Annotated in this window: 93 protein-coding genes and 1 riboswitch (2 of these 94 only partly in view); of the genes, 36 read left to right on the plus strand and 57 right to left on the minus strand. The window is 66.5% G+C overall.

Features of this window, described 5'->3' with window-relative positions; all coding sequences use genetic code 11:
* The 3 genes from K5K93_RS09550 to K5K93_RS09560 all read left to right on the plus strand — a co-directional run.
* Positions 1 to 1743 carry the 3' portion of an autotransporter outer membrane beta-barrel domain-containing protein gene (locus tag K5K93_RS09550; protein ID WP_222390734.1) on the plus strand. The gene continues 648 nt to the left of window position 1, outside the view, so 1743 of the gene's 2391 nt are visible here — the last part of the coding sequence; its start codon lies off the left edge, out of view; it ends in the stop codon at positions 1741 to 1743.
* A 334-nt stretch (positions 1744 to 2077) separates the two neighbouring features.
* Positions 2078 to 4474, plus strand: a complete 2397-nt coding sequence (locus tag K5K93_RS09555) for an autotransporter outer membrane beta-barrel domain-containing protein (protein WP_222390736.1) — start codon at positions 2078 to 2080, stop codon at positions 4472 to 4474.
* Positions 4475 to 4941: 467 nt separating this feature from the next.
* Positions 4942 to 5352: a hypothetical protein gene (locus K5K93_RS09560; RefSeq protein ID WP_222390740.1), complete on the plus strand. Its 411-nt coding sequence runs from the start codon at positions 4942 to 4944 to the stop codon at positions 5350 to 5352.
* A gap of 106 nt (positions 5353 to 5458) precedes the next feature.
* Here K5K93_RS09560 and thiL read toward each other — a convergent pair whose 3' ends face one another.
* From thiL to K5K93_RS09585, 5 genes are all read right to left on the minus strand, one after another.
* Positions 5459 to 6421, minus strand: a complete 963-nt coding sequence (thiL, locus tag K5K93_RS09565; RefSeq protein ID WP_051562411.1) for a thiamine-phosphate kinase — start codon at positions 6419 to 6421, stop codon at positions 5459 to 5461.
* Between the two features lie 120 nt (positions 6422 to 6541).
* Positions 6542 to 7021 (minus strand): transcription antitermination factor NusB, encoded by a 480-nt coding sequence (gene nusB / locus K5K93_RS09570; RefSeq protein ID WP_093818893.1) that lies wholly within the window; start codon positions 7019 to 7021, stop codon positions 6542 to 6544.
* Positions 7018 to 7485 carry a 6,7-dimethyl-8-ribityllumazine synthase gene (gene ribH / locus K5K93_RS09575; protein ID WP_025876639.1) on the minus strand — a complete coding sequence of 156 codons (468 nt, stop codon included), beginning with the start codon at positions 7483 to 7485 and terminating at the stop codon, positions 7018 to 7020. Before ribH ends, nusB begins: the two co-directional genes overlap by 4 nt.
* Before the next feature lie 158 nt (positions 7486 to 7643).
* Positions 7644 to 8744 carry a 3,4-dihydroxy-2-butanone-4-phosphate synthase gene (ribB, locus tag K5K93_RS09580; RefSeq protein ID WP_025876641.1) on the minus strand — a complete coding sequence of 367 codons (1101 nt, stop codon included), beginning with the start codon at positions 8742 to 8744 and terminating at the stop codon, positions 7644 to 7646.
* Complete coding sequence (locus K5K93_RS09585; protein WP_222390744.1) at positions 8741 to 9367, minus strand: riboflavin synthase; 627 nt, start codon at positions 9365 to 9367, stop codon at positions 8741 to 8743. Before K5K93_RS09585 ends, ribB begins: the two co-directional genes overlap by 4 nt.
* A gap of 77 nt (positions 9368 to 9444) precedes the next feature.
* Positions 9445 to 9591: riboswitch (FMN riboswitch) on the minus strand.
* Between the two features lie 241 nt (positions 9592 to 9832).
* On the opposite strand from K5K93_RS09585, the gene K5K93_RS09590 reads away from it, so the two are divergent.
* From K5K93_RS09590 to K5K93_RS09600, 3 genes are all read left to right on the plus strand, one after another.
* Positions 9833 to 10456 carry an outer membrane beta-barrel protein gene (locus K5K93_RS09590; protein WP_105163442.1) on the plus strand — a complete coding sequence of 208 codons (624 nt, stop codon included), beginning with the start codon at positions 9833 to 9835 and terminating at the stop codon, positions 10454 to 10456.
* A gap of 149 nt (positions 10457 to 10605) precedes the next feature.
* Entirely contained in the window at positions 10606 to 11487 is an 882-nt protein-coding gene (locus K5K93_RS09595) for a hypothetical protein (RefSeq protein WP_222390747.1), read from the plus strand.
* Positions 11474 to 12115, plus strand: a complete 642-nt coding sequence (locus K5K93_RS09600) for a hypothetical protein (RefSeq protein WP_222390751.1) — start codon at positions 11474 to 11476, stop codon at positions 12113 to 12115. Before K5K93_RS09595 ends, K5K93_RS09600 begins: the two co-directional genes overlap by 14 nt.
* A 70-nt stretch (positions 12116 to 12185) precedes the next feature.
* On the opposite strand, the gene ribD is transcribed toward K5K93_RS09600, so the two are convergent.
* From ribD to glyA, 5 genes are all read right to left on the minus strand, one after another.
* On the minus strand, positions 12186 to 13271 hold the full coding sequence (ribD, locus tag K5K93_RS09605) for a bifunctional diaminohydroxyphosphoribosylaminopyrimidine deaminase/5-amino-6-(5-phosphoribosylamino)uracil reductase RibD (RefSeq protein ID WP_222390754.1): 1086 nt from the start codon (positions 13269 to 13271) through the stop codon (positions 12186 to 12188).
* A 164-nt stretch (positions 13272 to 13435) separates the two neighbouring features.
* Positions 13436 to 13957, minus strand: coding sequence for a transcriptional regulator NrdR (nrdR, locus tag K5K93_RS09610; protein ID WP_025876654.1), 522 nt, complete (start codon positions 13955 to 13957; stop codon positions 13436 to 13438).
* Between the two features lie 94 nt (positions 13958 to 14051).
* Positions 14052 to 14495 carry a hypothetical protein gene (locus K5K93_RS09615; protein ID WP_222390756.1) on the minus strand — a complete coding sequence of 148 codons (444 nt, stop codon included), beginning with the start codon at positions 14493 to 14495 and terminating at the stop codon, positions 14052 to 14054.
* A 30-nt stretch (positions 14496 to 14525) separates the two neighbouring features.
* Positions 14526 to 14954: a hypothetical protein gene (locus K5K93_RS09620; protein WP_222390758.1), complete on the minus strand. Its 429-nt coding sequence runs from the start codon at positions 14952 to 14954 to the stop codon at positions 14526 to 14528.
* A 67-nt stretch (positions 14955 to 15021) separates the two neighbouring features.
* Positions 15022 to 16275: a serine hydroxymethyltransferase gene (gene glyA / locus K5K93_RS09625; RefSeq protein ID WP_222390760.1), complete on the minus strand. Its 1254-nt coding sequence runs from the start codon at positions 16273 to 16275 to the stop codon at positions 15022 to 15024.
* Positions 16276 to 16553: 278 nt separating this feature from the next.
* Here glyA and K5K93_RS09630 point away from each other — a divergent pair, with 278 nt between their 5' ends.
* Positions 16554 to 19754, plus strand: coding sequence for an autotransporter domain-containing protein (locus tag K5K93_RS09630; protein ID WP_222390761.1), 3201 nt, complete (start codon positions 16554 to 16556; stop codon positions 19752 to 19754).
* Between the two features lie 111 nt (positions 19755 to 19865).
* Here K5K93_RS09630 and K5K93_RS09635 read toward each other — a convergent pair whose 3' ends face one another.
* Positions 19866 to 20342 (minus strand): RcnB family protein, encoded by a 477-nt coding sequence (locus K5K93_RS09635; protein WP_025876662.1) that lies wholly within the window; start codon positions 20340 to 20342, stop codon positions 19866 to 19868.
* 253 nt (positions 20343 to 20595) lie between these two features.
* On the opposite strand from K5K93_RS09635, the gene ettA reads away from it, so the two are divergent.
* The 4 genes from ettA to K5K93_RS09655 all read left to right on the plus strand — a co-directional run bounded on the left by ettA (position 20596) and on the right by K5K93_RS09655 (position 25646).
* Positions 20596 to 22260, plus strand: a complete 1665-nt coding sequence (gene ettA / locus K5K93_RS09640) for an energy-dependent translational throttle protein EttA (RefSeq protein WP_025876664.1) — start codon at positions 20596 to 20598, stop codon at positions 22258 to 22260.
* A 245-nt stretch (positions 22261 to 22505) separates the two neighbouring features.
* A complete protein-coding gene (locus K5K93_RS09645; protein ID WP_093818867.1) occupies positions 22506 to 23195 on the plus strand; it encodes an outer membrane beta-barrel protein in 690 nt (229 codons plus the stop codon).
* 63 nt (positions 23196 to 23258) lie between these two features.
* Complete coding sequence (locus tag K5K93_RS09650; RefSeq protein WP_025876668.1) at positions 23259 to 24575, plus strand: NCS2 family permease; 1317 nt, start codon at positions 23259 to 23261, stop codon at positions 24573 to 24575.
* Between the two features lie 72 nt (positions 24576 to 24647).
* Positions 24648 to 25646: a DUF4434 domain-containing protein gene (locus K5K93_RS09655; RefSeq protein ID WP_222390762.1), complete on the plus strand. Its 999-nt coding sequence runs from the start codon at positions 24648 to 24650 to the stop codon at positions 25644 to 25646.
* 25 nt (positions 25647 to 25671) lie between these two features.
* Here K5K93_RS09655 and K5K93_RS09660 read toward each other — a convergent pair whose 3' ends face one another.
* The 28 genes from K5K93_RS09660 to purL form a co-directional block, all read right to left on the minus strand.
* The gene (locus K5K93_RS09660; protein ID WP_222390763.1) at positions 25672 to 26805 is read right to left on the minus strand and encodes an acyl-CoA dehydrogenase family protein; all 1134 of its coding nucleotides are present in this window, start codon (positions 26803 to 26805) and stop codon (positions 25672 to 25674) included.
* A 4-nt stretch (positions 26806 to 26809) separates the two neighbouring features.
* On the minus strand, positions 26810 to 27493 hold the full coding sequence (locus K5K93_RS09665; protein ID WP_222390764.1) for an alginate O-acetyltransferase AlgF: 684 nt from the start codon (positions 27491 to 27493) through the stop codon (positions 26810 to 26812).
* Positions 27490 to 28968, minus strand: a complete 1479-nt coding sequence (locus K5K93_RS09670) for an AMP-binding protein (RefSeq protein WP_222390765.1) — start codon at positions 28966 to 28968, stop codon at positions 27490 to 27492. Before K5K93_RS09670 ends, K5K93_RS09665 begins: the two co-directional genes overlap by 4 nt.
* A gap of 27 nt (positions 28969 to 28995) precedes the next feature.
* The gene (locus K5K93_RS09675) at positions 28996 to 29229 is read right to left on the minus strand and encodes a phosphopantetheine-binding protein (protein WP_093818864.1); all 234 of its coding nucleotides are present in this window, start codon (positions 29227 to 29229) and stop codon (positions 28996 to 28998) included.
* Positions 29230 to 29245: 16 nt separating this feature from the next.
* Positions 29246 to 30826 carry an MBOAT family O-acyltransferase gene (locus K5K93_RS09680; protein WP_222390766.1) on the minus strand — a complete coding sequence of 527 codons (1581 nt, stop codon included), beginning with the start codon at positions 30824 to 30826 and terminating at the stop codon, positions 29246 to 29248.
* A gap of 13 nt (positions 30827 to 30839) precedes the next feature.
* Positions 30840 to 31964 (minus strand): cell division protein FtsQ, encoded by a 1125-nt coding sequence (locus K5K93_RS09685; RefSeq protein ID WP_261311957.1) that lies wholly within the window; start codon positions 31962 to 31964, stop codon positions 30840 to 30842.
* Between the two features lie 4 nt (positions 31965 to 31968).
* Positions 31969 to 33006 (minus strand): twin-arginine translocation pathway signal, encoded by a 1038-nt coding sequence (locus tag K5K93_RS09690; protein ID WP_222390769.1) that lies wholly within the window; start codon positions 33004 to 33006, stop codon positions 31969 to 31971.
* A 21-nt stretch (positions 33007 to 33027) separates the two neighbouring features.
* Positions 33028 to 35847, minus strand: a complete 2820-nt coding sequence (locus tag K5K93_RS09695; RefSeq protein WP_222390771.1) for a hypothetical protein — start codon at positions 35845 to 35847, stop codon at positions 33028 to 33030.
* Complete coding sequence (locus tag K5K93_RS09700; protein WP_222390773.1) at positions 35844 to 37991, minus strand: glycosyl transferase family protein; 2148 nt, start codon at positions 37989 to 37991, stop codon at positions 35844 to 35846. The genes K5K93_RS09695 and K5K93_RS09700 overlap by 4 nt, the downstream gene beginning before the upstream one ends.
* Positions 37992 to 37997: 6 nt before the next feature.
* Positions 37998 to 40199, minus strand: coding sequence for a cellulose biosynthesis cyclic di-GMP-binding regulatory protein BcsB (locus K5K93_RS09705; protein WP_222390776.1), 2202 nt, complete (start codon positions 40197 to 40199; stop codon positions 37998 to 38000).
* On the minus strand, positions 40196 to 41380 hold the full coding sequence (gene wecB, locus K5K93_RS09710) for a UDP-N-acetylglucosamine 2-epimerase (non-hydrolyzing) (RefSeq protein ID WP_093818859.1): 1185 nt from the start codon (positions 41378 to 41380) through the stop codon (positions 40196 to 40198). The genes K5K93_RS09705 and wecB overlap by 4 nt, the downstream gene beginning before the upstream one ends.
* 136 nt (positions 41381 to 41516) lie before the next feature.
* The gene (gene pncB / locus K5K93_RS09715) at positions 41517 to 42713 is read right to left on the minus strand and encodes a nicotinate phosphoribosyltransferase (protein ID WP_222390779.1); all 1197 of its coding nucleotides are present in this window, start codon (positions 42711 to 42713) and stop codon (positions 41517 to 41519) included.
* Positions 42714 to 42822: 109 nt separating this feature from the next.
* Positions 42823 to 43662, minus strand: a complete 840-nt coding sequence (locus K5K93_RS09720) for a glycosyltransferase family 2 protein (RefSeq protein WP_222390781.1) — start codon at positions 43660 to 43662, stop codon at positions 42823 to 42825.
* Positions 43659 to 44513 (minus strand): glycosyltransferase, encoded by an 855-nt coding sequence (locus K5K93_RS09725; protein WP_222390783.1) that lies wholly within the window; start codon positions 44511 to 44513, stop codon positions 43659 to 43661. Before K5K93_RS09725 ends, K5K93_RS09720 begins: the two co-directional genes overlap by 4 nt.
* A gap of 602 nt (positions 44514 to 45115) precedes the next feature.
* Positions 45116 to 47329, minus strand: coding sequence for a type II secretion system secretin GspD (gspD, locus tag K5K93_RS09730; RefSeq protein WP_222390784.1), 2214 nt, complete (start codon positions 47327 to 47329; stop codon positions 45116 to 45118).
* 9 nt (positions 47330 to 47338) lie between these two features.
* Positions 47339 to 48127 (minus strand): general secretion pathway protein GspN, encoded by a 789-nt coding sequence (locus tag K5K93_RS09735; protein ID WP_222390785.1) that lies wholly within the window; start codon positions 48125 to 48127, stop codon positions 47339 to 47341.
* Positions 48117 to 48803, minus strand: a complete 687-nt coding sequence (gspM, locus tag K5K93_RS09740) for a type II secretion system protein GspM (RefSeq protein ID WP_261311968.1) — start codon at positions 48801 to 48803, stop codon at positions 48117 to 48119. Before gspM ends, K5K93_RS09735 begins: the two co-directional genes overlap by 11 nt.
* Positions 48784 to 49953, minus strand: coding sequence for a PilN domain-containing protein (locus tag K5K93_RS09745; protein WP_222390788.1), 1170 nt, complete (start codon positions 49951 to 49953; stop codon positions 48784 to 48786). Before K5K93_RS09745 ends, gspM begins: the two co-directional genes overlap by 20 nt.
* Positions 49950 to 50813: a type II secretion system protein GspK gene (locus K5K93_RS09750; RefSeq protein ID WP_222390790.1), complete on the minus strand. Its 864-nt coding sequence runs from the start codon at positions 50811 to 50813 to the stop codon at positions 49950 to 49952. Before K5K93_RS09750 ends, K5K93_RS09745 begins: the two co-directional genes overlap by 4 nt.
* A complete protein-coding gene (locus tag K5K93_RS09755; RefSeq protein ID WP_222390791.1) occupies positions 50810 to 51442 on the minus strand; it encodes a type II secretion system protein J in 633 nt (210 codons plus the stop codon). Before K5K93_RS09755 ends, K5K93_RS09750 begins: the two co-directional genes overlap by 4 nt.
* Positions 51439 to 51858 (minus strand): prepilin-type N-terminal cleavage/methylation domain-containing protein, encoded by a 420-nt coding sequence (locus tag K5K93_RS09760; protein ID WP_222390792.1) that lies wholly within the window; start codon positions 51856 to 51858, stop codon positions 51439 to 51441. Before K5K93_RS09760 ends, K5K93_RS09755 begins: the two co-directional genes overlap by 4 nt.
* Entirely contained in the window at positions 51855 to 52349 is a 495-nt protein-coding gene (locus tag K5K93_RS09765; protein WP_222390793.1) for a GspH/FimT family pseudopilin, read from the minus strand. The genes K5K93_RS09760 and K5K93_RS09765 overlap by 4 nt, the downstream gene beginning before the upstream one ends.
* Before the next feature lie 6 nt (positions 52350 to 52355).
* The gene (gene gspG, locus K5K93_RS09770; RefSeq protein ID WP_032951922.1) at positions 52356 to 52799 is read right to left on the minus strand and encodes a type II secretion system major pseudopilin GspG; all 444 of its coding nucleotides are present in this window, start codon (positions 52797 to 52799) and stop codon (positions 52356 to 52358) included.
* A 49-nt stretch (positions 52800 to 52848) separates the two neighbouring features.
* Positions 52849 to 54069: a type II secretion system F family protein gene (locus K5K93_RS09775; RefSeq protein WP_093818847.1), complete on the minus strand. Its 1221-nt coding sequence runs from the start codon at positions 54067 to 54069 to the stop codon at positions 52849 to 52851.
* 24 nt (positions 54070 to 54093) lie between these two features.
* A complete protein-coding gene (gspE, locus tag K5K93_RS09780; protein WP_093818846.1) occupies positions 54094 to 55815 on the minus strand; it encodes a type II secretion system ATPase GspE in 1722 nt (573 codons plus the stop codon).
* Positions 55816 to 55950: 135 nt separating this feature from the next.
* A complete protein-coding gene (locus K5K93_RS09785; protein ID WP_222390794.1) occupies positions 55951 to 57837 on the minus strand; it encodes a S8 family peptidase in 1887 nt (628 codons plus the stop codon).
* A 162-nt stretch (positions 57838 to 57999) separates the two neighbouring features.
* Positions 58000 to 66111, minus strand: a complete 8112-nt coding sequence (locus K5K93_RS09790; protein WP_261311958.1) for an ESPR-type extended signal peptide-containing protein — start codon at positions 66109 to 66111, stop codon at positions 58000 to 58002.
* A gap of 440 nt (positions 66112 to 66551) precedes the next feature.
* Complete coding sequence (purL, locus tag K5K93_RS09795; protein ID WP_222390795.1) at positions 66552 to 70436, minus strand: phosphoribosylformylglycinamidine synthase; 3885 nt, start codon at positions 70434 to 70436, stop codon at positions 66552 to 66554.
* A gap of 820 nt (positions 70437 to 71256) precedes the next feature.
* Here purL and K5K93_RS09800 point away from each other — a divergent pair.
* A complete protein-coding gene (locus K5K93_RS09800; protein ID WP_222390796.1) occupies positions 71257 to 73368 on the plus strand; it encodes a glycosyl hydrolase family 18 protein in 2112 nt (703 codons plus the stop codon).
* Between the two features lie 117 nt (positions 73369 to 73485).
* Here the strand turns inward: K5K93_RS09800 and K5K93_RS09805 are convergent, their stop codons facing one another.
* Positions 73486 to 74277: a thioredoxin fold domain-containing protein gene (locus K5K93_RS09805; protein ID WP_222390797.1), complete on the minus strand. Its 792-nt coding sequence runs from the start codon at positions 74275 to 74277 to the stop codon at positions 73486 to 73488.
* A gap of 100 nt (positions 74278 to 74377) precedes the next feature.
* Entirely contained in the window at positions 74378 to 75355 is a 978-nt protein-coding gene (gene xerD / locus K5K93_RS09810; protein ID WP_222390798.1) for a site-specific tyrosine recombinase XerD, read from the minus strand.
* Positions 75356 to 75411: 56 nt separating this feature from the next.
* On the opposite strand from xerD, the gene K5K93_RS09815 reads away from it, so the two are divergent.
* Positions 75412 to 75900, plus strand: coding sequence for an RDD family protein (locus K5K93_RS09815; RefSeq protein WP_025879355.1), 489 nt, complete (start codon positions 75412 to 75414; stop codon positions 75898 to 75900).
* 82 nt (positions 75901 to 75982) lie between these two features.
* On the opposite strand, the gene lptG is transcribed toward K5K93_RS09815, so the two are convergent.
* Positions 75983 to 77089: an LPS export ABC transporter permease LptG gene (lptG, locus tag K5K93_RS09820; RefSeq protein ID WP_132825998.1), complete on the minus strand. Its 1107-nt coding sequence runs from the start codon at positions 77087 to 77089 to the stop codon at positions 75983 to 75985.
* Positions 77086 to 78168, minus strand: coding sequence for an LPS export ABC transporter permease LptF (gene lptF, locus K5K93_RS09825; RefSeq protein ID WP_222390800.1), 1083 nt, complete (start codon positions 78166 to 78168; stop codon positions 77086 to 77088). The genes lptG and lptF overlap by 4 nt, the downstream gene beginning before the upstream one ends.
* A 104-nt stretch (positions 78169 to 78272) precedes the next feature.
* Between lptF and K5K93_RS09830 the strand changes: the two genes are divergently transcribed.
* The 5 genes from K5K93_RS09830 (at position 78273) to K5K93_RS09850 (ending at position 84357) form a co-directional block, all read left to right on the plus strand.
* The gene (locus tag K5K93_RS09830) at positions 78273 to 79751 is read left to right on the plus strand and encodes a leucyl aminopeptidase (protein ID WP_222390802.1); all 1479 of its coding nucleotides are present in this window, start codon (positions 78273 to 78275) and stop codon (positions 79749 to 79751) included.
* A 97-nt stretch (positions 79752 to 79848) separates the two neighbouring features.
* The gene (locus K5K93_RS09835) at positions 79849 to 80274 is read left to right on the plus strand and encodes a DNA polymerase III subunit chi (protein ID WP_025879359.1); all 426 of its coding nucleotides are present in this window, start codon (positions 79849 to 79851) and stop codon (positions 80272 to 80274) included.
* Positions 80275 to 80294: 20 nt separating this feature from the next.
* A complete protein-coding gene (locus tag K5K93_RS09840) occupies positions 80295 to 80486 on the plus strand; it encodes a YqaE/Pmp3 family membrane protein (RefSeq protein WP_025879360.1) in 192 nt (63 codons plus the stop codon).
* Between the two features lie 34 nt (positions 80487 to 80520).
* A complete protein-coding gene (locus K5K93_RS09845) occupies positions 80521 to 83379 on the plus strand; it encodes a valine--tRNA ligase (RefSeq protein WP_222390804.1) in 2859 nt (952 codons plus the stop codon).
* Positions 83380 to 83535: 156 nt separating this feature from the next.
* The gene (locus K5K93_RS09850) at positions 83536 to 84357 is read left to right on the plus strand and encodes an EamA family transporter (protein ID WP_222390806.1); all 822 of its coding nucleotides are present in this window, start codon (positions 83536 to 83538) and stop codon (positions 84355 to 84357) included.
* 70 nt (positions 84358 to 84427) lie between these two features.
* On the opposite strand, the gene rimI is transcribed toward K5K93_RS09850, so the two are convergent.
* Genes rimI through pssA form a run of 3 tightly spaced genes read right to left on the minus strand, consistent with a single transcriptional unit; the run spans position 84428 to position 86210 of the window.
* A complete protein-coding gene (gene rimI, locus K5K93_RS09855) occupies positions 84428 to 84925 on the minus strand; it encodes a ribosomal protein S18-alanine N-acetyltransferase (protein WP_032952160.1) in 498 nt (165 codons plus the stop codon).
* Positions 84922 to 85434 carry a hypothetical protein gene (locus tag K5K93_RS09860; protein ID WP_222390808.1) on the minus strand — a complete coding sequence of 171 codons (513 nt, stop codon included), beginning with the start codon at positions 85432 to 85434 and terminating at the stop codon, positions 84922 to 84924. Before K5K93_RS09860 ends, rimI begins: the two co-directional genes overlap by 4 nt.
* Positions 85431 to 86210, minus strand: coding sequence for a CDP-diacylglycerol--serine O-phosphatidyltransferase (gene pssA / locus K5K93_RS09865; RefSeq protein ID WP_025879365.1), 780 nt, complete (start codon positions 86208 to 86210; stop codon positions 85431 to 85433). The genes K5K93_RS09860 and pssA overlap by 4 nt, the downstream gene beginning before the upstream one ends.
* Before the next feature lie 80 nt (positions 86211 to 86290).
* Here pssA and K5K93_RS09870 point away from each other — a divergent pair, with 80 nt between their 5' ends.
* The 3 genes from K5K93_RS09870 to K5K93_RS09880 all read left to right on the plus strand — a co-directional run bounded on the left by K5K93_RS09870 (position 86291) and on the right by K5K93_RS09880 (position 89635).
* Positions 86291 to 86668 (plus strand): DUF4124 domain-containing protein, encoded by a 378-nt coding sequence (locus K5K93_RS09870; protein ID WP_222390810.1) that lies wholly within the window; start codon positions 86291 to 86293, stop codon positions 86666 to 86668.
* A gap of 656 nt (positions 86669 to 87324) precedes the next feature.
* Complete coding sequence (locus K5K93_RS09875; protein ID WP_222390811.1) at positions 87325 to 89028, plus strand: proline--tRNA ligase; 1704 nt, start codon at positions 87325 to 87327, stop codon at positions 89026 to 89028.
* Between the two features lie 223 nt (positions 89029 to 89251).
* Positions 89252 to 89635, plus strand: a complete 384-nt coding sequence (locus tag K5K93_RS09880; RefSeq protein WP_093818833.1) for an H-NS histone family protein — start codon at positions 89252 to 89254, stop codon at positions 89633 to 89635.
* Positions 89636 to 89766: 131 nt separating this feature from the next.
* Here the strand turns inward: K5K93_RS09880 and K5K93_RS09885 are convergent, their stop codons facing one another.
* The gene (locus tag K5K93_RS09885) at positions 89767 to 91026 is read right to left on the minus strand and encodes a threonine/serine exporter family protein (protein WP_093818832.1); all 1260 of its coding nucleotides are present in this window, start codon (positions 91024 to 91026) and stop codon (positions 89767 to 89769) included.
* A gap of 92 nt (positions 91027 to 91118) precedes the next feature.
* Here K5K93_RS09885 and K5K93_RS09890 point away from each other — a divergent pair, with 92 nt between their 5' ends.
* Genes K5K93_RS09890 through K5K93_RS09905 form a run of 4 tightly spaced genes read left to right on the plus strand, consistent with a single transcriptional unit; the run spans position 91119 to position 94637 of the window.
* Entirely contained in the window at positions 91119 to 92240 is a 1122-nt protein-coding gene (locus K5K93_RS09890; RefSeq protein ID WP_177177018.1) for an ABC transporter permease, read from the plus strand.
* A gap of 1 nt (position 92241) precedes the next feature.
* Positions 92242 to 93069 carry an ABC transporter ATP-binding protein gene (locus K5K93_RS09895; protein WP_222390813.1) on the plus strand — a complete coding sequence of 276 codons (828 nt, stop codon included), beginning with the start codon at positions 92242 to 92244 and terminating at the stop codon, positions 93067 to 93069.
* 3 nt (positions 93070 to 93072) lie between these two features.
* Entirely contained in the window at positions 93073 to 93999 is a 927-nt protein-coding gene (locus tag K5K93_RS09900) for an MlaD family protein (RefSeq protein ID WP_093818830.1), read from the plus strand.
* The gene (locus K5K93_RS09905; protein WP_222390815.1) at positions 93996 to 94637 is read left to right on the plus strand and encodes an ABC-type transport auxiliary lipoprotein family protein; all 642 of its coding nucleotides are present in this window, start codon (positions 93996 to 93998) and stop codon (positions 94635 to 94637) included. The genes K5K93_RS09900 and K5K93_RS09905 overlap by 4 nt, the downstream gene beginning before the upstream one ends.
* Positions 94638 to 94699: 62 nt before the next feature.
* Here K5K93_RS09905 and K5K93_RS09910 read toward each other — a convergent pair whose 3' ends face one another.
* The 3 genes from K5K93_RS09910 to K5K93_RS09920 are packed head-to-tail and all read right to left on the minus strand — an operon-like array spanning position 94700 to position 96700.
* A complete protein-coding gene (locus K5K93_RS09910; RefSeq protein WP_222390817.1) occupies positions 94700 to 95287 on the minus strand; it encodes an alpha-ketoglutarate-dependent dioxygenase AlkB in 588 nt (195 codons plus the stop codon).
* Between the two features lie 47 nt (positions 95288 to 95334).
* Positions 95335 to 95967: a CoA transferase subunit B gene (locus tag K5K93_RS09915; RefSeq protein WP_032976348.1), complete on the minus strand. Its 633-nt coding sequence runs from the start codon at positions 95965 to 95967 to the stop codon at positions 95335 to 95337.
* A gap of 1 nt (position 95968) precedes the next feature.
* Positions 95969 to 96700, minus strand: coding sequence for a CoA transferase subunit A (locus K5K93_RS09920; protein WP_222390819.1), 732 nt, complete (start codon positions 96698 to 96700; stop codon positions 95969 to 95971).
* Positions 96701 to 96873: 173 nt separating this feature from the next.
* Between K5K93_RS09920 and K5K93_RS09925 the strand changes: the two genes are divergently transcribed.
* From K5K93_RS09925 to K5K93_RS09935, 3 genes are all read left to right on the plus strand, one after another.
* On the plus strand, positions 96874 to 99492 hold the full coding sequence (locus tag K5K93_RS09925; RefSeq protein ID WP_222390820.1) for a DEAD/DEAH box helicase: 2619 nt from the start codon (positions 96874 to 96876) through the stop codon (positions 99490 to 99492).
* Between the two features lie 95 nt (positions 99493 to 99587).
* Positions 99588 to 100934 carry a phosphomannomutase gene (locus K5K93_RS09930; RefSeq protein WP_093818826.1) on the plus strand — a complete coding sequence of 449 codons (1347 nt, stop codon included), beginning with the start codon at positions 99588 to 99590 and terminating at the stop codon, positions 100932 to 100934.
* Positions 100935 to 100948: 14 nt separating this feature from the next.
* On the plus strand, positions 100949 to 102352 hold the full coding sequence (locus K5K93_RS09935) for a mannose-1-phosphate guanylyltransferase/mannose-6-phosphate isomerase (protein ID WP_222390821.1): 1404 nt from the start codon (positions 100949 to 100951) through the stop codon (positions 102350 to 102352).
* A gap of 91 nt (positions 102353 to 102443) precedes the next feature.
* On the opposite strand, the gene rfbD is transcribed toward K5K93_RS09935, so the two are convergent.
* Genes rfbD through rfbB form a run of 4 tightly spaced genes read right to left on the minus strand, consistent with a single transcriptional unit; the run spans position 102444 to position 105848 of the window.
* Entirely contained in the window at positions 102444 to 103340 is an 897-nt protein-coding gene (gene rfbD / locus K5K93_RS09940; RefSeq protein WP_222390822.1) for a dTDP-4-dehydrorhamnose reductase, read from the minus strand.
* Complete coding sequence (gene rfbC, locus K5K93_RS09945) at positions 103337 to 103894, minus strand: dTDP-4-dehydrorhamnose 3,5-epimerase (protein ID WP_132826018.1); 558 nt, start codon at positions 103892 to 103894, stop codon at positions 103337 to 103339. Before rfbC ends, rfbD begins: the two co-directional genes overlap by 4 nt.
* On the minus strand, positions 103891 to 104778 hold the full coding sequence (rfbA, locus tag K5K93_RS09950) for a glucose-1-phosphate thymidylyltransferase RfbA (protein WP_222390823.1): 888 nt from the start codon (positions 104776 to 104778) through the stop codon (positions 103891 to 103893). The genes rfbC and rfbA overlap by 4 nt, the downstream gene beginning before the upstream one ends.
* Positions 104779 to 104792: 14 nt before the next feature.
* Entirely contained in the window at positions 104793 to 105848 is a 1056-nt protein-coding gene (gene rfbB / locus K5K93_RS09955; protein WP_222390824.1) for a dTDP-glucose 4,6-dehydratase, read from the minus strand.
* 284 nt (positions 105849 to 106132) lie between these two features.
* Between rfbB and K5K93_RS09960 the strand changes: the two genes are divergently transcribed.
* The 8 genes from K5K93_RS09960 (at position 106133) to K5K93_RS09995 (ending at position 113605) form a co-directional block, all read left to right on the plus strand.
* Entirely contained in the window at positions 106133 to 106879 is a 747-nt protein-coding gene (locus K5K93_RS09960; protein ID WP_093818820.1) for an electron transfer flavoprotein subunit beta/FixA family protein, read from the plus strand.
* The gene (locus K5K93_RS09965; protein ID WP_093818819.1) at positions 106879 to 107817 is read left to right on the plus strand and encodes an electron transfer flavoprotein subunit alpha/FixB family protein; all 939 of its coding nucleotides are present in this window, start codon (positions 106879 to 106881) and stop codon (positions 107815 to 107817) included. Before K5K93_RS09960 ends, K5K93_RS09965 begins: the two co-directional genes overlap by 1 nt.
* Positions 107818 to 107920: 103 nt before the next feature.
* Positions 107921 to 108868, plus strand: a complete 948-nt coding sequence (locus K5K93_RS09970; protein ID WP_222390826.1) for a glycosyltransferase family 2 protein — start codon at positions 107921 to 107923, stop codon at positions 108866 to 108868.
* A complete protein-coding gene (locus tag K5K93_RS09975) occupies positions 108865 to 109440 on the plus strand; it encodes a hypothetical protein (protein WP_222390828.1) in 576 nt (191 codons plus the stop codon). The genes K5K93_RS09970 and K5K93_RS09975 overlap by 4 nt, the downstream gene beginning before the upstream one ends.
* A complete protein-coding gene (locus K5K93_RS09980; protein ID WP_222390830.1) occupies positions 109437 to 110168 on the plus strand; it encodes a WbqC family protein in 732 nt (243 codons plus the stop codon). Before K5K93_RS09975 ends, K5K93_RS09980 begins: the two co-directional genes overlap by 4 nt.
* A gap of 1 nt (position 110169) precedes the next feature.
* On the plus strand, positions 110170 to 110532 hold the full coding sequence (locus K5K93_RS09985; RefSeq protein ID WP_222390831.1) for an EamA family transporter: 363 nt from the start codon (positions 110170 to 110172) through the stop codon (positions 110530 to 110532).
* Between the two features lie 32 nt (positions 110533 to 110564).
* On the plus strand, positions 110565 to 111695 hold the full coding sequence (gene rffA, locus K5K93_RS09990) for a dTDP-4-amino-4,6-dideoxygalactose transaminase (protein ID WP_222390833.1): 1131 nt from the start codon (positions 110565 to 110567) through the stop codon (positions 111693 to 111695).
* A 122-nt stretch (positions 111696 to 111817) separates the two neighbouring features.
* Complete coding sequence (locus tag K5K93_RS09995; RefSeq protein WP_222390835.1) at positions 111818 to 113605, plus strand: hypothetical protein; 1788 nt, start codon at positions 111818 to 111820, stop codon at positions 113603 to 113605.
* Between the two features lie 84 nt (positions 113606 to 113689).
* Here the strand turns inward: K5K93_RS09995 and K5K93_RS10000 are convergent, their stop codons facing one another.
* From K5K93_RS10000 to K5K93_RS10010, 3 genes are all read right to left on the minus strand, one after another.
* Positions 113690 to 114571 (minus strand): class I SAM-dependent methyltransferase, encoded by an 882-nt coding sequence (locus tag K5K93_RS10000; RefSeq protein WP_222390837.1) that lies wholly within the window; start codon positions 114569 to 114571, stop codon positions 113690 to 113692.
* An 80-nt stretch (positions 114572 to 114651) separates the two neighbouring features.
* Complete coding sequence (locus tag K5K93_RS10005; protein ID WP_093818811.1) at positions 114652 to 115248, minus strand: HAD family hydrolase; 597 nt, start codon at positions 115246 to 115248, stop codon at positions 114652 to 114654.
* Positions 115245 to 115343, minus strand: the 3' portion of a protein-coding gene (locus K5K93_RS10010) for a sugar phosphate nucleotidyltransferase (RefSeq protein ID WP_261311959.1). The gene runs 534 nt beyond the window's last position; the window shows 99 of its 633 coding nt (coding positions 535-633); its start codon lies beyond the right edge, outside the window; it ends in the stop codon at positions 115245 to 115247. The genes K5K93_RS10005 and K5K93_RS10010 overlap by 4 nt, the downstream gene beginning before the upstream one ends.

Here is a 115343-nt window from a genome sequence, read left to right on the forward strand (position 1 = left end):
ACGCCAGACACCCTGCAGTTGGTGGTTGATGGCTCTACGATCTCATCTGGCCGCGGCGCCGCGATCCGTGTGGCCGCCGCCGAAGCGGCCGACTTTGACATCACCGTGGCAAACGGTGCGCAGCTGATTGCGGGCAACGGCAATCTGCTGCAGGTCGATTCCCGCAGCGGCAGCGCCACACCCGGTGCCAGCCACGTAACGTTCAACGTGGATGATGCGCGGCTTGCGGGCAATGTCAGCTTCGACGCCGCCACGGTCGATGGCAGCCTGGACGTCAGCCTCCGCAACAAGGCCCAGATCGACGGTCGCTTCATCAATGTCACCAGTGCCAGCATCGACAGCGACAGCACCTGGCTGATGACCGGCGACAGCAATGTCGGCCACCTCGCGCTGGGCAACACCGGCACCGTGGCACTGGGCAATGCCAGTACGTTCAACACCCTTACCGTCGACAGCTTCGATGGCACGGGCGGCACCCTGCTGTTCAACACCCACCTGGGTGATGACAGCTCGCTCACCGACAAGCTGGTGATCGCCGGCGACGCCAATGGCCAGGCCAACGTGCGTGTGCTCAATGCCGGCGGTGCCGGTGCGAAGACCGACCGCGGCATCGAGCTGATCGACATCGGCGGTGCGTCCAACGCGCAGTTCGACCTGGTCGGCCGCGCGGTGGGCGGGCAGTACGAGTACTTCCTGGTGAAGGACGCCAACGGCAACTGGTACCTGCGCTCGCAGACCGGTGCCGGCCCGGACCCGTGCGTAGTCGATCCCACCCTGCCCGAGTGCACGCCGATCGATCCGGTGGACCCGGTGGATCCGCCGCCGCCGATCCTGCGCCCGGAAACCGGGGCCTACCTGGCCAACCAGTTCGCGCTGGACCAGCTGCTGCGCCATGGCTGGCGCGACCGCCAGGGTGGCAGCACCGCCGCCATCGACGGCGTGCGCGGCTGGGCCCGCGTGGATGCCACGCAGAGCAAGCTCGGTGCGGTGGATGACCAGCTGGACCTGCGCGTGGACCGCTCGCGCCTGCAGCTGGGTGCGGACATCGGCGTGTTCGACAATGGCCGTGGTCGCGTGGGTGTGATGGGCTCCGCTGCACGCAGCAGAGCCACCTCGCGTTCGGACGTGACTGGTTTCAGCGCGCGCGGCAAGGTGGAAGGTGGCGCACTGGGCGTGTATGGCAATTGGGCCAACGACGCCATGTACGTGGATGCCAGCGTGCAGCGCGGCCAGTTCCGCAATCGCGTGCAGGGTGAAGGCCTGGCCGAGGAGCGTTACGACTCGGACATCTGGCAGTCATCCGTGGAAGCCGGTTACCGCTTCGGCATCGGCCAGATCGGCACTACCGCGCTGAGCCTGCAGCCGGAACTGCAGCTGGTGTACACCGATGCAAAGACCGACGTGCATACCGAAACCAACGGCACCGTGGTGCGTGCAGCGGGCAACAGCGGCCTGTCCGGTCGTGCAGGCCTGCGCCTGCAGGGTGAAGGCCGCAGCGCCGCCGGTGCCTCGGTCAGCCCGTATCTGGCGGCCAACTGGTACCGCGATGGTGCTGGTAATGGCATCGCCTTCGACGACGAAGTGCTGAAGGCCGGCATCCCGCGCAACCGCTATGAACTGAGCGCGGGTGCGCGCGTGGAATTCCATTCCGGCTTCAGTGCCTGGGGCGGGTTCGGGGTGATGCGCGGTGACAGTGGCTACCGCGAAGCGACGGCGAACCTGAGCGTGGCCTACACGTGGTGATCTGCTTCCAGTAGCACCGCGCCATGCTCGGCTGCTTTTCGGTCCGACGCCCCTCACCGCAAGCAGCACCGGCACGGCGCCTCACGCCGCCCCGTGCCGTGCTGCTGTCCGGGGGCTGAACCTGCATCACCCCCGACCGTGGCTTTACAACAAGTTGCATGGGACTGGCCAAAGCGCATGACGAAAATGTAGCCATAAGAGACATCTGCTAGCGTCATTCCCACCAATTTCATATTTCATTCACATGCTCTCGACCTATACCAACGTCGATGTCGAGAAGCAGACCCGGAAGCGCGCAGTTGCACCAGCCTTTTCCATCTGACAGGACAGCCGCATGTGCTACGCCAATGACTCCCGCGCCAATCCGCGCCTTCCCCTCGCCCAGGCCGTGCTGCTGGCCATCACCGCATTCGCAGCAGGCTCTGTCGAGGCCGGCGACCTGGACAATCAGAATGCCACCGTCGTTGCCGGTGACCCGGCAGAAGCATGGACACTGGTCAATGGGTCGAACCTGATCGGGCAGAACGCACAGATGAACCAGATCGCCGCCAGCAGCGGCTCGACGGTGACCCTGGATGGCGGTCGCGTTAGCAGCACAGGCACAGGGGCAAACACGGTCTCGTTGTCGGGTGGTGCACGCTTCATCAGCAACGGCACTGACTTCTACGGCGGCAGCGTCTCGCTGGAAGGAGGCAACAGCCAAGCCCATTTGACCGGCGGAAAGATCACGGTACCCGCTGGGACTGCAGGTGGTCCCACGCCAACCGCAGGCGTCGATATCGTCTCGCGTGTTGGCGATCGCGCTGGGTATGCTTTGCTGGATGCCATGCAGGTGCATGTCGAGGCATCGAATGATCCCACCGTTCCCGCCTACAACACCGGCAATGGCGTTCGTGTCATGTATGGCAGCATGGACCTCGTCAACGGCTCGCAGATTTTCGGCGAGAACGCAGGCGCCTTTCTATGGGCCCACGATCCGGCCGGCGGCAGCGCCGATCTGGGTATCGACAACTCGACCGTCCAATCGGGAAAGGGCGCTGCCATCCATGTCATGCCGCTGACTGCCAGTGACTACAACATCCTTGTGGCCAACAACTCCACGCTGCTTGGCGGCGACGGCAATCTGTTGCTGGTATCCAGTCTCGCCGGGCCGATTTCCAGCCGCACCGATGTCCAGTTCACCGTTGACGATTCGCGCCTGGCCGGCAATGTGCACCTCGATCCGACCACGGCAACCAATGCCACGCTGGACGTCACCCTGCGCAACAGCGCGCAGATCGACGGCCGCTTCATCAACGTCACCAGCGCCAGCATTGATGGCGACAGCACCTGGCTGATGACCGGCGACAGCAATGTCGGCCACCTCGCGCTGGGCAGCACCGGCACCGTGGCACTGGGTAATGCCAGTACGTTCAATACCCTCACCGTCGACACCTTCGATGGCACGGGCGGCACCCTGCTGTTCAACACCCACTTGGGCGATGACAGCTCAGCGACCGACAAACTGATCATCAACGGTGATGCCAACGGCCAGGCCAATGTGCGCGTGCTCAATGCCGGCGGCGCCGGCGCCCAGACCGACCGCGGCATCGAGCTGATCGACATCGGTGGTGCGTCCAATGCGCAGTTCGACCTGGTCGGCCGCGCCGTGGGCGGGCAGTACGAGTACTTCCTGGTGAAGGACGCCAACGGCAACTGGTACCTGCGTTCGCAGACCGGCGCCGGCCCGGACCCGTGCGTGGTCGATCCCACCCTGCCCGAGTGCACGCCGATCGATCCGGTGGACCCGGTGGATCCGGTGGATCCGCCGCCGCCGATCCTGCGCCCGGAAACCGGGGCCTACCTGGCCAACCAGTTCGCGCTGGACCAGCTGCTGCGCCATGGCTGGCGCGACCGCCAGGGTGGCAGCACCGCCGCCATCGACGGCGTGCGCGGCTGGGCCCGTGTTGACGCCACGCAGAGCAAGCTGGGTGCGGTGGATGACCAGCTGGACCTGCGCGTGGACCGCTCGCGCCTGCAGCTGGGTGCGGACGTTGGGGTGTTCGATGACGGCCGTGGCCGCGTGGGTGTGATGGGCACCGTTGCGCAGTCCAGCGCCACCTCGCGTTCGGACGTGACTGGTTTCAGCGCACGCGGCAAGGTGGAAGGCGGCGCACTGGGCGTGTATGGCAATTGGGCCAACGACGCCATGTACGTGGATGCCAGCGTGCAGCGCGGCCAGTTCCGCAACCGCGTGCAGGGTGAAGGCCTGGCCGAGGAGCGTTACGACTCGGACATCTGGCAGTCGTCGCTGGAAGCCGGCTATCGCTTCAACATCGGCCAGATCGGCGCCACCGCGCTTAGCCTGCAGCCGGAACTGCAGCTGGTGTACACCGATGCGAAGACCGACGTGCATACCGAAACCAACGGCACCGTGGTGCGTGCAGCGGGCAACAGCGGCCTGTCCGGTCGTGCTGGCCTGCGCCTGCAGGGTGAAGGCCACTCGGCGGTGGGTGCCTCGGTCAGCCCGTATCTGGCGGCCAACTGGTACCGCGATGGCGCCGGCAATGGCATCGCCTTCGACGACGAAGTGTTGAAGGCCGGCATCCCGCGCAACCGCTATGAACTGAGCGCGGGTGCGCGCGTGGACTTCCGTTCCGGCTTCAGTGCCTGGGGCGGGTTCGGGGTGATGCGCGGTGACAGCGGGTATCGCGAAGCGACGGCGAATCTGAGCGTCGCCTACACGTGGTGATGTAAACACGAACGGCGCCGGAGAGATCCGGCGCCGTTCTGCTTTCTGCTTTCTGTAGCGCCGAGCGTGCGCTCGGCGCTACAACAAATGTCGCAATTGGCACGCGCGGGCGTGCTCGACTTCGCCCAGCGCATGCGATACGCGTCTGCAACGTTTTCGAAATTGAAACTTTTCTGATTGGTACAGCAGCGCTTGCGTGCACATCATGGCGCGCCACCGACAACGGGTGGCACGGGCTTGCAATCCCGTTTGGCAAAGGCGTTGTTTACGCTTGCCTGTCGGCGTCGCTCTTTCCTTGTTGGGCGGCGTCGGCAGGCAATCCGTCCGTGCCCTATGGCGGGCGGTGCGTGGGGGTCTCGTACCCGCCGGCGTTTCGCGCTTTTGCCACCGGTATTGCAACCACGCACCGTCCGCCGCCCTCGCCCAGCGCGAGGGCGGCCCCTTGCTCCGCACTCAAGGACGCCGCCATGACTTCTTCGCTCTATCCCTATCTGTTCGCCACACTGGGCGACGCCGTCGAACGCTTGCCGGACGATCTGGCCAAAGCACTGGAAACCACGTTGGGCAGCACGATGCGCGCCCACGCCGACGAAGGCATCACGCTGCTCAGCTGTCTGCAGCGCATCCGCCACGTGGACGCCGCCGACGGCCAGCCGTGGCCGGACAAAGGACGCAAGCAGTGCTTTGGTTTCGCGATGGCACGCATTGATCGCGCGAATGCCGGGCTCACCTTGCTGCTGGAACTGCTGCACGCCATCGAGCGCGTACGCGTGGACGGCGATGCCGACCAGCAGGTGGGCGATGATGTGCGCGAAGGGTTGCTGCTGGCCTGCCGTGGGCTGGCCGAGTATGTGGATGTGCAGTTGCGGGTGGCGTAAGCAGGGCTGCTGCACGCGCCGGCCCTGCCCTTGGTAGGTGCCAACCTTGGTTGGCACCTACCAGAGCAACACGGTAGCGCCGGGCCATGCCCGGCGTTCTCATGTGTCAGGCGAAATGCTCGTATCCGCTCGGGCCGTCGTGCCCTTCGGTGTGCACGCCCTGCCCTTCCATGATGCGGCCGATGCGGGTGATCGGCACGTCCAGCGATTCGGCCACGTAGTGCAGCGCGTCGCGCTGGTCGGCGGCGGCGGTGAAGCACAGTTCGTAGTCGTCGCCACCGTGCAGCGCGCAGTCACGGGCGCCATCGCGGCCGAGCAGTTCGCGCAGTGCCGACGACATCGGCAATGCATCGGCATCGACTTCGGCGCGCACACCGCTGCGTGCAGCGATGTGGCCCAGGTCGGCCAGCAGGCCGTCGGAGATGTCCACGGCGGCATGCGCGAATGCACGCAGGCGCAGGCCCAGGGTGACGCGCGGGGTGGGACGCAGCAGGCGCAAGCGCAGGGTTTCGTAGTCGGCCAGCAGGGTAGCGGCAGTAACGTTCAATGCGCCCTGCTGCCACAGGCGCAGCGCACCGGCAGCATCGCCGAGGGTGCCGCTGACCCAGATGTCATCGCCAATCTGTGCGCGATCACGACGCAGCGCCTGGCCGCGTGACACCTGCCCCATCGCGGTAACCGACAGCGACAGCGGGCCACGCGTGGTGTCACCGCCGATCAGGGCGATGTCGTGCTGGTCGGCCAGGGCGAAAAAGCCATCGGCGAAGGCATCGATCCAGTCTTCGCTGGCCTCGGGCAGCGACAGCGCCAGCGTGCACCAGGCCGGGCGCGCGCCCATCGCCGCCAGGTCGGACAGGTTGACGGCCAGCGTCTTCCAGCCGATGTCGAACGCCGGGGTCTCGGCCGGGAAATGCACGCCGCTGTTGAGCGTGTCGGCGGTGACCACCAGTTGCTCGTTCGGGCGCGGCTGCAGCAGCGCGGCGTCATCGCCGATGCCGAGCACGATGTCGTCGCGCTCGACGGTGCGGGCGCGGATGCGGTCGATGAGGGCGAATTCGGCCAGGGACATGGGGCGCTCCCGCGTTTGTACGTGCCGCGCCGTGCGCGGTGGGCGGTAGTGCCGGCCGCAGGCCGGCAACCTCAGAATCCCTGCAGTTGCCGGCCAGCGGCCGGCATTCCCACAGGTGGGTCAGTGACCCGATTCGACCTTGCGCCATTCCACGGCGGCACGATCCAGCACGCCGTTGACGTAGGTGTGGCCATGTTCGGAACCGAAACGCTTGGCCGATTCGATGGCTTCGTTGATCACCACGCGGTACGGCACGTCCAGGCGGTAACGCAGTTCGTAACCGGCAAGGCGCAGCACGGCGCGTTCGATCGCGTCCACTTCGTCGATGCCACGGTCCAGGTACGGGCCGAAGGCTTCGTCGATGTCGCGACGGTTGTCGAGCACGCCATGTACCAGCGCTTCGAAGTACGCCAGGTCGGCGATTTCGCGGGCCTGTTCGTGGGCGAACTGGGCGATCAGCGACTGTGCGTTGCCGCCGGAGATCTGCCAGGCATAGATGGCCTGCACGGCACGACGGCGCGCGCGCGAGCGCAGCACCGGATCGATGCCATCGCGGCGGACGGGTTTACCGGAGGGCTTGCCCTGGGTGTTCTTGTTCATGGCAGCTGCTCCAGAAGGTTGACCATTTCCAATGCGGCGAGTGCGACTTCCTCGCCCTTGTTGCCGTGGCTGCCGCCTGCGCGGGCCTCGGCATCTTCCACGCGCTCCACGGCCAGCACGCCGTTCAGCACCGGCACGCCGAAGTCCAGCTGCACGCGCATCAGGCCTTCGGCACAGCGGTCGGCCACGTGTTCGTAGTGGCGGGTGTCGCCACGGATCACGCAACCCAGGGTGAGGATGGCGGCGTGTTCATGGGCGGCGGCCAGGCGCGCGGCGACCAGCGGCAGCTCCCAGGCACCCGGCACGCGGATCACGTCGATGTTGGCTTCGGCAATGCCGTTGCCGGCCAGGCTCTGGCGGGCGCCAGCGACCAGCACATCGGTGATGCGGGCGTTCCAGCGGCTGGCCAGGATGGCGAAGCGCGCCGATTCGGGAGTGCGAAGATCGCCTTCGTAGTGGCTCATATGCGGCTTGGGATTCGATTAAGGGGTAATTCTACCGTGGATGGGCCCCGGCCGTGGCTGGCGGGGGCCCGGGAGACCCGCCGGGCATGGCCCGGCGCTACCGGATTACGGGGCGCCGGGGTAGCGCCGGGCCATGCCCGGCGAGCGCAGCGGGCGGGTTACGGGGTAACCGTCTCCACCACTTCCAGGCCATAGCCGGCCAGGCCGACCTGGCGGCGGGGCGTGCCCAGCACGCGCAGCTTGCCCAGGCCCAGGTCGGACAGGATCTGCGCACCAGCACCGTTGCGGCGCCACTGGCCCACATCCTTGTCCTTGCCCGGCACCACCGGCGCCGGCTGCTGGCGCAGGCGGGCCAACAGCGCTTCGCCGTCGCGCGGGGCCGACAGCACCACCATCACGCCACTGCCTTCTGCGGCGATCGCGCGCAGGGCATCGGTGGCCGCCACGCCGAAGTCATCGCGGCGCCAGTGCAGCAGGTCGGCCAGCGGGTTTTCCACCTGCACGCGCACCAGGGTGGGCGTGTCCGCATCCGGAGTGCCGCGGACCAGGGCGAAATGCAGGTCGTGGGCGATGCGGTCGCGGTAGGTGACCAGCTTGAACGGACCGAACTCGGTGTCGATATCACGCTCGTCCACGCGCTCGACGGTCTTTTCGGTGGCCAGGCGGTAGGCGATCAGGTCGGCGATGGAGCCCATCTTCAGGCCGTGCTCGCGGGCGAACACTTCCAGCTCCGGGCGGCGCGCCATGCTGCCGTCCGGGTTGAGGATCTCCACCAGCACGCCGGCCGGTTCCAGCCCGGCCAGCATGGCCAGGTCGACGCCGGCTTCGGTGTGGCCGGCGCGGGTCAGCACGCCACCGGGCTGGGCGATCAGCGGGAAGATGTGGCCCGGCTGGTGCAGGTCCGACGGCTTGGCATTGGGCTTGACCGCAGTGCGGATGGTGTGCGCGCGGTCGTGCGCCGAGATGCCGGTGGTCACGCCCTCGGCCGCTTCGATGCTGACGGTGAAGTTGGTCTGGAACTGCGCGGTATTGGCCTGCACCATCGGCGCCAGGCCGAGGTCGGCGGCACGGGTGCGGGTGAGCGGCAGGCACACCAGGCCGCGGCCATGGGTGACCATGAAGTTGATGTCGCTGGCCTTGACCAGCTCGGCGGCCATGATCAGGTCGCCTTCGTTCTCGCGGTCTTCGTCATCGACGATGACCACCATGCGGCCGAGGCGGATGTCTTCCAGGATGTCGGGAATGGGGGCGAAGTTCATGGGGTATCTCCCTGTGGGTGCTGACCGTTGGTCGGCACTCCGATCAATCGCTCGACATAACGAGCGACCAGGTCGATTTCCAGGTTCACCGCGCTGCCCACGCCGGTGGCGGAGAACGCGGTATTGGCCACAGTGTGCGGGATCAGCGCCACTTCAAAGCCTTCCTCGTCCACTTCGTTGACGGTGAGGCTGACGCCGTCCACGCAGATCGAGCCCTTCTTGGCGATGTAGCGGCGCAGGGCGGCCGGCGCGGCGAAACGCCAGCGCTGGGCACGCGCATCTTCATGGATGGACAGGACCTGGCCGAGGCCGTCGACGTGGCCGCTGACCAGATGGCCGCCGAGGCGGTCGGTCGGGCGCATGGCACGCTCGAGGTTGATGACCGCACCTTCGGCCAGTTGGCCCAGCGTGGTCAGGCCCAGGGTCTCGGTGGACGCATCGGCCTGGAAGCTGGCGGCGTCGAATGCGATGACGGTGAGGCAGACGCCGTTGATGGCGATGCTCTCGCCCATCTGCACATTGTCGAACGGCAGATTCCCGACATTGAAAGTGAAGCGGACATCGCCGCCGATGGATTCGCGTGCGGCCAGACGGCCGACGCCTTCGATGATTCCAGTAAACAAGTAACGTTCTCCGCGAAAAGTGAGCGAAAAACGCCGCAAGGCAAACAGGCGGGCGCAGGGCCGCAAAGGCCCTGTGGCACCGTCTTCTTTCATCCGGACTATGACCGTCGGCTCCGGTATTGGACCGGATCTGCTGACCCCCGACGGCAAGGCCGGGGCGCTCGCGGGCTCGTGCTTGCGCACCTACCGCCGGTGGGGAATTGCACCCCGCCCTGAAGACGTTTGTGTACCGGCGAACCGGCCTGCCAAGTGTAACAGCCCGGGCTGAACGGGGCCGGATGCCCCGGGGGCGGATCCCTTTCCGCAGGAAAGGGCTCTGACCCCACCCGGGCGCGTCCGAGCCTGTGACGGCCGTCGCTCGCATTTCGTAAAACTTTCATTAAAATCGGCGGTCGGACGACATGAGGTCGCCACGGACTGCCGCACAGGTGGGCCGCCAATGGACTGAAATTCACAGGAATTCCCATGCGCAAGATCCTGATCGTGGCCGCCCTGCTGGCCGCTGCCCCGTTCTCGGCCTCCGCCGACGCCCTGAGCTACACCTACGTCGAAGGCGGCTGGACCCAGGTCAAGACCGACGACGACGTGTTCAACGATCCGAAGGTTGATGGTGGCTACGTGCGCGGTTCGATCGCGCTGGCCGAGCAGGTGCACGTGTTCGGCGGCTGGAACTACGCCAGCAAGTCGTACGACTACGACTACGGCTCGATGAAGCTCAAGCTGAACCAGCCGGAGCTGGGCATCGGTTACCACATGCCCTTCAGCGACCGAGTGGACTACACCGCCGACATCGCCTGGGTCCGCCAGCAGGCTGAAATCACCGTCAAGGACGTGGACTACGGCCGCTTCAGCGTGAAGGACCACACCAACCTGGTGCGCGCCACCATGGGCCTGCGTGGCAAGCCTTCGCGCATGACCGAAGCCTGGATCAAGGCCGGTTACATGGACGGCGGCAACGAATTCAAGGGCACCTGGGTCGGCACCGTCGGCGGCCAGATCAACTTCACCCGGACCTGGGGCCTGGTGGGCGAGATCTCCGGCTACCGCGACGTCACCCAGTACTCGGCCGGCGTGCGCGCCAGCTTCTGATTGCCCGATCCTCGTCGTGCGATCGAACGGGCTCCGCAAGGGGCCCGTTTTTTGTTGGCCGTCGCGCGCAATACGCTTGGCTGCGGCACGCCATCGAATGCAATGACAATTGCGCTAGGCTTGCCGCCCTCTGGAACAGGAACACCGTCATGAAGACCCCGATCCGCGGCCTGCTGGCCACCGCACTGCTGTGTGCCCCGATGTTCGCTGCGGCCGCCCCGGCGCAGCTGACGCCCGAACAGACCTTCGATCTGTACGCACGCGCATTGCTGGAAGACGATGCCGCCGCCACGCGCACGCTCAACGATGCATTGAAGCCGGCCTTCGACGGCCAGGACTCGGTAACGCCGGTGCCGGGCATGATGGCCCAGGCGCTGGCCGAGCCGTGGCAGACGGTGCTGGCCGTGGCTGGAGTGAAGGGCGATCCGGCAGCGGCGGAGGCGATGTACGCCAAGGCGCTGAAGGCCTCGCAGTGCCGTGCCACGCGCAGCACGGTGGAAGACAACGAATTCGTGGACGACCAGAAGATCGCCAAGGTCGATTTCAGCTGCCAGCTGGCCGACCTGGGCAGCGCACAGCCGTTGTTCCTGGCCAGCCTGACGGGTGAGGACAAGGCTCCGCGCGCGCGCTTCACCGAGGCCTATACCCAGGCCCTGCAGAGTGGCCCGCGCAAGGCCGTGACCGGCACCCTCACCCTGTACACCGCCAAGGACAAGGGCTACTGGTACAGCAGCAACTTCGACGATCTGGTGAGCCCGGTGCTGGATGCGCTGGCGCCGTTCGATGGCTGGATGCAGGAGGTTGAAGCAGCCAAGGCACCGAAGGTGACCGGCGTGCCGGCCTGCGATCTGCTGCTGCAGCAGCACCGCAGCTGCGTGGCGAAGATCGCACCGGACCAGATCAGCGGTGTGGATGCGATGACCGAAGAGTTGAAGGCCAAGACGCAGGTGATGTCGGCCGAGGAAATGACGCAGGAGTGCAAGGCACTGCGTCCGATGGCCGAGATGATGTGGACCGATGCGTGCGCGTGAGTTCACCGCGCTGAAGCGACTGGGGCTGGCTGCATTGCTGGCCCCGGTTGCGGCACTGGCGGCACCACCTGCGCCGTCGCCCGGACACGCGTTCGAGCTGTACGCACAGGTGATCGTACACGGCGATGCCGCCGCCCAGGCCGAGCTGGGCCGCTATCTGGGTACAGCCAAGGGCCCGGCGATCGCGGCGGCGCTGGCGAGCGTAAGCCACCTGGAGCAGGCGCCTGAAATGGCCGATTGGCCGCAGGCCGCCGCCGCCCTGCGCAGGCGCCAGGCATCGGTGCGATGCAGTGTCGGCAGCGTGCATCATCCGCAGGCAGACATCGCCGATGTTGACTACCGTTGCCACCTGCCGGACCTGACGGCCCTGCTGCCCGTCTATCGGCAGCACCCGGTGCCATTCAACGGACCACATCCCCCACAGATGGCGAGCGAACTGGCGAGCGCGTATACGCAGATGATCGCGACGGCACCGGACCGGGAGAGGATCATCACCGTGTCCTTCGAGCGCGATCATGACGGCGGCGCTTGGCGCGTACAGAACCCCTCGCCACTGATGGGCGAACTGGCCGATGCGTTCCTGCCGTTCTTCGAGTGGAACGAGCACCCGCCTGGCGAGGATCGTTGAACTGAAAAAGGGGGCGGAGGGGATTACGGCGTTTTTGCCACAAACGACGTAATCCCCTCCGTCCCCTTCTTCATGGCCGCAGCAGCAACCGCAGATCCTCACCCACCTGGCGCTGGTCGACCACGCGCAGGCGGCGCTGTTGGTCCATCACGTCGATGCCGAGGTCGGCCAGCAACGGGCGGCCGCTGTCGCCCAGCAGTGTTGGCGCCTGGTACATCAGCAACTCGTCCACCCAGCCACCACGCACCAGCGCGCCGGCCAGCGTTGCACCGGCTTCGGTGTGCACCTCGTTGATGCCGCGCTCGGCCAGCAGTGCCAGTACCGCGCCCAGATCAAGGCGACCGTGGCGGACGGCTACGCTGGCAAAGGCCGCGTCGGCGGCGTCGGGCGGACTGATCATTGCATCGTGCAGGTACAGCGTGGGCGCCCCACCCTCGCGCACACGGCTGCATTCCAGCGAGCGCAGGCGGGAATCGAGGACGACGCGCAGTGGCGGCATGACTTCAGTGTCGGCCAGGCGCACGGTCAGCATCGGGTCGTCGGCGATGACGGTGTCGGCGCCGGTGAGGATCGCGCCAGCGCGCGCGCGCCAGTGCTGCACATCCTCGCGAGCGGCGGGGCCGGTGATCCACTTCGAGCTGCCGTCGGCCATCGCGGTACGACCATCGAGGCTGGCGGCCAGCTTCACCCGCAGCCACGGACGACCGCGCTCCACGCGCGACAGGAAGCCCTTGTTGAGTTCGCGCGCCTGCGCCGCCATCAAGCCCTCGGCAACCTCGATGCCGGCGTCGCGCAGCAGATCGAAACCACCGCCATCGACTTTCGGGAACGGGTCGCGCATGGCCGCGACCACGCGCGACACGCCGGCCTCGATCAGCGCCAGTGCGCACGGCGGCGTGCGTCCGTAATGCGCGCAGGGTTCCAGGGTGACGTAAGCGGTGGCACCACGCGCGTCGCTGCCGGCTTCGCGCAGGGCGAACACTTCGGCATGCGGGCCGCCAGCACGCTGGTGCCAGCCCTGCCCGACCACGCGCTCGCCATGGGCGATCACACAGCCGACCATCGGATTGGGACGGGTGGTATAGGCACCGCGTTCGGCAAGCCGCAGTGCGGCAGCCATGTGCAGGTGGTCAAGGACGGTGAACGATAGGCTCATGCCGCCATGGTACCGCCGTCAGCACGATGCCAGCCAAGACCCAGTAGATCCACGCCATGCGTGGATGGGCAGCACGGCGCCAACCAAGACCCAGTAGATCCACGCCATGCGTGGATGGGCGGTACGGCGCCAACCAAGGTTGGCAGCTACCGATGCAAAGGCCGTCAGCCCTTCTTTTTCTTGGTCAGGGCAATCACATCGCCCAGCAGTTGCAGCTGCTCGGTGCTGGAAGGCAGGTCGCGTTCGAGCTTCTCGATTTCCTCGCGGAAATCGGCGACATCCTCAAAGCTGCGATAGACCGAGGCGAAACGCACATAACCGACATGGTCAAGCTTGCGCAGTTCGTTCATCACGAACTCGCCCACTTTGATCGACGGCACTTCGCGTTCGCCGCTGATGCGCAGCTGGTGCACCACTGCGCGCACCGCCGCCTCGATCTTCTCTTCCGGCACCGCACGCTTCTGCAGCGCGCGGTCAAAGCCGGCGCGGACCTTGCGGGCATCGAAGGCTTCGCGGGTGCCATCGCTCTTGACGATGGCCGGCAGCTTCAGTTCAACGGTTTCCAGCGTACTGAAGCGTTCGTTGCACGCCTCGCACTCACGCCGACGGCGAATCGTCGCGCCGTCTTCGGAGACGCGCGAGTCGATGACCCGTGTATCGGCATGTTGGCAGAAGGGGCAGTGCATTGAACGCCTGGCTCAGGGAAATACCTGCTGCCACGGTCGTGGTAGCGTCGCAAAGGTACCTGAGAAGGGGTTTTGCAGCAAATGCAGGCAGCGATCAGCCTTGTCCGGCAAGGCCCGGAGCGCGACGCAACCACACCAGATGCGCAGTCGGCACCAGCAGCGGCACGCCCAGTACCAGATACCCCAGCACCTGCCAGGGGCTGCCGGCAAACAAGCTGAAAAGCACCACGCCGATCACCGCCAGCGCCGCCATCGCGCCCAGCGCCAAGCCGATCCAGGGAATACGGGCAGTGTGCCGCAGGCCATCTCGCCCCCGCCGCAGGTAGCGGATGCTGAGCCACAACCAGGCCAGCAAGCCGATCACCCCCGCCAGCGCCCACAGCAACAACACCGCGCCTTCGTCGCCGCGCATCAGGCCGTGGCGGGTCAGGAAGGTATAGATGCCGAAGGCGGCGACGCCACCACCGGCCACCAGTGCAGGCAACCCCAGCAGCAGGCATTGGGCGATGTACAGGCGTTTGTGCAGGCGCTCATCCATGCGTTCGAATCTCCTTGCAGGTCGCTCGCTTCAAGCGCGCGGTCGCAGCCACAACAGCATGCCAGCCGGGACCAGCAGCGAAGGTCCCATCAGCAGCAGACCGAAGCCTTCGCTGCCATGGGTGATGCCCAGCCACAGCCCTATACCCAACAGCGGCAGCGCAGCCAGCATGCCAAGCAGCAGCGCGCCCCACTGCACCCGGCTGCGGGTGCGTAGTGCGCTGCGTCCTCCGAACAAGTATCCACAGCTGAGATCAAGCCAGGAGAGGCAACCGGCGAGTCCGGCCAGGCCCCACAGCAGCATCAATGCCTGCCCGGGCAGGTTGACGGTGCCGTCGGCAAGTGAAAGCACGCTTCCGGCCATGGCCAGTACCGCCATCGCCCCACCCAACAGCACGCTGGGTGCGCCCAATGGCACAGCCAAGGCTGCATAGAGATACCTGAGGCGGCGCTCATCCATGCGCGGGTACTCCGGTGCCCAGGTCAGAACCCTTCCCGCAGGGAAGGGCTCCGACCCCAGTGCCCGATCAACCGTAGACCGGGTACTTGCGGCACTGCGCGCTGACCGCATCACGCACGCGGGCGATCACGGCCTCATCGGCCGGGGCGTCGAGCACGTCGGCGATCCAGTTGGCCAGGTCCACGCAGTCCTGTTCCAGGTAACCGCGGGTGGTCACCGCCGGGGTGCCCAGGCGCAGGCCCGAGGTCACGAACGGCGAACGCGGGTCGTTCGGCACCGAGTTCTTGTTGACGGTGATATGGGCCTTGCCCAGTGCGGCTTCCGCGTCCTTGCCGGACACGTCCTTGCCGATCATGTCGACCAGCATCAGGTGGTTCTGGGTGCCACCGGAGACGATCTTGTAGCCGCGCGCGATGAGCGTGTTGGCCATCGCCTGCGCGTTCTTCACCACCTGCTGCTGGTAGGTCTTGAAACCCGGCTCCAGCGCTTCCTTGAAGGCCACGGCCTTGCCGGCGATGACGTGCATCAGCGGACCGCCCTGGATGCCCGGAAACACGATCGACTGCAGCTTCTTGACCAGGTCTTCGTCGGCGCCCTTGGCGATGATGATGCCGCCGCGCGGGCCGCGCAGGGTCTTGTGGGTGGTCGAGGTGACCACGTGCGCATGTTCCAGCGGGCTCGGGTAGACGCCAGCAGCAACCAGGCCGGCGACGTGGGCCATGTCGACGAACAGGTAGGCACCGACCTTGTCGGCGATGGCGCGGAAGCGCGCCCAGTCGATCACCTGCGAGTAGGCCGAGAAGCCGGCCACGACCATCTTCGGCTTGTGCTCCAGGGCCAGGCGCTCGACTTCGTCGTAATCGATCAGGCCCTGGTCGTTGACGCCGTACTGCACAGCGTTGAACAGCTTGCCCGAGGCGTTGACCTTGGCACCGTGGGTGAGGTGGCCGCCGTGGGCCAGGCTCATGCCGAGGATGGTGTCGCCCGGCTGCAGCAGCGCGAAGTACACGGCCTGGTTGGCCTGCGAACCGCTGTGCGGCTGCACGTTGGCGTAGTCGGCATCGAACAGCTGCTTGAGGCGGTCGATCGCCAGCTGTTCGGCGATGTCCACGTATTCGCAGCCACCGTAGTAGCGCTTGCCCGGGTAGCCTTCGGCGTACTTGTTGGTCAGCTGGCTGCCCTGGGCTTCCATCACCGCCGGGCTGGTGTAGTTCTCGCTGGCGATCAGCTCGACGTGGTCTTCCTGGCGCTGGGTTTCGGCGGCGATGGCCTTGGCCAGTTCGGGATCGTAGGTTTCGATGCGGACGTCACGCGGGAACATCGGTTACTCCAGGCAGGGAGGGAACAGCGGGGCCTGCGATTGTAAGCGGGCTGGAGGGCCCGGGCGACCGCAGCGGAAGGGGCTTGGGCATTGCGCTGTGGCATGATGTGCTGGCGCGCCTGCGTGTGTAATCCGCAGCGGTGTTGGGCAGCGACTCCATTCCCGGAATATCCGGAAGTGTGACCCGCTTCCTTGCAACTCTGAATTGTTTATATTCAGAAACCTAAAGCCCTCCCTTGCGCGGCCGATACGCCCTGTCCATACAGGGGAAAATCCGCGTGACCCATTCGCACCAAGCTTCGCCGGCAATGACGCTGGCACCGCGTCGCACTTCCGGCGCCTCCCGTACTCTTTCCACCAGCCTGCTGGCCCTGGCGATCGGCCTGGCCATGAGCGGCCCCACCACGGCGATTGCTGCGACGGTCACCGTGCGCGATCCGAGCCAGCTCGATGGCAACTGGTATGTGCCGGGTGCGTGGAGCAACGGCGATCCGAACCTGACTGTCGAGAACCACGCCTACATCGACAGCGTGACCCCGGTCGTGGTGGATGCGATCAGGGCTGATTCGTGGCGCGTGGACATCGGCCATGGCGGCAGCGGCGAGCTGTTCATCCAGAACGGCGGCGTGCTGGAAAGCACTGCCATCTTCATTGCGACGCTGGCCGGCTCGACCGGCAAGGTCACCGTGACCGGCGCCGGTTCGCAGTGGATCGGCAACAACAGCATCGGCGTCGGCCATGAAGGCAGCGGCTTCCTGGACGTGCTTGATGGCGGCCAGGTGATCAACGCCCAGGGCACGTGGGTGGCCTCGGAAATGGGCAGCAGTGGCGTGCTGACAGTGTCCGACAAGGATTCGCGCTTTGCCACCGACCAGATCCACGTGGGCGCGCAGGGCATGGGCACGGTGAACGTGCGTAACGGTGGCAGCTTCCAGACCGGCGTCGCCCGTCTGGGCAGCTACAGCAGCGTGGCCCGCGGCGAAGCCACGGTGACCGGCAAGGATTCGAGCTGGTTGAACAGCAGTGACCTGCTGATCGGCGTTTCCGGCACCGGCACGATGACCGTCGCCGACGGCGCCACGCTGACCGTGCAGGGCAGCACCCTTCTGGGCCAGCAGCGGCACACTCCGGGCGCGCCCGATGGCGTGCTGGTGCTGACCGGCGCGGGCACCACCGCCACCACCGGCTTCATCGCCGTGGGCCAGAACGCGGTGGCCGAACTGAATGTCTTCGACGGCGCCGCACTGACCGCAGGCAACGTGGGCGTGGGTGAGAGCACGCAGGGCGAAGGCAGCTTCCGCGTGGCCGACGCTGGCAGTTCGGCCAGCATGGGCCGCCTGACCGTCGGCAATCAGGGCAACGGCAGCGTGTCGGTGTATGACGGCGGTGCGCTGACGGTCAACGACGCGCTGGGCCTGGCCGGCGCCAGCGGCAGCCGTGGCTCGCTGACCATTGGTCCGCAGGGCACGTTGAACCTGGCCGGCGGCCTGATCTACCAGGGCGCCGGCACGGCCAACGTGCTGATTGCCGATGGCACCCTGCACCTGACCAGCAAGGCCTTCACCAGCAACGTTGAAATGGCGCTGGACGGTGTCGCCACGGTAGACACCGACCAGGTCGATGCGATGTTCAGCGGCCGCCTGACCGGCACCGGCGCACTGCGCAAGACCGGCAGCGGCACGCTGACCACCCATGCCAACAACAGCTACAGCGGCGGTACCCGCATTGAACAGGGCACCCTTGTGCTGGCTGGCAACGGTGCGATCCGTGGCGCGGTGGACGTGGCATCGGGCGCGACGCTGCAGCTGCAGCGCAATGGCCAGACCCTGTTCAACAACGTGCTGTCCGGCGCGGGCGATGTGGTCAAGCTGGATGCGGGCCTGCTGAGCCTGTCGGGCGACAGCAGCGGCTTCACCGGTACCACGCGCGTGCAGGCCGGCGCGCTTGACGTGCATGGCCGCCTGGGCGGCCTGGCCGACCTGGGCACTGGCACCGAGCTGAGCGGTGACGGCCAGCTGGGCAACGTCGTCATCCGCGACGGCGCCACCCTGGCACCGGGTTCGGCCACGGCCTTCGGCACGCTGTCGATGACCGGCAGCCTGCTGATGGAGAACGGCTCGCGTTACCTGGTGGATCTGGGCGCCGATGGCGCCGGCGACCGCGTGCAGGTGGGCGGCGGCGCAACGCTGCAGGGTGGCAATACGGTGGCCATCGCCAGCGAGGGTGACTGGCAGCCACGCACCCGCTACACCATCCTGAGCGCGACGCAGGGCGTGCAGGGCACGTTCTCCGGCGTGAGCAGCACGCTGGCCTTCCTGACCCCCACGCTGGACTACGACGCCAGCAACGTCTACCTGACCCTGGCCCGCAACGATATCGCCATGCCGGATATCGATCTGGCCTTCCCCGATGTGGTGGTGAACCCCAACCAGAAGGCGGTGGCCGGCGCGGTGGAAGCGCTGGGCAATGGCAACGCCGTGTATGAGGCGGTGGTACGGCTGGACCTGGCCGAGGTGGTGCCGGCCTTCGACAGCCTGAGCGGTGAGATCCATGCCGCGCACCGCGGCGCACTGCTGCAGAACCGCTTCCTGCACGAGGGCATCGACCGCCATCTGGACGGTCTCACGATGGGTGCCGAGATCGCCCCGGGCGTGCACGCCTGGATCGGCGGCAACGCCGGCCAGCGCCGCACCGATGCCGGCGCGGACAACACCGGCTTGCGTTCGTCGCAGCACGGCGTCATGGCCGGTGCCGGCTGGCGCCTGGGTGAATCGCTGGAAGTGGGCGTGGCCGCCGGCCAGCAGCAGCTGGTCAGCCGCCTGGCCCAGCGCGATGCACGCAGCGAGACCGACAGCACCGAGTACGGCGTGTACGGCCAGTACCGCTGGCAGGGCCTGAGCCTGCGTGCCGGTGTCAGCCGTGCCGACTACCGCACCGACAGCACGCGCACCGCAAAGGTCGGCACCCGCCTGGACGAAGGCCTGTCCGCCCGCGAGGACGCCACCGGCACGACCGCGTTCCTGCGTGCCGGCTGGACCTTCGGCGGCGCGCGCCTGCAGCTGACCCCGGAAATCGAAGTGGCCCAGGTGCGCCTGGAAAGCGACGGCAGCCAGGAACACGGCGGCCACAGTGCCCTGCGGTGGAACGGCGGCAGCGCACGTTACCGCACCGGCCTGGCTGCGCTGCGCGCGGACTGGGACATCAGCGGTGGCCAGCGTGATCGTGCGGCGCTGACCGCGCGCGTGGGCTGGCAGGTGGCGGGCGGCGATCGCCTGCCGCAGGTCGATGCACGCTTCGTGGAAGGCACGCAGGGTTTTGCGATCAGCGGTGCGCCGCTGGCCCGTCGCAGCGCGCTGGCCCAGTTCGGCGTGGCGGTGAGCCCGACCGACAACAGCCGCGTGGCGCTGCAGATGCAGGGCCGCCGTGGCGATGGCCAGCGCGATCTGGGGGCGCAGCTGGACTGGTCGGTGGCGTTCTGACCGGGAGGTTGGCCGGTTGAATGAAGAAGGGCGCCTTGTGGCGCCCTTCTTTTTTTTCCGATCAGGTCAGAGCCCTTTCCGTTGGAAAGGGATCCGACCCCCGGCGCTGCATCAACGGTTGTTGATGATGTAGTCGGCGATGATGCCGGTTGCCACGGCCACCAGCAGCATGTTGCCGCGGTCATCGCGGATCCAGTGGTGGCCGGACGGCGGGCGGCGCAGGTGGTAGCGCGGGTAGTCGTTCACCACGTAGATCGGGCCGCGGTAGTAATCGCGGTAGCGGTGGCCGCGCTGCCAGCCATAGCCATAGCCGGGCCGGTAGCCCGGGCTGTAGACCACGCGCGGCGGCGGCGGTGCCGGGCGGTAGTAGCCATGGTCGTAGCGGCGGTCGTGGCGGTAGTCACGGCGCGCTTCGCGGCGGTCGCGTTCCCAGTCGCGGCGGTCGTGGCGCCACTCGCGGCGATCTTCGCGCCATTCACGGCGGTCGTGGTCGCGACCACGGTGGTCGTTGTCGGCGAAGGCCGGGGCGATGGCGCCCAGCGCCAGTACAGAGGCCACGGCGCCGGCCATGAGTCGATGGATGTGCATGGGAGACCTCTGCTGGGGTGGGTGGTGAGCCCATATTGCGCATTCGATCTGAACGGTTTCCGGCTGGAAACGCTTCCCGCTGCGGGACTGTGACGGCCCATTCAGTCCTCGGCCAGCCCCGGGCGCTGCGGACGGCGCGGGGCGTAAGCGCTTCCGGCTATAATTGGGGGTATTCCATTCAGTCTGTGCCCGCTGCCGCAACGGGAAGTTCCCCGTGACGGACCGGGCGCAGGGTCGCGCCTACGGAGACCTCATGTCCTCGCAATACATCTACACCATGAACCGCGTGTCCAAGGTGGTCCCGCCCAAGCGGCAGATCATCAAGGACATCTCGCTGTCCTTCTTCCCGGGCGCGAAGATCGGCCTGCTGGGCCTGAACGGCGCCGGCAAGTCCACCGTGCTGAAGATCATGGCCGGCGTGGACACCGATTTCGAGGGCGAAGCCCGTCCGCAGGCCGGCATCAAGGTTGGCTACCTGGCGCAGGAACCGGAGCTGGACCCGACCAAGACCGTGCGTGAAGCGGTTGAAGAAGGCGTGGGCGAAGTGCTGCAGGCACAGGCTGCGCTGGACGCGGTCTACGCCGCCTATGCCGAAGAAGGCGCCGATTTCGACGCGCTGGCCAAGGAACAGGAGCGCCTGGAGGCGATCCTCGCCGCCGGCGATGCGCACACGCTGGAAAACCAGCTGGACGTGGCCGCCGATGCGCTGCGCCTGCCGCCGTGGGATGCCATCGTCGGCAAGTTGTCCGGTGGTGAAAAGCGCCGCGTGGCGCTGTGCCGCCTGCTGCTGCAGAAGCCGGACATGCTGCTGCTCGACGAACCGACCAACCACCTCGACGCCGAGTCGGTGGAATGGCTGGAACAGTTCCTGGCGCGCTACACCGGCACCGTCGTGGCGGTCACCCATGATCGCTACTTCCTGGACAACGCCGCCGAGTGGATCCTGGAACTGGACCGTGGCCGCGGCATTCCGTGGAAGGGCAACTACACCGACTGGCTGACCCAGAAGGATGAGCGCCTGAAGCAGGAAGACAACCAGGAAAAGGCTCGCCAGAAGGCGATCCAGAAGGAACTGGAGTGGTCGCGCCAGAACGCCAAGGGCGGCCGCACCAAGGGCAAGGCCCGTCTGGCCCGCCTGGAAGAGCTGCAGTCGGTCGATTACCAGAAGCGCAACGAGACCAATGAAATCTTCATCCCGCCGGGCGAGCGCCTGGGCCAGGCGGTGATGGAATTCAAGAACGTCTCCAAGAAGTTCGGCGACCGCCTGCTGTTCGACAACCTGAACTTCCTGGTGCCCTCGGGCGCCATCGTCGGCATCATCGGCCCCAACGGTGCCGGTAAGTCGACCCTGTTCAAGATGATCACCGGCCAGGAAAAGCCGGACACCGGCGAGATCGTGGTCGGCCCGACCGTGCAGCTGTCCTACGTGGACCAGAGCCGCGACGCGCTGGAAGGCAACCACAGCGTGTTCCAGGAAATCGCGGGCGGCCTGGACATCCTCAACATCAACGGCATCGAGATCCAGTCGCGCGCCTACATCGGCCGCTTCAACTTCAAGGGCCAGGACCAGCAGAAGATGGTCGGTTCGCTGTCCGGTGGTGAGCGTGGCCGCCTGCACATGGCCAAGACCCTGCTGCAGGGTGGCAACGTGCTGCTGCTCGACGAACCGTCCAACGATCTGGACATCGAAACCCTGCGTGCGCTGGAAGATGCGCTGCTGGAGTTCCCGGGCAACACCTTCGTCATTTCGCATGACCGCTGGTTCCTGGATCGCATCGCGACCCACATCCTGGCGTTCGAAGGCGATTCGCACGTGGAGTTCTTCCAGGGCAACTACCGCGAGTACGAAGAAGACAAGCGCCGCCGCATGGGCGACGACGCTGCGCCGAAGCGCCTGCGCTTCAAGGCGCTGAAGTAAGCAAGAACGAAAGGCCGCGCTCGCGCGGCCTTTCGCCTTTCATGGGCCGCAATCGATTCTTGTTGTCGCTTTTGACCCTTTCGCGGCGCGCTTCGACGCCACCCGGCTGAAGGCTGCACGTGTAAAGCAGTGTTGATTCCTTGTCGCACACGGCATCATCCGTACTTTGCAACTCGTTGTATGTTCCCGGCCCAACGCTTCGGTTTTCCTACGCACCCGATTCATCCCCCTCGTAGGAAAACACCATGAAAGCACTGATCTCCACCACGGCAGCGCTGCTGCTGTCGGGCACTGCCGCAGCCGCGCCGGCGAACTGGGAAGGCATCTACCTGGGTGCCCATGCCAGCCATGGCGAAGGCCACAGCCAGGACCGCAGCAACGCCAATGCCTCTGAAAAGAGCATCCGCGGCTTTGCTGGCGGGCTGCAGGCCGGCCGCAACTGGCAGTTCGACAACAATGTGGTTGCCGGGATCGAAGGCACCCTTTCCTTCGGCAACATCACCCAGCAGTGGAAGGACCGCGACAACCACCAGTACAGCCCTTACTACGGCAAGGATGCGGTGACCCGTTCGGGCGCAGTCAACCTGACGCTGGGTTACGCGGCGGGCCAGTGGCTGCCGTACGTCAGCGCCGGCGTGAGCGTGGCCCGCCAGGAGTTTTCGCTGGGCTGCGACAAGTCGCTGGTGGAGGCCACCAACGGCTGCCGCGTGGCCGAATTTGAAACCCGCGCGTCCCATGTATCCACCGGCGCGAACGTCGGCGCGGGCGTGCTGTACCGCTTCAGCGACCAGCTTTCGGCGGGTGCGGAGTACCGTTACACCCATCTGGGCTCCAGCCCGGTTTACCTGGAAGATCCCAACTACCCGGCTGCGGCGCGACGCAGCTTCCATACCAACTACAGCAGCGTTACGCTGAAGTTGAACTACCACTTCTAACCGCCTGGCGACGCACCCGCCGGTCCTTCGGGCGGCAGGGCGTGCAGGTACGAGAGATCTGCGATGTCCCTGTTCGAACGCCTGTTCCAGCTGCAGCAGCACGGCACCACCGTGCGCACCGAACTGCTGGCCGGTGTCACCACCTTCCTGACGATGTCCTACATCGTCTTCGTCAATCCCGAGATCCTGGGCACCACCGGCATGGATGCTGGGGCGGTGTTCGTGGCCACCTGCCTGGCCGCGGCGCTGGGCTCGGTGGTGATGGCGCTGGCGGCCAACTTCCCGGTGGGCATGGCCCCGGGCATGGGCTTGAATGCGTTCTTCGCCTTCACCGTGGTCGGCGCTGCCGGCCTGCCCTGGCAGCAGGCGCTGGCAGCGGTGTTCATTTCCGGCCTGGTGTTCCTGGTGCTGTCGCTGACCGGCGTGCGCGCATGGCTGGTGTCGGGCATTCCGGCGTCGTTGCGGTCAGCGATCGTGGCCGGCATCGGCCTGTTCCTGGCCATCATCGCGCTGCAGAAATCCGGCGTGATCATCGGCAACGAGGACACGCTGGTGGCGCTGGGCCCGCTCAATACCGCGCCACCGCTGTTGGCACTGGGCGGCTTCCTGCTGATCGCGATCCTGGAAGCGCGGCGTGTGCGCGGTGCGATCCTGATCGGCATCCTGGCGGTGACCGCGGCCGGCTGGGCGTTGGGCGATCTGCAGTACCACGGGCTGGTGTCGTTGCCGCCGAGCCTGGCGCCGACCTTCCTGCAGCTGGACCTGCCTGGCCTGCTGCACCACAACGGCGGCGCGCCGATCGCGGTGCTGCTGCAGGTGGTGCTGGTGTTCGTGCTGGTGGAAGTGTTCGATGCCACCGGCACGCTGTATGGCGTGGTCGGCCGTGCCGGCCTGCTGAAACTGCCGGGTGCGCAGAAGCGGTTCGGCCGCGCGCTGCTGGCCGACAGCACGGCGATCGTGGCCGGCTCGCTGCTGGGCACCAGCAGCACCACCGCCTTCGCCGAAAGCGCCTCGGGCGTGCAGGTGGGTGGCCGTACCGGTTTGACCGCACTGGTGGTCGCTGCATTGTTCCTGGCCGCGCTGTTGTTCTCGCCGCTGGCGGCGATGGTGCCCGGCTATGCCACCGCGCCGGCGCTGCTGTTCGTGGCCGGACTGATGCTGCGCGAACTGGTGGAAGTGGACTGGAGCGACCTGACCGAATCGGTACCCGCCGCGCTGTGTGCGCTGGCGATGCCGTTCACCTATTCCATCGCCAACGGTCTGGCGTTCGGCTTCATTGCCTATGCCGCGCTGAAGGCCGGCACCGGCCGCTGGCGCGAGGTGCACCCGGCGGTGTGGCTGGTGGCGGTGCTGTTCGTGCTGCGTTACGCGCTGGAGTGATCCGGCGAGCGCATGTTCATCATGCATGGCCCGGTTCACCCGTTGCCAACGGTGCTCTGGGATGATGACGGCATGTCCACGCCTCCCCTGCCTCCCGATCCGTCTTCGCCGCTGCGCCGGCGCCTGCTGCGCGCCGCCCTGCTGGCGCCCGTTGCGGCGGCATTGACCACCCTGCCCGGCTGTTCGCTGCCGGAACAGGTGGACGGCACCTTCCTGCAGCCGTGGCGCAGCCACCTGCAGTGGCGCATGGCCGATTGGCAGCGCTCGCTGCAACTGGCGCGCAGGCTCGGCTGCAGGCAGCTGGTGCTGCAATGGAGCGGCATCGTCGGTGGCGCCGAGGGTGATTGGCAGCTACCCGATGCCAGTGTGCGCATGCTGTTCACCGCAGCCTCGGAAGCCGGTATCGCCGTTCGCGTCGGCCTGCCGTTCCAGCAACGCTGGTGGCAGGCCATCGGCGGAGACGACGCCGCACTGCAGGCCTTCTTCGCCGACAGCCTGGCGCAGGCGCGGGCCTGGCTGGCACAGGCACCCTGGTCGCGCGTGCAGGCATTCAATGGCTGGTACATCCCCTACGAACTGGAGCAGTACCACTGGGCCGATCCCGCCCGTCAACAATGGCTGGCGCAGTGGCTGCACGGCATCGCCCAGGCGGCGGTCGAGCGTGGTGGCGACTGCGCGGTTTCCTGCTATTTCAGCCGTCTGCAGACCCAGGGCGACCTGGTGACCTTGTGGGATGCCGTTCTCGCCCAGGCTGCGGTCAGGCCCATGGTGCAGGACGGCGTGGGTGTTGCCGGCGCCGGCAACGTACAGCAGCTGCAGCCGCTGCTGCAGCATCTGCGCACGCGCGGCGTGGCCTTCGATGCCATCGTCGAGCTGTTCCGCGAGCTGCCCGGCGAGAACAACGATGGCACCCAGTTCAAGGGCGAAACCGCTGATGCCGCACGTATCGAGCGGCAGCTGGCCTGGGCGCGCGACAGCGGCGCCGAACACGTGCTGGTATATGCGCTGGACCCTTGGCTGTCGCAGGACACGCCGGAAGCGGCCACCTTGCGCAAGCGCTGGGGAATCTGACCCCGGTACCGACCCGCAAAAAGCGTTACAGCGTGCGGCCGATGATGTCGCGCAGGATCTCGCTGGTGCCACCGAAAATCCGCAGTGCACGCGCGTCGGCCCAGGCACGCCCTATGCCATATTCGTTGCTGTATCCGTAGCCGCCGTGCAGCTGCAACAGGTCGTCCAGCACCTTGCCTTGGACTTCGGTGGCGTTGAGCTTGGCCATCGCCGCGCGGGTGGGATCCAGTTGCCCGCTGATCTGCTCGCCCAGGCACTGGTCGAGGAAGCTGCGCAGCATCGCCAGCTGTGCCGTGGCCGAGGCCAGCACGAAGCGCGTGTTCTGGTGATCAATCAGCAGGCGACCGAAGGCCTTGCGTTGCCGCACGTAGGCCACCGTCTCAGCCAGCATGCCTTCGGCCGAGGCGGCCGCGCGCAACGCGATGGCCAGCCGTTCGGACGCCAGGTGTTCTTCCAGGTAACCGAAGCCGCACCGTTCCTCGCCCAGCAGGTGATCGGCCGGCAGGAACACGTCTTCGAAGAACAGTTCGGTGGTGTCCTGCGCATGCTGGCCGATCTTGGCCATCGGCGCACCGCGGCTGACACCGGCAGCGGCCAGGTCCACGCAGAACAACGTCAGGCCGCCGGCTCCGAGTTCCGGGGCGACAGTGGCCACCACCACGGCGACGTCGGCATTGCTGCCATTGGTGATCCAGGTCTTCTGCCCGTTCAATCGATAGCCGCCGTCCACTACGTCGGCACGGGTGCGGATCGTCTTCAGGTCACTGCCGGCGCTGGGCTCGGTCATCGCGATCGCACCGATCGCTTCACCCCGTGCCATCTTCGGCAACCAGGCATCGCGCACGGCTGGCGTGGCGTACTGCATCAGGTAGGGCGCGACCATGTCCGAGTGGATCGAGAAGCCGATGCCCAGATAGTTGGCGCGTGCCAGTTCTTCGATCACGCAGGCGGCATGACCGTAGTCGCCTCCCATGCCGTACGGCTCGGGCAGCTGGCAGTTCAGCAGGCCGGCCTCGCCGGCCGCGCGCCACAGCGCGCGTGGCGTGATGCCATCGCGCTCCCATTGCGCGTAGCCGGGCGCGATCTGTGCGTCGATGAAGCGACGGACCTGGTCGCGGAACAGTGCGTGGTCCTCGCGGAATACCGGCCGGTCTGCCATCGGATCAGCGGCCCACCGCGTCGGTGCCACTGAGCTGGCCCTGCAGCACCGGTGCGTTGGCGGTACCGGTCAGGAACAGGCTGTAGTGATCGCCGGGCTGCAGCGCGGGAAGTTCGAGTGCGGGACTGTCCTTGCCACCGCAACCGGCCACCAGCCGCGCCTTGACCGGATTGATGCCACGCGCGGCGCTGCGGCCGGCGGCAACCGCCGGGAACACCACTGCGCCCTTGTCGGCCATGGCCAGCTTGCCCTGGGGGCAATTGGCGGCAAGGTTGTAGAAGCGGATCTCGGCCTTGAGGGCGTCGCTGCTGCCACCACCGTCTTCGAGCACGTTGAAGGGCTTGGCCGCTGCGCCGGCATCCAGCACCAGGGTGGTGAAACTGCCGGCGGCCACCGCTGGCTGCGTGCGGGCCTTGCCGGCCACGCGCACGCTGAACGGCTTGCCGCCTTCAACGATCGCATAACGGGTAGCGCGTGTTGCCGGCCCGACGTTCTGGTCGGCGCCATTGCCGATACCGGCCTTGAGCACCGTGCTGCCCGGGTTGAGCACGCGCACGAAGGCAGAGCCAGCGGGCGGGCGCGCGGCATACAACTGGGCCAGGCGCCCTTCCGGTGCGCCTTGGGCGAAGGCTGCGCACGGCGACAGCAGCAGCGCGGTGGCGACCAGCGATTTCAGGACAGTGTTCATGCGGGTTTCTCCGTCGTGCGGAGCGTGCGCGCCAGGATCTGGTAGCGCTGCTCCAGTTGCTTGCGATCCACCTTGTTGCTGATCGTCTGCGGCAGGGCATCCACGGCGAACAGCTCGGAAGGAATCATATAGGGCGGCATGTAACGTTCGAGCAGGCCCTTCCAATCCGCCAGGTCCGCTGGCGGACGCTGCAGTGGGCCGGTCTGTGGCTGGGTGGTTTCGACAAAGCCGATCATCCGCACCAGGCTGCCATCGGGTCGCCGCAGTACCACGGCGGCACCCGCGACCACGCCAGGCAGGCGGGCCAGGCCGACATCGACCTCGGCCAGTTCAATGCGGTAGCCATTGAGCTTGATCTGGTCGTCGCGGCGGCCACGGAAGTAGAACCGGCCCTGCGCGTCGACATCACCCAGATCACCACTGCGGTACGCGCGCTTGCCGTTGTGTTCGAACAACACGCCGGCATCCAGGTCCGGGCGCTCGAGATAACCCCGCATCACATGGTCGCCGGCCATGCAGATCTCACCGTCATCGAGGAACACCTCGGCATAGGGCTTGCCGATGCCGATCGGGAACGGGTTGGGTGCCGCCGCACGCAGGGCCGGATCGATCTCCACCCATGTGGTGGAACAGGTCGCTTCGGTTGGCCCGTAGGAATTGATGATGCGTACCTGCGGGAAACGCGCCCACAGTTCTTCAGCCACGCGCGGTGTGAGCGACTCGGCACCGAACACGAACACCTGCAGGTCGGGCAGGTGCGCGGCGTCGAAACGCGGATTGAGCATCTGCTGGCGCACGAACGAGGGCGTGGATGCCCATACGGCCACGCGCGAATCGCGCAGATGGTCGACGAAATGCTCGCTGCTGGCGATCACCTCGCGCGGGCACAGCACGCAGCAGCCCCCAAGGCCCAGCGCGCCACACAGGTCGAACAGCGAGAAGTCGAAACTGAAGAGCATCTGGTTCATGAACGCCGGCGCCGGGCCCAGCGCCAGGCAGTCGCGGATCCAGCCGGTGAACAGGGCAACACTGTCGCGGCCGATCTGCACGCCCTTGGGGTCGCCAGTGCTGCCGGAGGTGAACATGATGTAGGCCAGGTCCGGCACCGCCAGCGCACGTGGCGCATCGGCACCGGGCAGGAACGCATCGAGGGCCGCATCGTAGATCGCACGCGCATGCACCAGCGTGGTGATGCGCTGCAGGCGCGCTGGCGGGTTGATGGTGTCCACCGGTACGTAGGTCACGCCCAGGCAGAGGCAGCCGAGCATGGCCACCACGAAGGCCGATTCCTTGTGCCCGGAGATCACCAATGCGTCACCGTGCACCAGGCCGGCAGCACGCGCACGGTCGATCCACTGCTGGGTGGCACGATGCAGCCCGGCCCAGTCAAGTACCCCATCGGCCGCATGCAGGGCGGGAGCCTGCGTGGCGACATCCAGGTCGGCGAATCGGCATTGGTCGAAATCGAAGTACATCGTGCTACCTCCGGTGCCCGCAGGCGATCAGCGGGGGCCGTGCTCGGCCACGTAGTCGGCCAGCACCTGCACCGAATCAACCAGGGCATCGATTTCATCCACCGGCAGGGTGACGCCAAGGCGGTCCTTGACCTCGACCATCAGCTGCACCTTGGACATCGAATCGAAGAACGATTCCATGTACTCGTCCGGCTGCACGCGGGTACCAATCACCGCCTCGACGATGTCGATGAGCTGGTTCTGGATTGTCTGCTTGTCCATGTTGGAATCCACCTTGTCAGAACTGGAAGTAAAGGAAACGGGTTTCTTTGTGCAGGTTCAGCAGGCACAGCGACAGCAGCACCAGCATCACCAGCAGCCAGGCCCAGTTGGGCTGCCAGCGCATCCACGCGCGCGGCGCCGGGCTGGGCTTGGCCAGCGCGGGAGAGTACACGCCCATGATCTGGTGCGCGTTCGGTGCCAGCCAGACAATGGCCAGTGCCAGCAGGATGTACAGCAGCTGCAGGTGATGGCCCAGCAGCAGGCGCACACCATCGGCCAGGCCCATGCCCGCGACATGGCCCAGGTTCTCCATGCTTTCCCAACCGCGCACGCCGAACATGCCCTGCACCAGCTGCCACGCATCGTGCACGCCATCGGCGCGGAAGAACGCTTGCGCCACCAGCACCGCGCCGAAGGTCAGCAGCAGGTAGCCGGCGTGCTGGAACGGATTGAGTTTTCGCATCGCGGCCGGCTTGCGACCGCCGACAAAGACCCGCCACGCGTGGTTGATGACCAGGTAGCCGGCATGCAGCAGGCCGAAGATCAGGAACTGCATGCCGGCACCATGCCAGATGCCGGCCAGGCCCATCGCCCATACGGTGGGCAGCACGATCATCGAGAAGAAGCCGCCAGCCGATGCCACTGCGGTAGGGCCGGTGGCACGGCCATGGCGGGTGCGCCAACGGGTCACGGCCATCGCTACCGGGTAGTACAGGTAGGCGGTGATGTAACGGGTGAGCGTCATGTGCCAGCGCGCCCAGAAGTCGATGATGCTGGTGGCCTTGTACGGCGAATTGAAGTTCAGCGGGAAGCGGATGCCGAACATGCGGGCCAGGCCCAGCGCCATGTCCGAATAACCGGAAAAATCGAAGTACAGCTGCAGCGCATAGCTGAGCGCGGTGGCCCACGCGCCCCAGAACTGCACATCACCTGTGGAGGCGAAACCGGCATCGGCATACGGGGCGATGCTGTCGGCGAGCAGGACCTTCTTGGCCAGGCCGATGACGAACAGCATGCCGCCAATGGACAGGTTCTCGGCCTGGAAACGATAGGTCTCGCGCTTGCTGAACTGCGGCATCATCTCCTTGTGGTGCAGGATCGGGCCGGCAATCAGGTGCGGGAAGAAGGTCACGAACAGGACATAGCTGAGCGGGCTGCGATCGTTGACCACGCCGGCACGACAGTCCAGCAGGTAGCCGATCTGGGTGAAGGTGAAGAAGGAAATGCCCAGCGGCAGGATCAGCGTGTCCATCGGGCCGACGTTGAAGCCGATGTCGTGGACGAAGTTCACCATTGCCGCGAAGTACTTGTAATGCACCAGCAGCAGGATGTCGGCGGCCACGCCCAGCGCGGTGGCCAGCAGCTGCAACCGGGGACGCTTGGCCAGCGACAGGATCACCAGGCTGACCAGGTAGTTGAAGATGATCGAGCCGGCCAGCAGGATCACGAACTGCGGATTCCACCAGCCGTAGAACACGATCGAGGCCACGCACAGCCACAGCGCGGCCAGCCGGGGCCGCAACGCGCCCAGCAGGTAGTGCACGCCCAGCGCGATCGGCAGGAAAATCAGCAGGAACAGGAAAGAGTTGAACAGCATGGTCGGTCGGCGCTCAGTCGATACCGGCCAATGCCTTCTGCTCGCCTTCGGTCAGCGGCAGGGACAGGGCCATTTCGGAAAATTCCCAGATCACCAGTTTCACGGTGGGTGGCCACGTCGGCTGCTGCGGCAGCGCCGCCAGCAGTGCGCCGGAAAACTGGCCGCCGTCCATGCTCTGGTTCCACACTTCGCGCCCCAGGCCATGGCCCAGGCGTTCTGCGAACAGGCTGCGGCGGCCGTTGGAGCTGCCCAGCAGCAGCACCTCCACCGGCGGGGTGTCGTCCAGCAGTCCACCGCTGCGCAGCGGCGCGATGACCTGCTCCGGCTCCAGGTCCAACGGCGGCCGCCATGATGGCGGCGCGTGTTCCAGGCCTGCCAGCACGATCAGGTCGCCCATGCGTGGCTTGGGCGTGCCCGGCGCTCCGACCTCGAATGCCTGGCTGCCCTGCCCGCCCAGCAACGGCAGCGCCACCGCGCTCACTGCGTCGGCGGCACGCTGCGCGCCGATGCGGTTCATGTGCACGTCGGTGCGGAAGAACACCGGCGCGTCCTGCCCGGACAACACCGGCAGCAGATCGACACTGGGGACCTTCGCCGCCGCCAGCGCCTGCCGCCACTGCCCGTAGCGCGCACGCATCGGTTCGGAATAGCGCAGGCCACAGGTGTGCGCCTGCTCGATGCGCGACTTGTCCGGCACCACCACCACCAGCAGCTTCGCGCCGGTGGCCTGCAACTGCTGCGACCAGTGCTGCATCAGGCGCACGCGATCGTTGAATACCTTGGCACCGGCACCCGGCTGCGGACGCAGGCCATCGCGGTAGAACAGCCAGCCCGGGCACCCCAGCGCCACCTGCTCGCCAAGATCGCCCAGCAGGCGATAGCGCACGGCCGCCCCCAGCAGGTCGCCCTGGGCCTGGATCGGCAGCCGCAGGGCCTGGTTGATCGCCTGCCCGGCTTCGCCATCTGCCCAGCGCGAGGGCAGCAGTTTCTCGGCCGGCAGCCTGGCGTTGGCCAGCATCCAGGCACCGGCGCAGACGCCGATCAGCAGCAATGCCGATACCACCACGGCGGTCAGCCGATGGGCACGCGGTGGGGCAGCAGGTGGCAGGGGCGCGGGCGCCCCGGGACGGGCATTCATCGGATCACTGCCCCAGCGCCTTGTGCAGGCGCGCCTTCCATTGCTCTGGGGTCATGATCGAGGCGTTGTCCCATTGGCCACGTGCATCCGGGCCCTGCGGGTAGGACGGTTCGAACATCTGCCAGACCAGCACCTGCGGCTTGTTCTGCTTGAACCCGGGTGATTCCAGGTATTCCAGCAGCATCACCCAGTGGCCGACGTTGCCGGGCTTCCAGTTCACCGATACCGGGCGGTCGATCAGGTTGGACAGCTTCTGCGGGAAACCGAAGTACGGCTGCACCATGCTGTGGCCGGTCACGTGCACCGGCGCCGGTGCATCGTCCAGCAGCGACTGCTGTTCTGCCTGGCGGCGTACGGTGAAGGTGTCGCGGCCGATCGCCCTGCGCTGTTCATCGGTCAGGAACAGCTCGGCCAGATCGCCGAAGCGGCGTTCCTTGATCTCGCTGCCCAGCGGCATGCCGCTGCCGGCCTGCCCGGCCAGGGTCGGTACCTGCTCTTTCACCTTCGCGGCGACGGCAGCGGCCACGGCGTCGGCGGCCGGCTGGGTCCAGTGCTGGTCGCTGCGATAGAACACCTCCTGGCCGCCCTGCTTGACCTGCCGCATCGCCTGCAACGCATCGACAGCGGGCACGTGCGCATTGACCAACCCCTCCAGTTCCAACGCGTAGCGGCCACGCACCGCATCGCCCAGCCGCTTGCCATCGGGCAGCTTGTCTTCATAGAACAGGGCCTTGTCCGGCAGCACCAGCACCTGCAGCTTGACCCCGGCGGCGGCCAGCGCGCGCTGTGCCTCGGCGATCAGCGCCGTGTTGCGGGCGACGGCGGCACCATCGACGTCGGTCAGGCTGCCCCAGGCTGGGAACAGCCAGCCATCCTTGCCGGTCAGCACGATGGACGAGTCCTGGTTGGCCGCGGCAACGGGCGCGGCAGGTGCCTGCGCCTGCAGGGGACCGGCGGCGGCCAGCGCGCACACGGCGGCCAGCAGCAGGCGCGGTCTACGCGCGGACGGTACGCGCAGCGTTGCAGAGAAAACTGATTTCATCGGCAGATCCTTCATGCAGCATCAGTAGTAAAGGGTGGCAGTGGCGAACAGTCCCTTGGCCCGCTGGGTATCGCCGCCGCCGATGGCGAAGCGGTAAGACACCGACAGGTCCAGGTAGGAGCGCGCCGCGTTGTAGTGGTCTTCGCGGAACCAGTAACGGACGCCGACGCCAGGACCGGCCCCGAGCGACCAGCTGCGCTGGGTGTCGGACAGGTTGAACGACTGCGGCCCGATGCCGGGATAGTCGATGCCGCGCACCCGCGAGCGCTGGTCCTGCCAGTCCGCGCCCAGCACCAGGTACGGGGTGACCAGCCAGCGGGTCTGGTCGGCACCGAAGCGATAGTTGCGCCCGGCGCGAAGTTCGGCTGCGGCAAAGGCCTGCTGGCGACGCAGGCGACCATTGGATTCGCTTACGCGCTGGGACGGGGCACCGTTGGCATCGAGCGCATCAACGGTGAAGTGGGCGCGGTTGTCATCCCAGCTCAGGCCGGCCTGGGCATAGCCGCTGACGGTCCACCACTGGCTGACGTCGGTGCGCACGCCGGTGCCGTTGTAGAACCCGTAGGTGGCGTAGGTCATCCAGCCACCGGCGCTGTCGTTGAGCCGGTAACGGGCCAGCAGGTTGGCCTGCAGCGGGCGTTCGGATTCGATCTGGATCTGGCAGCGGATGGCGGCGGAGTCGGCGTAGATGCCGCCGCGCCGGGTCGCGCTGCCGAGGAACTGGCGGCGTTCCAGGCCGACGCTGAGGCCGGTCTGGCCGAAGGCATAGCGCACGCCGAACGAACCGACGGTGGACGGCCAGCCGGCGATCGAACGCGAACGGCTGAGGCGCTCGGCGCGTTCACGGTTGTCCGGCGTCGCCTGCCCGGTGCAGGGGTCGGTGAACAGCAACGATTCGAACGTACCGCCTTCGTCGTACAAGGTATTGGCGATACGTGCGTAGGCTTCCAGCGTGCCGTGCTGGTTGTTGGTGGCCTGCGGCCGCCAGAAGGCTTCCAGGGTGCTGAACACCGAAGCGCCGGGCGTGCTGATCGATGCCCCGCCCAGGTTGGTGGCCGCCTGGCGCGACCCGCGGTAGCCGGCCGAAGCGGTCACGCCCCAGTCGCGCGAGTAGCCGGCGATGGCGCTGCGCGTGTTGTAGCGCTGCGCCTTGTCCAGTGGCAGCTGGCCGGCGTCGGCAGCGTCGATCGCGCCGCGCAGCAGGGTCACGGCCTGGCGGTGATCGCCGCTGGCGGCACTGGCATAGGCCTGGTCCATCATCACCGTCCTGGGCGCCTTGCCGGTGGCCTCGGCGGCTTGGAAGTCAGCCAGCGCCAGCGCCGGCTCGCGCGCGGCCTGATTGAGGTAGCCACGCTGCATCAGCAGGCCCGCATCATCAGGGTGGGTGGCCAGCGCGCTGTCCAGGCGCTGGCGCGCCTCGCCCTGCTGGCTGCGGTTGCCGGCGGCCAGGGTCGTGGTCAGCAGCCCCTGCAAGGTCGCACTGTCCGGAGTTTCCTGCACGGCCTGGCGCGCTTCGCTGATGGCCTGCTGGTAATCCTGCCGGCCATAGGCCGCATAGGCGCGCTGTGCCGGGCCGCCTTCGCCCTGCAGATCGGCGGGCATCAGTTCGCACTGGGTGCCGTAAGGCGTATCGCGGCACTGCTGGAACGGCGCCGGATAGGACTGCAGCGTCAGGGTCTGGCCGGCGCGTGCGCCACGGATCGCCTTTTCGCGCTGGGTCACCGCCTCGCGGATGCCCTGGCGTGAGGACGCCTCTACGTCGTCCAGGGGATCGGCCTGCAGCGGCGCCAGCAGCGCGGTGGCACGGCTGCGATCGCCGGCAGCCACTGCGGCGTCCACCGCCAGCAGGCGCACGTTGCGGCGCTGCTGGTCATCGAGCCAGTCCTGCTGCAGGGCCGCGTCGAAATCGGCGTTGGCCTGTGCAGTGTTGCCCTGGCGCTGGCGCAGATAGGCCCGCATCACCAGGGCAACGGTATCGTCGGCATCGTTGTCCAGGGCCTGGTCGGCGGTGCGCTCGGCTTCTGCCAGCTGCCCATCGAGCAACTGCGTGGTCATCAGCAGCAGGCGGTGCGAGGCGACGTCAGGCGCACGTGCCACCGCTTCGCGGGCGAACCCGACGGCGGCCCGGAAATCCTGCGATATCAGCGCCTGGTAGCCCTCCTGTGCCGGTTTCACCGCACGCTGGCGGCCCAATGCCACGCGCTTGGCGCGCAGATCGGCCACATTCGGTGCGCCCAGCTGCAGTGCGGTAGCCGCCGCAGCGTCGGCCTGCTCCAACTGCTGCTGCGCTTCCAGCGAGGCGACCCACAGCATCGCCCACGCACCCTGCTGCGGCTGCTGGCGGAACGCCTGTTCGGCCTTGCTGGCGGCCACCGCCATCTGGTCGTTGTTGTAGGCGGTATAGGCTTCGGTCGCGATGGCGAATGCCTGCTGGTAAGCGCGCTCAGCCGGTGTCTGTCGTGCCGCCGGCACGGCGCGGGTACCACCGCCGCTGCCGGCAGCGGCTGCCGGCGCGGTGGCCAGGCCCGGCAATGCCGGATCCTTCAGGCCCGCATCCAGCGCACGCCGCGCCTGCTGGCGTGCCTCATCACTGCGACCGAGCTTCTGCAGCGAATAGATCTGCAGCAACCGCAGGCGCACCACGTCCGGGCGCAGCCGCGACGCTTCGCCGGCCTGTCGCAGGGCCGTGTTGTAATCGCCACGCTCGTAGGCGGCGAACGCCTGCTCGGCCATGCGGTAGGCGGGCCCGGACAGCGGCAATGGCACGTCGGCCTGCGCGTATGCCGGAGCAGCGGCCGCCAGGGCGACGGCGATGAAGGTGGACAGCAGCGAGGTCTTCATACCGTTTCAACTCCGGGAGGCGGCGACTGCAGCATCGCCGCGCGGCGGCGTTGTTCTTCCATTGCCTGGGCGATGGCGTCTTCGGTGGCGATGCCCCGCTTGACCAGGTAGTCGCCGATGCGTCCATCACGCTGGGGCTTGTACTCATCCAGTGCGATCTCGAAGTGGGCGTGGTCGATCAGGCGCATTTCCACCAGCAGGTCGCCCAGCAACGGCACGGTATCGATGCGCCACAGCTCGGCACCACTGATCATGCGCAGGCCGGCGTTGATCTCGCTTTCGCGGGCAATGCTCTGCTCGACCTGGGTGTTGCCGGTTTCCTGCTTCAACAGGTCCAGCGCGGCCTCCGACAACGGATTGGCCACAGCCAGGCGCAGGGTGCCCTCCTGCACCGGGGGCAGCGGCAGCATGCGCCACTGCACGCAGGCATCGACGCTGACCGGGAATCCGCCCCGGGCCAGGTAATCGACGTCGATGACCGCACGCTGCATATCGCCCTGGAAGGCAATCGCCTCGGCCAGCGTTTCGTCATCCAGCCAGCCCTGCGACAACAGGATCCGGCCCAAGGGCTGCTGGCGTCCGCCCTGCTGTTGCTGCAGGGCCTGTTCAAGGCGCTCGGGCTCGATGGCCTGCCAGGTGGTCAACAGTTCACCCAGGCGCTTGCGGGTCTGCACCAGTGCCGCAGCATCGGGGAAATCATGCATGGTCTTGTCCCAGACCATGCGCTTGCCGAAGAACAGATACGCCAGGAACATCCGCCATGCGCGCGCGGTGGCCATGAAATTGACCATGTTGCCGACCACCATGCGGGGGATCGACATCAACGCGTGTTCCCAGCCATACAGCCGGTTGACGAAGTAGAAGCGCTGCAGCACGCGGGTGGCCAGGGCAGCGGTGGTCAGCAACGCCACGTTCATCTGCCAGCTGCCCGCCTGGAACACGCTGGGGTACTGCAGCTTCCACACACCGGTCACCTTCAGCAGCCAGAACAGCAGCAGCTGCAGGAAGATGAGGTAGGCGATGATGCTGACAAAAGAGGTGATGATGCCCTTGCGGTCGCGCGCCAGCAGGTACTTGGTCGCCAGCGAGCCGCGCCAGCCCAGCGTTTCCCAGCTCTGCAGGCCGATCCCCAGTACCCAGCGCGCCTTCTGCCGGTAGGACGCACGGAAGTTGTCGGGAAAATACTCGCGTACGCACAGCGCCATCTGCTGGGTGCGCTCACGCACCGGCCCCCAGCCGAACCAGGACGGTCGCCGCACCAGGAACTGCACCGGGAAGCGGGCGAAGATCGAGTGCATTCCCATCGCCGCCAACCGTGCGCCGACGTCATAGTCTTCGGTCAGGCTGTCTGTATTGAACGGCTGGTTGCCGGTGGCCTCGCTCAGCGCCAGCAGCGCACGTCGCGAGAAACAGGTGCCCACGCCTGCCGACGGCACCATGCCGGACACGCTCTCGCGGACCACCAGGTCCTTTGCATGCCATTCGGCGAACTCGTCCATGTACACGCCCGCCACCAGTTCGTACCACTCGCGGTCCAGCGAGGTCACCGGCAACTGGATCATGTCCTTGCGTGGCAGCAGGTAGTTGAAGAAACGCAGTTCCATCGGGTGCAGCACGTCTTCACTGTCGTGCAGGATGACGCCAGCGAACTCCATGTCGTGGCGCTTTTCGTAGTCGAAGATCGACAGGATCAACCAGTTCAGGCAATCGGCCTTGCTGGTGGGGCCGTCATGCGGCACTTCCACGCGGCGCAGGCGCTTGTAGCGTCGGCGCATGCGCTCGACTTCATCGATGGTCTGCTGGTCGTTGGGATAGGTCCCGACGAACACGATGTACTCGCGATAGTCGAGCACATCGATCATGTTCTCCACCATCTGCGCGATGACGTCGTATTCCATCCACGCCGGCACCATGATCGCCAGCGGCTGTTCCGGGCGCTGCAGCAGGTCCTGCTGGGTCAGCGGCTTGTACTCACGGCGCTTCTTGACCGTCAGCGTGCGCCAGCTTTCGCGGACCCAGTACCAGATATCGATGAACAGGTCATCGAGGCTGGAAATCAGGATCAGCACGGCCACCGCCGCTGCCACTGTCTCCAGGGCAGCGTAGTAGTTGGCCAGCTGGATGTTCCAGAACAGACCGTCCACGTCCGGTCAGTGCCCGACGTTGGCGGACTTGCGGCGACGGCGGACCTGGGTAATGCGGGCAGCGGCCAGTGCGAACACCACCACGCCGACCAGCAGCAGCAGCCACACCATGTGCTGTTCCCACTTCGACTGCGGATTGCCCTCCTGGGCGATACGCGAACCATAGGGGTCCTGGCTGTCGAAATCGCGGACGACGTCGCTGCCATCGATCACCGCCAAGTCACCCCGCAGCAACCGGAACGGCGCAGCCAGCACCGGTCCCTCGGTGCCCAGGTCGCTGTACAGCACACCGATCTGCCCGCCTGCCGAGGCGACCTGTACGGCGGCCGCCCGCTGCAGGCCGCTCAGGTCGAGCAGCGGCTGCGGCTTGCCGGCAATCACCAGCTGGCCGTTCTTCAGGCCCGCCAGGGAGACGCCGGACGGCGCCAGGGCGAAGGCAAGGTAAGGCCTGGTCGGGCTGATCGCCGCGCCCGCATCCACTACCTTGAGGCTGGCCGCTTCCGGCGATGCACCCACCGCGCTGGCAATGGCGATGACCTTGGCCAGCGAGGACGGTGCATCCTGCAGCCAGGTAGCCGGCACGAACACTTCATTGGCATGCGCCAGCTGGCTGGCCGCGCCGATGAAGTCTGCGCCAAGCGTGCGCTTGGCCAGCTTCAGGTGGCTGCTGGGGAGGATCGACACCGGGAACGCAGTGGCCGGATCGTGGCAGTAGGGCCGCGCCGGCTGTCGCAGGAAGCTGACCCGCACTTCATTGCGGGCCGACAGCGCGTAGGTGGGTACCTTGGCAACCAGCCGCTGCGGTTTGCCATCGGCCGACAGCACCTTGGCCCCGAGCAGGTAGTCGTTGAAGTAGATCGTCGCAACCGCGCCCTGCCCGGCGGCATTGGGTGCAGCCGATACATCCAGCACCACTTCTTCCGGCAACCGGCCATCGGCCGACAATGCACCCAGTTCAAAGGTGGCGCTGCGATCACCACGAGTGACGATGTCCTGCGTACCGGCGATGTTGCCCAGCCGGCTCAGCAGCACCCGGTCCCCTTCCATCACCGGCGCGACCGCCTGCGTGACCTGCAGCGAACGTCCCAGCGCATAGTTGCGCCATTGCTCGGACAACAACCCTGCCACCTTGCCACCGGCCGCCGGGTCGACCACCAGGGTCGGCCGTCCGGCGACAGTGGTGACGCTCACGGAGGCATTTGCCACCGGCTTTTCCAATGCCGCCATGTCGGCCACCCGCCAGGCGCTGAACGCGCTGGCGGCATCGGCGCCGCTGGCCCCGACCTGCACGGCCAGCGCATCCAGTGCAGCGCGTACGCCATTGCGCAGCGCATCGCTGCCGATCATCACATCGGCGGCGAGCGGGCCGCTGTCACGCAGCGACAACAGCGCGCCGACTTCGGCCAGATCCCTGATCGCGTGCGCGCGCTCACCGGCCGCCAGCGCCGCATAGGCAGGCACGCCCTGCAGGCTGGCGGGAATGCTGATGCCGGTCAGGTCCACGCTGTCGCCGACCTTGGGCAGCGCGACCACGTCCACCTGCTTGCCACCGGTCTGCAGCGCAGCACCGATGCGCCACGCCGCATCGTAGGTCGATGCCTGCAGCGCCTTGCCCTCCACCAGCAGGCGCACGCGCGGCGGCAGTGCGCCCCAGGCCTTGGCCACGGTGTCCACCGCACGTCCATCGAAGCGATAGCTGAAGCGCGAATCCGGCGACAGCCGCAGCACGTTGGCTGGCGCGCTCTGGTCCGCGCAGCGGTAGTCGGAAACGATCGACCACCAGCCCACGCCGACGCGGACGAAGCCGTTCTCGCGAGGCTCGCCGTCAATGGCCAGCAGTTGGCTGGCGTCGCCCTGCGCATCGGTGATCGAACGTGCCGCCATCGGATCGCCATCGACCGACCACAGCCCGGACGTGCGCCCGGCATGGCCACGCACATAGCGGCCATCCAGCTGCAGCTGCGCATCGCGGGTCGGCACGCCCACAGGTACGGGCAGGTAGACCTCGCGCTGGCTCTCCTGCCCGCTGAGCACCAGCGGCTGGCGGAAGCCGAGCTGGCGAAGTGTCATCTGCCGGCTTACCGTGCTGTCCCCGGTCCATTCGGTGAACTGGCCGGCGGCGCTGTCGGCAGCGCCAGCGGCAGCGGAGCTCGCCAGGGCCAGCACGGAGGAAACAACGAGGAAGCTACGTCGGCCGGTCTGGGTCATGGCGTCACTTCTTGTAGAGGGGTGGGAACAGGGCCGGCACTGCGGTGGCCGGTAGCAAATTCGGGCAGTGGATGTCCGCGCAGGGCGGCGACGATGCGCGCACTGGCTCGGCCATCACCGTAAGGACTGGCGTCGGGGTCGAAACGGGTTGCATGTGATGGTTGTTGCAACGCGGCGTTGACGGCATCGACGATCCGCGTCGGCGCCGTGCCGACCAGCTTCACCACCCCGGCATCGACCGCCTCCGGGCGCTCGGTTACATCGCGCATCACCAGCACCGGCTTGCCCAGCGCTGGCGCTTCTTCCTGCACACCGCCGGAGTCGGTAAGGATCACGTCGGCGCGTTGCATCAGGCGCACGAAGCTGAGGTAATCCTGCGGCGGCACCAGGTGCACGTTGCCCAGATGGCCCAGCTCGGCATTCACCGGGCCCTGCACGTTGGGGTTGAGGTGCACCGGATAGAGCACCTGCAGGTCTTCGCGCTGGGCCAGCTCGGCCAGTGCGCGGCAGATGTCCAGGAAGCCCTGGCCGAAGCTCTCGCGGCGATGGCCGGTGACCAGCAGCAGGCGACGCTCGGGATCAAGCATCTGGAAGGGCGCATCGGCGCGGGCGCGCAGTGCCGGGTCGCGATCGAGCTGCTGTACGGTCTGCTGCAGGGCGTCGATGACGGTGTTTCCGGTCACCAGGATCCTGCCGCCGAGGTGTTCGCGTTCCAGGTTGGCGCGGGAACTTGGTGTGGGGGCAAACAGGAAATCAGAGACGACATCGATGACGCGGCGATTCATCTCTTCCGGCCACGGCCGGCTGATGTCGCCGGTACGCAGGCCCGCTTCGACGTGTCCCACCGGAATGCGGTGATGGAAGGCAGCGACCGCAGCGGTCATCGCCGTGGTGGTATCACCGTGGACCAGCACACGATCGGGTCGCACCTGCGCATACAACGCATCCAGGCGCTCGAACAGCTTGGCGCACAGGCCGTTGAGGGTCTGGTTGGGAACCATCACATCAAGATCGTGATCGGCGGTGATCTCGAACAGCGACATCACCTGGTCCAGCATCGCCCGATGCTGGCCTGTGGTGCAGACGATGGATTCGATATCCGGCGCCTCACCCAGCGCCTTTACCAGCGGCCCCATCTTGATTGCTTCAGGACGGGTACCGAACACAGAAAGAACCTTCACCGCAGAACTCCCTCAAGACCTGCAAACATCCTGTACGCGGATCGTAAGCGATCTCGTGAAGTTCGGCCACGTAAATGTGATGCACATCACAAAGGTGCACAGCAAGCTGGATGCAGCAACCTGACGCGCAGCGTCACTATGTGACGCTGCGATCCGTTTCAGGGGGCAATTCGAACACCTGCCGCAGGTAGGACAGGTAGCCCGGGTCGTCGCACATGCTCTTGCCCGGCGAGTCACTGAGCTTGGCCACCGGCTGGCCATTGCAGCGGACCATCTTGATGACGATGTTCAGCGGGGTCGGCCCCAGATCGTTGGTCAGGTGGGTGCCCACGCCGAACGCCACCTGGCAGCGGCCACGGAAGTAGTCGTACAGGCGCATCACCTTGGTGATGTCGAGCCCATCGCTGAACACCAGCACCTTGCTGCGCGGGTCGACGCGGCGCAGCTGGAAGTGGGCCAGCATGCGGTCGCCCCAGTCGAACGGGTCGCCGGAATCGTGGCGCACGCCGTCGAACAGCTTGCAGAAATACATGTCGAAGTCGCGCAGGAACGCATCCAGCCCGACCACGTCGGACAGGGCGATGCCAAGGTCGCCGCGGTACTCGCGCGCCCACGACTCCAGCGCCGCCACCTGCGAATCGCGCAGGCGCGGGCCCAGTGCCTGGAACGCCTGCAGGTACTCGTGGGCCATGGTGCCGTGCGGCGTCATGCCGTACAGGCGCGCGAAGTGCACGTTGCTGGTGCCGACCAGCTGCGGGCCCAGCGCATCGCGCAGCAGCGGCAGCAGGCGGGCATGCCAATCGCGCGAGTAGCGGCGGCGGCTGCCATAGTCGGCGATGCGGCACTGCTCGAAGCCAGCGGTATCGCGCAGCAGCGCGGCCTTGGCCTGCAGGCGGCGTTCGCCTTCGGCGAAATCCGCCGTGGTGGTGTTGCGGAACCACACTTCGTTGATGATCGCCAGCAGCGGCACTTCGAACAGGATCGTGTGCAGCCACGGACCGGTGATGTCCAGTTCGATCTCGCCGGGCACCGTCTTCGACGCGCGCAGCTGGATGTACTTGCGGTCCAGGTGGAACAGGCCGAGGAAGTCGGCGAAATCGGGCTTCACGAAGCGCAGGCCACGCATGTAATCCAGCTCTTCATTGCTGAAGCGCAGGCTGCACAGGTGGTCGATCTCCTCATCGATCTGGTTGATGTAGCGGGCCAGTTCGATACCGGGGGTGCGGCATTTGAAACGGTACTGAACCTGCGCGCCGGGGTGCTGGTGCAGCACCGCCTGCATCATGGTGAACTTGTACAGGTCGGTGTCGAGCAGGGACTGGATGATAGGCATGGGGGAATTATGCGCCCGTTCGGGTGAACCGGGGTCCGTGGTGGAGGTGGCGCCCTCACGCGCTCTGCAGTCGATCCACGCCATGTGTGGATGATCCTGTGGCAGCGCGTTACAGCGACCTGCGCAGCAACCTCGGCACCTGCACCAGTGCATGGGCCCAGATCGCCCCCCACACCGCCACCCGCACCGGCAACGACCGCTGCGGCGCTTCGAACTTGCTGAAATAGCGCCACAGCCCGCGATGCTTGTGCCATTCAACGAAGAACGGGCGCGAGCGGCTGGACACCCCGCGCACGTGGGTCACCTTCAGGTCGTTGGCGATGGCAACCACGCCACCGGCCTCACGCACGCGGCGGCACAGGTCCAGGTCTTCTGCGTGCAGCCGGTAGCCGGCATCCCAGCCGCCGATGCGATCAAACAGGGCACGGGGCATCAGCAGCAGCGCACCGGACAACGCCGGCACCTGCTGCAACGGCTGCGCCGGGTCGCGGGCAATGGCCAACCGCGCGCCACGACCGGGTGAGCGCAGCATGGCAAGGAAGTCCGGATCACGGCGCCGCACCGCGTCATCGGGCTGCCCGTGTTCGTCCACCTGCTCCACCCCCAGCAGACTGTCGCCCACCGCATTGGCGCGGTCACGCAATGCGGAGAGCGTATCCACTTCGACCATCAGGTCGGGATTGATGAAGGCCAGCCACGGGCTGCGAGAATCGGCAACGCCCTGGTTGTTGGCCGCAGCGAAACCGGGATTGTCCGGGTTGGCGATGAAACGTACACGCGGATCGTGGCTGGCGTGGCGCTGCACGACTTCCAGGGTGTCATCCAGCGAACCATTGTCGACCACCCGGATCTCGGCCACGTCCTGCGCCTGGCGCAGCCGCGACAGGCAGGCCTCGATGGTGCTGCCGCTCTGGTAGGTGACGACGATGGCGGCAATGGCAGAATTCAAACAGGCGGCTCCAACGGTGATGGCGGGACGAACAGGTCGCCCTGCCCGCGCGGCATTATCGCCTGCTGCAAGGCGTGCTGCAGGTCCTGGCGCAGCGTGTGCAGCGGGTCGTGCATCAGGAAGTCAGCCAGCCGCGGCACCCACCCCGGCCAGCGCGCGGCCAGTGCTTCCAGATCGCCGTCGCGGCTGGGCGCTTCACTGGCACGGCTGACGAAGGCGTTTTCGCACAACACGTTGCGCCAGCCGAGACCAGCCATGCGCAGGCTCAGATCGACCAGCGCCGCGTTCCAGCCCAGGTAGCTTTCTGCATCCAGGCCACCGGCGCGCCGCCGTGCATTGGCGCGCACCAGCACGGCGTGGGTGACCGCCGAAGGGAGTTCAGGATGCAGGCTCGGCAGTGCGGCGCAGACATGGGCCAACAGCGCCGGGTCGCCCGGTTCGGGGTTGAGCTCGCCCAGCCGCGGCCATGCCGCGGTTTCGCCCACGTTGCACCATGGCGTGGCCGTGGCAATGGCCGCGTCGCGCGCAAACGTGGCCTGCAGCTGCTGCAGCCATCCCGGTGCGGGCACGCTGTCCGGGGCCAGCACCGCCACGTCCAGGCCATCGCAGGCACGCAGCATTTCGTCCAGGTGGGCAACCTCGCCGAGTGGCCTGGCGCGGCGGGTGTATTCGGCCTGCAACGGCGTATGGGCCAGCCAGTGTTCAACCACCGCCTGTGCACGTGGCCCGGCCTGCGCGTCATCGGCCAGCCAGATCGATGTCCCCGCTGCGGTACCGGCATCAAGCGCGGCCAGGCAGCGGTCAAGTACCGCGTCGTCCACGCCCAGCGGCAACAACACGATCGCCCCCATCCCGCCTCCGTGGTTGTCGGTGGCCACAGCGTAGCATCGGGTGGGTGTCGGCCGGTTTGCACCCGCACCCGCAGAGGCCGCAGCAACGGCAACAGCAAAAGCTGGCTTCCTGGGAATGGCGGGGTGGGGGCCGGTGGCGGGGGACGCCGTGAATCCATCCCTGGAGGCCTGGCCGCGGCATCCATGCCGCGGACACCCCCGCCACCGGACCCACCCCGCCTTCGACAGATTTCCGCGACCTGTCTGGCCTGTTCCTGGTAGTGCCGGCCGCTGGCCGGCACATGCAGGTATCGGGAACAAAAAAAATTGGGGTCAGATCCGTTTTCCTTGGGAAAACGGATCTGACCCCACTCTTTGAAATCTGACAGAGATTCATCCACGCATGGCGCGGATCTACTGGCCACCGGGAAACTGTCGAAGGCGGGGCGGTGTCGGATTGCGGGGTGTCAGCCGCATGGATGCGGCTGCCAAGCCTACAGGGACGTACTTGCGGCGTCCCCGCAATCCGACACCGCCCCGCCAACCCACGGAATACCCGCCGTTGCTGTCGCTGTTGCTGTTGCTTCGGCAGGTGCAGGGCGCACAGCCCTGCCCTCCCCCCCTTACTTCTTTGCGCGCGGCTGGTTCAGCGGCTCCATCGCGCGGAAGCGCTGGCTGTACTCGTCGGTCAGGTTGCGGGCTTCCTGGCCGTTGCGGACGATGGTCGGGGTCAGCAGCACGATCACTTCCGAACGACGGCTGGTGCGGCTCTTCTGGCCGAACAGCGCGCCCAGTACCGGAATCCGGCTCAGGCCGGGAATGCCGCTGCTGCCATCGGTGGCCGAATCGGTGATCAGGCCGGCCAGCATGATGGTGTCCCCGCTCTGCACCGCCGCCTCGGTGGCCAGCTTCTTGGTGGAGATGCGCGGATTGCAGTTGCGCTCCTGCGGATTGCAGTTCTCCGGCACGTCCGATGCGCTGCTGATCTCCTGCACGATATCCAGGAACACCGTACCGTCACGGGTGACGCGCGGGCGCACCTTGAGGATCACGCCGGTGTCGATGTACTGCACCGAGCTGTAGCTGCTGGTGCCGATGCCGGTGTTGACCGTGGTGGTGTTGATCGGCACCTTGTCGCCCACGTTGAGGGTGGCTTCGGCGTTGTTGCGCACGAACACCGAGGGCGTCTGCAGCAGGCGCACGTCGGTGACCTTGTCCAGCGCGCTGACCACGGCCGCACCGTTGTGCCCGGTGAACGCCCAGTTGGCGCCATCGGTGCCGGTCACCGCACCGGCGAAGGTGTTCCAGGAGCCGCCCGCCGCTGCCGGCAGGGTCAACCCGGACAGCGCGCCGGTCAGCGCGCGCCCCGCCACGGCATTGTCGAAGAACCAGTTGACGCCGTACTTCAGGTCGCCGGTCAACCCGACTTCGGCCACCTGCGCTTCGATGTGCACCTGCAGCGGCATCACGTCCAGCTTTTCGATCACCTCGCGGATCGAGCGCCAGGCCTGCGGCGTCGAACGCACCAGCAGCGTGTTGGTTTCTTCCACCGCCGACACGCCGACACGATCGCCCTCCACTTCCAGGCTGATGCTGACGTTGCCCGACTGGCGCTGCGGCAGGTTCAGGCTGCCGGCGCTGCTGCCACTACCGCTGCTGCTGCCGCCACCGACCTGGTTGCTGAAACTGCTGCTGTTGCCCGTGTCCATACCGCGGTCGCCCTCGCTGCCCAGCTGCGACGGAATGGCACCCGGGGCCAGCGATGCCGAGCCGGAGCCGCCGCGGTTGCCGCTGCTGGCAAAGGCTTCGCTGAGGCGTTCGGCCAGGTCGCGTGCCTTGATGTAACGCAGTTCATGCGAGAACAGGCGCGCGCTGCCGCCGGCGGTATCGATGCGGTCCAGCCACTGCTGGATCTGGTCCAGGTAGCGCACCTGCGGGGTGATCACCAGCACTGCATTGGCGTTTTCCAGCGGCAGGAAACGGAACATGCCGGCGCTGGGCGTCTTGCTCTCCTCGCCGAAGACCTTCTCCAGATCGGCCGCAACCTGCTCGGCCTTGCCGGACTGGATCGGGAACACGCCCACCGACATGCCCGAGAGCCAGTCGACGTCGAAGATCTCCACGGTATGCAGGTAGTTCTCCAGTTCCGCACGCGTACCGCCGAGGGTGATCACGTTGCGGCCGCTGTCGACGTTGACGATGGCATTGGGCCGCGCGTAGGGCTCCAGCACCTTCTTCATCTCGGTGGCGGAGATGAACTGCAGCGGCACCACGCGCACTTCAAAGCCGCGTGCGCTGGAGGCCGGCGCGGTGCTCGGCGCCACGGTGCCGGCCAGTGCCTGGTCGGCGGCGACGATGTTGTAGCGGCCACCGCTGTAGACCATGCGGGCGTTGTTCCAGCCCAGCACCATCTCCAGCAGGTTCAGTGCCTGTGCCGGCGATACCGGCTTGGGCGTGGCCAGCGTCACCGTGCCCTGCACGCCCGGGGCGATCACGTAGTTCTGGCCGAGCATGTCGCCGAGGATGGCCTTGACCACCGCATGCACCGATTCGCCTTCAAAGTTGAAGGTCGCCTCACCGGAACTGGCCGCATGCAGCGCGGGTGATGGCTTGCGCGCGGCTTCGCGGTTGATCATGGTGCCGGTGCCACGGCGGATCACCGCCTGCGGCGCCCCCTGCACCTGGTCGGCCGCCTCGGTCTGCGCATCGACGGCAGCCTGGCCGGCACTGGCCGAGGGCTGCAGGTTGCCGTTGCGTTGCACATGCGGGGCCGACACGGTGCTGCAGCCGACCAGCAGCGTCAGGGCGAAGGACCAGGGAAGAAAACGCAGATTCATGCATTCACTCTATCGGTTGGTGCCATCGCCCGGGGGCGGCGACGGTTGTTGCTGCTGTTGCTGCAGCTGACGGCGGCGGGCCTGGATGCGTTCGCGGATGGCCTGCATCTGCGCTTCGCTGGGACCGTTGGTGTTTGCAGGGGGTGCGGCGGCCGCGGCCGGTGCAGGCGAGGCGGAAGCCGCGTTGCCATCGGCGGCACGGGGGGTGGGCAGCGTCTGGCTGGGCGTTGGCGGCGGTGGCGGCGGCGGAACCACCGCGCCAGGCACAGGCGGTGTGCCAGTGGCTCCGCGCAGCGCGGTCGGCGCTTCACCGCCCTGGCCATTGAACACGGCCAGTTCCAGCACCTGGCTGCCACTGGAGCCGATCACCGTGGCCTGGCGCGGTTCCAATGCCACCAGCTGCCAGCCATCGACTGCATCGCCGTTGAGGCGCAGGCGCAGCGACCGGCCCTGCTCGGTGGTGAAGGTGGCCATGCTGAAGTCGCCGGTCATCAGCACGCCGGTCAGGCGCAGTGCCGGACTGGCGGTGGCTTCACTGCCGCCCAGCAGATAGGGGCGCGGCTTGCGGTCTTCGGCGAACAGGGGGCGTTCGCTGATCGCGCTGTAGCTATCTGCACCGGCCATGCGTTCGGGCGCCAGCGCGGGCAGCGCCGGCAGCGCGGCCTGCGCGTCGCCCTCCGCACTGACCGTGGGCAGCTGGCTGCCAAGACCGAAGCCCGTGGCCAGCCAGATCGCTGCGGCCCATCCGGCCAGCGCCAGCAACAGCCCGGTGCGCAGGCTGATCTGCTCAAGCTTCATCGGCCACCTCCTGCGCATCGGCAGCAGGCTGCTCCGCCGGTGACGGCACAGGTGCCGGCGGCGTGGCCACGGGTGCTGTCGAGGGATCGGCAGCAGCCGCCGGCAACAGGTAGCCGGCCAGCTCGAAGGACACATCCAGGCCGAGGCCGGATTCGTTGGGCGATTGCTGGAAGCGCTGTGCGATCAGGTTGAGGTTGTCCACGAACAGGCGCGGGCTGCCGGTCTCCAGGCTGTGCAGCACGGTAGCCAGTTCGGCCACGCCACAGCGCAGGCGCACCTGCATGGCCACACGCACGAACGCAGCATCGCGACGGTTGTCGCTCAACGGCGTGCGGTTGCTGATGGTGCAGCTGCGGTTGCCCGGGCTGGCCATCGCCACCGCATCCTGCAGGCGTGCGCCGAGCGCGGCCGCAGCGGCCTCGGCGGTGGCTTCCTGCAGGAACCCCGGGCGCTGCTGCAGGGCGTCGCGGGTTGCGCGCAGCCGCTGTTCGATCTGCGGCTGCTGCTGCAGCTGCGCCTGCACGCGCAGCTGGCGCTCGCGCAGAGCGGCGGCATCGGCATCGATCGCCAGCAGCGGCTGGGTGAACCACGGGTGCACCAGCAGCAGGTAGGCCAGGCCCAGCACTGCCAACAGCAGTGCCAGTGCCAGCCAGCGGTCACGGCGTGCGCTTGGCATCGGCATCGGCCGCCTCCGTGGTTGCAGTCGGGGCGGGTGCCGGCGCCGCTGCCGCCGAAGGCAATGGCTGCAGCTCGGCGGTCAGGGTGAAGCGGTCGCGGCCACTGGCGGCACCGTCAGCCTGCAGCACGCCGGTAAGGTTGACCTTGCGCCACTGCGGCGCGTCCTGCAGCAGCGTGACCAGCTGCGATGCTTCGCTGCTGAGGCCGATCAACTGCAGGCTGTTGTTCTCGATCGCCAGTTTTTCCAGGTAGGTGCCATCGGGCAGGCGCCGGGTCAGTTCATTCCAGACTTCGACGGTACTGGCGCGCTGGTTGCGCTGTGCCTCCAGGAACGCCGCTCCATCCAGCAGCGCCTGCAGCTGGCTGCGTTCGCTGGCCACGCCACGTGCACTGCGGGCGCTGCGCTCGACGTCTGCGCGCAGTGCGTCGACGGCGTCACGACGGTTGTCCAGCAACTGCATCGCCGCCAGCACCAGCATCACCAGCGCAGCCATGGCAAGCAGCAGGTTCCAGCGCCGCATCGGGTCCGGTCGCTGCTGACGCTGCGCGGGCGGCAGCAGGTTGACCTGCAGCGCGCGGCCCTGGGCATCGATCGCATCGACACCGGCCAGCACGTCGGCCCACGCTCCGATCTGCGCGCGCCAGTCATCGAGCTGGCGCAGCGGCCAGGCCACCAGCTCCACCTGCAGCAGGCCTTCGCCGGCACTGCCCAGCTCACGGATGTCATAGCTGACCTGGCTGGCTTCGAACGGTGTCTGCCGGTCGATCTCGTAGCCGACCACCGCACGCAGGCGGTCAGCGGCGGCGGCAGGAAGACGCAGAGTGCGCCGCAGGACCTGCCCGGCCGGCAGCAGCCACACCCGTGGCAGGCTGCGCAGGCGCGGCTCCAGCACCCGGTCCAGGTCCACCGGTTGCAGCGGCCAAGGCAGGCGGGCCACGGGCTCGAGACCGTCGCCGGTTTCACGCCAGACCTGTAGTTGCCCGTCCTCGCACTGCAGCAGCAGGCGGGTCTGCGACCAGCCCAGTGCCCATTGCCAACGCATCGGCACCCAGGCCAGCAACGACTGCCGCCACCAGCGCAGGAAACGGCCGGCACCGGGGCCGATCTGGCCCTGCACCTGCCGCAGACTGTCCTGCCACGCCGTCATCTTGCTGCCATTCCCTGCTCCCAGCGAAGCACTGTGTAGGTCCGGCCGGGCACCCCGCCCGATCCGTTGCGCACCACCGCCTGCAGCACCGACAGGCGTCCGCTGCCGTCAGTGGCACGGGACTCGATACTATAGGTGCCACTGCCGCTGGCAAGCGTCGATGCACCCGCATCGTTATCTCCGTCACGCTCCTGCTGGGCGCGTTGCGCCAGCAGTTGTTCCGCATCCAGGCCCAATGCCGTCAACACCGGTCCACTGGCGAAACGTGGATCCGGGCGCGCCTGCCTGCTGTAGAGCGTCAGGTGCGGCAGCATCGCGGCATACAGCGACCCGCGCATCCCCAGCACCCGCTGCAGTTCGCCCAGGGTTTCAAAGCGCTTGTTGCGCGGGCCAAAGGGCAGGCCTGCGGCGGCGTACTCCGGCGCCTCGGCACCGCCACCGGGCTGCAGCAGGCTGTCTTCGTCGCGCCAGTCGATGATCGCACCGGCCAGCTGCCTGGCGCTTTCTGCCGGCTCGCCCAGTGCCTGCATGAATGCGGACAGCAGGGCCGCATCGGCCAGGTTGAGGTTGATCTTGCCGTTCTCGTCCAGCACCCGGATCTCGATGCGGGCGTCGTCGAACTGCCAGCGATAGGCGCGGCCATCAGCCTGCCACGGCGGACGCTGCGGGTCCGGCTGCAGCCGCAGCAACGCGTATTCCAGGCCGGCACGGGCGCGCTCCTGGCCGCGTGCGTCGTCACCGAGCACCCGCTGCTGCAGGTGTTCGACCCGTGCGCTGAGCGCAAAGGCGCCGACCAGCGCGGTCATCAGCGCGATCAGCCACAGCACCAGGACCAGCGCGGCACCACGTGGACGCTTCATCGCGCACCTCCGCTGCCACCGGCCCGCAGCGACACCACCAGCGGCGGCCACGGCGTGCCCCTGGCTGGCACGATCTGCACTTCCACCAGCAATGGCAGGCGCCGGGTGTCCTCCCAGCGTGGCAACCATTCGGTCAGCTGCCCGTTGCTGGCGTCGACACCGCGGTAGCGCAGCCTTACGTCCTTCAACTCGTCCGCCAGCACCTCGGGCGGGCGCGGCGGATTCTCTTCGATGCGCTCGCCTTCCTGCAGCAGCACCAGCTCCAGCAGCAAGCGGCGGTGGCCGGTTGCGCCATCCACCTGCAGCGCATGCAGGTAGGGGCCGCCGCGACCGAGATAGCCCGGCAGGTCGGCAACGAACTGCATGCCCTGATCGTCGCCCTGGAAGAATACCGGTTCGCGGGTGGGATCGGGCACTTCCAGCGGGCTGCGCAGGGCACTGGCGAGCTGCCGCCGCAGCAGGGCCTGCACGGCGCGCATGCGTTCGCTCTGCGCGGCAATCTGCTCACCGCGCTGGCTGATCGCCATCGCCGAGCGCACGCTGGCGAACGCCAACGCCAGACCGCCTGCCAGCAGCACCGTGGCCAGCATCACTTCGACCAGGGTGAAGCCCCGCGCGCGGCGCCTCATCGCGCATTCTCCAGCGCGGGCGGCAACAGACGCAGGCTGCGCCAGCGCAACTGCTCGCGTTCACTGTCGCCCCAACGCACCTGCAGTTGCAGTTCCGCCAGCCAGGGTGCGCCCGGCGACTGCGCAGCGGGCAGCGCACCATTGCGCGGCTCGGCCCAGGGCTGCACCTGCAGCTGCCAGTGATAACGCCCCTGCTCCCACTCGCCCTGCTGGCTGCCGGCCTGCAGCGGTGCTTCCACCCCGGCGGCGGCCAGCAACGACTGCGCGTGCAGCACCGCACGCGTGCGCAGCTCGGCATCACGCACCTGCCGCGCGCCACCGGACAGGCTGCCCAGCAACAGCGTCAGCGCCAGCCCGAGCAAAGCGAAGGCAACGATCACTTCCAGCAGGGTGAAGCCACGGGCGCGCGACCTCATTGCGCCCGCCACGGTCCGGAACGGACTTCACCGGTCAGCCAGCCCACATCGATGCGCCACTCGGCGCTGTCCAGCTGCAGGCGGATGCGGCCGCCGCTGGAACCGCCATCGGGATGGAATTCGATCACGCCCTGGCCGGGCGCGGTGGCCAACTGCGCGGCACCTTCGAACTGCACCTTCAGCTTGGCCGGCACTTCGCCGTGGCGCTGGCTGGCGCCCTGCCAACGATGCTGCGCCGGTTCGATCACGAAGCGCTGCGGTTCGCCGCGGGCAATGGCCTGCGCGCGCACCATGCGCAGCTGGTTGGCGATGTCCTTGCCGGCACTGCGCAGCTGCATGCCGGCAAAGCCGCGCGACATGCCAGCGGCGGTGATCAGGCCGATGGCCGCGATCAACGCGATCACCAGCAGCATTTCCAGCAGCGACAGGCCTGCCGCGCGCCTGCCGAGCAGGCGCGGGCGTGACAGCCGGCGCGGCAGGAAAAGCAGCATGCGTGCTTACGGCTGGTAGCGGATGTCAGCGTCGACGCTGCTGCCGCCGGCCTTGCCGTCCTTGCCCAGGCTGATCAGTTCATATGCCTGGCCCTCGCCCGGTGCGCGGTACTCCAGCGCGTGGCCCCACGGGTCGTTGAGGTCGGCAGGCTTGGCATACGGGCCCAGCCAGCCACCGACGCCGGCCGGTGCGGTCACCAGGTCGTTGAGCGAGGCGGGCAGCTTGCCGGTGTCGATCTGGTAGTTGTCGACCTTGGAGGCAACGGTCTGCACCTGCGCCTTGGCGATGTTGGCCTTGCCTCGATCGGCGCCGCCGAGCACGCGGCTGGCGACCAGGGTCAGCACCGCGCCGATCAGCACGATGACGATGATGATCTCCAGCAGGCTCATGCCCGACTGGTGGCGTGCGGCGGTGAAGGAAAGGCGGATCGGTCGACGGGAAGCAATCATGGTCGGTCCTTTCAGGTACGGGATGTCGGGGTTGCGAAGGAGGCCATCGTCAGCCGATGGCGTTGGTAAGGTCGTACAACGGCACCAGCACGGCCACGATCACCGCGCCGACGACCGAGGCCAGCACCAGGGTGATCGCCGGCACCATCGCCGCCAGCAGGCGGTCGATGCGGCGGGCGCTGTCCTGTTCGAAGGTATCAGCAGCTTTCAGCAGCATGGTATCGAGCGCGCCGGACTCCTCACCGACCTGGATCATCTGCAGGGCCAGACGGGGAAAACGCTTGCCGCGCGACAACGCCAGCGAAAGACCGGTGCCGTTCTTGACCTCGTCGGCGGCGGTTTCCAGGTCTGCCGCCAGGGCGCGGTTGCCAAGCACGTTGCCGGCGATGCCCAGTGCCCCCAGCAGCGGCACGCCGTTGCGCAGCAGCGTTCCCAGGGTACGCGCCAGCCGTGCGGTTTCCAGCTCGCCCAGCAGGCGGCCAATGCCGCGCCGCTGCAGCAGCCAGCCATCCAGCGCCAGACGGAACGCGGGCTGCCGCGACTTGCGTTCGAACAGCAGCAGCAGCACGCCCGGCACCACCAGCAGCAGCACCCACCAGTCGCGCACGAACAGGCCCAGCTGCAGCACCAGGTTGGTGAACCACGGCAGCGCCACGTCCAGGCTTTCGTACATCTGTGCGAACTGCGGCACCACATAGCCCAGCAGGAACAGCAGCGCACCGCCCACCACCACCAGCAGGATCGCCGGGTACACCAGCGCGTTGATCACCTTGCCCTGCAGCGCACGGCTGCGTTCGAGGTAATCGGCCAGGCGTTGCAGCGTCTCGTGCAGGCTGCCACCGGCTTCGCCGGCGCGCACCATGTTCACATACAGGCGCGAGAACAGGCCGTGCTGGCGTTCCAGCGCGGTCGACAGCGGCGCGCCCCCGCGCACCACGTCGCGGATGTCGGTGATCGCGCGGCGCGAGCGCTCGTCTTCGGGCAGGCTGAGCAGGATCGACAGCGCGCGGTCCAGCGGCTGCCCGGCACCGAGCAGGGTGGCCAGCTGCTGGGTGAACTGCAGCAATGCCGCGCCCTGCAGCGGACGCTGGCGGAACAGGCCGCGCAAGCTGCTGCCGCCAACCGCGCCACCGTCGGCCAGCTGCGTTTCCATCGGCAGATGGCCCTGGTCCTGCAGGCGCGCGACCAGCTCGGCCTCGCTGGCCGCTTCCATCTGTCCGTCGAACACTTCACCGTGTGGGTTCAGTGCCTTGTAACGGTAGTTCGGCATGTCAGCGTCGTCCCTGCACGCGCATCAGCCTTCCTCGGTCACGCGCAGGACTTCCTCGAGGGTCGTCTGCCCGCTCAGGGCCTTGCTCAGGCCGTCCTCGTACATGGTGCGCATGCCGGCTTCGCGGGCGATGCGCTCGATCTCGCCCATGCCATCGCGACGCATCACCGCACGGCGCAGCGCGTCGTTCATCACCAGGAATTCCATGATGGTGGTGCGCCCCAGGTAGCCGGTCGGCGCCAGCGCCGAAGGCTTCGGGCGATACAGATGGATTGTTCCATCCGGTTGTAGGCGGCGCAGGTCGAAGCGCTCGATCTCTTCCGGCGAAGCTTCGTAGCGTTCAGCGTGGGTCGGCTCCAGCCGGCGCACCAGGCGCTGGGCCAGGATGCCGTTGATGGTGGAGGTGAGCAGATAATCTTCCACGCCCATGTCGAGCAGGCGGGTGATGCCGCCTGCGGCATTGTTGGTGTGCAGCGTGGACAGCACCAGGTGGCCGGTCAACGCTGACTGGATCGCGATGCGCGCGGTTTCCAGATCGCGCATTTCACCGATCATGATGATGTCCGGATCCTGGCGCACGATGCTGCGCAGGGCATTGGCGAAATCCAGCCCGATCTGCGGCTTGGCCTGGATCTGGTTGATGCCTTCGATCTGGTACTCGACCGGATCCTCAACGGTGATGATCTTGACGTCGGCGGTGTTGAGCTGGCTCAACGCGGTGTACAGCGTGGTGGTCTTGCCCGACCCGGTGGGGCCGGTCACCAGCAGGATGCCGTGCGGCTGTTCAAGCACCTTGCGGAACTGCGGCAGGAAGGCATCGGTGAAGCCCAGCCGATGAAAGTCGAACACCACCGTCTCGCGATCAAGCAGGCGCATCACCACGCTTTCGCCGTGCGCGGTGGGCACCGTACTGACACGCAGGTCCAGTTCCTTGCCCTGCACGCGCAGCATGATGCGGCCATCCTGCGGCAGGCGGCGCTCGGCGATGTTGAGCCGGGCCATGATCTTGATGCGGCTGATCACCGCGGCGGTCAGGTTGGCCGGCGGGCTCTCGCCTTCGACCAGCACGCCATCGACGCGGTAACGCACCTTCAGCCGGTTTTCGAACGGCTCGACGTGGATGTCCGACGCGCGCAGTTCGACCGCGCGCTGGATCACCAGGTTGACCAGGCGGATCACCGGCGCTTCGGAAGCGAGATCGCGCAGGTGCTCGATATCGTCCACTGCGCCGCCTTCGCCATCGGCGGTTTCCACGATCGCGCCCATCGCACTGCGGCCCTGGCCGAACCAGCGCTCGATGAGATCATCGATCTCCGCGCGCATGCCCAGCAGCGGCGTGACCGGTACACCCAGCGCCAACTGCACGGCCTGCTGCGGGTAAGGATCGTGGGCGTCGGCCAACCACAGCTGCACGCCGTGTTCATCCAGCGCCAGCGGGCACACGTGGAACTGCTTGAGGAAGCGCAGCGACAGCGGCAGGCCTTCGGCCAGCGCCTGCGGCGGCGATTCAGGCAGCTGACGCGCTTCCAGCAGCGGCAGCCCCAGCACATCGGAACTGGCCTGCGCCTGGTCACGTTCGGACACCAGCCCAAGCCGTACCAGCAAGCCAAGCAGGCTGCCACCGGCTTCGGCATGCAGCGGCCGCGCACGCGCCAGATCTCCTTCCTTGAGCCGACCACGTGCCAGCAGCGCATCGAGGATGCGGCCTTCAGTATCGTCGATGGCAGTGGCAGCGAGCGCGTTCACATGACTCTCCTGTCGATCGTCCCGACTTTAGCAGTTAAGCCGTGGTTTCCACCCGCTCCGATTCTTCTTTCGTGAAAAGACGAGGCCCGTCACACAGGTAACGGGCCTCGCTTGTTCATTTACGACAGTCGGCGATTACTGGGTCGCCAGGATGCTCACCCCGCTGTAAGCCGCTTCACCCACCACCTTGATGTAGTAGGTACCGGCCACCGGCTTGGCCACGCGCACGGTTTCGGTATTGCCCGGGCGGGTCGACTTGGCATCGTTGTCGGTGGCCGTGGGCACGCGGCCCTGCGCCAGGTACACCGATACGTTGCCGCTGCCGCCGTAGGTCAGCACGCTCAGCGTCTTGCCGGCCGCCGCTTCGAAGGTATAGACGGTTTCGCTGGCGGCCGCACCGGCCAGCCCACCCACGGTCACCTTGTTGGTCAGCGGAATGCCTTCCGGCTCGCAGTTCTCGGTGCACGGCTCCTTCAGCGCGGCATCCAGTGCGGCCTTGGCATCGAGGATGCCGGTACCGATCGGGGTGGCCGCCGGGATGGTCACCGGGAACTTGCGCGCCGACTGCTTGAGCAGGGTTTCCAGCGCGGCCGGGGCCAGCGGCTCCTTGCCCTTGGCGATCAGCGCGCTCTGCACCAGGGCAGCCACCGCGGCAACGTGCGGCGAGGACATCGAGGTACCGCCCTTGCCCATCAGTACCCACTCACCGGCGTCCGGGGTGGTTTCCGAACTGGAACCGACCTGCCAGATGTAGCCGTTCGGGTTGCCGTCGACACTGCCGCCACCGCCCGGGGCCGACAGGTCGACCGCGGTGCCGTAGTTGGAGTAATAGGTGATGCCACCGGTGACACGGGTCGCACCCACCGCCACCACGTTGTTGCAGCTGGCCGGACGGTACTTGGACGCGTTGTCGGTTTCATTGCCGGCCGCGACCACCACCAGGGTGCCGCGCGACACGGCGCCGTTGATCGCGTCCTGGTAGGCGGCATCGCAAGCGCCACCACCACCCAGGCTCATGTTGATGATTTCCGCCGGATTGGTGTTGGCCGGAATGCCCGGCACGGTGCCGCCCGACGCCCAGGTGATGGCGTCGCTGATGTCGGCCAGGGTGCCGCCGCACTTGCCAAGCACGCGCACCGGCAACACCTTGGCCTTGTAGGCCAGGCCTGCCAGGGCACTGCCGTTGTTGGTCACCTCGGCAATGGTGCCGGCCACGTGCGTGCCGTGCCAGGAACTGCCTTCCGGTTCGGAACCGGTGTAGCACTCGTTGGCCGTTTCCACCCAGTCGCCGTAATCGGTGGCGCCCGGTGCGCGGCCATCGTTCGGGCGGCGCGAGGATTCCTTGTCACTGATGAAATCGTAGCCTTCCAGCAGGTTGCTGCCGAAATCCGGCACGCCCGGCAGGATGCCGGTATCGAGCACGGCGACCACGATGCCCTCGCCCTGCGAGAGATCCCACGCGGCCGGTGCATTCACACCACCGGTGGCGTTGAAGAAGTTCCACTGGTACTGCGCGTAGTTGGGATCGTTGGGCACCAGTGCCGGCTGCGCATTGGTGGCACGCAGGTCCGAGCGCTGCAGGCGCACGTTGGCCACCGCGTACTGCACCGACGGATCGGCATTCAGTTCAGCCAGTACCTTCTGCATGTCGGCCGAGCCGAGCCGGGACTTCAGGCGGATCAGGTCGCCACCGGTACCGAGCTTGCGCTCCACCAGCGGGGAAAGTGCCGCAGCACGGCTGGTGGTGCCGCTGCTGACGATGGCACGCGACAGTGCCGACTGCACGACCGAGAGCTTGGTCGAACGATCGCTGGCGGCCGCGGTGCCGTTGCGGTACTTCACGATGATGCCGTCCACGCTCTGCTGGGCAGTGCTGGCCACGCGCGCCGGTTCCTTGGCCACGCCCGGCTTGGCCGCATGCGCCGCACCGACGCCGACAGTCAGCGACAACACGGCGGCAGCCAGCACATTGATGCGAAGGGTCTGCTTCTTGGTCACGTTCGAAATCCTCTTCAAGGTCATGGTTGAGCTTTCCTTCTCCGCCCGTTGCACGGACGGAGCTCACTACGGCCATCACTCCCTGCGACTGCCCTGGCTGGCCCACCAGGGTTGCCATGCCACGCCCCTTTGGCGCTCACTGCTCGACGTGCCGATGGGATGGCCCACCGGCACGTTGTTGCGCACTTACCAGCCGAAGCCGGCACCGACGCCGACCGAGCTGTCATCACTGCTGAAGGCACCACCGACGGTGACCGTGGCGCGATCGCTGATCGCACGCTGGTAGCCCAGCGACATGGCCGACTCGCCTCCCTGGAAACCGATGCCGACGCCGACCCGGTTCTGGGTGCGGATGCCGGCGGCACTGGTGGCCATGTTGAGCATCGCTGCGCTCATCGCGCCCTGGCGGTCGATGCGGCGATCCATGTGCCGCAGGCGCCCATCGACTTCACCCTTGAACACATCGAAGCTGTCGGTGACTGCCTGCACGCGGCTGTCGGTGTAGCTGTTGGCGGTGGTGATGCCACGATCCAGCTGACCCTTGTTGACCGCATCGGTTGCGGTGGTGCCGGCCGCCACGTTGGTGACCTGGCGTTCGTTGCCCTCGCTGCCGACCGAGACGGTGTTGGCGCGATCAGCAACCGAGCCCTGGCCCAGCGCCACCGCATTGGCCGCCGTTGCGCTCGCGCCCTGGCCGACAGCAGTGGACGATGCACCGCTGGCGACTGCGCCATCGCCCATCGCGACGGCGTTGACACCACCGCCTGCAACCAGTGCTGGCTGAGCACTGCCTGCACTGGCGGCGGCCGGCGTGCCCTGCACACGGGCCGTTGCCGATCCGCCATCCGCCAGGCTCGCGTCGGTGGCAGCCGACGCCGTGGCCACGTTGGACGCGTCTGCGTCCAGCGGAGCGGCCATCGAACGCAGGCTGGCCGCGCCGGAACGCGTGCCGCTGGCGGTGCGACGATCGATCTCGCTGACCTTGCGGTCCAGTGCGCCCAGCGCGTCGCCGACGTTGCTGTAGGTGGACCCCTGGATCACATAGTTCGGCGCGACGAACACGCCCTGCATGCCGACGCTGGCACCGCCGCCGAGGAAGCTGGCGGCATCGCTGAGCGACTGGAACAGCTGCCCACCGTTGATCGCCTGGCGGCTGCCGGAGGCGATGCTGCCGGCGCCGACGTTGTCGATGGTGGTGCCCTGGATACCGGCCAGGGTCAGGCGGTCGCGGCTGGCATCGTCGTAGCCGACCGCACTGGCCGTGCTGGTTTCAACAGTGGCGATGCGCGAGTCGAAATCACCGACACGGGTTTCGACCGCGCCCACGCGCTGGTTGGTGACGTTGAGCTGTGAACCGGTCACGGCGTCGCTGCTGCCGGCGGCGATGCGGCCATCGGCAACGTTGACGATGCGGCGCGTAGCAGGGCCGGCGGTGCCGTTGCCGCCACCAACCGAGACCACGTTGGCCTCCAGGGCGCGTGCACCGGTGCCGAGGGCGACCGAGTTGGTCCCGGTAACGCCGCTGTTGGCACCCAGCGCAAGCGCGCCGCCACCAATGGCCGAGGCATTGGCACCCAGTGCGTTGCTGCGTGCACCGCCCGCATTGGCAGCCGAGCCGATGGCCACCGCGTCGGTGCCGCTGGCGCTTGCGGTGCCACTGCCGCTGGCGCGGAAGTGGCGGCTGGTGGCATCGGCGGTGGAAGCGACCGCATCCAGCTGCGCGCGGTTCACCGCATCGGTGGCCTGGGTGCCTGCGGCAACGCGGGTGATCTGCCGCTCTGCGCCTGCGCTGCCCACCGACACGCTGTTCGCCCGATCGGCCACTGCCGACGCGCCCAACGCCGTGCTGTTGGCGGCACTTGCCGTGGCACCGAAACCAACCGCGGTCGAACCGGCTGCGGTGGCCTTGGCGCTGTAACCAACAGCGGTACCGAGACGACCACTGGCCTCAGCGTAGCTGCCCAGCGCCGACGCACCGTCGGCCGTTGCCGTGGCACGGAAGCCACTGGCCTGCGACTGCGTGCCACTGGCAGTAGACTGCGCGCCGCTGGCGGTGCTGTAGGCACCCTTGGCCTGCGCCCCGGCGCCGGTGGCACTGGAGCCAAGCTCGCTGGCGGCAGCACCACTGCCCAGGGCCACACTGTCCACGCCGGTGGCCTGTGCCGCATTGCCCAGCGCCGCGCCATTGGCACCACTGGCCAGCGCATTGAAGCCGACGGCGGTGGCGTTGGCCGCGACCGCGGTGGCACCACTGCCGAGCGCACTGGCGCCATTGCCGATCGCATTGGCCGCTTCACCGGCCGCCAGCGCATTGTCACCTTCGACGTAGGCACCGGCGTCGCTGTCGGCACTGCCGTTGGCCTGGAAGTGCTTGCTGGTCTTGTCGGCGACACTGGCCACGGCATCCAGCTGGCCCTTGTTCACTGCATCGGTGGTCTCGGTGCCGGCGGCAACATGGGTGACCTGGCGTTCACCGCCCGCGCTGCCGACGGCCACCGTGTTGTCACGGTCGGCCTTCGAACCCGCGCCGAGGGCGACACTGTTGACACCGTTGGCGGTCGCGCTGGCACCCAGGGCGGTGCTGTCAGCCGCATCGGCCCAGGCATTCCAGCCGATCGCGGTGGCGTAGTCATCGGTCGCCCAGGCACCGGCACCGAAGGCCGCCGCACCGGTACCGCTGGCACGCGACGGGATCAGGCCGAAGAAGGTGCTGCCGCCGATGGCGACACTCTCTGCGCCACTGGCTTGGCTGGACTGGCCGACGGCTACGGCGCCGCTGCCTGCTGCCGCCGCTCCGAAGCCGACAGCCGTGGTGTTGGCACCGGTCGCTGCCGAGCCGTAGCCCAGCGCGGTGCCGAGGCGGCCGCTGGCTTCGCTGTAGCCACCGATGGCGGTGGTGCCATCGGCCGAAGCGGCACTGCGGAAACCACTGGCCAGCGACTGCGCACCGCTGGCGACGGCTTCCGCACCGTTGGCGGTGCTGTAGACGCCGCTGGCCTGTGCAGCGGTGCCGGTAGCGGTGGCGCTGATGTCACTGGCTACCGCGCCGTTGCCGAGTGCGGCACTGTCTTCACCGGTGGCCTGCGCGTTGCTGCCTACCGCAGCCGCATTGCTGCCCGTGGCCAGCGAGTTGATGCCCACGGCGGTCGCGTTGGCGGCCACGGCCGTGGCACCACTGCCGAGCGCGGTGGCGCCATTGCCGATCGCATTGGCCGCTTCACCGGCAGCCAGTGCGTTGTCGCCTTCCACATAGGCACCGGCATCGCTGTCGGCGCTGCCGCTGGCCTGGAAGTACTTGCTGGTCTTGTCCGCCGTTGCGGCGACAGCATCGAGCTGGTTCTTGTTGACCGCATCGGTGCCTTCGGTGCCAGCCGCCACGTGGGTCACCTGGCGTTCGCTGCCGGCACTGCCGACGGCCACCGTGTTGTCACGGTCGGCCTTGGAGCCTGCGCCCAGGGCGACGCTGTTGGCACCGTTGGCGGTAGCGCTGGCGCCCAGTGCCGTCGACTCGGCGCCATCGGCCCACGAATTCCAGCCGATTGCAGTGGCGTAGTCCTCGGTGGCCCAGGCACCGGCACCGAACGCCGCTGCGCCGTAGCCACTGGCACGTGATGGCACCAGGCCGAAGAAGGTGCTGCCACCAATGGCCACGCTCTCATCGCCGCTGGCTTCGCTGGAATCACCCATCGCCACCGAGCTGGCGCCCGACGCCGCAGCGAACACGCCGGCAGCGGTGCTGTTGGCACCACTGGCCACGGTGCCATAGCCCAGCGCCGAGCCGAGGCGACCGCTGGCTTCGCTGTAGCCGCCGACTGCGGTGGTGCCGTCTGCAGAGGCTGCCGAACGGAAGCCACTGGCCAGCGACTGCGCACCGCTGGCGACCGCCTCGGCACCGTTGGCCGTGCTGTACACCGCCGTCGCCTGCGCACCTGCACCGGTCGCAGTGGTGCTGGTTTCGCTGGCCACCGCGCCGCTGCCGAGCGCCGCACTGTCTTCGCCCGTCGCCTGTGCGTTGTTGCCCACCGCAGCCGCATTGCCGCCGCTGGCCAGGCTGTTGAAGCCCACCGCCGTGGCGTTTGCCGCCACCGCTGTTGCACCACTGCCAAGTGCAGTAGCGCCGGTGCCGATCGCATTGGCGGCCTCACCGGCAGCCAGCGCGCTGTCACCTTCCACGTAGGCACCGGCATCGCTGTCGGCGCTGCCGCTGGCCTGGAAGTACTTGCTGGTCTTTCCGCCTTCGGCGGCCACCGCGTCCAGCTGGTCCTTGTTCACCGCATCGGTACCCTGGGTACCGGCGGCCACGTTGGTGATCTGGCGGGTGTTGCCGCCGCCACCGACCGACACGGTGTTGTCGCGGTCGGCAATCGAATCGGCACCCAGCGCCACGCTGTTGGCACCGCGCGATTCCGCCGCATTGCCCAGCGCGGTGCTGTTGATGCCCGCCGCATAGGCACCGCCACCGACCGCAGTGGAATAGTCGCCGGATGCTTCGGTCGCCAGCAGGCCGAACAACGATCCACCGACGGCCACGGCATTGGTGCCGGTAGCCAGGCTGCCCTGGCCGGTGGCGGTGCTGTAGGCACCGGATGCTTCCGAATCGCCACCAAGCGCGACGCTGTTGGAACCGGAGGCGTTGGCGAAGTTGCCGAAGGCAGTGGCGTTGAATGCCGAGGCGTTGGCGTAACCGCCGATGGCGGTGCTGTAGCCACCGGTCGCCTCGGCACCGATGCCGAATGCAGCCGAAGCGGTGCCGCTGGCCACGCTTTCACTGCCGACCGCCGTGGCGGCCTCCCCGCTGGCGTTGCTGAAGTAGCCCACCGCCACGGCTTCTTCGCCGCTGGCTTCGGACAGCACGCCGCTGGCGGTGCTGCCAGCGCCGCTGGCCACCGCGGCCGCGCCGAAGGCCGCACTCTGTTCGCCGCTGGCTTCGCTCTCGGCACCATGAGCCGTGGCGTATTCGCCGGTCGCCTGTGCGTTGGCACCGATGGCGCTGGCATTGGCCGCGCTGGCCAGGGCATTGAAGCCGATGGCCTGTGCGTTTCCGGCCAGTGCATTGGCGCCGCTGCCGAGGGCGGTTGCGCCGTTGCCGATGGCATTGGCCGATTCACCCGCGGCCAGCGCGTTGTCGCCTTCCACGTAGGCACCGGCGTCGCTGTCGGCACTGCCGCTGGCCTGGAAGTACTTGCTGGTGGTCGCGGCACTGGCTGCAACCGCGTCGAGCTGCGACTTGTTCACCGCATCGGTGGCCTGGGTACCGGCCGCCACACTGGTGATCTGCCGTTCGTTGCCCGCGCTGCCCACTGACACGCTGCGATCACGGCTGGCCACCGAACCGGCGCCCAGTGCAACTGCGTTGTTGCCACTGGCCGTGCTGCCCGCGCCCAGGGCGATCGCGCTTTCCCCGCCGGCCACCGTGTTGGTGCCGATGGCGATGCTGTTGATGCTGTTGCCCAGCGCCTGGAAGCCCAGCGCAACGCTGTTGTCGCCGTAGCTGAAGGCGCCGCGGCCGACGGCGGTGGAACTGGTGCCGTTGGCCCAGCTGTTGTAGCCGATGGAGGTGGCGCCGTTGGCGCTGGCCCATGCCGCCGGACCAAATGCCGAGGCATTGCGGCCGGTGGCCCATGCGCCGGCACCGAAGGCCGTGGCGCCTTCCTCGCTGGCGGTGCTGTAGCCACCCACGGCGGTACTGTCATCGGCCTTGGCGAAGGCGCTGTCGCCGACGGCAACGGCATAGCTGCCGGTGGCGCGCGCCTTGCCGCCCGCCGCGAAGCTGTTGTCGCCGGTGGCCTGCGCCGCAGTACCGAAGGCGCTGCTGCTGGCGCCGGTGGCCTGCGCGGCATTGCCGACGGCGGTGGAACCGGCCGAGGCGGTGGTGCCGATCTGCACCGGGTTGCCCTGCTCATCCAGCAGCGGCTGGTTGTATTCGTCGTAGGCCTGGCCGAGGCCACCCACGGCTACCGCACCGTCACCGTCGGCGAAGGTATTGCGACCCAGTGCCACGCTGTCGGCGCCGATGGCCGCAGCGCCTGCGCCCTGTGCCAGCGCACCAGCACCGATGGCGTTGCTGGCCGAACCCGCCGCCACCGCACCCTCGCCTTCTGCGTAGGCACCGGCATCGCTGCCGCTTTCCGGCTGCGCCTGGAAGAAGCGCGCGGTGGTATCGGCGGTGCTGGCCACGGCGTCCAGCTGTGCCTTGTTCACTGCATCGGTGGCTTCACTGCCGGCCGCCACGCTGGTGATCTGCCGCTCGTTGCCGGCACTGCCCACGGCCACGCTGTTGGCGCGCACCGCTTCGGAATTGGCGCCCAGCGCAACGCTGTTGGCACCACGCGCGGTGGCGTAGTAGCCGACGGCCGTGCTCTGCGCACCGCTGGCCCAGGTCTGCGCGCCCAGCGCGCTGGCGTTCTCGCCCGGTGCATAGGCGAAGTAGCCCACCGCGACGGATTCGGCACCGGAGGCCTCGGTCAGGCTGCCATTGGCCACGGCCTGGTCGCCGCTGGCGATGGCACCGGCGCCGACGGCGGTGGCCGCTTCGCCACTGGCCTGGGTCTGCACGAAGAAGCCCAGGCCCGGGATCAGGTCGGCCGGGCCACCAATGGCCACGCTGCTGGTGCCGGTGGCGTTGCTCTGCGTACCGACGGCGGTGGAGTAGTCGCCGATGGCATTGGAGACAGCACCGAATGCCGACGACTGCGCACCTGCCGCATAGGCTCCCACGCCGTACGCCGACGCTGCAAAACCACCGGCATCGGCGCTGGCGCCGACGGCGGTACCACCGACCCCGGCACTGGTGGCGCCGGTCTCTACCGGCACGCCACCACTGGTGATCAGCGGATTGCCATCGGCATCCACTGCAGCACCGCCCACAGCGACGCTGCCCGGGCCGACTGCCTGCGCGTTGTTGCCGAAGGCCGCGCTGTTCTGGCCAGACGCAAGCGCGTTGTTGCCGACCGCGGTGGCGTTCTGCGCGACGGCGGTCGCACCTGCACCGACGGCGGTCGTGCCGTTGCCGATCGCATTGGCGGCTTCGCCAGCGGCGAGCGCGTCATCTCCCTCGGCCAACGCACCGGCATCGCTGTTGCTGCTGCCGGTAGCCTGGAATCGCTTGGCGGTGGTATCGGCTACCGCTGCCACGTCCTTCAATTGAGCGACGTTGACCGCATCGGTGTCTTCGGTACCGGCGGCAACGCTGGTGATCTGCCGGGTCAGGCCGTAGTCGACCGCACCCACCGACACGGTATCGACGCGGTCGGCCAGCGAGCCGGCGCCCAGCGCCACGCTGCCGGTGGCCACGGCCGCCGAATTGGAACCCAGCGCGGTGCTGTATTCGCCCACCGCCGTGCTGAACGCACCGACGGCAATGGAGGCTTCGTTGACGGCAGTCGCACCGCGGCCCAGCGAGGTGCTGCCGGGGCCCATCGCCACCGCGCCTGCACCCACCGCCGTGGCGCCATCGGCGCTGGCTTCGGACAGTGCACCCAGTGCGGTGGCTGCGCCGTTCTCGCTGGCGGCCACGGCACTTGCGCCTACCGCCGTATCGCCAAGACCGAAGGCGGCCGCACTCTGCCCGACCACCACGCTGGCATCACCGAAGGCGAGCGCGTTCTGGCCGAAAGCACTGGCGCCAAGTCCTGCGGCAATGGCCTGGGTGCCGACCGCGGTGGTGGCGTTGGCCAGCGACTGGCTGCCACTACCGACCGCGATGGCGCCCTGGCCTTCGATCTTTGCCGCGTCGCTGTCATCGCCAGCGCCATCGGCCTTGAAGTAGCGGCTGCCCTCGGCCGCCGCCTGCGCAAGCGCGGCCTGCGTGGCGCGCGCCTGTGCATCCAGCTGTGCCTTGTTCACCGCATCGGTGGCGGCGGTACCGGCGGCGACATTGGTCACCTGCCGTTCCTTGCCGGCATCACCGACAGAAACGGTGTTGGCGCGCGCTGCCTTGGAACCGGCGCCCAGCGCCACGCTGTTGGCGCCGGTGGCGCTGGTACCCGCACCAATTGCCACCGCGTTGCTGCCCTTGGCGCTGGCGCTGCCATCGACCGCGCACTTGTCCAGCACCTTGCTGTTGAGCACCACGCAGTTCGCGCTGCCCCCAATCTCAACCGACTGCGCCGCAGCGATGCCGGTCATGCCCAGTCCCATTGCCAAGGCCAGCGCTGCAGCCAGTCGTGCCGGCGCGGCATCGGTCGCACCGCGGCGCTGGTCGACGACCCCGCCTGATGAGCTGGAAGAGGCCAGTTCCGAGGCCACCACCAACTGACCCAATGCTTTGTTCCAGACCTTGCGATAAATCCGATTCATCGGTACGGCTCCTGATTGGACTGGTTTTGGGCAAAGCAACGCCACCGCCGAGCCTTCGTGGCCCAACGTCCCCTGGGGGCGTTTATTCGCGTGATTTACTGCGGGTATTGCCGAACGGCGCGCAGGGACAGAAAACCGAGCGCATGCGCCGTGCGGTTACTGCGGGATGAACAGATTTGAAACGGGGGTCAAGTGTTAACGGCATCTTTGCGGATCGTCAAGAGTTTGACGCAGCAAAACCCATTGCCGTGAAGCAGTTCACTGTTTCACTTGTTTATGTACGCATTTTGTTAGGCGTACGTGAGGAAATCCTCACTTATGAAAACGCATGTAACTGACGGCCAGTTCAGGAGTTTCCGTATGGACAAAGAAAAACCCGCCGGTTTCCCGGCGGGTTCTCCATACGCGATGGCATCGTCAGCTGCGCAATGCGCGCGCGATCAACCGCACCATACCCGTGCGTTGCGGAACATGCGCATCCACGGTGAATCGCCCTGCCACTCGGACGGGGCCCAGCTCAGGTTGAGCGCGCGCGGGGTGCGCTCCGGGTGCGGCATCATGATGGTCACCCGGCCGTCGGTGCTGGTCAGGCCGGTGATGCCGTCGGGCGAGCCGTTCGGGTTCAGCGGGTACTGGCTGGCGACGTTGCCGTTGCCATCGATGTAGCGCAGTGCGACACGGGCCGTGGCCTGGTCGACGGCATTGTCGAACACTGCCTGGCCTTCGCCATGCGCCACCGCCACCGGCAAACGCGACCCGGCCATGCCACGCAGCAGGATCGACGGCGACTCCACCACTTCCAGCAGCGCGGTGCGGGCTTCGAACTGCTCGCTGGCGTTGCGGCGGAACTGCGGCCAGTGCTCGGCACCGGGGATGATGTCCTTAAGCTGGCTCATCATCTGGCAACCGTTGCACACGCCCAGGGCGAAGCTGTCCTCGCGCGCGAAGAACGCGGCGAAGGCATCACGCAGCGCGGTACGTTCGAGGATCGAGGTCGCCCAGCCGCGGCCAGCACCGAGCACATCGCCGTAGCTGAAGCCGCCGCAGGCAACCAGGCCGGTGAAGTCCTGCAGCGCCACGCGGCCTTCGATGAGGTCGCTCATGTGCACGTCGAACGCGCGGAAGCCGGCACGTTCGAAGGCGTTGGCCATTTCAATCTGGCCGTTGACGCCCTGTTCGCGCAGGATCGCAACGCGCGGACGCGCCCCGGTCTGCACGAACGGCGCGGCGACATCCTCGTTGAGGTCGAAGCTCAACTTCGGCTTCAGGCCCGGCGCGGTGAAGGCACGGGCGACCTCGCGCTCGGCATCGGCGTTGGCCGGATTGTCGCGACGCTTCTGCATGGCGTGGGTGACCGACCACCACGCATCGAACAACGCCTCCCAGCGCCATTCGGCCAGCGATTCACCGCCCAGCGACACCCGCACCACCGGCGCGGTGGTGGGCCTGGCGATGCGCTGCGCGCACTCGGTCAGCGCATGGCGCTCGACCAGGTCGGCGAACGCGGCGCGGTCTTCGCGGGCGATCTGCACAACGGCGCCCAGCTCTTCATTGAACAGGCTGCGGAACGGGTCATCGCCCCAGGCATCGAGGGTGATGTCCAGGCCCAGGCGCGAGGTGAAGGCCATTTCGCACAGCGCGGCGAACGCACCACCGTCGCTGCGGTCGTGGTACGCGCGCAGCAGGCCGGCCTGGCGTGCATCGCGGATCAGCTCGAAGAAGCCACGCAGGCGCTGCGGATCGTCCAGGTCCGGGGCGGCACCGGCGAAGGCCGGCAGGTCGCCGTGGTCGGCGTGCACCTGGGCCAGGATCGAACCGCCCAGGCGCTGCTTGCCGGCACCGAGGCCGATCAACCACAGCTCGCTGTCGATATCGCGGTCCAGCAGCGGGGTCAGCTGCTGGCGCGCATCGGCCACCGGCGCGAACGCGGTGATCACCAGCGACACCGGCGACACGCTCTTGTGCGCCTGCCCCTGGTCGTGCCACTGCGCCTGCATCGACAGCGAGTCCTTGCCCACCGGGATGCTGATGTCCAGCTGCGGGCACAGTTCCATGCCCACCGCCTTCACCGCGTCGTACAGCAGCGCGTCTTCGCCCGGGTGGCCGGCAGCGGCCATCCAGTTTGCCGACAGCTTGATTTCATCCAGCGCATCGACCGGGGCCGCGCACAGGTTGGTCAGTGCTTCGCCAACGGCCATGCGGGCCGAGGCCGCCGCGTCCAGCAGCGCCAGCGGCGTGCGTTCACCCAGTGCCATCGCCTCGCCGGCCACGCCGTCGAAATCGGCCAGGGTGATCGCCACGTCGGCCACCGGCAGCTGCCACGGACCGACCATCTGCTCGCGCGCGGTCAGGCCGCCCACGCTGCGGTCGCCGATGGTGACCAGGAAGTTCTTGGAGGCCACGGTCGGGTGTGCGAGCACGCGCAGACCGGCTTCCTGCAGATCCAGGCCCCCGGTCTTCAGCGCCGGCCAGCGTGGTGCCGGCGGGTGCGCGGTATCGCGGTGCATCTTCGGCGGCTTGCCGAACAGCACGTCCATCGGCAGGTCGATCGGCGCGTCGGCCGGAATGTTGCCCGGCACGGCGCCATAGGCCACCACCAGGTGTTCGACTGCGGTGGCGACACCGACCGCAGCGAACGGGCAGCGCTCGCGCGCGCACAGCGCGGCGAATTCGGCCAGGCGCTCCTGCGCCACGCCGAGCACGTAGCGCTCCTGCGACTCGTTGCACCACAGCTGCATCGGCGACAGCGATGGATCGTCGGTGGGTACCTTGCCCAGGTCGATGATGCCGCCCACGCCGGAATCGTGCAGCAGTTCGGGAATGGCGTTGGACAGGCCACCGGCACCGACGTCATGGAAGAACTTGATCGGATTGCCGGCGCCCATCGCCACGCAGCGGTCGATGACCTCCTGGCAGCGGCGCTCCATTTCCGGGTTGTCGCGCTGCACGCTGGCGAAGTCCAGGTCCTCGGCGCTTTCACCGGAGGCGACCGAACTGGCAGCACCGCCGCCGAGGCCGATCAGCATCGCCGGGCCGCCGAGCACGATCACGGCATCGCCGTCCTGCAGCAGGATCTTGTCGACCTGCACGCGATCGATGGCGCCCAGGCCACCGGCCAGCATGATCGGCTTGTCGTAGGCGCGCACCAGGTCGGCGCCTTCCGGCAGTTCGAAGCTGCGGAAGTAGCCGAGCAGCGCCGGGCGGCCGAATTCGTTGTTGAACGCGGCGCCGCCCAGCGGGCCGTCGGTCATGATCTCCAGCGCCGGGGCCATGCGCGGGTTCAGCGCACGCGGCGCTTCCCACGGCTGCGGCAGCTCGGGAATGCGCAGGTGCGAGACCGAGAATCCGCTCAGGCCGGCCTTCGGCTTGCCGCCACGACCGGTCGCACCTTCGTCGCGGATTTCACCACCGGCGCCGGTCGACGCGCCCGGGAACGGCGCGATCGCGGTCGGGTGATTGTGCGTTTCCACCTTGATCTGGAACGCGCTGGGCACCTGCGGTTCGCGGCGGTACTCGCCGCTGGCCGGGTCCGGGCGATAGCGCGAGGCCGGATGGCCTTCGATCACCGCTGCGTTGTCGCTGTACGCACTGAGCGTGTGCTGCGGGGTCTGCTGGTGGGTGTTCTTGATCATCCGGAACAGCGAGCGGTCCTGCTCCTGGCCGTCGATGGTCCAGCTGGCGTTGAAGATCTTGTGCCGGCAGTGCTCGGAATTGGCCTGCGCGAACATCATCAGTTCCACGTCCGACGGCGACCGGCCCAGCGCGGTGAAGCGCTCGCGCAGGTAGTCGATCTCGTCCTGCGCCATGGCCAGGCCGAGGCGCTGGTTGGCAGCCTCCAACTGGTCCACCGGCACGCGCTCCAGTTCGCCACGGGCCGGGGTCGAGAACAGCGACTGGCCCTGATCGACGCTCTCCAGCACCGACTGCGTCATCGGGTCGTGCAGCACCTTGACCAGTGCCTGCTGGGCGGCAGCGTCTGTCGGCCAGCCCTGCACGTCGATGCGCAGGCCGCGTTCGACCCGGTTCACCGGCTGGCCAGCACCGCGGACCAGCTCGCTGGCCTTGCTCGACCACGGCGACAGCGTGCCCAGGCGCGGCACCACGATGCGGCTGACCGCACCGTCAGCAACCGCCTCGGACTGCGGGCGGGCTTCCAGGATGCGGCACAGGGTATCGACGTCGGGGGCGGCAGTGCCCTCGGCCTGCACGAAGTAGACGTGCCAGGCACCACTGATGCGCAGGGAGGGAGCGATGGACTGCAGGCGGGATTCAAGACGTTCGCGGCGGAACGGCGACAGGGCGGGCGCGCCCTCGAGGACCATCATGTCCGGGGAACCGTAGTTGGGAAACGGGCCCGACATTGTACCGGAAGCGGGGATAGGCTTCGGCCGGGCGGCGCCCGGCACCCGCCGAGGCCAGGGCAACAGCAACAGCAACAGCAACTGCCAAAGCAAAAGCGGGGGTTCCCGTGGGATGGCAGGGTGGGTCCGGTTGCGGGGGACGCCGTGAATCCGTCCATGGAGGCTCGGTCGCCGCATCCATGCGGCTCACGCCCCCGCAACCGGACCCACCCCGCCTTCGACAGTTTCCCGCGATCTGCGGTAGATCCACGCCATGCGTGGATGCTCCTTGGTTACCGGCCGCTGGCCGGCAACCAGGGAAAGGCCTGCAATCAGACGCCTGAGAGCGAAGCGATCGGCGTTTGATCTTGATCTTTTGTTCGTCTTTCGTGGCTGGCGCCACAGGAACCTGTCGGGGGCCGGGCGGGTGGGTTGCGCAGGGGCGTAAGCGCCATGGATGACGCGCCCGAGCCTACAGGGACGTATTCACGGCGTCCCCTGCGCAACCCACCCGCCCGGCCCAACCCCAGAACCTGCTCTAGATGCCAGCCACGAGGGGGCTCCGCCGATGGCTGCCGAGCGCGCGCCAGCGCCGCTCTCCGTCAAATCCCCGAACCATGCACTCGCTCACGGATTGACCACGCAATTGATGACAACGTTGTCCCCACCTGGCGCCGGACTCTCTCCCCGGCCCACCAGGTACCTCCGTCCGCCCCCTCCGTCGCCTTCCCGGGCGATGTCCGGACCCTGCGTTACGTGCGGCGCCGTCCTGGCCCGCGCGCCAACCATCGATCGGAGACACACCATGTACGACCCGCTTGTGCAGAGTGCCGATGTACGCAGTGCCCACCCTTCCCTTCATCGCTGTCGCCCGCGCCGTCTGGCCTGGCTGCTGGCCCTGGCCGGGGCGGTTGCCCTGCCCGGCCTGGCCCAGGCCGCCAGCTGTGCCGGCGTGGCCGAATGGGACCAGGCCAGGATCTACCGCAGTGGCGACACCCTGCAGAAGGGAGGGGTCCTCTACCGGGCGAACCAGGACATCTGGAATGCGCCGCCGGACCATCCGGCCGGGGCGCCCTACTACACCAACCTCGGCGCCTGCGACGGCGGCGGGGCCAACCAGCCGCCGGTGGTCAGCCTGACCTCGCCGGCCAACGGCGCCACCTTCAGCGCCGGCAGCACGGTCAACGTGACCGCCAACGCCAGTGATGCGGACGGCAGCGTCAGCAAGGTCGAGTTCTTCCGCGATGGCAGTTCGCTGGGCATCGACACCAGCGCGCCGTACAGCGCCAGCTGGGCCAACGCCAGCGCCGGCAGCCACACCCTGCGCGCGGTCGCCACCGACAACAACAACGCCACCGCCAGCACCGCGACCATCACCATCACCGTCAACGCGGCCAGTGGCGATACCACCGCGCCCAGCGTGCCCGGCGGCCTGGCCGTGGGCACCCGCACCGCCAACAGCATCGCCCTGAGCTGGAGCCCGTCCACCGACAACACCGGTGGCAGCGGCGTGGCCGGCTACGACGTCTACCGCAACGGCAGTCTGGTCGGCTCGCCGTCCAGCGCCAGCTATGTCGATGGCGGGCTGACTGCATCGACCAGCTACAGCTACCGCGTGCGTGCCCGCGACAACGCCGGCAATGCGTCGGCACAGGGCACGGCAGTGACCGCCAGCACCCTGGCCGGCGACGGTGGCACCACCGGCAAGCGGGTCATCGGTTATTTCACCCAGTGGGGCATCTATGGCCGCAACTACCGGGTCAAGAACATCGACAGCAGCGGTTCGGCCGCGCGCCTGACCCACATCAACTACGCCTTCGGCAACGTGCGCAACAACCGCTGCGAAGTGGGCATCACCCAGGCGTCGGACCCGAACAGTGGTGCCGGTGGCGATGCCTTCGCCGACTACACCAAGGCCTTCGGTGCCGGCGAAAGCGTGAGCGGCAGCGCCGATACCTGGGACCAGCCGCTGCGCGGCAACTGGAACCAGCTCAAGCAGCTCAAGGCCAAGTACCCGGGCATGAAGGTGCTGATCTCGCTGGGTGGCTGGACCTGGTCGCGCGGCTTCTCCAGCGCGGCGCAGCCGGCCAACCGCCAAGCCTTCGTCGCTTCGTGCATCGACGCCTACATCAAGGGCAACCTGCCGGTGACCGACGGTGCCGGTGGTCCCGGTGCGGCACTGGGTGTGTTCGACGGCATCGACATCGACTGGGAATACCCGGTGGCCTGCGGTATCGCCTGCGGCACGCCCGAGGACAACGCCAACTTCACCGCGCTGATGGCCGAATTCCGCCGCCAGCTCGATGCGGTGCGTCCGGGCCTGCTGCTGACGGTGGCAGTCGGCGCCGGCATCGACAAGATCCGCGTCACCGATCCGGCCGCGTACCACCCGTACCTGGACTACATCAACGTGATGACCTACGACTTCCACGGCGCGTGGGATGCGAAGACCAATCACCAGTCGGCGCTGTTCGATTCGCCGAATGATCCGTCCACCGGCGACCAGAAGCTGTACAACAGCAACGACGCCATCGAGGCCTTCATCAGCCGTGGTGTTCCCGCCGCCAAGCTCAACCTGGGCATCGGCTATTACGGACGCGGCTGGACCGGGGTGACCAACGCCAACAACGGCCTGTACCAGAGCGCCACCGGTGCGGCACCGGGTACCTACGAGGCTGGCATTGAAGACTGGAAGGTGCTGAAGAACCTGGCGTGGCCGAACTACACCGACAACACCGCCGGTGCCACCTGGATCTACAACGGCAGCACGTTGTGGAGCTTCGATACCCCGGCCAACATCACCCGCAAGATGGGCTATGTGAAGACCCAGGGACTGGGCGGTGCGTTCGTCTGGGAGTTCAGCGGCGACGATGCGCAGGGCACGCTGACCAAGGCGGTCAGTGATGGCCTGAAATAAGGAAAAAGCCGAGGGCGCGTCGCGCCCCCGGCTTTCTGTGTGATGCATCCGCCGGGCATGGCCCGGCGCTACCCGCCCATCCACGGTAGCGCCGGGCCATGCCCGGCGGCGTTTCAATCAGCGCTTGGCCGACAGCTTCTCCAGCGCGGCGCGCAGCTGCGCCGGCGGCAGGTAGCCGCCGAGCTGGGTGCCATCAGGCGCGAAGATCGCCGGCGTGCCATTCACGCCCAACTGCTGGCCCAGGGCGTACTGCATCGCCACCGGGTTGGTGCAGTTCTTCGCTGCCACCGTGCCACCACGCTTGGCACTGGTCAGCGCCTGGCGGCGATCGGCCGCGCACCATACCGAGATCATGTCGGTGTAATCCTTGCTGCCCAACCCCATGCGCGGGAAGGCCAGGTATTCGACGGTGATGCCGTTGCGGTTGAGCTCGGCGATGTCCTGGTGCAGCTTGCGGCAGTAGCCGCATTCGATGTCGGTGAACACGCTGATGGTGTACTTCGCGTTCGGCGCGGCGAACACGATGCGGTCGCCATGGTTGGCCTTGGCCAGCAGGTCGCGACGGTAGCCCAGCAGGCCTTCGCTGTTGGCCGGGCTCTTGGCGCGGGTGTCGTAGGGCTGCGACTGGAACAGGTAGCGGCCGTCGTCGGAGACGTACAGCAGTTGGCCGGAGACCACCACTTCACGGAAGCCCGGGAAGGGCGCGGCACCGATGTAGTCCACCTGGAAGCCGGGGTTGAGCTCGGTCAGCGCCTTGCGCACGGCCTGCTCGGCCGGAGCATTGGCCGTGGCGGCAGGGCCGGCCTTGGCTGCCGCTGCAGCGGGGGCCTTTGCGGCGGGCGGGGCGGGCTGGGCGCAGGCACTCAGGCTGAGCGCGCCGAACACGGCGGCGATGGCGAATCGGAGCATGGAGCAGTCCGCAGCAGAAAGAAGACCCCGGATTCTGACACAGCCATCCTGAGCGGTCCGCGATGCCGCGCACAGGCCCGGCAGGGGTTCAGCGGCGGGCTCAGCCGCGTGGATGATGGCGGGCGTGCAGTTTCTGCAGGTGTTCGCGTGCGACCAGCGTGTAGATCTGCGTGGTGGACAGCGAGCTGTGGCCCAGCAGCATCTGCAGCGCGCGCAGGTCGGCGCCACGGTTCAGCAGGTGGGTGGCGAAACTGTGCCGCAGGCCGTGCGGACTGATCCGCGCCGGGTCGATACCGGCCACTGCCGCATAGCGCTTGACCAGGTGCCAGAACGCCTGGCGGGTCAAGCCATGCAGCGCCGGTTCAATGAACAAGGGCGTCTGCCCGTCGGCCAGCGCCTGCACCTTGCCCTTGCCCACCAGCTGCGGTCGCGACTGCTGCAGGTAGCGTTCCAGCCAGTACTGCGACTCCTCGCCCAGCGGCACCAGGCGTTCCTTGCTGCCCTTGCCGGTCACCCGCAGCACGCCCTGGCGCAGGTTCACCGCCGTGGCGGGCAACAGCACCAGCTCGCTCACCCGCAGCCCGGCGGCATACATCAGCTCCAGCATGGCGCGGTCGCGCAGACCGAGCGGACTGTCGATATCCGGTGCCGCCAGCAGCGCGTCGACCTGGCTCTCGGCCAGCGCCTTGGGCAGCAGCCGCGGCAGCTTCGGCGGGTCCAGCAGTGCGCTGGGATCCTCGCTGCGTTCGCCACGGCGCACGGCGTCGGCGAAGAACGCACGCAGCGCCGACAGCAGCCGCGCGTTGCTGCGCGGCGACCAGTTGTGGCGGGTGCGCCAGGCCAGGTAATCGAACAGACCGGCGCGTTCAATACCGGCCAGACCACCATCGCGCCCGTCACACCAGCGCGCCAGGCCTTCAAGGTCGCGGCGATAGCTGTCCAGGGTGGCGCGGGCCAGACCGTGCTCGGCCCAGATCGCATCGAGGAAACGCTGGATGCGCTGGCTGTCCTCGCCGCGCAGCTCGGGCAGTTGCTGGACCAGCTGACGACGTTCGGCGGGGGTGGAAGTGACGGCCATGCACGCAGGATACGAGGCCAACTGCGGGCACGGCCAGCATTGCGTATGCTCGGCACATGTCGAGCCCCGCCACCGATGCGGCCCACGTCGCCGCTGATACGCCCCGCCCGCGCGCGCTGCTGCTGTGGCGCCTGCTGGCGATGATCTATGACGCGCTGCCGGTGCTGGCCTTGTGGATGCTGGCCGGCACGGCCTTCACCCTAGCCTATACGTTCAGCGGCCATGCGCAGCGCGACAACATCGCGCCTTTCAGTGCCTGGCAATGGCTGCTGTGGGCGGTGTGCTGGGCCATGACCGGGTGGTATGCCACCGCCAGCTGGCGGCGCGGTGGGCAGACGCTGGGCATGCGCCCGTGGCGCTTGAAGCTGGAATCACGCGATGGCACGCCGTTGCGACGCGGCCAGCTGTGGCTGCGCTTTGCGGTGGCCACGCTGTCGTTGCTGCTGGGCGGATTGGGCTTCTGGTGGGCCTTGGTGGATCGCCAGCGGCTGACCTGGCACGACCGCGCGAGTGCCACGCAGCTGCTGCGGATGCCAAAGCGCTGACCTGTCCTGGCAGCGCCGGGCCATGCCCGGCGGACGCGGGATATCGCACATCTTCGCCGGGCATGACCCGGCGCTACCGGAATCAGCCCGATTTGCGCCGGAACAACAACCCGGACACCGCCAGCATCACGATCGGCGGCAGCGCATAGGCAATGCGGTAGTCAAACTTGAGCGCACCGGCCATGCGGCCGAAGAACAGCTGCAGCAGCCAGAACGCCAGCGCGAACAGGATGCCCAGGAACAAGCGCTTGCCCATGCCGCCACTGCGCAGCGAACCGAACGCGAACGGCACCGCCGCCAGGCACAGCGCCAGCACATTCAACGGATAGAACCAGCGGCTCCAGTACACATCCTCGTAGTCGCGTGCATCCAGCCCGTTGCGCTCGCGGTAGGCGATGCTGGTGCTCAGCTCGGACACGCTGAGGTTGCGCGGCTTGGCGATGCCGGTGGCCAGGGCGCCGGCGTCCAGCTTGGAATTCCACGGCTCACGGGCCGCTTCCTGGCGCGTTGCCGAGCGCTCGCCGAAGGTGTCACGGCGCACGCCGGTCAACACCCAGCCATCCTTGTCATGCTCGGCGGTGGCCGCATGGGTCAGCGTGCCGATCCGACCCTCTTCGTCGATCTTGTACAGGCGCACGTCACGCAGAATCAGCCGGGTGCCCTTGTCGCCGACCAGCTGTTCTTCGCCACTCTGTGCATTGAGGAACGTGTCACCTTCGCGCGCCCACAGGCCGGAGTAACGCGCCACCGCCACGTCGGTGCCCCACTTGGCACTCATCTTCAGCGAATCGGCGCGGTTCTGGCCCCACGGCCCCAGGGTCTCGGCGCTGATCACCATCAGCCCGGTCAGCAGCGACAGGGCAATCGCCACCGACACGCTCAGGCGCTTGCGCGACAGGCCCAGCGCGCGCAGCGCGGTCAGCTCCGAGGTCGCGGCCAGCTGGCCCAGGCCCATCAGTGCGCCGATCACCGCCGCGGTCGGGAACATCGTGTAGGCCCGGCGCGGCACGGTGTACAGCACCCAGGCGGCCGCATGGCCCAGCGAATAGCCGTTCTTGCCGATGTCCTTGAACTCACCGGAGAAGGCCATCAGCACGTCCAGGCCGACCAGCACCGCCCAGGTCAGCAGCACGGTACCCAGCACTGCCCGGCCCAGGTACAGATCGAAACGCATCGGTCGCAGCATCATGCGCGGGCTCCCTTCGGGCGGGCCATGCGGCCGTCACGCGCGTACATCCAGATCGCCAGCGCCAGCAGCGGCAGGGTCAGCCACCACAGGCCAAGCGCCGGCGGAATCTGGCCATTGGCGATCCAGCCACTGCCGATGAACATCAGGTTGGTACCGACCATGTAAGCCATCAGGGCCAGCATCATCCGCCCATAGCGCTGCTGGCGCGGCGAACTGCGTCCCAGCGGCACGGTGAGCAGGGCAAAGGCCAGCGCGATCAGCGGCGGCGCCAGGCGACGGTGCAGCTGTGCCTGGGCCTCGGGGCGCTTGTCACCGAACAACGCGGTGGTCGGCATCAGTTCGGGATCATCACTCTTGCGGGCCTCACTGCCGTCGGGCAGCGCCACGTCGTTGCGGGCGAAGGTCGCCAGACGGTAGTCCAGTGCGCCGGCCGCCGGCCCTTCCAGCTGGTGGCCATCATCCAGTTCGAGGAAACGCTGGCGGGCGCCTTCGAAGTACATGCGGCCGCTGGCGGCGGACACCACTTCAAGGCGATCCTCCTTCTGCCGCTGCAGGAAGACCCGGCCCAGCTGGCTGCCATCGGGCGAGATCGAGGCGACATAGACCACCCCGCCATTGGGCAGCGGGGTGAACCGGCCCGGCTCCAGGCCGGCCATCAGCACGCTGCGGTTGGCGTCCTGCACCATCTGTTCGGCGGTGCGCCCGGCCCAGGGGCCGAGCCACAGCGAACAGGCACCGACCGCCGCGATCACCGGCAGCACCAGCATCAGCAAGGGCTTGAGCAGGCGCCGGGGGCCGACACCGATGGCGGTGATGACCGCCATTTCCGAGTCGCGGTAGAGGCGGGCGATGGCCAGCAGCAGGCCCAGCATCAGTGCCAGCGGCAGGATCAGCGGCATGTAGACGATGAACTGCAGGCCCAGCTGCGAGAACAGCAGCTTGGCCGGCAGCCGCCCGTCGGCGATGTTGCCGAGGATGTCCACCAGCACGCCGCCCACGCTGACCACCAGCAGGACGATCAGGGTAGCCAGGAAACTCTGGACGAAATCGCCCAATAGATAGCGGTCGAGCTTCAACATGGGGCGGTGGTTTAAACTCTCAGGTTCGTTCGCGGTGCCGCCCAGTCTAGCGTCTGGGCGTAAACGGTCCGCGATTGTACGGACTTGCCAATGGAATCTGCTCAATGGCTCTCGAATTCACCCTGAACCACCTCGCTGCGGCTTCGGCCGCCGTTGACTGCATCGTCGTCGGCGCCTATGCCGACCATACCCTGACTGCGTCCGCGCAGGCACTGGATGCTGCAAGCGGTGGCCGCCTGGCCGCCCTGGCCCAGCGCGGCGACCTGTCCGGCAAGACCGGCGCCACCACCCTGCTGCACGACCTGCCGGGCGTGACCGCCCCGCGCGTGCTGGTGGTCGGCCTCGGCGATGCCGCCCGCTTCGGCGTGCCGCAGTACCTGAAGGCGGTCGGCGATGCCGTGCGCGCGCTGAAGGCCGGCGCTGCCCGCAGCGCGCTGTTCACCCTGTCCGAAGTGGCAGTGAAGGACCGCGACGCGGCCTGGGCGATCCGCCAGGCGGTGATCGCCGCCGACCACGCGGCCTACCGCTACACCGCCACCTTGGGCAAGAAGAAGGCCGACGATGCCGGCCTGGCCCAGCTGGCCATCGCCGGTGATGACGCGCAGGCCCTGGCCCAGGGCCAGGCCATCGCCGCCGGTGTCGAGTTCGCCCGCGAGCTGGGCAACCTGCCGCCGAACTACTGCACCCCGGCCCACCTGGCTGAAGTGGGCGTGAAATTCGCCGGCGAGCATGACGGTGCCGAAGCCGAGATCCTCGACGAGACCCAGATGGAAGCGCTGGGCATGGGCTCGCTGCTGGCCGTGGCCCGTGGCTCGGCCAACCGCCCGCGCCTGGTCGTGCTGAAGTGGCGCAATGGCGGCGACGCCAAGCCCTACGTGCTGGTCGGCAAGGGCATCACCTTCGATACCGGTGGCGTCAACCTGAAGACCCAGGGCGGCATCGAAGAGATGAAGTACGACATGTGCGGTGGCGCCAACGTCATCGGCACCTTCGTCGCCGCGGTCAAGGCCAAGCTGCCGTTGAATCTTGTGGTGGTGGTCCCGGCGGTGGAAAACGCCATCGACGGCAATTCCTACCGTCCGTCCGACGTCATCACCTCGATGTCGGGCAAGACCATCGAAGTGGGCAACACCGACGCCGAAGGCCGCCTGATCCTGTGCGACGCACTGACCTACGCGCAGCGCTTCGAGCCGCAGGCGCTGGTCGATGTGGCGACCCTGACCGGTGCCTGCATGGTCGCCCTCGGCCACCAGACCGCAGGCCTGATGAGCAAGCACGACGACCTGGCCAACGAACTGCTGGCCGCCGGCGAGCAGGTCTTCGACCGCGCCTGGCGCCTGCCGCTGTGGGACGAGTACCAGCCGATGCTGGATTCCAGCTTCGCCGACGTCTACAACATCGGCGGCCGCTGGGCCGGTGCCATCACTGCCGGCTGCTTCCTGTCGCGCTTCGCCGAAGGCCAGCGCTGGGCCCATCTGGACATCGCCGGCGTGGCCAGCGATGAAGGCAAGCGTGGCATGGCCACCGGCCGTCCGGTCGGCCTGCTGAGCCAGTGGTTGCTGGATCAGGTCGCCCGCGCCTGACGCTGTACCTGACCCTGGCCGGCAACCGCCGGCCCGGGCCTCGCCGGTCCAGCCGCCACCCGGCATGGATCGGCACCTGCCTCACCTGGATGCCGCCATGCCCCGCGCCGACTTCTACCTGATCGCCAAGCCCCGCTTCCTGACCGAGCCGTTGCGCCTGGTCTGCGAGCTGGCGCGCAAGGCCAACGACGCCGGGTTGTTCACCCTGGTCCTCGCCCGCGACCAGGCCCAGGCCGAAGAACTTGACGAACTTCTCTGGTCGTTCGACGACGATGCCTACATTCCGCACCAGATCGTAGGTGAGGACGTGGACGAGGAAGAAGCCCTGGTGCTGATCGCCCCGCCCGGCGGCGAGGCGCCCGTGCGGCCGCTGGTGATCAACCTGCGCGACGAACCTTGGCTGGGCCAGTGCGAGCGCGTGCTGGAAGTGGTCCCGGCCGATCCGGAAGCGCGCGAACCACTGCGCGAGCGCTGGCGCCAGTACAAGACCGCCGGCTACGACCTGAACAAGCACGACATGTAAGCCCCCGCGAGGACCCCTTGATGCGCCTGCTGATCGCCCTGATTCTTCCCTGGCTGTCCTTTTTCACCATCGGCCGGCCGTTTGCCGGCATCGTCTGCCTGATCCTGCAGATCACCCTGATCGGCTGGCTGCCCGCCGCGATCTGGGCTGCCTATTCGGTCAGCCAGTACCACACCGACCAGAAGATCCGGCGCACCCTCGGGTCGCGCTGATCTCCCTTCCCGCCTTGATGACTGGTTCCCCCGCATGACCCAACTCGCCTCCAGCTACGACCCGAAGTCCTTCGAGACCGACCTCTACGAGGCCTGGGAGAAGGCCGGCCATTTCAAGCCGTCCGGCAAGGGCGAGCCGTACACCATCCTGCTGCCGCCGCCGAACGTGACCGGCACCCTGCACATGGGCCATGCCTTCCAGCAGACCCTGATGGATGCGCTGGTGCGCTACCACCGCATGCGCGGCTACGACACGTTGTGGCAGGTCGGTACCGACCACGCCGGCATCGCCACCGAGATGGTGGTCAGCCGCAACCTGGCGCTGGAAGGCAACGGCGAGACCCGCGATTCGCTGGGCCGCGAGGGCTTCATCGGCAAGGTGTGGGAATGGAAGCAGCAGTCCGGTGACATCATCGAACGGCAGATGCGCCGCCTGGGCACGTCGGCCGACTGGTCGCGCAGCACCTTCACCATGGACCCGCAGCCGTCCGAAGCGGTGATCGAAGCCTTCGTGCGCTGGCACGAACAGGGCCTGATCTACCGTGGCCAGCGCCTGGTCAACTGGGATCCGGTGCTGAAGACGGCGATCTCGGACCTGGAAGTGGAGAGCGCCGAGGAAGAGGGCTTCCTGTGGTCGATCGCCTACCAGCTGGATGAGGGCCTGAGCTACGAACACGTCGAGCGCGATGCCGACGGCGTCGAGACCCTGCGCGAATCCCGCGATTACCTGGTGGTCGCCACCACCCGCCCGGAAACCCTGCTGGGCGACACCGCGGTGATGGTGCATCCGGAAGACGAGCGTTACCTGCACCTGATCGGCAAGCGCGTGGTGCTGCCGCTGACCGGCCGCCGCGTGCCGGTGATCGCCGATGACTACGTGGACCGTGCGTTCGGTACCGGCGTGGTCAAGGTCACCCCGGCGCATGACTTCAACGATTACCAGGTGGGCGTGCGCCACAGCCTGCCGATGATCAACCTGTTCACGCCGGTGGCCGCGATCAACGACAACGCGCCGGAACGTTTCCAGGGGCTGGATCGTTACGACGCGCGCAAGGCCGTGCTGGCTGAACTGGAAGACCTGGGCATCCTGGTCGAGACCAAGGCACACAAGCTGCAGGTGCCGCGCGGCGACCGTACCGGCCAGGTGATCGAGCCGTACCTGACCGACCAGTGGTTCGTGAAGATGGACGAACTGGCCAAGCGTGGCCTGGAGCTGGTCGAAGGTACCGATGGAAAGCCGGGCAGCATCTCCTTCGTGCCGCCGAACTGGATCAACACCTACCGCCACTGGATGACCAACATCCAGGATTGGTGCATCAGCCGCCAGCTGTGGTGGGGCCACCGCATTCCGGCGTGGTTCGATGCCGCCACCGGCAGCTGCTACGTCGGCCGCAGCGAAGACGAGGTGCGGGCGAAGAACAATCTCGGCAGCGACGTCGTGCTGAGCCAGGAAAGCGACGTGCTGGAGACCTGGTTCTCCTCGCAGCTGTGGCCGTTCTCCACCCTGGGCTGGCCGAACGAGCAGGCGATGGCCGAGCGCGGTTTCGACCGCTACCTGCCGTCGTCGGTGCTGATCACCGGCTTCGACATCATCTTCTTCTGGGTGGCGCGCATGATCATGGCCACCGACAACCTGACCGGGAAGATCCCGTTCAAGGACGTCTACTTCACCGGCCTGATCCGCGACGGCCAGGGCCAGAAGATGTCCAAGAGCAAGGGCAACGTGCTCGACCCGCTGGACATCATCGACGGCATCAGCATCGATGATCTGGTGGCCAAGCGCACCGGCGGGCTGATGCAGCCGCGCATGGTCGAGAAGATCGAGAAGGCCACGCGCAAGGAGTTCCCGGACGGCATCGCCGCCCATGGTGCCGATGCGCTGCGTTTCACCATCGCCGCGCTGGCCACCCATGGCCGCGACATCAAGTTCGACATGAACCGCGCCGAGGGCTACAAGAATTTCTGCAACAAGCTGTGGAACGCCAGCCGCTTCACCCTGATGAACACCGAAGGTGCAGCGTTCACCGGTGCGCCGACGCCGCGGACCGATGCCGAGCGCTGGATCCTCTCTCGCCTGGCCGCCACCACCGCCGAGGCGCAGGGCCATTTCGCCGCCTATCGCTTCGACCTGCTGGCGCAGTGCCTGTACGAGTTCGCCTGGAATGCGTTCTGCGACTGGTTCCTGGAGCTGAGCAAGCCGGCGTTGAACGGCGCCGATGCCGCCGACGCCGACAGCACCCGCCACACCCTGCTGTACGTGCTGGAAGCGCTGCTGCGCCTGCTGCACCCGCTGACGCCGTTCATCACCGAACAGCTGTGGCAGCAGCTGGCACCGCGCCTGGGCCTGGCCGAAACCACGCTGTCACTGCGCCCGTACCCGACCGCCGCCGAATTCGAGGGCGATTTCACCCAGGCCGAGGCCGACGTGGAATGGTTGAAGGCGGTGATCAGTGCGGTGCGCCGCGTGCGCAGCGAACTGAACGTCGCCCCGTCCAGGCTGGTGCCGCTGCGCCTGCTGGCCGGCCAGGAACATGCCGGGCAGAGCCAGGACCGCGAGCGCATCGAGCGCTTCAGCGCTTCGCTGTCGTTCCTGCTGAAGCTGGACAGCATCCAGTGGCTGGCCGACGCACAGAGTGCGCCGCCGGCCGCCGCCGCGATCGTCGGTGAGCTGAAGCTGCTGGTGCCGCTGGAAGGCCTGGTTGATCTCGATGCCGAGCGCGCGCGCCTGGACAAGGAGATCAAGCGCGTGGAAGGCGAACAGGAGAAGAGCGAGACCAAGCTGGCCAGGTTCTCCGACAAGGTTCCGCCGGCGGTGATCGAGCAGGAACGCGTGCGCCTGGTCGACTGGAACAACCAGCTGGCCGGCCTGCGCGAACAGCGCGCGAAGCTGTAGCGCCGCCCGGGTAGGTGCGGACCTTGGTCCGCACCGCTGTGATATGCCAACCAAGGTTGGCACCTGCCAAAGCACCAACCCTGGTTGGCACATTCTCGAGGTCGACGCCGGGCAATGCCCGGCGTTTCCTTTTGCCACGCGTGGCATCATCGCTTGATGCCGCTTTCCATCTTCCTGCTGGTCCTCGCCGCCGCCGCACTGCACGCCAGCTGGAACGCGATCGTCAAACGCGGGCCGGACAAGTTCCTCGGCACGGTGCTCGTCACCGGCAGCGCTGCGCTGTTGTCTGCGCTCGTCTTGCCGTGGCTACCCTTCCCCGCCGCGGAAAGCTGGCCGTGGCTGGGCGCTTCGGTGCTGCTGCAGGTGACGTACTACGCATTGGTTGCACGCTGCTACCAGCAGGTCGACATGAGCCTGGCGTATCCGATGATGCGTGGTTGCGCGCCCATCCTCGTTGCGCTGGCCGGCGCCGTGCTCGGCGAACGCCTGCCGCCGTCGGCCTGGCTCGGTGTCCTCCTGGTGAGTGGCGGCATCCTGTGCATGGCCCGCGGCGCACGTGGCGGCCAGCTGCGGCTGCCGTTGCTGACGGCGGCGATGATCGCCACCTACACCCTGGTCGATGCGCAAGGCGCCCGACTGTCCGGCAATGCGCTGAGCTACACGCTGTGGCTGTTCCTGCTGTCGGGCATTCCGTTGCCGTTGTGGGCGCTGCATCGGCAGCGCGGCAAGCTGCTGGCGTATGCGCGCCGGCACTGGCCACTGGGCGTGGCCGGCGGCATCGGTACCACAGCCTCGTATGCGATGGCGCTGTGGGCGATGACCCAGGTGCCGGTGGCAATGGTGTCGGCGCTGCGCGAATCGTCGATCCTGTTCGCGCTGCTGATCTCGGTGTTCCTGCTGCGCGAGCGGGTACCGCGTGCACGCTGGATGGCGGCAGCATTGATCGTGGCTGGCGTGCTGGCGCTGCGGTTGGCATGAGAACGGCGTACGGAGATTCATCGGTAGCGCCGGGCCGTGCCCGGCGAACGCAGCGGCCACGCGACGCCGATTACAACGGCGGCATTGTCTCCAGCTCGCCGTCCACCAGTTCGATCGCCATCACCAGCGCATCTTCGCGCCCCTGCGCAGCAGGGTAGTAGCGGGGGCGCCGGCCGATCTCGTTGAAGCCTTCGCTGTGATACAGCGCCAACGCCGGGGTATTGGACGGACGCACTTCCAGGAACACCCGCTGCGCGCCTCGATCACCGGCCAGGCGGACCAGCGCACGCAGCAACTGGCGGCCGAGCCCACGCGACTGCACCAGCGGATCGATGCAGATGTTCAGCACATGTGCCTCATCGGCAGCGAGGCTGAGCACGCCATAGCCGATCAACAGGCCATCGCGCTCCATGGCCAGGCCGGGGTAACCGGCACGCAGGCAATCCAGGAAAATGCCGCGGGTCCAGGGATAGGGGTAGCCACGCACTTCGATGGCCATCACCGCGTTGAGATCGCTCTCGCGTAGCGCACGCAGCGCCACCGGCCCGGGCTGGCTGACCGCACTCATGCGGTTCCGCCCTTGCGCAGCGCGCGCAGCTGCGGCCACAACGCGCGCTTGGCAGCAGGGTCGCGACGCAGTTGCTCCAGCGGCCAGCTGTCCATCAGTGCCTGTGTGGCCGGGTCGTTGGGATTGCAACCCGAGGCACGCAACAGCGCGATCTGCAGGCGGTCAGGCAGGCGCACCAGCGGCTGGCGCGCGTTGCCGGTGGGCAGCGGACGGGCCGCAGCCGGGACGGTGTCCGGCGCCGCTACCGGCACGGCAGTGCGTGGTGGCGCGCGCTCGGGCCGAGGCTCCGGCGCCGCGCCGCGCTGGCTGGGTGCGTGCTGCATCGAGGGCGGAGCCGCGCGCGTCGCCTCGACCGGCACGGTTGCCGATGCCGTGGCTTCAGCCACGCTCAGCTGCAGTGCCGCGTCCATTTCGGCGGCCAACTGGCCGTCGTGATAGACGGTGTAGCCCATGGCCAGCAGCCATGCCTGCTGGGCCGGGGACCACAACACGGGCAGGTCCTGGCTCACGCCGCCTCGGGCTTCTTGCGCAGGCGCTGCACGCCCCACATCACCGGGCCTGACAGGGCGTACAGGATGCCGACGACAAACAGCACGCGGGGCAGGTCGATCACCGCGATGGCGATGGCGATCGGCACCAGTGCCAGCACCAGGAACGGGACACGGTCCGAGCGCGCGCCCTGCTTGGCCGCGCCGCCCTTGAAGCTCCAGAAGCGGATGCGGCTGACCATCAACAGTGCGGCGACCAGGGTCACCGCCAACGCCACGAAGCGCAGCTCGTTGCCGTTCCAGCCCAGCGTGCCATCGGCGAAGGCCCAGACGAAGGACATCATCAGGCCGGCGGCAGCCGGACTGGCCAGGCCAACGAACCAGCGCTTGTCGACCACGGCCACCTGGGTATTGAAGCGCGCCAGGCGCAGCGCCGCGCAGGCGGCGTACAGGAACGCCACCGCCCAGCCGAGGCGACCGACCAGCTCACCGTCGTATTTCAGTTCCGACAGGGACCAGTGATACATCACCAGGGCCGGCGCCATGCCGAAGCTGACCAGATCGGCCAGCGAGTCGTACTGCACGCCGAACTCGCTGCTGGTACCGGTCAGGCGCGCGACACGGCCGTCGAGACCATCCATCACCGCCGCCACGAACACGGCGATGCTGGCATTGACGAAATCCCCGTTGGCCGCGGCGATGATGGCGTAGAAACCAGAGAACAGCCCAGCCGTGGTGAACAGGTTGGGCAGCAGGTAAATCGTGCGCGAGCGCGGCGGCGGTGTGATCGGGTCCATGGAATCCAGTTTAATCGACTTGCCAGCGCTCGGCGCCAATGCTGCAATCGGCGTTCTACGCCCATTCTGCGGAGTTTGCCATGCGTGCCCTGTCCTGCCTGGGTTGCCTGCTGCTGTTGGCCAGTAACACTGCGCTGGCCGGCCCTGTCTACAAGTGGAAGGATGCCAAGGGCGTGACCCAGTATTCGGAAACGCCGCCGGCCGGGGCAAAGTACGAGACCCGTGCCCAGGCCAGGACACCGATGGCGGAAGAAGTGGAGGCGGCCAGTGCAGTGCCGGTGTCCAAGGAGTGCACCACCGCGCGGGCCAACCTGGCGCTGCTTGAGGGTGGCGGCCCGGTGATGCAGGACACCGATGGCGACGGCAAGGCCGATGCCGCGCTCACCGCCGAACAACGCGGCACCCAGAAAGGCTTGGCCGAGGCGACGATCAAGGCGTACTGCCCCCCGGCGGGTTGAGGGGGGGATCGGCCGGGCGGCGCCCGGCATCCGCGGTAGTGCCGGCCGCTGGCCGGCAACCTCAACTGCAACAGCAACAGCCGGCTCTGGGTTTTCCTTTGGTTTGGCGGGGCGGTGTGGGTGTGCAGGACACGCCGTAAACCCATCCCTGGGGGCTCGATGGCGCCATCCATGGCGCCAACGGTCCTGCCCACCCACACCGCCCCGCCTTCGACAGGTTCCCGGTGACGGTGGGTTGATCCACGCCATGCGTGGATGAATCTCCATCGAAATCGAATATTTCGAAATCGGGACGAAAAGCATCCACGCATGGCGTGGATCTACGTGTCGAGCAAGGTCGCCACCCACCAAGAGCAGGCCATGCCATTCCGGCAGATCGCAGAAATCTGTCGAAGGCGGGGTGGGTCCGGTTGCGGGGGCGTGAGCCGCATGGATGCGGCGACCGAGCTTACATGGACGTACTTGCAGCGGCCCCCGCAACCGGACCCACCCCGCCATCCCACGGAATACCCGCTTTTGACGCTGCCGTTGCTGTTGCTGTTTAGGTTGCCGGCCAGCGGCCGGCACTACCGCGGGTGCCGGGCGCAGCCCGGCCGATACCCCTCCCCCGGCCGGGCTGGCAGAATAGGTATCTCTGCCGTAATCCGAAGCCGACGATGCGCCTCTCCCAGTTCCACCTGCACACCACCAAGGAAACCCCCAGCGACGCCGAGCTGACCAGCCACCGGCTGATGCTGCGCGCGGGCATGATCCGCAAGCTCGCATCCGGCCTGTACACCTGGTCGCCGCTGGGCCTGCGCGTGCTGCGCAAGGTCGAACGCATCGTCCGCGAGGAAATGGACCGCGCCGGTGCCGTGGAATTCCAGATCCCGACCATCCAGCCGAAGGAACTGTGGGAGCAGACCGGTCGCTGGCAGAAGTTCGGCCCGCAGCTGCTGAAGATCAAGGACCGCAAGGAACAGACCTTCTGCTACAGCCCCACCGCCGAAGAAGCGGCCTGCGATTTCGCGCGCAGCGAACTGTCCAGCTACAAGCAGCTGCCGGTGAACTTCTACCAGATCCAGACCAAGTTCCGCGACGAGATCCGTCCGCGCTTCGGTGTCATGCGTGCGCGCGAGTTCCTGATGAAGGACGCCTACTCGTTCCACCTGCACGACGAAGACCTCGTGCGTGAGTACGAAAACATGAAGGTAGCCTACAGCCGCATCTTCACCCGCCTGGGCCTGGACTTCCGCATGGTGCAGGCCGATTCCGGCGCGATCGGCGGTGACGCTTCGCAGGAATTCCACGTGATCGCCGACTCCGGTGAAGACGCGCTGGTGTTCTCCACCGGTTCGGACTACGCGGCCAACATGGAAGCGGCCATTGCCGCTGATCCGGCCGCGCGTGCCGCGGCCAGCGAAGCGCTGCGCAAGGTCGAGACCCCGACCCAGAAGACCTGCGAAGACGTCGCCGCGCTGCTGGGCATCGATCTGCAGCGCACGGTGAAGTCGGTGGCGCTGATCGCCGGCGAAGGAAAGGCGCAGCAGTTCGTCCTGGCGCTGGTGCGTGGCGACCACGAAGTGAACGAGATCAAGCTGGGCAAGGTTGCTGGCCTGGACGAGCAGCGTTTTGCCAGCGAAGCAGAGATCGCCGAATACCTCGGCAGCGTGCCGGGCTTCCTCGGTCCGGTTGCACCGGCCAAGCCGATCCGCGTGGTCGCCGATCGCGAAGTGGCGGCGATGTCCGACTTCGTCGTCGGTGCCAATGAGGCCGGTTTCCACCTGGCCGGCGTCAACTGGGGCCGCGACCTGGCCGAACCGGAAGTGGCCGATATCCGCAACGTGCGCGCCGGTGATCGTGCGCTGGACGGCGGCGAACTGAAGATCGCCCGCGGCATCGAAGTCGGCCACGTGTTCCAGCTGGGCCGCACCTATGCGAAGGCGCTCGATGCCACCGTGCTGGACGAGAATGGCAAGGCCGCGGTGATGACGATGGGCTGCTACGGCATCGGTATTTCGCGTGTGGTCGCCGCAGCCATCGAGCAGAACCACGATGACGCCGGCATCATCTGGCCCGACGCGATGGCGCCGTGGCAGGTGGTGGTCTGCGTGATCAATCCGAAGGGCGACGCAGGCGTGGCCGATGCAGCTGCAGCTCTGCTGCGGGAGCTGCGCGATGCCGGCCTGGATGCCGCACTGGACGACCGCGGCCTGCGCCCGGGCGCGATGTTCGCCGACATGGAACTGATCGGCATCCCGCACCGCGTGGTGGTCAGCGAGCGCGGCCTGGCCGCAGGCACCTTCGAGTACCGCTCGCGTCGCGCCGCCGAAGCGGAGAGCCTGGACAAGGCCACCCTGCTGCAGCGCCTGCAGGGCTGATCGGAAAAAGACCGGGGTATACCCCGGTCTTTTTTTTAGCGGCTGGCCGCGCCGGGAAAACCGCAACGGACATAATCCGGTCAAAATGGTCGCAACCGGGCCAGCCAGCCGACAGACGGTGACCGCAACTGTTTGTGCTGGGATTAATTCCTCATTACTCTGTCCTGCGACGCCACGGACCGGCTCGTCCCTGTCCCTAAATTAGTTTCTGGAGTAATCGTTGATGAGCATCGACCTGACCGGCCTGTCTGCACGTGAGCTGGGCGCATTGATCCGCACAGCCAAGAAGCAGCAGACCATCGTCGCCAAGCGTCGCCCGATCACCAAGGTGCGTGCCCAGCTGAGCAAGCTGGCCAAGACCGAGGGTTACACCATCGAGGAACTGTTCGGTGGTGAGCCCGCACCGCGCGCGCGCAAGGTCGCCAAGGCCACCAAGGCCCCGTCCAAGGCTGCCGGCCGCAAGCTGGGCAAGGTTGCGCCGAAGTACCGCAACCCGGCCAACCCGAAGGAAACCTGGACCGGTCGTGGCAAGCAGCCGCGCTGGATGGCCGAGCTGACCGCCAAGGGCAGCAAGAAGCCGGAAGATTTCCTGATCAAGAAGGCCTGAGGCCGGCTGCATCGGGAATGAAAAACGCCGGCGAAAGCCGGCGTTTTTTTTGGGGTAGCGCCGGGCCATGCCCGGCGATCGCAGCGGTTGGTTTCCCGATCCTCCGGGCATGGCCCAGCGCTACCGCCTGGTCACAGCGTCTTGCGCGCCGGCATCAACAGGTTGCCGAACAGCAGGCCGGCGACCAGCGCCATCACCACGTTCAACACGGTCAGGAACACGCTCTGGCCCGCGCCCACGTCCTGTTGCTGGACCAGGGTCAGTACGCCGCGCAGGCTGGTGCTGCCGGGCACCATCATGATGATGCCCGGCAGGCGGATGATCGCACCGGGGCGGCCGACCACGCGCCCGAACAGGTTGCCGCCGGCGGTCAGCAGCATCGCCGACAGGAAGATGCCGGCCGGCGTCCCCCAGGCATGACCACCAAATTTGGAGATCGCGTAGCCGGCCACCGAGGCGGCGATCACCCACGGATAGTCGCGGCGGTTGGCCTTGAACAACATCGCAAAAGCGAACGCCGCCGTCAGCAGCGAGCCCCACTCCACCCACGGCCCCTGTGGCCGCGAGGCTCGGATCATCGGGTCCAGCCCCAGCACATCGGCCAGGGTCACCGCGATCATCGCGCCAACACTGAGCTTCATGATCGTGGTCAGCGCGCCGGCAAAACGCGCGGTGCCGGACACCCAGTGCTGGCTGGCCAGTTCATTGACCGCATTGGTCAGGGACATGCCCGGCAGCAGCACCACCAGCGAGGCGATGATCACCGTGTTGAGATTCAGGGCGCCCACGAACGTGGCAACCACGGTGGCGACCAGGCCGGCCAGCAGCGCCGCCAGCGCTTCGGCCGCTTCCCGGCTGGCCGGACGCTTGTCGGTGACCATGCCGAGCAGGCCGATCAACAGGCCGATCACGCCGGCGGTGGCGATGTCCAGCCACGGCAGCTTCCACATGCCCGCCACGCCGGCCGCACCGAGGGTGAAGGACAGGATGGTGCGCAGCTTGCCGCTCCGGCCCGGATCCTTGTCCAGCTGGCGCAGCGCGGTGTGGCCCTGGGCGATGCTCATGCGGCCGTTGGCCACTTCTTCGGCGATCCCGTCAGCCACGCTGAGCTTGTGCAGGTCGTTCTCGCCCGGCGCCAGCCGGATCACCCGGGTGATGTCGCTGGAGCCGATGGCCTGTGCCGGATCGCTGAAACTGAGGATGATGCCGGTGGGGTTCGACCAAGGTTCACAATCCAGATCGAGTTGCCGGGCCAATGCAACCACCGCCGCTTCCAGGCGCTGGGCCGTGGTGCCATAGCTGTGCAGGCGGCCGGCGATCTCGGAAACGAAGGCCACGCGCTGCGCGTAGGTGGCCTGGGGCGTGGGGATCGTGTGAGCATCTGCGGACATGCGCCGTAGTATTACCTACGTCAGGCTCTGCTGGAGAAATTCATCCTGGTTCGACGCGACGTGCAATTCAGAACGGTTATGCTGCGACCCGAATGGCCCCCATGACCCCGACCCACGCCCCCCAGCTCGAACAGGACGCTCAGGATCCGGGACTGATCCGGCTGTCCGGCCACTGGACCCTGAAGACCGCCCTGGCCGCGGCCGAAGTGCTGCGTGGCGTTCCGGACAAGCTGACCGGCATCGACGCCACCGGCATCGAGCTGCTCGACTCGGCCGGCGTGCTGCAGGTGCTGCGCGTCGCCCATCGCGCTGACCTCAGCGAAGACGCGTTGCAGTTCCGCCCGGACCACCAGGCGCTGGTGTGCACCATTGAAGAAGTAGCCGACGACCGCCCGAAGCCGAAGCGTGACTTCGGCGTGCTGGCCGCACTGGAGCGGCTGGGTGTCAGCGTCCATGCCACCGGCCACAACATCAAGGCACTGTGCAGCTTCCTGGGCGAGAACCTGGTCAAGGGTGCGCGCCTGGTCAAGGAACCTCGACGTTTCCGCCTGACCGCGACCGTGCACCAGATGGAACAGGTCGGGCTGGATGCGGTGCCGCTGGTGGCGCTGCTGTCCTATCTGGTCGGCGCGGTGATCGCCTTCCTCGGTTCGACCATCCTGCGCGACTTCGGTGCGGAGATCTATGTGGTCGAGCTGGTGAACATCGCCTTCCTGCGCGAGTTCGCCGTGCTGCTGACCGCGATCGTGCTGGCCGGCCGCACCGCCAGTGCCTTCACCGCGCAGATCGGTGCGATGAAGGCACGCGAGGAAATCGATGCGATGCGCACCCTGGGGCTCGACCCCATCGACCTGCTGGTACTGCCGCGCCTGGTCGCGCTGCTGTTGACCCTGCCGCTGCTGACCTTTATCGCGATGGTCGCTGGCCTGGCCGGCGGCATCACTGTCGGCGCGTTCGACCTGGACATCCCGCCGCAGATGTACATCGCGCGCATGCACGAAACGATGGAAGTGCGGCACATGCTGGTGGGCCTGTCCAAGGCACCGGTGTTCGCGCTGGTGATCGGCCTGATCGGCTGCCTGGAAGGCCTGAAGGTGGAAGGCACCGCGCAGTCGGTCGGCGAACGCACCACGTCAAGCGTGGTGCAGACGATCTCGCTGGTGATCATCATCGACGCCTTCGCGGCGTTGTGGTTCATGCACATGGACTGGTGACATGAGCACGCATCCGATCCCCGAAGACGTGCCCATGCAGGACGACGACGGCCACGACCTGGCCATCCGCGTGCGCGGGCTGGTCAACCGCTTTGGCAGCCAGACCGTGCATGAAGGGCTGGACCTGGACGTGCGCCGTGGCGAGATCCTTGGCGTGGTGGGCGGCTCGGGTACCGGCAAATCGGTGCTGATGCGCTCGATCCTCGGGCTGCGCGTGCCGGATGAAGGGCAGATCGAGGTGCTCGGCCGCGATGCGCGCGCCGACGATCCCGAGAGCCGCCTGCACATCGAGCGCAACACCGGCGTGCTGTTCCAGGACGGCGCCCTGTTCTCGTCGCTGACCGTCGGCGAGAACGTGCAGGTACCACTGAAGGAACACTACCGCGAACTGCCCGAGCGTTGGCATTACGAGCTGGCACTGCTGAAGGTGAAACTGGCCGGCCTGCCCGCCGATGCCATCAACAAGCTGCCCTCGCAGCTGTCCGGCGGCATGCGCAAGCGCGCCGGCCTGGCACGTGCGCTGGCGCTGGATCCCCCCCTGCTGTTCCTGGACGAGCCCACCGCCGGCCTGGACCCGATCGGTGCGGCGGCGTTCGACCGCCTGATCAAGACCCTGCAGGAAGCGCTGGGGCTGACCGTGTTCCTGATCACCCACGACCTGGACACGCTGTATGCCATCTGCGACCGGGTGGCGGTCATCGCCGACCGCAAGGTGGTAGCCAATGCGCCGCTGCCGGACATCGAGAAACTGGATCATCCGTGGATCCAGGAATACTTCCACGGACCCCGCGCACGCGCTGCGCGTGGCGAACAGATCGAGAGTGCCTGAGCCATGGAAACAAAAGCCAACTACGTGCTGATCGGCGCGTTCACCCTGATCACCGGCCTGGCCCTGCTGGCCTTCGGCCTGTGGGCCGCCAAGTACTCCTCCGACCGCACCTGGCAGGAATACCGGGTGGTGTTCCGCGAAGCGGTGACCGGCCTGTCGGTCGGCAGCCCGGTGCAGTACAACGGCATCGCGGTGGGCTCGATCACCGAACTGAACCTGGTCCCGGATGACCCGCGCCAGGTGGTCGCACGCATCCGCCTGAACTCGACCACGCCGGTCAAGACCGATACCCGCGCCAAGCTGGCGATCACCAGCCTGACCGGCCCGTCGATCATCCAGCTCAGCGGCGGCACGCCGCAGTCGCCGGCGCTGACCACGGTCAACAAGGACCCGGCACCGATCATCCCGACCACGCCGTCGGCGCTGCAGAACATCACCGACGTGGCCAACCGCATCGTCGAGCGCATGGACCAGATCCTCAGCGACCGCAACGTCGCCTCGATCAACGCGACGCTGGCCAACCTGGAGACGATCAGCGGCGGCCTTGCCGACCGTGACCAGGGTACGCAGGCGCTGCTGCTCAGCGCGCGCGATGCAGCACGCAGTCTGGACACCACCCTGAAGACCACCAACGGCACCATCGAGCGCCTGGACAAGAACCTGGTGCAGCAGCTGCCGGGCATCATCGACAAGCTCGACGCCACCTTGGCCAAGCTTGATTCGGCCGCCGGCAATGCCGATTCGATCCTTGGCGAGAACCGCGCCGCCATCAACAGTTTCGCCAATGATGGCCTGGGCCAGCTCGGCCCGACGCTGGGTGAACTGCGTGGCCTGATCCGCGACCTGCGCCGGGTCAGCGACCGCCTCGAGAACAATCCCGCACGCTACCTGCTCGGCCGCGACGCACCGAAGGAGTTCGAACCCAAATGAGCCCGACCACCCTTTCGCGCCTGCTGATTGCAGCGTCGCTGGCCACCCTGCTGGGTGGCTGCTCGATCCTCGGCAGCAGCGACAAGAACCCCGTGACCCTGTATTCGCCGGCAGTGCAGGTCAAGGTCGACCCCAGCTGGCCGCAGGCCGACTGGCAGCTGGTGCTGGCCAAGCCCAGCGCCGCGCGCATGGTCGACAGCCCGCGCATCAACGTGCGGCCGACGCCGTCGGAGCTGGAGATCTACAAGGGCGCCAGCTGGGCGCAACCGGCCACCGACATGATCGAAGACACCCTGCTGCGCGGCTTCGAGGATTCCGGCCGTATCCACGGCGTGGCCCGCGTTGCCGCCGGCATCCGCGCCGACTACAAGCTGTCCACCGACATCCGTCGCTTCGAATCGGATTACCAGGGCCAGGCGACGCCGACGGTCGTCATCGAGATCAACGCCAAGCTGATCGACGTCAGCAACCAGCGCGTGGTCGCCGGCCGCACCTTCCGCCAGCTGCAGCCGGTGGGCAGCACCGAGGTGTCGGCAGTAGCCGCCGCCTTCGAGCGTGGCCTGCAGCAGGTGGCGCAGGACGTGGTGGGCTGGACGCTGACCAGCGGGCAGAATGACAAGCAGGCGCTGAAGCGCTGAGGTTGCCGGTTTCGCACGCCACCGGTTCCTGGTAGCGCCGGGCCATGCCCGGCGAACCCCGGTCAACGCGGATGGATCAAGCGGAACGTCAGGTTGATGCGTTCGCCCTGCACCCGTGCCATCTTCGGCAGCGCGTGCTGGTAGTGGCGCTGGGTGGCGCCGCCCATCAGCAGCAGGTCGCCATGACCGAGCAGGAATTCCGCCTTGCGCGTGGTGTCATCGCGGCGGCGCAGCAGGAAGCGACGGGCTGCGCCGAGGCTCAACGAAGCGATCAGCGGCGCCGGCCCCAGCTCGGGCTCGTCATCGCTGTGCCAGCCCATGTAGTCGGTGCCGCCGCGATAGCGGTTGAGCAGTACGCTGTTGAATCGACCGACGCCCTCGGCCTGCAGCCGGTCACGCAGCGCGGACAGCCGTGGCGCCCACGGATGCGGGACGAACTCGGCACCGGAATAACGGTAGCGCGCCTGCGGATCACCGATCCAGCAGCTCAACCGCGGTGAATCCACCCAGTTGCCGAACATGCGGATGCGGTGGGTTTCCCACGGGATTTCCTGCGCCAATGCCTGCTGCAGGGCATCAGCTTCAGCTGCGGGCAGCCATCCGGCCAGGTGGCGGACGTCGGCATCTGGCAGGTCGTGGGGGAATAGCATGGGAGATTCAGGGAAAGGGGGGCAGCGACGCGCTGCCCCGTGGATGCTCAGCGGCGCTTGAACGCGACGCCGGTCTTTTCCTTCAACTCATCCTCGCCCACACCCGCCGCAGTCTCCACCAGCACCAGGCCGTCATCGGTCACATCGAATACCGCCAGGTCGGTGATGATGCGGTCAACCACGCCCACACCGGTCAGCGGCAGCGTGCATTCGGCCAGGATCTTGTGCTCGCCGTTCCTGGCGGTGTGCTCCATCAGCACCACCACGCGCTGCACGCCGGCCACCAGGTCCATCGCACCGCCCATGCCCTTGACCATCTTGCCGGGCACCATCCAGTTGGCCAGGTCGCCCTTGTCGGTCACCTGCATCGCACCGAGGATGGCCAGGTTGACGTGGCCACCGCGGATCATCGCAAAGCTGTCATGGCTGCCGAAGTAGCTGGCGCCCGCACGTGCGGTGACGGTCTGCTTGCCGGCATTGATCAGGTCGGCGTCCACCTCGGCCTCGGTGGGGAACGGGCCGATGCCCAGCAGGCCGTTTTCCGACTGCAGCCACACGTCCACGCCTTCGGGAATGTGGTTGGCCACCAGCGTCGGCAGGCCGATGCCCAGGTTCACGTAGGCGCCATCGGTCAGTTCACGCGCAGCGCGCGCCGCCATCTCATCGCGGGTCCATGCCATGTCAGTTGCCCTCCGCACGGATGGTGCGCTGTTCGATACGCTTTTCAGGGGTGGGGTTGTGCACGATGCGGTGCACGTAGATGCCCGGCAGGTGCACCTGGTCCGGATCGATGCTGCCGACCGGCACCACCTCCTCCACTTCCACGATGCAGACCTTGCCGGCCATTGCGCAGGCCGGGTTGAAGTTGCGCGCGGTCTTGCGGAACACCAGGTTGCCGGCCTCGTCGGCCTTCCAGGCCTTGACCAGGGCAACGTCGGCGCGCAGCGCGGTTTCCATCACATAGTGCTTGCCATCGAACTCGCGGGTTTCCTTGCCTTCGGCGACCACGGTGCCGTAACCGGTGGCGGTGAAGAACGCCGGGATACCCGCACCGCCTGCACGCAGGCGCTCGGCCAGGGTGCCCTGCGGATTGAATTCCAGCTCCAGCTCGCCGGCCAGGTACTGCCGTTCGAATTCCTTGTTCTCGCCCACGTACGACGAAATCATCTTCTTGATCTGCCGGGTTTCCAGCAGCTGGCCCAGGCCGAAGCCATCGACGCCGGCATTGTTGGAGATCACGGTCAGGCCCTTGGCGCCACTGTCGCGCAACGCGGCGATCAGTGCCTCGGGAATGCCGCACAGGCCGAAGCCCCCCACGGCCAGGGTCTGGCCATCGGCGACCACGCCCTGCAGGGCCTGCGCCGCAGAGGCGAAACGCTTGCTGCGCGTGCCGCTGGAAGTTGATTGCTGCATCTCTACTGCCCTACCCGGTGAGAATGCCGCCATTCTAGCGGCACACCCGACGCCGGCTGGGATGCGCCGCAGCATGAACCGGCATGCCGGGCTGCCAATCCGTAGAATGTCCGTTTCCCCGCTTGCGGTGCCCTTGGCAACGCGTGCTGTAGATGGAGAGGACAGGACGACGCATGGCCGAAGTATTCACCGGAGGGGAACTGTCCCGCTGGCTGGATGCCGGGACGCTGGAAACGGGCAACCACCACGTGCCGGCAGTGCGCGAACTGCGCTACCGGTCACCGCTGCTGACCGCCCAGGTCGAGGGCTGGCAGGTGGTGATCGACCTGGATGCCAGCGCCCGCACCCCGCACAGCCCCCTGCAGAGTCGCTGCACCTGTCCGGCTGGCACGCACTGCGAGCATGTCGCCGCGGTGTTGCTGGCCGCACTGCAGAACTCACTGGAGGGTGAACCGGGTTCGCTGCGTGCGGCCGCCGATCCGATACTGCCTACCCTGCAGATCCAGGCGATGACACCGATCCTGCATCTGCACAGCATGGAATACCGACCTGCCTGGCTCACCGAACGTGACCCCTCGCAATGGCTCGACGTCGCCACCGTCGCGTTCGAGTACGACGAACACGTGCGTTTTCTCGACGACCCCTCGCTGTTCGTGCACGACGCCGAGGGCCAGCTCTACCTGCTGCCACGTGACCTGGCCGGGGAGGCTCGGCGCGAGGCTGAACTGCACAGCGTCCACCTGCACCGCGAGCGGCAACCGCGCATCGTGCTGGACGGCGGCGGCCCGTTGTTCGAGCTGCGCAGTTTCGACTGGACCCGCTTCCTGCTGGAGGACGTGCTGCGGCTGGAAGCACTGGGCTGGAAGATCGAGACTGACGACGCCTTCCGCCACCGCATCACCCGGGTGGAGGACATCGACCTGGATGTCCGGTCGGTGTCCGCCGACAGCAACGAGCTCGACCTGGCCCTGACCATCGACGTCGATGGCCGCAGCATTGCGCTGGTTCCGCTGTTGCAGGGTGTACTGCAGTCCGATCCGCGCTGGCTGCGCGGCCAGCTGGATGCCATTGGCGATGACGAGAACGTATTGCTGACGACGGCAGACAATGAACGTCTTGCGCTGCGGGCAGCGCGGCTGAAGCCGGTGATCGCGCTGCTTGCGGATCTGTTCGGCGACCGTGGGCAACCGCTGCGCCTGCAGGCGCATGATCGCGGCCGCCTGCAGGCCCTGCAGGACGCTGCGCAGTTACGGCTGCACAGCAGCAACGATACCCGTGCACGCGTGCAGCGCCTGCTGGACGCCCCGGCGATGACCGCTGTGCCAGCGCCCCAGGGTTTGCGCGCGACGCTGCGCAGCTACCAGCTCGAGGGCCTGTCCTGGCTGCAGTACCTGCGCCAGCAGGGCCTGGGCGGCGTGCTGGCCGATGACATGGGCCTGGGCAAGACACTGCAGACCCTGGCCCATCTGCTGCTTGAAAAGCAGAGTGGCCGCCTGGACAAGCCGGCGCTGGTGGTCGTGCCAACCTCGTTGCTGCACAACTGGCAGAGCGAAGCGGCGCGCTTCGCCCCGGATCTGCGTGTACTGACCCTGCACGGCCCCGCACGTGACACGCGGTTCGACGCCATTGCCGCCCATGATCTGATACTGACCACCTATCCCCTGTTGTGGCGCGACGAACCGGCGCTGCAGGCGCATTCCTACCATCTGCTGATCCTCGACGAGGCGCAGCAGGTGAAGAATCCCAGATCGCGCGCGGCGGCCACGCTGCGCACGCTGCAGGCGCGGCATCGGCTGTGCCTGACCGGTACCCCGCTGGAGAACCATCTGGGCGAGCTGTGGACGCAGTTTGACTTCCTGCTGCCCGGCCTGCTCGGCAGCGAAAAGCAGTTCAACCAGCACTGGCGCCATCCCATCGAGCGCGGCAGCGACCAGCGCCGTGCACAGCTGCTGGCCCAGCGGCTGCGACCTTTCATCCTGCGCCGGCGCAAGGACCAGGTCGCTTCCGAGCTTCCACCGAAGACGGTCATCACCCGCACCGTGGCAATGGAAGGCGCCCAGCGCGACCTATACGAAACCGTGCGTGCGGCGATGGAAAAGCAGGTCCGCGATGCGATCAACGGCAGCGGGCTGGCGCGCAATCACATCGTGGTACTGGACGCGTTGCTGAAGCTGCGCCAGGTCTGCTGCGATCCGCGCCTGCTGCCAGGCGGGACACCCGCGCGCGCTGCCGGTTCGGCCAAGCTGGAGCTGCTGCGCGAGATGTTGCCTGCCATGGTCGAGGAAGGGCGGCGCATCCTGCTGTTCTCGCAGTTCACCGGCATGCTGGCGTTGATCGGCCAGGCCCTGCGGGACCTCAGCCTGCCCTACGTCCAGCTCACCGGCGATACCCAGGACCGGGTCACGCCCGTGCAGCGCTTCATGCAGGGCGAGGTTCCGGTGTTCCTGATCAGCCTGAAGGCCGGTGGCGTGGGCCTGAACCTGACCGCTGCCGACACCGTCATCCACTTCGACCCCTGGTGGAACCCGGCCGCCGAGAACCAGGCCACCGACCGTGCCCATCGCATCGGCCAGGAACAGCCGGTGTTCGTCTACAAGCTGATCACCGCCGGCAGCGTCGAGGAACGGATCGCCGAGCTGCAGCAGCGCAAGGCCGACCTGGCCGACGCGATCCTGGAGGGTGGTGGCGGAACCGGCCCACGATTCGATGCGGCCGACCTTGAGGCCCTGCTGTCTCCCCTCGGCGCGCCGGCCAAACGCGCGGCAGGCAGACGCAGGGCCACCCGCACGTGACACTTCGGCGGTCAGGCAGCGTTGGGTCTATGGAAACGATTCCCATACAAGGCTGGGATTACACTAGCCAACTGATCTGACAAAGGATTCCAGCGATGCCCCTGCCCGCCTTCAAGGCTTATGACATCCGCGGCCGCGTGCCGGAAGAACTGAACGAAGACCTCGCCCGCCGGATCGGCGTGGCCCTGGCCGATCAGTTGTCACCCGGGCCAGTGGTGGTGGGGCACGACGTGCGCCTGACCAGTCCGGCGCTGCAGGATGCGCTGGCAGAAGGCCTGCGCGGCGCGGGCCGGGAAGTGATCGACATCGGCCTGTGCGGCACCGAGGAAGTCTATTTCCAGACCGACCATCGCGGTGCAGCGGGCGGTGTGATGGTTACCGCCAGCCACAACCCGATGGACTACAACGGCATGAAGCTGGTCAAGGAGAATGCCCGGCCGATCAGTTCCGATACCGGCCTGTTCGCGATCTCCGATGCCGTGGCGGCCGACAGCGCAGCACCGCAGCCGCCGACCGCAGGCCAACGCAGCGAGCACGACAAGAGCGCCTACATCCAGCACCTGCTGTCCTATGTGGACAGCACCAAGCTCAAGCCCCTCAAGCTGGTGGTCAACGCAGGCAATGGGGGCGCCGGCGCCATCGTCGACCTGCTCGCACCGCACCTGCCGTTCGAGTTCATCCGCATCTGCCACGAACCCGATGGCAGTTTCCCCAACGGCATTCCCAATCCGCTGCTGCAGGAGAACCGCGCCGCCACGGCCGAGGCGGTCCGCCAGCACGGCGCCGACTTCGGCATTGCCTGGGACGGCGATTTCGACCGCTGCTTCTTCTTCGACCACAGCGGGCGCTTCATCGAGGGCTATTACCTCGTCGGCTTGCTGGCCAAGGCGGCGCTGGACCGTAACCCGGGTGGCAAGATCGTGCATGACCCACGCCTGGTCTGGAACACCGTGGAGATGGTCGAACAGGCGGGTGGTGTGCCGGTGCTGTGCAAGAGCGGCCATGCCTTCATCAAGGAGAAGATGCGCGCAGAGGACGCGGTGTATGGCGGCGAAATGAGTGCCCATCACTACTTCCGCGAATTCGCCTACGCCGACTCGGGCATGATCCCCTGGCTGCTGATCGCCCAGCTCATTTCCGAAAGCGGCCGTTCGCTGGCCGACTGGGTTGAGGACCGCATGGCCGCCTATCCGTGCAGTGGCGAGATCAACTTCAAGGTCAGCGATGCGAAGGCGTCCGTGGCCCGCGTGATGGAACACTTCGCCGCACAGTCTCCGGTGCTGGACCATACCGATGGCATCAGTGCCGACTTCGGCGACTGGCGCTTCAACCTGCGCAGTTCCAACACCGAGCCGCTGCTGCGCTTGAATGTGGAATCTCGAGGGGATGCGGCGCTGATGCAGGCACGCACCGACGAAATCGCCACACTGTTGAAGGCCTGAGCGGAGATGTTCCGATGAACACCGTCCAGCCCGTCATCCTCTCCGGTGGTTCCGGCACCCGTCTGTGGCCGCTCTCGCGCGAAGCGTATCCCAAGCAGTTCCTGCCCTTGGCCGGTGAGCTGACGATGCTGCAGGCGACCTGGCGACGCGTGGCGCCCATTGCCAGCCGTGGTCCGCTGGTCATTGCCAATGAGGAACACCGCTTCGTTGCGGCCGAACAGCTGCAGCAGGTCGGCGCCGAGCCTGCGGCGATCATCCTCGAGCCGGTCGGCCGCAACACCGCCCCGGCCATTGCCGTGGCCGCGCTGGAGGCCACCCGCGACGGCGCCGATGCGCTGTTGCTGGTACTGCCTTCCGACCACGTGATCACCGACGAAGCCGCGTTCCGCGCTGCGGTGCAGGCCGCTGCCGGCGCCGCTGAAGCCGGCAAGCTGGTCACCTTCGGTATCGTGCCGACCGGCCCGGAGACCGGCTACGGCTACATCAAGGCCGCCAACGGCCAAGGCGTGCGCGCGGTTGAACGTTTCGTCGAAAAGCCCGATCTGGACACCGCTACCGGCTATGTGGCCAGCGGCCAGTACTACTGGAACAGCGGCATGTTCCTGTTCAAGGCCTCGCGTTACCTGCAGGAGCTGGAACGCCTGCAGCCGGCCATGTTGTCGGCCTGCCGCGACGCATGGCAGAGCGCACGCCGCGATGCCGATTTCACCCGGTTGGACAAGGACGCGTTCACTGCCGTGCCGTCCGATTCGATCGATTACGCCGTGATGGAAAAGACCGCCGATGCAGTGGTGGTGCCGTTGGATGCCGGCTGGAACGATGTCGGTTCCTGGACCGCACTGCGCGATGTATCGCAGCAGGACGGCGATGGCAATGCGCACCAGGGTGATGTGATCGCCATCGACTGCCGCAACACCTACGCCTACGGCCAACGCCTGGTGGCAATGGTCGGGCTGGATGATGTCATCGTGGTCGAGACCGACGATGCGGTGCTGGTCGGCAAGGCCGACCGCATGCAGGAGGTCAAGACCGTGGTGGCGCAGTTGAAGGCCGACGGCCGCAGCGAAGCGACCTGGCACCGCAAGGTCTACCGCCCGTGGGGCGCCTACGATTCAATCGACAACGGCGAGCGTTTCCAGGTCAAGCGGATCACGGTCAAGCCCGGCGGTACGCTGAGCCTGCAGATGCACCACCACCGTGCCGAGCACTGGATCGTGGTCAGCGGCACCGCCGAAGTCACCCGTGGCGACGAGGTGATCCTGCTGAGCGAAAACCAGAGCACCTACATCCCGCTGGGCGTGACCCATCGCCTGCGCAACCCCGGCAAGCTGCCGCTGGAACTGATCGAGGTGCAGTCCGGCAGCTACCTCGGCGAGGATGACATCGTGCGGTTCGAGGATACCTACGGGCGGAGTTGACCCGGAACCCGCTGCATTCCGGGTGGCGCCGGCCCATGGCCGGCGAACGCAGCGGTAATGTGCATCCGCCGGGCATGGCCCGGCGCTACCTTCAGCTGGCCAGTTCGGCCATGACCCGCTTCAGGCCGTCCTGCCACGTTGGCAGCACGATGCCAAAGTCCTGCTGCAGCTTGCGGTTGTCCAGCACCGACCACGCCGGACGCTTGGCCGGGGTCGGGTATTCGGAACTGGGGATGGCTTCAACCGACGGCACCTTGGCCAGCACGCCCGTCGCCAGTGCTTCAGCGAAAATCGCCTCGGCAAAACCATGCCAGCTGGTCTGGCCCGACGCCGTCAGATGCCACGTTCCCGACAGCGCGCCCGGATGCTGCAGCGCCTGCACGGTGACATCCGCGATCAATGCCGCCGGCGTCGGCGTGCCGATCTGGTCGGCCACCACACGCAGCTGATCGCGCTCAGCGCCCACCCGCAGCATCGTGCGCAGGAAATTGGCACCGTGCGAGGCATACACCCACGCCGTGCGGAAGAGCAGATGACGGCCGCCGGCAGCGCGCACGGCGTCTTCGCCATCACGCTTGCTGGTGCCATAGACCCCCAGCGGCGCGGTCGGTTCATCCTCACGGTACGGGGCCGTGCCCTGGCCATCGAACACGTAGTCGGTGGAGTAATGCACGAACGGCACACCATGCGCCGCGCACCAGCGCGCGATGACGCCTGGCGCCTGCGCGTTGGCCGCAAAGGCGGCGTCCACCTCCTGTTCGGCACGGTCGACGGCGGTGTAAGCGGCCGCATTGACCACCACCGACGGCTGCAGGCGATCCAGCAGTGCCGGCAGGCTGTCAGGCCGGCCGAAATCAGCGGTTTCACAGGCGCTGCCATCGGGCAGGACGCCGCTGCGGGTGGTCGCAACCACCTTGCCCAGCGGTGCCAGCGCGCGCAGCAGCTCCTGGCCGACCTGGCCGTTGCCGCCGAACAGCAGCACCGTCATGGCTGGTACACCGGCAAGCGATCTTCGGCGATGTCCTTCAGGAACGGGGCATTCTCGTCCTTGGCCGAAAGGGTCGGGGTGCTGATCGGCCAGTCCACGGCGATATCGGCATCGTTCCAGCGGATGCCGGCATCCACCTCCTTGACGTAGACATCCGTGCACAGGTAGCTGAACAGTGCGCGCTCGGACAGCACGGCAAATCCGTGGGCGAAGCCTTCGGGAATCCAGAACTGCTTCCTGTTTTCAGCGCTCAACACGACCGCTTCCCAGCGGCCGAACGTCGGCGAGCCGCGGCGGATGTCGACGGCGACGTCGTACACCTCGCCTTCCAGCACTGATACCAGTTTTCCCTGGGGCCGCGGCCACTGGTAATGCAGCCCGCGCAGCACACCCCGGCTGGAGGTGGACACATTGCTCTGCACGAAGCGATCCGGCAGGCCCAATGCAGCGAAGCGCTCAGCGTTCCAGGTCTCGTAGAAGAAACCACGCTCATCACCGAAAACCGCCGGTTCGATCACCCGGCAACCCGGCAGTGAAGTTTCGATCACTTTCACGGAACGACTCCCCGCAGGGCGAGCGTGTGCAGGTACTGGCCATAGCCATTCTTGATCAGCGGCGCAGCCAGCGCTTCCAGCTGCTCGGCGTTGATCCAGCCCTGACCGAAGGCGATTTCTTCCGGACAGCAGACCTGCAGGCCTTGGCGGGTCTGGATCGTCTCGATGAAGTTGGACGCTTCCAGCAGCGACTGATGGGTACCGGTATCCAGCCACGCATAACCACGTCCCAGCGCTTCCAGGTGCAGATTGCCCTCCTGCAGGTAGCGCTTGTTGAGATCGGTGATTTCCAGTTCGCCACGCGGCGAGGGCTTGAGCTCGGCAGCGTAGTCGCTGGCCTTGCCGTCGTAGAAATACAGCCCGGTGACCGCATAGTTCGAACGCGGATTCTCCGGCTTCTCGACCAGGTCGATCACCTTGCCGCTCTTGTCGAACTCGGCAACACCGTAGCGCTCCGGGTCATTGACCCAGTAGCCGAACACGGTCGAACCGTCCACGCGCTCGTCGGCGCGCTTGAGCACCTCGCGCAGGCCGTGGCCGTGGAAGATGTTGTCCCCCAGCACCAGGCAGCTTGGTTTGCCGGCCACGAAATCGCGGCCGATCAGATACGCCTGGGCCAGGCCATCAGGGCTCGGCTGCACGGCGTACTGGATGTCCATGCCCCACTGCGAACCATCGCCCAGCAGCTGCTGGAACAGCGTCTGCTCGTGCGGGGTGTTGATGATCAGCACTTCACGGATGCCCGCCAGCATCAGCACGCTGAGCGGGTAATAGATCATCGGCTTGTCATACACCGGCAGCAGCTGCTTGCTGACGCCCTTGGTGATCGGATACAGCCGGGTGCCGGAGCCACCGGCGAGGATGATGCCCTTGCGCTGGGTCATGTCGTCTCCTGGGTTCAGGCCGCGGTGCCGATGCGCTGCAGGCGGTAGCTGCCGTCGAGCACGCCGTTGACCCATTCCTGGTTGTCCAGGTACCAGTCGACGGTGAAGGTGATGCCCTGCTCGAAGGTGTAGGCCGGTTCCCAGCCCAGGTCGTTCTTCAGCTTGGAGGCATCGATCGCGTAACGGCGGTCATGGCCCGGGCGGTCGGCCACGTAGGTGATCTGGCTGCTGCGCGGCTGGCCGTCCGCACGCGGGCGGCGCTGGTCCAGCAGCGCGCAGATCGCCTGCACCACTTCGATGTTCTGCTTTTCGGAGTTGCCGCCGACGTTGTAGGTCTCGCCGACCTGGCCCTTGGCCAGCACGGTACGGATCGCTTCGCAGTGGTCGGACACGAACAGCCAGTCACGCACCTGCTTGCCGTCGCCGTATACCGGCAGCGGCTCGCCGGCCAGCGCCTTGGCGATCACCAGCGGGATCAGCTTCTCCGGGAAGTGGTACGGACCGTAGTTGTTGGAGCAGTTGGTGGTCAGCACCGGCAGCCCGTACGTATGGTGGAAGGCGCGGACCAGGTGGTCCGAAGCGGCCTTGGACGCCGAGTACGGCGAGTTCGGGGCATACGGGGTGGTTTCGCTGAACTTGCCGGTCTCGCCCAAGGTGCCGTACACCTCGTCGGTGGAGACATGCAGGAAGCGGAAAGCCGCGCCCTGCTCGGCCGGCAACGCCTTCCAGTAATCGCGCACGGCCTCGAGCAGGCCGAGGGTGCCGACGACATTGGTCTGGATGAACGCGCCCGGGCCGTCGATGGAACGGTCGACGTGGCTTTCGGCGGCGAAGTTCAGCACCGCATCGGGCTGGTGCTCGGCCAGCAGGCGGGTAACCAGCGCGCTGTCACCGATGTCGCCCTGCACGAACACGTGATTCGGGTTGCCCTCCAGGCTGGACAGGGTCTTCAGGTTGCCGGCGTAGGTCAGCGCATCGAGATTGAGGACTTTGACGCCACGGGCGACCGCCTCGAGAACGAAGTTACCGCCAATGAATCCGGCACCGCCGGTGACAAGCCATGTAGGCACTACTCGTTCTCCTGTAGAAGTTTCGACTGCGGGCCACGCGCAGAGGCCCGATTCAGCGTTACAGGATACATCGGCCCTGTCTTCACGACTGCCTGCTGCACGTGAACGCAGGTCGCTGCGGCGCTTTCCATGCGGCATCGCAGCATAACCATACGCATTCGCATGGTCACCCCAAGCCAGCTAGAATCAAGGTCCCACCCCCGAACCGGTTGCTGTGCGAGGACCGGACGTTTCCCGTTACTGTGAGCCGGCCAGCGGCCGGCACTACAAGGATCGAGTACCAGATGAAAATCCTCGTCGCGTACAAGCGCGTGGTGGACTACAACGTCCGCATTCAGGTCAAGCCGGACGGCTCCGGCGTGGTCACCGATGGCGTCAAGCTGTCCCCCAATCCCTTCGATGAAATCGCCTTGGAAGAAGCCCTGCGCCTGCGCGACAAGGGCATCGCCAGCGAAGTCGTGGTCGCCACCATCGCCCCGGCCGACGCTCAGGCGCACCTGCGCAACGGTCTGGCCATGGGCGCCAATCGCGCCATCCACGTGGTCACCGACCAGGCCATCCAGCCGCTGACCGCTGCCCGCACCCTGCTCAAGCTGGTCGAGAAGGAACAGCCGGACCTGGTGATCCTGGGCAAGCAGGCCATCGACGACGACGCCAACCAGACCGGCCAGATGCTGGCCACGCTGTGGGGCCGTCCGCAGGCGACCTTCGCCAGCAAGCTCGAGATTGCCGACGGCAAGGCCACCGTGACCCGTGAAGTCGACGCCGGCCTGGAAACGCTGGAAGTGGACCTGCCGGCGGTGGTCACCACCGACCTGCGCCTGAACGAGCCGCGCTTCATCAAGCTGCCCGACATCATGAAGGCCAAGGCCAAGCCGCTGGAGACGCTGCAGCTGGCCGACCTCGGTGTTGAAGCCGCCGATACGTTCAAGACCACCCAGTACGCCGCGCCGTCCAAGCGCAGCAAGGGTGTGATGGTCAAGGACGCGGCCGAACTGGTTGCCGCACTCAAGCAGAAGGGGTTGCTGTAATGAGCAAGATTCTCGTCATCGCCGAGCACCACGACGGCAAGCTCAACGCCGCCACCGCCAAGACCGTCAGCGCGGCCGCCGCCATTTCCGGCGCCAGCATCGACGTGCTGGTGCTGGCCGCCGACCCGACTGCCGTTGCGGCTGAAGCGGCCAAGATCGCCGGCGTCGCCAAGGTCCTGTCCGTGGCCAATGCCGCCAACGCGCAGGCGCTGGCCCAGGTACTGGCCCCGCAGATCGCGCAGCTGGCCAAGGGCTACACCCACGTGTTCGGCCCGTCGACCACCTTCGGCAAGGACCTGATGCCGTGCGTAGCCGCCCTGCTCGGCGTCAACCAGGTCTCCGACCTGATGGCCGTCGAAGGCAGCCACAGCTTCAAGCGGCCGATCTACGCCGGCAACGCGATCATCACCGTGGAAGTACCGGCCGACCAGATCGTGGTCGCCACGGTGCGCGCCGCCTCCTGGCCGGAAGCCGCTCAGGGCGGCAGTGCCGCCGTTGAAGCGGCCAGCGTCGATGCAGCGCTGCCGACCCACACCCGCTTCGTCGGCCTGGCCGCTGGCGCCAGCGACCGCCCGGACCTGCAGAGCGCCAAGCGCGTGGTCTCCGGTGGCCGTGGCGTCGGTTCGGAAGAGAACTTCAAGGTCATCTTCCAGCTGGCCGACAAGCTCGGCGCCGCCGTCGGAGCCTCGCGCGCTGCGGTCGATGCCGGCTACGTGCCGAGCGACCTGCAGGTTGGCCAGACCGGCAAGATCATCTCGCCGGAGCTGTATGTGGCGGTCGGCATCAGCGGCGCCATCCAGCACCTGACCGGCATCAAGGATGCCGGCACGATCGTGGCGATCAACAAGGATGCGGATTCGCCGATCTTCGAGATTGCCGATATCGGTCTGGTGGGGGATCTGTTTGCGATCCTGCCGGAGCTGGAAAAGGCGCTGTAACGGGCTCGCGAAGCACCCTCCGTTCCTTGAACGGGGGGCGCTGCGTGTTTCGGGGGTGGAACCCGGTTAATATTTCGTTCCAACTGGAACACGCCAACCTGTCATGCCCTCCAATGAACTCGCAGCCGCTTCGCCAAATGTCAGTGTCGTCGTGCCTGTCTATCGTGGCGCTAGTTCGATTGCCGAGCTCTTCCGTCGTCTGCAGCTCGCATTTCAGGCAACTGGCGATGAATTCGAGGTCATTTTCGTGGATGATCGTGGGAATGCCGAAAACTGGCCCTCGATCAGCGCGCTGGCTCAACAGCATGGTCAGGTGCGAGGAATCCGCCTCAGCAAGAATTTCGGCCAGCACGCCGCCACGCTGTGCGGCATCTCCAATGCCCGCGGAGAGTGGATCATTACGATAGACGAGGACCTCGAGCAGCCTCCAGAGTCCGTACCCGCACTGCTCGAAAAAGCTCGACAGGGCCATCTCGTCGTCTACGGTGTGAACGAGAAGCGCTCCCATGCTCGATGGCGCAATTTTACATCCGAACTGGGCAGGAGCGCGTTCAAGTTTGCCATTCCGAGTTTGAATCGGGAATACACGTCATTCCGGGTAATTCACCAGTCGGTTGCGAAGGGGCTGGAACGATTCCAATCGCCCTTCACCTTCATTGATGGCTACATCTCCTGGATCACGAACACATATGCAACAGTGATCGTGCCGCATGATACCGGTGCTCACGCAACGAGTAGCTACAGCCTGCGAAAGCTTGTCGCCCACATGATCAACATCTTCGTTACTTTCTCGGATCTGCCACTCAGGGTCGCCACGTGGATGGGCGTGGGCGCCTCCGTGGGCGGTGCGGCATGGGGGCTTCTGATTCTCGTACTCAAGCTTATAGGCACTGTGAGTGTAAGCGGCTATGCGTCCATCATGGCAGGCATGACCTTCCTTGGAGGCATCCAGCTGCTGATCCTCGGGATTTTTGGCGAGTACATCGCACGCATCAACTTCAAGACCGCGTCAATGCCACTCTTCCTCATCGAAGCAGAGACAACGCATTGAAGCCACTGCTCATCATTGGCGCATCGTCGTTCGGCCATCTTATGGCCGTGCTTGCGGAAGACTGCGGCAGGAAAGTTGCAGGGTACGTGGACGACTACCACACCGGGCCAGGCATAGCAGGAACCACTACGCAGCTGGGCGAAGCCATCTCGGCCACAGATTTTGATCTGGTCATGGCCATCGGGTACAAACACCTGACAGCCCGAATCGAGTTGTTCGATGTCCTAAGCCAAAGAGGGTTCCACTTCCCGACGCTTGTACACCCGCGTGCGGTAGTAAGTAGCCGCGCAAGCATTGGCGATGGCTGTTTACTGATGTCCGGGGTAAACGTAGATGCCTTCACAACCATCGGTGACGCATGCGTCCTCTGGCCTGGCGCAATCGTCAGCCACGATAACCAGATCGGCAGAAACACATTCATCAGCCCCGGCGCAACGCTCTGCGGATTCGTTTCGATTGGACAAGACAGCTTCATCGGCGCCAATTGCACCATCATCGACAGCTCCTCAGTGGAAGATGGCGGCTTCGTAAAGGCTGCCACGCGCTACCAGACGAAGAATAAAGAAAAATGACCAACCAGAAGCGAATCGCCGTCCTGCAGTCGAGCTATATCCCGTGGAAGGGGTATTTCGACATCATCCACGACGTCGATGCATTCATCTTCTATGATGACGTCCAGTTTACATATCAGGATTGGCGCTCGAGAAACCGAGTAATCGCCAATGGGAGCCCGGTATGGCTTACCGTCCCAACCGGAAGCGACATCAAGCGGCTGATCAACGAAGTCAAACTCCCGAACAAGAGCTGGCAACGCAAACATTGGTCGACGATCCGGCACGCCTATACAAAGAGCCCTTTTTTTCACGAGCTCTCACCACGACTTGAAGAACTTTTCCTTGAAAGGCAGTGGGACTCCCTGTCAGAGATGAACCAGCATATGACTCAGGTGATTGCCCGGGATCTGCTAGGCATCAAGACAGAGTTCCTCGACTCGAGAGCCTTTTCCGCAGAAGGCTCAAAGCTTGATCGCCTGATCAATCTGTTGCAGAAGGCTGGTGCTACACATTACCTGTCCGGCCCGGCGGCTCGCTCATATATTGACCCGGATCGATTTGCGGCGGCAGGCATTGAGCTTGAGTACAAAGATTACAGCGGATACCCCACGTACAAGCAGTACAGCAACTCATTTGAGCATGCGGTCAGCATTCTGGACCTTCTCTTCAACGCCGGCCCGGATGCACCTCATTACATCTGGGGATGGCGAAGCTCTGGCGTCAGCGCGGGCGGTCAGGAGACCTGATATGGCTTATGTCTTCATTGCGATGACGATACTGCTGACGGTCTATGGACAGCTCGTGCTGAAATGGCAAGTGACAGCGAACTCTCACCTCATTACTCAACCATACTCAGTGATGAATATGGTGGCGCTTTTGCTGAAGCCCTGGGTCATCTCAGGATTTGCCGCCGCCTTTGCCGCCTCGATCTGCTGGATGGCAGCGATTAGTCGCCTGCCTTTGAGCAAAGCATATCCGTACATGTCATTCAACTTTGTGCTCGTTGCCATCATGGCAGCCCTGATCTTCCGCGAACATCTGGACGGCTACAAGATCGCCGGAACGCTGATAATTGTCTTGGGTGTCGCCGTCCTGTCGCGCTCGGCCTGATGCCAACCACCACATTCCGGAGCTAGAGATAAATGATTCCCTTCAACAAGCCTTACATGACCGGACGTGAGCTTTCGCTGATTGCTCAGGCTCATGGAAATGGACACCTTTCCGGTGATGGCCCGTTTACCAAAAAATGCCATCAGTGGCTTCGCAACCAGACACATGCCTCAAGCGCCCTCCTTACGCATTCTTGCACATCCGCCTTGGAAATGGCCGCACTGCTTTTGGATCTGGAGCCAGGCGACGAAGTCATTATGCCATCGTACACCTTCGTCTCTACGGCAAACGCATTTGTCTTGCGCGGAGCCGTGCCAGTATTTGTTGACGTGCGTGCTGACACTCTGAATCTCGACGAACGCCTGATCGAGGCGGCAATCACACCGCGTACAAGAGCCATCTGCGTGGTCCATTACGCAGGTGTAGCCTGCGCCATGGATGAAATCATGGAGATTGCAGGTCGCCACGGACTTGCAGTGGTCGAAGATGCGGCACAAGGCATCATGTCCACGTACAAAGACCGCCCGCTCGGCACCATCGGCGATCTGGGAGCACTGAGTTTCCATGAGACTAAGAACATAATTTCCGGTGAAGGCGGGGCACTGCTGTGCAGAGATCCGAAGTACGCGGAGCGCGCGGAAATCATTCGCGAGAAAGGCACGAACCGTAGCCGCTTCTTCAGGGGCCAAGTGGATAAGTACACTTGGGTCGACGTGGGATCGTCCTTCCTACCGGGTGAAATCACGGCAGCATTCCTCTCTGCACAGATGGACGCTGCTCCCGAGATTACTGCTCGTCGCCTGGCTCTCTGGGATACCTACCACGCGTGGGCGGCACGTCACGAACTATCGGGCATAATCCGGCGACCCATCGTTCCTGAGGACTGCACCCACAACGCACATATGTACTATATGCTACTTCCTGATCAGGAAACTCGTTCGCGATTCATCGAGAACATGAAGAAAAAAGGCGTGCAGGCTGTATTTCACTATATCCCTCTGCACTCTGCTCCCGCAGGCTTGGAGGCAGGGAGACAGCATGGCGACATGATCAACACAAACTCATTAAGCGATCGACTTGTCCGCCTACCATTGTGGGTGGGACTGGAAGAGAATATCGAATTGGTATTGCGTGCGGCCGATGCTTCACTGGAGAGCCTGTAGGCATGCAAGTTACGTCATACTCCAAAACGGGCCTTCCCGCATTTGGACCCAGTGCACGATCGAAAGAATTTCTTGAGAAGGTCTGGGCATACTGCGCTGCCATCCTGACGGCTGTCGCTGTCATGAATGCTTGGCAGTTCAGCGCCGCGGCATCTGGACCGCTTCTGCAGGATGACTCCTGGTACTTCCTAGATGCGTTCGTTAGCAAATACTTCGATGGCACGCTGCAGCCTTTGGACATATTTGTTCAGCGCGGCGCCAGCGATCACTCTCAGCCATTGCAGAAGTTGATTCTTCTCTTCCATACGAAGTACTTCGATATGGATTTCCGCATTGAGGGCATGATCGGAACGGCTTTGGGAATTGCCTGGTGTTGGCTTGTGGCAAGAGAAGTCCGAGCGAGCCGAGCTGACGGCGAATCAACCGGCAAAGCGTCCCTGATGCTAATCGCGCTGGTTTATGTTCTTGGACTATCCTTGAATAGCACTGGAATATTCACGTGGTCACTGGTGACACTTGGATATCTGCCGCTGGTATTGGCGACGCTCTACTTCTCAGCGGGCATGCGCTCTGCCGAAGCCTCCAAACCAGCCACGCTGTTCTTCACGACATTTTTGCTTGGAATCTGCATTGACGAGATTGCCATCATTGTTGTCGTAGCCGCACTCATTACTGGGGCGCTGCTTCCAGCAATCCCGTACAGGAGAAAGATTCATTGCACCGCCACGGTCATTTCCGGATTGGTTGTCGCCCGAATCTTCCTTTGGTATGTGTCGATCAGAGGGCATCCCAATGAACCGCTGTTGACATCAAGCCACTCGCTGGTCGATCTGCTGCTTAGTCCCGGAGCGTTCAAAGGGCTGATGATCCCCTTCGCCGACAGTCTTCTACACTACGACCACCTGGTAAAAACCGTTCCGGCGCACGCTGAGACAGCCATGATGTGCGTGGCTGCAGCCGTTGCCATTCTTCACGCCTACTTTTGGTTGATCATATACCAAGCTTGGCGGAAGAGTGAAATCCAGCATAGCTTGGCGACCGCAGTATTCCTCATGCTTGTCTCCTATGCACTAACAGCCGGAGTCATTTTCGGCAGAGTTCCCATATTCGGCTGGGATTACCTCCACCAACCGCGTTATGTTCTCAGCTATCAGATCGGCTTGGTCGCTATCGCCGTTGCTCTTCACTTCCGCACTGTACGAGTGAGCAGTCAAGCCACGCTCAGGCACTCGGTTGAGCGCGGATTCGTGTCTGTCATCTTCGCCGCTCTTCTGATACTGCAACTGTATGTAAGCAGAGACAGTTGGCAGCTACCGCACTATCTAACCTCGTACTGGCAGAATTCTGCACTAACGATGCAGAGATTGGCGAAAGACCCATCCCATCCACAGGGGTGTCCATCAACCATGCCGGTTTGCGAGTACCCTGAGAGCACCCGTTCCCGGTTGATGAATCTACTCGTAACAAGGCAGCTGAATATCTTCTCAGGACGATTCCAAATGCGTAATCGCCTGTACCCTTCAATTGAAGCCATTCCCGGATTTGCGCCTGAAGTGAGCAAAAAGCAAACAATTGCCCCGGGGATTCAAAGCAGCAACAAAGCCGGTGCAATCACACTGAAAGATGCAAAAGATCAGTGCGCAGAGCGAAAGGTGTTGCCAAGCTTCCGACTCGAAGTCGATACGAATCATCTAGCTCCAGATGGAGCTGAGCTCTGGGTCGACACCGTAGGCGCAACGCATACACTTCTCCGTCCTAACCTGCCTGACGGAAAGTCGGAGCTGTCTATTGATGATGCAATTGAGAACGATTCGATATTGACACTTATTCGCGCGAATGACCAAAGCATACTCGCGCAGCTTCAGCTGAGATTCGCTGACTGCACACCTGTTTCATCAATGAGTAACTGATTCAACATAGCTCCCGCGCCACGCTTGCTTGCGTGGCGCGGGAGAGCCAAGACCGCATTGGGGTGATGCAATCTTTGTAGGCCTTCACTGATAGGCTCGTGCACTCTCTCGCGCCAAGATGTGCATGACCGAGCCCATCTCCGAGTCGGTCAACAGGTCCAGATTGGCCTGTGGTGCCGACCAGATACGATCGGCGAGTGGCATCTGCTGTCTGGGATCGTCGGATGGTACTTCCACAACGAATGCCCAGGTCTTTCCTCGCAGTGGTAGAACACGGAAGCCGAGGGGCTCGAACATCCGGCGAGCGGCGCTTTCTGACCAGCAGGTGATATGCCCGCGATGGAAAGGATCAAGGTAGCCGGGATCCTCATTGCGCACGTAGTCGGTCAGCCCGGTATTGAACAGGAAAAGCGAGCCAGGAGCCGCGACCTTGCGCAGGGAGGTGGCCAACGAGGCGACCATTGCCGGCGTCAGGTGCTCGACGACCTCTACACAGACCCCGCACTCGAAAGTCATCCCCATGTCACCCAGATCGCCGCACAGATAATTGGCATGCCTGGAACGGAACTCTGGGTCGGGAGGAAATTTCTCCACGCCGTAGAAGCTGCTGGAGCTGGTAGGTAGATACCGATCCACCGCATCCAGCAGGAAACCCGGACCAGTACCGATGTCGATGAACTTGCGTACCGGCACCGCGCAGTACAGCAGCGCTTCGCCGACCCGCGCCAACGATGATCCGAAGGAACGGTCGCGCGCTGATTCCAGCTCGGACCGCCAGTAGTCCTCGTCGTACTCCCGCGGAGACTCCCCGGCATCGATGGCAGCGATCAATGCAGGATCGGCGAAGATGAAATCACACGCGTCACACTCAAAGTACTGCACGCCGTCGACCACTCGAAACGGAACGGCGGGATTGCTGCACAGGAGGCAGTCGCCCTCCTCCGACACCGACTTGAAACGCGTCACGGACCTCTCCCTTCCATGATGGTTCCAGCATCCTAGCAGTGCCGGGGCGGAGAAGATGACTGCGCTGCCCGTGCGGGCGGCTACAGCCGTGCCTGTGCCTCGCCCAGCGTCTCCACCACAACAACATTGTGCGGTGCGTCACCTTTACCGACATCGCCTGCCAACAGGAACAGGTGCCCCACCCCTGCGGCGTGCCCAGCATGCATATCGCTGATCTTGTCCCCCACCAACGCCGACTGTGGCAGATCGATCGGGTAGCGCTTGGCCGCCTCCAGGAACATGCCCGGGGCCGGCTTGCGACACCTGCAGACGGTGGTGAACGTCCCTTCCCCTGCATCCGGGTGATGTGGGCAGTACAGCGTAGCGGCAATGGCGATGCCGTGTTGTGCGAACTGCGCATGCATCCAGCGCGTATACGCTTCAAACGTCTGAATGTCGTAATAACCCCGCGCAATCCCGGCCTGGTTGGTGGCGATCACCAGCGCATAACCAAGCCCCAGGGCCGTCTTGCACAGCTCGAAGATGCCCGGCACCCACTGCGTCTGCTCCGGTGTATGCACGTAACCGTGGTTGACGTTGATGACGCCATCGCGGTCGAGGAACAGTACCTTGCGCTCAGCGGTGCCCGATAAGCCGTCGCCCTCGACCAGGCCCGGACCATGCGGAAGACGGCTCATCGCGCAGCGAACTCGGTCTGCGCGCGATGGAAATCTTCCGGCACCCCGATGTCGATGAATGCTGCGGTATCCACCAGCGCGCCGACCTGGCCATT

Source organism: Stenotrophomonas sp. DR822 (assembly GCF_019793815.1).
In the GTDB taxonomy this organism is placed as follows: Bacteria; Pseudomonadota; Gammaproteobacteria; order Xanthomonadales; family Xanthomonadaceae; genus Stenotrophomonas; species Stenotrophomonas indicatrix.

What these genes read in the sequence shown, in the direction of transcription:
- K5K93_RS09555 (WP_222390736.1), top strand. Translation starts at nt 2,078, where the DNA reads ATGTGCTACGCCAATGACTCCCGCGCCAATCCGCGCCTTCCCCTCGCC.
- K5K93_RS09560 (WP_222390740.1), top strand. Translation starts at nt 4,942, where the DNA reads ATGACTTCTTCGCTCTATCCCTATCTGTTCGCCACACTGGGCGACGCC.
- thiL (WP_051562411.1), bottom strand. Translation starts at nt 6,421, where the DNA reads ATGTCCCTGGCCGAATTCGCCCTCATCGACCGCATCCGCGCCCGCACC.
- nusB (WP_093818893.1), bottom strand. Translation starts at nt 7,021, where the DNA reads ATGAACAAGAACACCCAGGGCAAGCCCTCCGGTAAACCCGTCCGCCGC.
- ribH (WP_025876639.1), bottom strand. Translation starts at nt 7,485, where the DNA reads ATGAGCCACTACGAAGGCGATCTTCGCACTCCCGAATCGGCGCGCTTC.
- ribB (WP_025876641.1), bottom strand. Translation starts at nt 8,744, where the DNA reads ATGAACTTCGCCCCCATTCCCGACATCCTGGAAGACATCCGCCTCGGC.
- K5K93_RS09590 (WP_105163442.1), top strand. Translation starts at nt 9,833, where the DNA reads ATGCGCAAGATCCTGATCGTGGCCGCCCTGCTGGCCGCTGCCCCGTTC.
- K5K93_RS09595 (WP_222390747.1), top strand. Translation starts at nt 10,606, where the DNA reads ATGAAGACCCCGATCCGCGGCCTGCTGGCCACCGCACTGCTGTGTGCC.
- K5K93_RS09600 (WP_222390751.1), top strand. Translation starts at nt 11,474, where the DNA reads ATGCGTGCGCGTGAGTTCACCGCGCTGAAGCGACTGGGGCTGGCTGCA.
- ribD (WP_222390754.1), bottom strand. Translation starts at nt 13,271, where the DNA reads ATGAGCCTATCGTTCACCGTCCTTGACCACCTGCACATGGCTGCCGCA.
- nrdR (WP_025876654.1), bottom strand. Translation starts at nt 13,957, where the DNA reads ATGCACTGCCCCTTCTGCCAACATGCCGATACACGGGTCATCGACTCG.
- K5K93_RS09615 (WP_222390756.1), bottom strand. Translation starts at nt 14,495, where the DNA reads ATGGATGAGCGCCTGCACAAACGCCTGTACATCGCCCAATGCCTGCTG.
- K5K93_RS09620 (WP_222390758.1), bottom strand. Translation starts at nt 14,954, where the DNA reads ATGGATGAGCGCCGCCTCAGGTATCTCTATGCAGCCTTGGCTGTGCCA.
- glyA (WP_222390760.1), bottom strand. Translation starts at nt 16,275, where the DNA reads ATGTTCCCGCGTGACGTCCGCATCGAAACCTACGATCCCGAACTGGCC.
- K5K93_RS09635 (WP_025876662.1), bottom strand. Translation starts at nt 20,342, where the DNA reads ATGCACATCCATCGACTCATGGCCGGCGCCGTGGCCTCTGTACTGGCG.
- ettA (WP_025876664.1), top strand. Translation starts at nt 20,596, where the DNA reads ATGTCCTCGCAATACATCTACACCATGAACCGCGTGTCCAAGGTGGTC.
- K5K93_RS09645 (WP_093818867.1), top strand. Translation starts at nt 22,506, where the DNA reads ATGAAAGCACTGATCTCCACCACGGCAGCGCTGCTGCTGTCGGGCACT.
- K5K93_RS09650 (WP_025876668.1), top strand. Translation starts at nt 23,259, where the DNA reads ATGTCCCTGTTCGAACGCCTGTTCCAGCTGCAGCAGCACGGCACCACC.
- K5K93_RS09655 (WP_222390762.1), top strand. Translation starts at nt 24,648, where the DNA reads ATGTCCACGCCTCCCCTGCCTCCCGATCCGTCTTCGCCGCTGCGCCGG.
- K5K93_RS09660 (WP_222390763.1), bottom strand. Translation starts at nt 26,805, where the DNA reads ATGGCAGACCGGCCGGTATTCCGCGAGGACCACGCACTGTTCCGCGAC.
- K5K93_RS09665 (WP_222390764.1), bottom strand. Translation starts at nt 27,493, where the DNA reads ATGAACACTGTCCTGAAATCGCTGGTCGCCACCGCGCTGCTGCTGTCG.
- K5K93_RS09670 (WP_222390765.1), bottom strand. Translation starts at nt 28,968, where the DNA reads ATGTACTTCGATTTCGACCAATGCCGATTCGCCGACCTGGATGTCGCC.
- K5K93_RS09675 (WP_093818864.1), bottom strand. Translation starts at nt 29,229, where the DNA reads ATGGACAAGCAGACAATCCAGAACCAGCTCATCGACATCGTCGAGGCG.
- K5K93_RS09680 (WP_222390766.1), bottom strand. Translation starts at nt 30,826, where the DNA reads ATGCTGTTCAACTCTTTCCTGTTCCTGCTGATTTTCCTGCCGATCGCG.
- K5K93_RS09685 (WP_261311957.1), bottom strand. Translation starts at nt 31,964, where the DNA reads ATGAATGCCCGTCCCGGGGCGCCCGCGCCCCTGCCACCTGCTGCCCCA.
- K5K93_RS09690 (WP_222390769.1), bottom strand. Translation starts at nt 33,006, where the DNA reads ATGAAATCAGTTTTCTCTGCAACGCTGCGCGTACCGTCCGCGCGTAGA.
- K5K93_RS09695 (WP_222390771.1), bottom strand. Translation starts at nt 35,847, where the DNA reads ATGAAGACCTCGCTGCTGTCCACCTTCATCGCCGTCGCCCTGGCGGCC.
- K5K93_RS09705 (WP_222390776.1), bottom strand. Translation starts at nt 40,199, where the DNA reads ATGACCCAGACCGGCCGACGTAGCTTCCTCGTTGTTTCCTCCGTGCTG.
- pncB (WP_222390779.1), bottom strand. Translation starts at nt 42,713, where the DNA reads ATGCCTATCATCCAGTCCCTGCTCGACACCGACCTGTACAAGTTCACC.
- K5K93_RS09725 (WP_222390783.1), bottom strand. Translation starts at nt 44,513, where the DNA reads ATGGGGGCGATCGTGTTGTTGCCGCTGGGCGTGGACGACGCGGTACTT.
- gspD (WP_222390784.1), bottom strand. Translation starts at nt 47,329, where the DNA reads ATGAATCTGCGTTTTCTTCCCTGGTCCTTCGCCCTGACGCTGCTGGTC.
- K5K93_RS09735 (WP_222390785.1), bottom strand. Translation starts at nt 48,127, where the DNA reads ATGAAGCTTGAGCAGATCAGCCTGCGCACCGGGCTGTTGCTGGCGCTG.
- gspM (WP_261311968.1), bottom strand. Translation starts at nt 48,803, where the DNA reads ATGCCAAGCGCACGCCGTGACCGCTGGCTGGCACTGGCACTGCTGTTG.
- K5K93_RS09745 (WP_222390788.1), bottom strand. Translation starts at nt 49,953, where the DNA reads ATGACGGCGTGGCAGGACAGTCTGCGGCAGGTGCAGGGCCAGATCGGC.
- K5K93_RS09750 (WP_222390790.1), bottom strand. Translation starts at nt 50,813, where the DNA reads ATGAAGCGTCCACGTGGTGCCGCGCTGGTCCTGGTGCTGTGGCTGATC.
- K5K93_RS09755 (WP_222390791.1), bottom strand. Translation starts at nt 51,442, where the DNA reads ATGAGGCGCCGCGCGCGGGGCTTCACCCTGGTCGAAGTGATGCTGGCC.
- K5K93_RS09760 (WP_222390792.1), bottom strand. Translation starts at nt 51,858, where the DNA reads ATGAGGTCGCGCGCCCGTGGCTTCACCCTGCTGGAAGTGATCGTTGCC.
- K5K93_RS09765 (WP_222390793.1), bottom strand. Translation starts at nt 52,349, where the DNA reads ATGCTGCTTTTCCTGCCGCGCCGGCTGTCACGCCCGCGCCTGCTCGGC.
- gspG (WP_032951922.1), bottom strand. Translation starts at nt 52,799, where the DNA reads ATGATTGCTTCCCGTCGACCGATCCGCCTTTCCTTCACCGCCGCACGC.
- K5K93_RS09775 (WP_093818847.1), bottom strand. Translation starts at nt 54,069, where the DNA reads ATGCCGAACTACCGTTACAAGGCACTGAACCCACACGGTGAAGTGTTC.
- K5K93_RS09785 (WP_222390794.1), bottom strand. Translation starts at nt 57,837, where the DNA reads ATGACCTTGAAGAGGATTTCGAACGTGACCAAGAAGCAGACCCTTCGC.
- K5K93_RS09790 (WP_261311958.1), bottom strand. Translation starts at nt 66,111, where the DNA reads ATGAATCGGATTTATCGCAAGGTCTGGAACAAAGCATTGGGTCAGTTG.
- purL (WP_222390795.1), bottom strand. Translation starts at nt 70,436, where the DNA reads ATGATGGTCCTCGAGGGCGCGCCCGCCCTGTCGCCGTTCCGCCGCGAA.
- K5K93_RS09800 (WP_222390796.1), top strand. Translation starts at nt 71,257, where the DNA reads ATGTACGACCCGCTTGTGCAGAGTGCCGATGTACGCAGTGCCCACCCT.
- K5K93_RS09805 (WP_222390797.1), bottom strand. Translation starts at nt 74,277, where the DNA reads ATGCTCCGATTCGCCATCGCCGCCGTGTTCGGCGCGCTCAGCCTGAGT.
- xerD (WP_222390798.1), bottom strand. Translation starts at nt 75,355, where the DNA reads ATGGCCGTCACTTCCACCCCCGCCGAACGTCGTCAGCTGGTCCAGCAA.
- K5K93_RS09815 (WP_025879355.1), top strand. Translation starts at nt 75,412, where the DNA reads ATGTCGAGCCCCGCCACCGATGCGGCCCACGTCGCCGCTGATACGCCC.
- lptG (WP_132825998.1), bottom strand. Translation starts at nt 77,089, where the DNA reads ATGATGCTGCGACCGATGCGTTTCGATCTGTACCTGGGCCGGGCAGTG.
- lptF (WP_222390800.1), bottom strand. Translation starts at nt 78,168, where the DNA reads ATGTTGAAGCTCGACCGCTATCTATTGGGCGATTTCGTCCAGAGTTTC.
- K5K93_RS09830 (WP_222390802.1), top strand. Translation starts at nt 78,273, where the DNA reads ATGGCTCTCGAATTCACCCTGAACCACCTCGCTGCGGCTTCGGCCGCC.
- K5K93_RS09835 (WP_025879359.1), top strand. Translation starts at nt 79,849, where the DNA reads ATGCCCCGCGCCGACTTCTACCTGATCGCCAAGCCCCGCTTCCTGACC.
- K5K93_RS09840 (WP_025879360.1), top strand. Translation starts at nt 80,295, where the DNA reads ATGCGCCTGCTGATCGCCCTGATTCTTCCCTGGCTGTCCTTTTTCACC.
- K5K93_RS09845 (WP_222390804.1), top strand. Translation starts at nt 80,521, where the DNA reads ATGACCCAACTCGCCTCCAGCTACGACCCGAAGTCCTTCGAGACCGAC.
- K5K93_RS09850 (WP_222390806.1), top strand. Translation starts at nt 83,536, where the DNA reads ATGCCGCTTTCCATCTTCCTGCTGGTCCTCGCCGCCGCCGCACTGCAC.
- rimI (WP_032952160.1), bottom strand. Translation starts at nt 84,925, where the DNA reads ATGAGTGCGGTCAGCCAGCCCGGGCCGGTGGCGCTGCGTGCGCTACGC.
- pssA (WP_025879365.1), bottom strand. Translation starts at nt 86,210, where the DNA reads ATGGACCCGATCACACCGCCGCCGCGCTCGCGCACGATTTACCTGCTG.
- K5K93_RS09870 (WP_222390810.1), top strand. Translation starts at nt 86,291, where the DNA reads ATGCGTGCCCTGTCCTGCCTGGGTTGCCTGCTGCTGTTGGCCAGTAAC.
- K5K93_RS09875 (WP_222390811.1), top strand. Translation starts at nt 87,325, where the DNA reads ATGCGCCTCTCCCAGTTCCACCTGCACACCACCAAGGAAACCCCCAGC.
- K5K93_RS09880 (WP_093818833.1), top strand. Translation starts at nt 89,252, where the DNA reads ATGAGCATCGACCTGACCGGCCTGTCTGCACGTGAGCTGGGCGCATTG.
- K5K93_RS09885 (WP_093818832.1), bottom strand. Translation starts at nt 91,026, where the DNA reads ATGTCCGCAGATGCTCACACGATCCCCACGCCCCAGGCCACCTACGCG.
- K5K93_RS09890 (WP_177177018.1), top strand. Translation starts at nt 91,119, where the DNA reads ATGGCCCCCATGACCCCGACCCACGCCCCCCAGCTCGAACAGGACGCT.
- K5K93_RS09895 (WP_222390813.1), top strand. Translation starts at nt 92,242, where the DNA reads ATGAGCACGCATCCGATCCCCGAAGACGTGCCCATGCAGGACGACGAC.
- K5K93_RS09900 (WP_093818830.1), top strand. Translation starts at nt 93,073, where the DNA reads ATGGAAACAAAAGCCAACTACGTGCTGATCGGCGCGTTCACCCTGATC.
- K5K93_RS09905 (WP_222390815.1), top strand. Translation starts at nt 93,996, where the DNA reads ATGAGCCCGACCACCCTTTCGCGCCTGCTGATTGCAGCGTCGCTGGCC.
- K5K93_RS09910 (WP_222390817.1), bottom strand. Translation starts at nt 95,287, where the DNA reads ATGCTATTCCCCCACGACCTGCCAGATGCCGACGTCCGCCACCTGGCC.
- K5K93_RS09915 (WP_032976348.1), bottom strand. Translation starts at nt 95,967, where the DNA reads ATGGCATGGACCCGCGATGAGATGGCGGCGCGCGCTGCGCGTGAACTG.
- K5K93_RS09920 (WP_222390819.1), bottom strand. Translation starts at nt 96,700, where the DNA reads ATGCAGCAATCAACTTCCAGCGGCACGCGCAGCAAGCGTTTCGCCTCT.
- K5K93_RS09925 (WP_222390820.1), top strand. Translation starts at nt 96,874, where the DNA reads ATGGCCGAAGTATTCACCGGAGGGGAACTGTCCCGCTGGCTGGATGCC.
- K5K93_RS09930 (WP_093818826.1), top strand. Translation starts at nt 99,588, where the DNA reads ATGCCCCTGCCCGCCTTCAAGGCTTATGACATCCGCGGCCGCGTGCCG.
- K5K93_RS09935 (WP_222390821.1), top strand. Translation starts at nt 100,949, where the DNA reads ATGAACACCGTCCAGCCCGTCATCCTCTCCGGTGGTTCCGGCACCCGT.
- rfbD (WP_222390822.1), bottom strand. Translation starts at nt 103,340, where the DNA reads ATGACGGTGCTGCTGTTCGGCGGCAACGGCCAGGTCGGCCAGGAGCTG.
- rfbA (WP_222390823.1), bottom strand. Translation starts at nt 104,778, where the DNA reads ATGACCCAGCGCAAGGGCATCATCCTCGCCGGTGGCTCCGGCACCCGG.
- K5K93_RS09960 (WP_093818820.1), top strand. Translation starts at nt 106,133, where the DNA reads ATGAAAATCCTCGTCGCGTACAAGCGCGTGGTGGACTACAACGTCCGC.
- K5K93_RS09965 (WP_093818819.1), top strand. Translation starts at nt 106,879, where the DNA reads ATGAGCAAGATTCTCGTCATCGCCGAGCACCACGACGGCAAGCTCAAC.
- K5K93_RS09970 (WP_222390826.1), top strand. Translation starts at nt 107,921, where the DNA reads ATGCCCTCCAATGAACTCGCAGCCGCTTCGCCAAATGTCAGTGTCGTC.
- K5K93_RS09980 (WP_222390830.1), top strand. Translation starts at nt 109,437, where the DNA reads ATGACCAACCAGAAGCGAATCGCCGTCCTGCAGTCGAGCTATATCCCG.
- K5K93_RS09985 (WP_222390831.1), top strand. Translation starts at nt 110,170, where the DNA reads ATGGCTTATGTCTTCATTGCGATGACGATACTGCTGACGGTCTATGGA.
- rffA (WP_222390833.1), top strand. Translation starts at nt 110,565, where the DNA reads ATGATTCCCTTCAACAAGCCTTACATGACCGGACGTGAGCTTTCGCTG.
- K5K93_RS09995 (WP_222390835.1), top strand. Translation starts at nt 111,818, where the DNA reads ATGAATGCTTGGCAGTTCAGCGCCGCGGCATCTGGACCGCTTCTGCAG.
- K5K93_RS10005 (WP_093818811.1), bottom strand. Translation starts at nt 115,248, where the DNA reads ATGAGCCGTCTTCCGCATGGTCCGGGCCTGGTCGAGGGCGACGGCTTA.